An 81,847-nucleotide genomic window follows, 5' to 3' on the forward strand; every position below is an offset into this window, starting at 1 on the left:
CGTCGAGGACGCCGAGGGCACGGACGTAGTCGGGGTGGTTGAACTCCTCGGGTGCGACGCCGTCGGCGATCAGGTCGGCGTCGTCGAGGGTGGTGAGCGATTCAACCCCGTCGCGCAGGTTGCTCCAGAAGGCGTCGAGGGTGGCGGCCCCGGGAACCCGGAGCGCCATTCCGACGACGGCGATGGCGGTGTCGGGCAGCGTACGTTCCTCGGTCATCATGCGTCCCCCCTGTCGTGATGCCGGCCCGGCCGACGTCGCGGTGTGCGCGCCCGTTGGATGGCGGCGCGTGTCTCGGCGCGGTGGTGCGCGGCGGACATCGCCGGCGTCCGGTCCCCGGACGCCAGGTGCCGGGCGAGTGCCCGCACTGTGGGGTGGCGGAACAGCTCCACCACCGGCACCGTGCGTCCCAGCCGCTCGGACAGGTGCGTCTGCACCCGCATCACGAGCAGCGAGTGCCCACCGATGTCGAAGAAGTTGTCGTCGACGCCCACCTCGTCGACCACCAGCACGTCGCGCCAGATCGCCGCCACCGCGCGCTCCAACTCGCTGCCGGGCACACCCACCCCGGCAGGGGTCGGGGCGGCGGGCGGCGCGAGGGCGGCCCGGTCGACCTTGCCGCGCTCGCTACGTGGCAGCCGGTCCAGCGTGACGATCGTGGCCGGCACCATGTACCCGGGCAGCCGGTCGGCCAGGTGCGCGCGCAGGAGCGCCACGTCCACGTCGCCGGGCGTCACGTAACCGACCAGCGTGGGTCGGCCCGGCACGTCCTCGCGCAGCACCGCCGCCGCCTCCCCGACCGCGGGGTGGGCGCCGAGCGCCGCCTCGATCTCGCCCAGCTCGATCCGGAAGCCGCGCACCTTGACCTGGTCGTCCTCCCGGCCGAGGAACTCGAGCACCCCAGCGACACCGAGGCGGACCCGGTCCCGGGTGCCGTACATGCGGTCGCCGGGCGGGCCCCACGGGTCGGGCAGGAAGCTGACGGCGGTGCGGGCCGGGTCCCCGACGTAGCCCTGCGCCACCCCCGGTCCGCCGAGCCACAGGTCCCCCGGGACCCCGCGCGGCACCGGCCGCAGTCCACGATCGAGGACGTACGCCCGCACCCCCGGCAGTGGCAGTCCCACCGGGACGCTGCCGGTGACCGGCTCCCGGTCGCCGCCCGGCTCGTGCACTGTGGCGGTGATGGTGGCCTCGGTCGGGCCGTACGCGTTGAGCCAGCGCACCTCCGGCGCGGCGGCGCGCCACTGGGCGAGCCGTCCCGCGTCGACCCGCTCGCTGCCGACCACGACGAGCCGCAGCTCCGGACAGGAGGCGGGCGGGTGACGGTCCAGCGCCGCCACCCACTCGTGCCAGTACGACGCCGGCAGGTTGAGCACTGTGAGTCGCTCCCGGCGGGCCAGTGCGGTCAACTCGTCGAGACCGGGCACCGGCCCGGCCGGCGGCAACACCACGGTCCCGCCCCGGATCAGCGTCCCGAACAGCTCCTCGACGGCCACGTCGAAGCCGAGCGCGGCGAACTGGAGCACCCGGTCGGCGTGGGTGAGCGCGTAGTGCCCGGCCACCGCCTCCAGGCTGTGCACCAGGTTGCGGTGGCTGACGCGGACGCCCTTGGGTTGCCCGGTGGTGCCCGAGGTGTAGAGCACGTACGCCGGCGCCGACGGGTGCACCGGCGGGCCGACGGCGGCCGGGCCGGCGGCGGCCGGGGCGGCGGCGGCCGGGGCGGCGAGCACCGCGTCCTCGATCGCGACGAACGGCAGGTCGACGGCGGGCGGGCGGGTCTCGCGGGAGCCGAGCAGCAGCACCGCCGACGAGTCGGCGAGGACGTGCGCCAACCGCCTCGGCGGGATCGCCGGGTCCAGTGGCACGTACGCGGCCCCGGCGCGCAGGACGCCGAGCAGCGCCGCCGGCCAGTCGGGGCTGCGCTCCAGCAGGACGGCGATGGTGTCACCGGGGCGTACGCCCCGGGCGGTCAGGTGGGCGTGCACAGCGGCGGCACGGCTGTCCAGCTCCGCGTGGCTGACCTGCCGGTCGCCCTGCACCAGCGCCGGGCGCTGCGGCCAGCGCGCCGCGGCGGCGGCGACCAGGCCGTGCAGAGTCGATGCGGCCGGCGCGTCGGTAGACCCGCCGACCGACGGGACCGGCTCGGGGCCTGGCAACAGATCCAGAGTGGACACCGGGGCGTCCGGGGCGCTCAGCGCCGACTCCAGCAGAGTCCGGTAACTGTGCGCCAGCCGCTCGGCGGTGTCCCTGTCGAACAGGTCGACGTCGTACTCCACGGTGCCGCGCAGCTCGCCCGTGGCGCTGGGCACCTCGTCCCAGGCCACCGTGAGGTCGAACTTCGCCACCCGGCCGGGTGGCTCGGTCACCCCGACCGACAGACCGGGTACCGCGTCGGTCCGCTCGGGCAGGTTCTGTGCCGACAGCATGACCTGGAACAGCGGGGTACGACTGGGGTCGCGTGGTGGCCGGACCGCCTCGACGACCTGCTCGAACGGGACGTCCTGGTGCTCGTACGCGCCGAGCACCGCGTCCCGCGCCCGGGCCAGCACGTCGACGAAGGTCTCGGTGTCCTGCCAACGGGTCCGCAGCACGACGGTGTTGACGAAGAAGCCCACCAGGTCGTCGAACTCGGAGCGGGTGCGCCCGGACACCGGGCTGCCGACACTGACGTCGCGGACGTCCGCGTACCGGCCCAGCACCAGCTGGAACGCGGCGAGCAGCACCATGAACCGGGTGACGCCGTGCCGCCGTCCCACCGCGTCGAGGCGTTCGACCAGGGCGGCGGGCAGCCGTACGTCGAACGTCTCTCCCCGGTGTCGGGCGGTGGCCGGGCGGGGACGGTCGGTCGGGAGGTCCAGTGCCACGGGCGCATCTGCCAGCTGGTCCACCCAGTACGCGAGCTGGGTCGTCCGCGCGTCGCCGGCCAGCAGCGCGCGCTGCCACAGGGTGTAGTCGACGTACTCGACGGTGAGCGGGCCCGGTGCGGGCGTGCCGATGGTCCGGGCGGCGTAGAACGCGCCGAGGTCACGGATCAGCACGCCGATCGACCAGCCGTCACAGACCGCGTGGTGCAACGTCATCAGGAGCATCGCGTGCTCGTCGGTCAGCCGAACCAGGTGCCAGCGGGCCAGCGGCCCGGTGGCGAGGTCGAAGGGTCGGGCGGCGGCGTCGCGCAGGAGGGCGTCGGCCTGCTCGTCACGGTCGGCCCGGTCACGCAGGTCGTCCACTGTGAGGACGACCGCTGGCTCGTCGTCCACGACCTGCCGGGGCTCGCCGTCGATCGTCACCAGCCGGGTTCGCAGCGCCGTGTGCCGCGTCACCAGCCCTCGCAGGCCGGCGTCGAGGGCGTCGACGTCGAGCGGGCCGTCCACTGTGAGCACGAGCGGCACCGAGTAGACCGCCTGACCGGCGTCGAGCCGGTCGAGGAACCACAGCCGCTGCTGGGCGTACGACAGGGGGTGCGGCCCGGGGCCGGCGGCCGGCACCGGCGGGCGGGCGTCGTCCGGGCCGGCGTCGGCGACGCGTGCCGCGAGCGCGGCGACGGTGGGCGCCTCGAAGGCGGCGCGGACGCCCAGCCGCACGCCGGCGGTGGCGGCGATCCGCGCCACCATCTGCGCCGCGAGCAGCGAGTGGCCGCCGAGGGCGAAGAAATCGTCGGCGGCGGACACCACCGGCACGCCGAGCAGGTCCTGCCAGGTCCGTGCGACCAGTTCCTCGATCGGGCCGCTGGGCGGCACGCCGTCGGCGGCCCGGACGCCGTGATGCGCGTCGGGCGCGGGCAACGCTTCGCGGTCCACCTTGCCGTTCGGGGTGACCGGCAACGCCGCCAGCGGCACGTACCAGGTCGGCACCATCGCCTCGGGCAGCCGGGCGGCGAGGTGGGCCCGCAGCTCACTCGCCGGGACCGGAGCGTCGTCCGGGACGACGTAGGCGACGAGCCGACGTTCGTCGCCGTCCCCGTGCACGGTGACGGCCGCCGCCCGGACGCCCGGGCAGGTGGTGAGGGTGCTGGCGATCTCGTCCGGCTCGATCCGGACACCGCGGATCTTGACCTGCTGGTCGGCCCGCCCCAGGCACTCCAGTTGACCGTCCTCGCGCCACCGCACCACGTCACCGGTGCGGTAGACGCGGGCGCCGGGCTCGAAGGGGCTCGGCACGAACCGCTCGGCGGTCAGGTCGGGCCGGCCGACGTACCCGTGCGCGAGACCGGCGCCGCCGATGAACAGCTCCCCCGGAGCGCCGATGCCGGTCAGCCGGCCGTGGTCGTCGAGGACGTAGAGCAGCTCCCCGCCGATCGGTCGGCCGATCGGGGTCCGCGCCGCGTCGCCGGGCAGGTCGGTCACGTCCCAGGTGCTGGAGAACGTGGTGCACTCGGTCGGGCCGTACCCGTTGACGAGGCGCAGGCCCGGCAGGGCGGCGGCCAGTGTGGCGACCCGGCGGGCGTCGGCCGGCTCGCCGCCGAAGTAGAGGGCGCGCAACGGGGCGAACATCGCCGGGTCGGCGTCCACGCACCTGTGGAACAGGGCGGTGGTGAGCATCAGCACCGTGACGCCGTGCTCGGCGAGTCGATGACCCAGCCGGGACGGCGTGAGCACGTCGTCCTTGGGGATGCCCACCAGGCGCGCGCCGTTGAGCAGCGCACCCCACACCTCGAAGCTCGCCGCGTCGAACGACACGTTGGCCGCCTGGGCGACCGCGTCGGCGGGCCCGACGGGGAAGTAGTCGGCGCGGTGAACCAGCCGGACGATCCCGCCGTGGGTGGTCTCGACCCCCTTCGGCCGCCCTGTCGACCCGGAGGTGTAGAGGACGCAGGCCCGCTGGTTCGGGTACGTCGGCGGCCACGTCGGCGCGGACCGTCCCGCGGGCAGCACCAGCCGGTCGAGGCGCAGCACCGGCAGGTCGTCGACGACGGCCACCGGACCGTCGGCGAGCAGCAGCCGCGCCCGGCTGTCGCGCAGCATGAACTCCCGCCGCGCCTCGGGGTAGGACGGGTCCAGGGGCAGGTACGCCGCCCCGGTGGCGAGCACCGCGAGCATCGCCACGACGAGCTGCGCGGACGAGCCCATCGCCAGGCCGACGACACTGCCCGGGGTGACCCCGTGTCCGGTCAGGACGGTCGCCAGGGCATCCGCCTGGGCGCGCACCTCGGCGTACGTGAGGGTGGTGCCGTCGTACTCCAGGGCGACGGCGTCCGGTGTCGCCTCGGCCTGGCTGAGGAACGCCGCCGGCACGCTAGGCGGACCTGCCGTACCGCCGCCGGTGCCCCACCGGGCGACCAGCTCGCGCTCCTGCGCCGACGTGTGCACGAGGGTGGAGATCGGCGCATCGGGGTCGGTCAGGGCGTTGTCGAGCAACGTCAGGTAGTGGTCGGCGAACCGGCGCATCGTCGCGCTGTCGAACAGGTCCGGGTCGTAGGCGAGGACGCCGGACGCCCCGTCGGGTCCCGGCTCGTCCCAGAGCACGCTCAGGTCGGGCGGCACCGCGCCGGTGCTGGCGGGGGCCGCTCCCACCCCCAGCACGACCGGGCAGAGCGCGGCACGGCTCGGGTCGTGGGGTAGGCCGAGCGCCTCGGCCACCCGGTGCAGCGGGACGCCGGTGTACGGCAGGGCCGCCCGCAACCCGGCGTCGACCCGCGCGAACAGGTCGGCGGCCGACGGGTCGTCGTCCCACCTGCCGCGCAACGGCACCAGGGTGTCGTCCAGCGGCGTCGCGGTGGCCAGGTCCCGGGTGCCGGCGTGCCGGCCCAGCACCACCTGCCCCACGGCGAGCAACGGCACGGAGGGCGCGACGCCCACCGCCGCGCTCACCGCGTGCAGCCGTCGGGTGGTGTCCGGGCCGACGGTGAGCGTCACCCGGTCGGTGTGCTGGCGTCGACGGGCCGGGCGGACCCGGTCGGTGACCAGGTCCACTGTGGGTACGCCGGCCAGCCCGGCGCGCCAGTGGGCGAGCGCGTCCGCCTCCGCGGCCATCGCACGCGACCCGGTCACTGCACCGGCTCCCCAAGACTCGACTGGCCGGCGCGCTGCCCGATCGGGTTCGTCGCCCCGGCCAGCACCCCGGCCGGATCGCTGTCGGTCACCCGGGCCACCAGCCCACCGTCGAGCGTCACCACCCGGTCGGCGCCGGCCAGGGTCTCCCGGCGGTGGGCGATGGTGAGCACCGTCGCGTCGGCGAGGTCCACCGCCAGCAGCCGCTGGATGCGGGCATCGGTCTCGGCGTCGAGGCTCGACGTGGCCTCGTCGATGAGGACCAGCTTCGCGTCCCGCAGCAACGCCCGGGCCAGGCAGAGCAGCTGTCGTTCACCGGCGCTGAGCTGTCCGCCGCCGGCGGACAGGACCGCGTCGAGACCGCCACCGTCCACGCCGAGCAGCCGGTCGGCGAGACCCACCTTGGTGAGGACTGCGGTGACCTCCGCGTCGGGGTACGCACCGGTCGGGTCGATGTTGTCCCGCAGGGTGCCGGGCAGCAGCACCGGATCCTGCGGTACCACCTCGACGGCGGCCCGCAGGTCGGCCAGCCGCAGCGTGGCGGTGTCCACCCCGTCGATGAGGATTCGCCCCTGCTCGGCTGGCACGAACCGCAGCAGCGCGGTGAACAGGCTGGACTTGCCGCTGCCGGTCCGGCCGACGATGCCGATCTTGCTGCCCGCCGGGGCGTCGAACGACACGCCGTTCAGCGCGGCCGGGCCACCCTCGGAATAGCGCAGAGTGACGTTCTCGAAGTGGACCTCGCCGGCGGTGGGCCAGCCGGCCGGGGCCGGTCGCCCGTCGGTCGGCTCGACCGGCAGCCGGGTGTAGTCGTCGACACGTTCGAAGCTCGCCAGCGACAGGTCCATCATCTGCACCGTCATCAGGCTCATGGCCAGCGCCTCCATCAGCGCGTACACGAAGCTGATCCCGACACCGGCGAGCCCGGCGCCGATCCCGCCCACGGCGACGATCAGCACCCCGTACGTCAGCAGGACGACCGCGCCGAGCATGTCGAGCTTCAGGTTGAAGTGCCGCGACAGCGCGTTGACCGTGTAGTCGGCGTGGTGCGCGACGCGGACCCGCTCACCGAACGCGGCCTGGTAGCCGCGCACCCGGCTGCTCCGGCCCTCGATCGAGGTGACCCCGTCGACGGCCTCGTTGAGCAGCGCGAGCATCGGCTCGTTCGCCTGCTTCGACAGCCGGGACGCCTCGACCGTGCTGGCCCGGGTGAGCCGCTGCCAGCGGAGGTAGACCACCAGCAGCAGCGGGGCGGCCACCAGCATCAGCGGACTGGTGAAGGCCAGCGCCGCCAGCGGCACGACCAGGCCGACGGCGACCCGGAGGGTGTCCATGGTGGTCTCCGGCAACTCCAGGTCGATGGTCTCCATGTCACCGGAGAACCGCGCCAGGACGCGTCCGGAGGAGTTGCGGTCGAAGAACGACAGCGGGGCCCGGAAGACCCGGTTAAGCATCGACCCGTGCAGGTTCTGGCCGGCGGACACACCCCGGGCGAAGGCGAAGCTGAACAGCCCGCGATCCAGCACGAGCGCCAGCAGACCGATGGCGGCGAACACGCCCGCGTAGTACAGCGTGTCCTGCCCGGCGTGCTCGGTCCAGTGGCCGAGCCAGAACGACGAGCCGCCCAGGACGGCCTGCCCGCCGACGGCCAGACCGAGCAGAACGACAGCGAGGAGGCCCGGGGTCAGCACCTGCAGGTAACGACGGTAGGTGGCGGAACCGACCTTACCGGCGCGGACCGTCTCCTCCTCCTCCTCGGCGGCCATTTCCTCGGCCACCTCGTCCAGCGCGGCGCCGTCCGGGTCGGACGGCGTCGCGGCCTCGGCGGCCATGGCCGGCAGCAGGTCCGGCATCTGCGCGGCGATGTCGGCGAACCGGCCCGCCGCGACCACCCGGCCACCGTCGAGGACCACCACCCGGTCGGCGCGTCGGGCCACGTCGAGGCGGTGGGTGGCAACGATCCGGGTACGCCCGGCGAGCACCCCGTCGAACAGCGCCTCCAGGATGGTGCCGGCGACCGCGTCGTCAACGGCGCTGGTCGGGTCGTCGAAGAGGTAGACGTCGGCGTCCTCGTAGGCGGCGCGGGCCAACGCGATGCGCTGCCGTTGCCCGCCGGAGAGGTTCACGCCCCGCTCGCCGATGGCCGTGCCGTCGCGGGCCGGCATCGCCGCCAGGTCCGCCTCCAGGGCGGTGGCGCGGACGACCGCCGCGTACCGGTCCGGATCGTCGGGCGAGAAGCAGCGGATGTTGTCGACGACGCTGCCCTGCATGATCCAGGGACGCTGCGGCAGGTAGACGGCGCTGCCGCCGACCTGGGCGGTACCCGCGACCGTCGGCAGCGCCCCGGCCAGCGCCGCGAGCAGCGCGGACTTGCCGCTGCCGACCCGGCCCAGCACGCAGATCAACTCACCGGGCGCGACCCGCAGGTCGACGCCGGTCAGGACCGGCCGGGCGTCCGCGTCGGCCCCGGGCCAGGTGAACGACGCGCCGTCGAGGTCGACCGCCCCGGCCGGCGCGTCGTCATCGGTCGACGCCTCGGCGGTGTCCGCGGCCCGCAGGAAGGTCGTCACCTTTCCGAACGCCACCCGCCACTCGTTGCGCATGTCCAGGTAGCGCACCAGCTCGGGCAGTTGGGACCGGAGGACGGTGAGCACGGCGATCGCCGCGAACACGTCCGCCGCCTTCAGTTCGTTGCCGAGCGCCGCGTACGTGACCAGGGTGGCCATCACCATCAGCACCGGCGCGGCGGCGTTCACCAGGTAGAGCGTGGCGAGGCGCTTCTGCCGGCGGACCAGCAACGCGTTGAGCGTCGCGCGTTCCCGGCCGACAGCCCGCTCGGCGACGTCCTCCCAGCCGTGGGTGCGCAGCGTCCGCATGGCCCCCAGGTACTCGCCGACCAGCCCGATCCGGACGCCGTTCGCGTCCCGGATCGCCGGCACCAGCGCGAAGACCCTCTCGTTGGCCACGTGCGACAGCCACAGGCCGGCGATGAGGATGACGATGCCCACCAGCGCCGCCCAGCCCAGCAGCACCCACAGGACCACGCAGGAGCCGGCGATGCCCAGCGGCACCGCCCACGCCATGTGCGTGAACGCGACCCGCCCGACCCTCCGGGCGTCGGACGAGGCGAGGGTGATGACCTCCCCGGAAGGGTGGGCCAGTCGGGCGCCGCGGTCCATCCGCAGGTACTTGCGCAGGATCTCGGTCCGCAGCAGCGCGGTGATCGAGTGCGCGGTCTTCCACACCTCGGACCACTGGTGCTTGTGGCTCAACGCGTCCAGGACGTAGAAGCCGGCCAGGCCGGCGGCGATCAGCAGACCCTCCACCACCGGGCCCCGGCCGTCGCCCTCGAACCAGGCGATCAGCTCCCGCACCAGCAGCGGCCCGACGGTCGCGCAGGTCTGGTAGGCCAGGAAGATCAGGCCCGCCCACCAGAACCGCCTACGGTAGGTCTGGTAGAGGGCGCGCCGCAGCCCGTCCGGCTGGTCCCGCCGGGCTGCCCAGGCACGCTCGAAGACCGGGGTCACCCGCTCCAGGTGGTCGTACCGGGGCGGCGTCAGGCTGTCCGACAGCTTCAGTGGTCGGCGCAGGGACGCCTTCACCAGGATCGAGGGCCATTGGACGAAGAGTCGGGACAGCACTCCCGCGTCCTGTTCGGCACTCGGGCGGACCGGTGTGGTGGTTGTCGACACGGTGCGTCTACTCGTTTCCAGCGAGGGCGAGCGGAGCGAACCCGTAGGCGCGCTCCAGGGCGGTACGGACACTGTCCGGCAGATAGCGGCGCATGGCGTCGAACTCGCGGGCGCGGCTGTACTTGCTTGACTCGGCGAACCGGGGACGTTGCTCCAGCCAGTTCGCCACCGTCAGGGCGGCGAGGTCGGCGTACTGGCCGGCGCTGACACCGACGCAACCGCCCGAGCGGTCCTCGAGCAGGAACGGCGGGCCGTCGAAGGCGGCGTCGAAGAGGGCGCTGCGGGTGACGGTGCCGAACAGGTACGCCAGCGTCTCCGCCTCCGCGCCGATCAGCTCCCGCACGGCGGGCCGCAGCTCGTGCGGGATCGCGCCGGTCGGGAAGATCTCCGTGCCGTACACCGAGTGGAACAACCCCGCGTCGCACAGCTCCTGTCGCGACCCCCACTGGGCCAGCAGGTCGTGCACGCCGCGCAGATGCGCCAGCAGGTTGGCCTCCGAGTGCGCCAACTCGGCCACCCCGTGCGACTCCAGGAAGGCGATCTTCTCGGCGAGGCCGCTCACGCCGCCTCCCGACTGCCGTACGACCCGGTCATCGCCACCAACGTCTTGCGCGGCCCGGTGAAGCTGGACCGGCCGTGCGCCATCGCCATGTTGTCGACGACCAGCAGGTCACCCTGCTGCCAGGGGAAGGCCAGGGACTCCGCGTCGAACGCGGCGCGGATCGCCGCGAGGTCGGCGTCGGTGATCGGGCTGCCGTCACCGAGGTACGCGTTACGCGGCAGGTCCTCCTCGGCCAGCAGTTCCAGCAGCGCCTCCCGGGTGGCCTCGGGCAGGTTGGAGACGTGGAACAGGTGGGCCTGGTTCATCCAGACCGTCCGCCCGGACACCGGGTGCACGGTGACGGCCTGGCAGGTCTCGGTGGTCCGCAGCGCGCCGTCGTCGAACCACTCGTAGGTGATGCCCCGCTCGCGGCAGAACTCCTGCACTGCCTCCCGGTCCATCCCGGGGAACGTCTCCTGCCAGGACACCCCGAGACCGACCCGGTAGTTGCGCACGTACCGCACACCGTGCCGCTCGAAGCGCTCGCGCACCTCGGCGGGGATGCGCTGCCAGACGGCGTGGCTGTCGGCGAGCGGAGTCTCCCCGCCGGTCTGGGCCGGGATGTTCGAGTAGAAGAACAACCGCCGAGGCCACACGCTGGTGTACGCCATCTCGTTGTGCAGCGGGATGACCTCGGTGGCCGGGTACTCGGTGGAGGTGTACACGTCGCCGACCTTGCTGCGCGGCGTGGACCGGTAGGTGTACTCGGCCATCTCCTCGCCGAAGACTTTGACGAACGCGGAGAAGGCCGGCGCGTCCGGGGCGTCGAACCCGCGCAGCAGGACGGCGCCGTGGCTGTCCAGTCGGTTGTTGATCAGGTCGAGGTGCTCGGTGGCCCATTGCGCCGGCGAGATGCCGGGCGAGGTGGCCTCGATGCAGGCCACCCGGTTGCGCTCCGGGAACAGGCAGCTCTCTTTCACGTGGTCCATGTCGGAGTCCTTCCGCGTACGTCGGGTCGTGGTCCGGGTCAGTCGGCGTCCGGCCGGACGAACGACCGGAGGGCGGCCAGGGTCAGGGCGGCGAGCCGCTCGATGCTCGTCCGCTCGTTGAGGTTCTTGCTGTACTTCAGGTGCAGGCTGAGCTCGCCGTTGGCGAACCGCGCGAACACCTGGAGCCGGTGCATGCGTTGCAGCTTCGGCATCGGCCAGGAGTCGTCCATGGCCGGCCCGAGCAGCGGCGACTCCTCGGGCTCGTGGGCGAACTCGCCCCAGTTGTTGAGCAGGATGTCCGGCTTGCCGAGCGGGGCGAGCGCGTCCGCCACCGCCGGATGCCCGCCGAGGTAGCGCAGCAGGCCGAAGGCGAGGCCGCGCCGGGGCACCGCCTCGATCTGCTCACGGACCGACTCCAGCAGTGCTCTCGGGCCGGGCTTCTCAGGTCGGCGGACGAGCCGGGGTGAGGTCATCGAGAACCGGCCGATGGCACGGGACAGGTCGAGGTCCTGACCGCCCATCTCCCGACCCCGGGCGACGAGGTCGACCAGGATCGACGACTGACCGGACCAGTCGGTGAAGCCCTGGAGGGTGGCGGCCAGCAGCGCGTCGTTGACGCTCAGGCCGTACTCCTGCGGCACCAGCCGGCGCAGCGCGGCGGTCTCCTCAGCGTCGAGCCCGACCACCACCGTCTCCTCCGACGACATGCAGTCGTCTCCGTCGAGGTGGTCCAGCGGCCAGGTCGGGACGGGTTCCTTGGCCAGCGCCGTCCAGTACGCGATGTCCTCGGTCAACTCCGTGCCACGGGCGAGCGCGTCCAGGTTGCGGGACCACTCGGCGAACGACGCCGTCGGCAGCGGCAGGCGCGGCTCCTCGCCGGCCTCCACCGCCTGGTACGCGGTCTGAAGATCTGCCATCAGGACGTCCCAGGAGCTGTTGTCCATCAACTGGTGGTGGACGATCACCACGAGCAGATCGGGACGGTCGGCCCCGAAGCGGACCAGGGCGACCTGGAGCAGCGGCCCGTTCTCGATGTCGAGCTTGCGGTGCAGGGTGCGGTCGAGGCGCTGGAAGGCGACCTCCTGGTCCGCCGGGTCGAGGGCGGACAGGTCCACGCTGGTGAACGGCGTGGGCTGGTATGGCTCGTTGACCCGGACCGACAACCGGCCCCCGGGTCGGGGGAAGCTGATCCGCAGCGAGTCGTGATGGGTGATCACCGCCGCCACGGCCCGCTCCACCAGCGCCGGGTCGAGTGCTCGCAGCGCATCGAACATGAAGATGTGCGTGTACTTGTGCGGGTCGGCGAAGTTCCGCTCGGCGAAGGCCACGTGCGACGCGACGAGCGGGACCACACCGGGGTCCGTACGCCGGCCTCCGTCACCACCCGCACCGGCGGTGGTCTGCCCACCGGCCACCGACGCGAGGCCGGCGACGGTGGGGTGCGCGATGAACTGCGCGGGGGTGATCACCACACCTGCCTTACGGGCCCGGTCCACCACCCGGATCACGTGCAGCGAGTCCCCACCCAGGGCGAAGAAGTTGTCCTCCGGACCCACCGACGGCACCCGCAGCACCTCCCGCCAGATCCCGGCGAGGACCTCCCGTGCCTTGTCGGCCGGCGTCTGCGCGGCGGTCGCGACCGAGGCGAGCGCGGCGATGGTGGGGTACGCGATGAACTGCGCGGGCGTGATCACCACACCTGCCTTACGGGCCCGGTCCACCACCCGGATCACGTGCAGCGAGTCCCCACCCAGGGCGAAGAAGTTGTCCTCCGGACCCACCGACGGCACCCGCAGCACCTCCCACCAGATCCCGGTCAGGATCCCCTCCACCGGTCCACGCCGGGTCTCGGCGGTGGCGGTGGCAGCGGCGGTGGCCGGAGCCGCGGTGGTGGTCGGCGCCGTCAACGCGGCCCGGTCGACCTTCCCGTTGGGCAGCCGAGGCAGGCGGTCGACGAGCGCCACCGTCGGCACCATGTAGTCCGGCAACCGCTCCCGCAGCGCCGCACGTAGGTCGTCGGTGGAGAGCGCGGCACCCGGCCGCAGCGCCACGTGGGCCACCAGCCGCCGGTCGTCCGCACCGTCGTCGTCGCACAGCACCACGCACTCGCCCACGCCGTCCAGGGCGGACAGCGCCGAGGCGACCTCGTCCGGCTCGACCCGGTGCCCCCGGATCTTGACCTGGTCGCCGATCCGGCCCAGGAACTCCACGGTGCCGTCCGGCAGCAGCCGCCCCCGGTCACCGGTGCGGTAGAGCCGGTCGCCCGGCGCGCCCAGCGGGTCGGGCACGAACCGCTCGGCGGTCGACGCGGCGTCCCCCAGGTAGCCCCGGGCCAGGCCCGCACCCCCGACGACGATCTCGCCGGGCAGGCCGGTCGGCACCGGCCGCAGCCTCTCGTCGAGTACGTACAGCCGCGCGCCCGGGATCGGCCGACCGAGCGGCACCACCGCCTGGCGGCCCGCTCGGTCGATGCGGACCTCCGACACGGCGACGATGCCCGTCGTCTCGGTCTGGCCGTACATGTTGACCAGCCGGGGCGCCGTCCCCGGCGCGTTGCGGATGGCCTCGGGAAGCTCGTAGCGCAGCGGCTCGCTGGCGGTGAGCACCACCCGTGGCCGCCACCCGCCGGGCGAGGTGAGCGCCGGCAGCAGGACCCGCAGGTACGACGGCACCAGGTCCAGCACCTGCACGCCGTGGGCGGTGACAAAGGTGAGCAGCGCCAACGGGTCGGCCAGGTGCGCGCGCCCGGCGACGACCACGTGGCCGCCCAGCGCCAGCGGAACGGCGAACTGCCGCACCGACGACGAGAACGCGAACGACGCGGTGTGCAGGAACACCGGCTCGTCGGGCAGGGCCAGCGCGGCCGGCAGCCCGTCCAGGTACGCGGACAGCCCGCCGTGGGTGACCACCACACCCTTGGGGAGCCCCTTGGTGCCGGAGGTGTAGACCACGTAGGCCGGGTGCTCCGGTCGCAGTGCCGGTGTCGGCCGGGGGCCCACCGGGGCCGGCAGGTCCTCGATCGTCACCACCTCGCCCGCGCCCTGGGGCGTACGACCCGCCAGGTCGCGGGTGGTGAGCGTCATCGCCGGCCGGGCGTCCGCCACGATCGCGGCCAACCGCTGCGCGGGGTACGCGGGGTCCAGCGGCACGTACGCGGCACCCGTCTCCAGGACGGCCAACGCCGCCACGACGACATCGACGCCCCGGTCGAGGTGCAGGGCGATAGTCGTTTCCGGGCCCGCGCCGCGTTCGGCGAGCACCCGGGCCAGGTCACCGCTGCGGCGGTGCAGGTCGCCGTAGGAGAGGGTCGTCTCGCCGCTGGTGACAGCCGGAGCGTCGGGTCGGCGTCGCGCCTGCTCGGCCACCCGGGCGGTGAGCGTGCGGTGCACTGCGCCAACCGGCAGCGCCGGACCGTGCGCGAGCGCGTCGAGACGCTCCCGTTCGCCCGGCAGGAGGGGATCCACGTCGAAGACGCGCTGGTCGGGGTCATCGATTAACCGGTCCATCAGCACCCCGAGGCGGCTCATCATCGCCTCGACGGTGCCCTCATCGAACAGGTCGGTGCTGTACTCGGCGTGCCCCTCGATGCCGTCCTCGGTCTCCCACAGGTCGATCAGCAGGTCGAAGCGGGCGGTGCACTGCTCGTTGTCGATCGACGTGAGGGTGAGGCCGGGGCCCGGGTCGGGCAGGCCGCCCGGGGCGTTCTGCAACGCGAAGCGCACCTGGAACAGCGGTGAGTGGCTGAGGCTGCGGGTGGGCGCCAGCGCGTCGACGACCATCTCGAAGGGGACGTCCTGGTGGGCGAACGCGCCGTGCGCCGTGCTGCGGACCCGCCGCAGCACCTCGCGGAAGGTGGGGTCGCCGGAGAGGTCGACCCGCAGCGCCAGGGTGTTGGCGAAGAACCCGACGAGCTTCTCCAACTCGGTGCTCGTGCGGTTGGCCACGGGCGTGCCGACGGTGATGTCCCGTTGGCCACTGAGCTGGGCCATGAGCACGTCGAAGCCGGCCAGCAACGCCATGAACAGGGAGACCTTCTCCCGCCGGGCCAGGTCGGCCACCGCCCGGGACCGCTCGGCCGACCAGCTGACGTCGTGGCGCGCTCCGCGGAAGGTCTGCACCGCCGGTCGCGGCCGGTCGGTCGGCAGGTCCAGCGTGGGTACGCCGTCGAGCTGCCGCTTCCACCAGTCGAGCTGGTCGTCCAGCTCGGCGCCGGTCAGCCAGGACCGCTGCCAGAACGTGTAGTCCACATAGGTGTGTGTCAACTCGGGCAACGAGGACGGCTGCCCCTGGGCGATCTCCCGGTAGAGCGTCACCAGGTCGTCCAACACGATGTTCAGGGACCAGCCGTCGGAGACGGTGTGGTGCAGCGTCAACAGCAGCACGTGCGAGTCGGGGCGTACCCGCACCAGGGTGCCGCGCAGCAGCGGCCCGGCGGCCAGGTCGAACGGAGTGCGCCCCTCGGCGTCGAAGAGGGCGGCCAGCCGACCCTCCGGGTCGGCGTCGCCCCGCACGTCCACCTCGCCGTACGCCACGGCGTCGACCGGCAGGAACTCCTGCACCGGTTCGCCGTCCACGGACGGGAACCGGGTGCGCAGCCCCTCGTGCCGGGCCCACAGCGCGCCGAAGGCCGCCCGCAGCGCGTCGGCGCGCAGGTCACCGTCGAAGCGCAGGGCGAGGGGCACGTTGTAGAACGCGCTGTCCTCGGCGAGCCGGTTGAGGAAGTACAGGCGTCCCTGCGCGTGCGACAACGGGACCGGGCCGGTCCTTCCGACGGCGACGAGACCGGGCCGGGGGGCCCGCCCGCCGAGCGCCTCGATCCGGGCCCCCAGGTCGGCCAGCGAGGTGGACTCCAGGAACACCGCCAGCGGCAGCTCGATGTCGAGCTTCTTGCGCAGCCGGGCCATGGCCCGGACCGCGAGCAGGGAGTGCCCGCCCAGGTCGAGGAAGTTCGCGTCCCGCCCGATCGACTCGACCGGCCGCCCCAGCACGTCTGCCCAGACCTCGGCGATGGCCTCCTCCAGCCGGCTCTGCGGAGCTGCCAGGCTGGGCGCCGGCTCGGCCGCCGTGGGCGCGGGCAGAGCCGCCCGGTCCACCTTGCCGTTGGCGGCCAACGGCAGCGCGTCGAGCGTGACGACGACCTCCGGCACCATGTAGTCCGGCAGTTCCGCGCGCAGCGCGTCACGCGGGTCGTGGGCCGCGGAATCCCCGGCCGCTGTGACGTACGCGACCAACCGCTCCTCACCAGGCCGGTCGGTACGCAGCAGGACCACCGCCTCGCGGACCTGCGGCAGCCGGGTCAGGGTGGCCTCGATCTCCGCCAACTCGACCCGGTACCCCCGGATCTTCACCTGGGTGTCGACCCGGCCCAGGCAGTCCAGCTCGCCGTCGGGTCGCACCCGGACGAGGTCGCCGGTGCGGTACATGCGCTCCCCCGGCGTGGGGGCGAACGGGTCGGGCAGGAAGCGCCCGGCGGTCAGGTCCGGCCGACCGTGGTAGCCACGGGCCACACCGGCACCCGCCACGTACAGCTCACCGACAGTGCCCGGCGGCACCGGTAGCAGGTTGCCGTCCAGCACGTAGAGCCGCGTGTTGGCGATCGGACGACCGATCGGCACCACACCGGACAGGTCGGTGCCGTCGTGCACCTCGTGCACGCAGCAGCCGACGACGGTCTCGGTGGGCCCGTACTCGTTGACGATCCGCAGGCCCGGAGCCCGGCGCCGCCAGGCGGCGGCGGTGGTGCCGTGCAAGGACTCGCCACCGACGATCAGATAGCCGTCCGCAGCGATGGTCCGGCTCGGAACGGCCCGGTCCAGCGCCTCCAGGTGGGCCGGGGTGAGCTTGACCAGCCCGAGGCCCAGGTCGCTGCCGAGCAGCTCGGTGAGGGTCTCCAGCTCGGTGCCGTCGGCGACGAGCACCACCGGCCGTCCGGCCAGCAGCGGACAGAACAGCGTCGTCACCGACAGGTCGAACCGCAACGGCGAGACCAGGGGCGCGCCCCCGCCCTCGGCCACCCGGTACGTCCGTAGGCTCCACGCCAGGTAGTTGGTCAGGCCGCGGTGCGTGACCACCACACCCTTGGGTCGCCCCGTCGAACCCGAGGTGTAGATCACGTAGCAGGCGCTGTCCGGGTGCGGACGCGGCAGCGGCGGCAGGTCGGTGGTGGCGTCCTCGTCGCCGTCGGGCAGCAGCACCGACACGTCGGTGGTGTCCGGTAGGTCCGCGACCCGGCCCTCGCTGGTGACGACCACCCGCACCTCGGCGTCGGTGAGCATGAACCGCACCCGCTCGGCGGGCTCGCCCACGTCCAGCGGCACGTACGCGCCGCCGGCCTTGAGGGTGGCCAGCACGGCCGTGACGAGGTCGACACCCCGGTCCAGGAAGAGGCCGACGCGGGTCTCCGGGCCCACCCCGTGCCGGCGCAGCCGCGCGGCGAGGGCGTCGGCCCGACGGTCCAACTCTCCGAACGTGACAGTCAGGTCGCCGACTAGGAGCGCGGGCGCGTCGGGAGTACGGGCGGCCTGCCGAGCGAACAGCTCGTGCGCGCGCACGTCACCGAGGAGCGGGTCCTCGGTGCGGTTGCCGTCCACTACCGCCGCCCGGGTCTCCTCAGCGGACAGGAGTCGGGCCAACCCGACCGGGGCGTCCGGCGCGGCGGTCAGACCGACCAGCAGAACGCCGAGGTGAGCGGCCATCCGCGCCACTGTGCGCTCGTCGAGGATGTCGGTCGCGTACTCGGCCACCCCCCGCAGTCGGCCGTCGGCGTCCGGCCACACCTCGACCGTGAGGTCGTGCTTGCTGATCGGCAGGTGGTGTTCGACGGCCGCGACCCGCAACCCCGCCGCCTCGACCTCCAACGCCTGGTCCTCGACGAGGGCGAACATCACCTGCGCGAGGGGCGTGTGACCGAGGTCGCGCTCCGGGTCGACCGCCTCCACCACCGTGTCGAAGGGCACCTCGCCGTGCGCCATGCCCTGCTGCACGAGATCGCGGACCCGTCCCACCAGGGCCCGGAAGGTGGGCGCGCCGGAGGTGTCGACCCGCACGACGATCGAGTTGACGAAGGAGCCGACCATCGTCTCCAGCTCGACGCGGGGGCGGTTCGCCACCGGAGTCACCACCGAGACCTCGTCCTGGGCCGCGTACCGCGACATCAGCGCGGCGAACCCGGCGAGCAGCACCATGAACGGGGTGGCCCGCTCCTCCTGGGCCAGGCTGGTCACCGCCGGCCACAGGCCGTCGGGCAGGGCAAAGCGGTGCCGCTCGCCCCGGAAGGACTGCACCGGCGGGCGGGGACGGTCCAACGGCAGGTCGATGACGGGTACCGCGCCGGCCAGTGCGCGCTTCCAGTAGTCGAGCCCCTCGGCCAACTCGGTGGCGCGGTCGGGACGGCTCTCCCAGGCGGCGTAGTCCGCGTACTGCACGGTGAGGGGCGCGAGCGTGGGAGCCCGGTCCTCTGCTCCGGCGCGGTACAGCTCCAGCAGCTCGTCGATGAGCAGGCTGACCGACCAACCGTCGCAGATGCTGTGGTGCAGGGTCAGCACCAGCACGTGCGCGGTGGGCGTCTGCCGGAACAGCGCGGCGCGAGCCAGTGGCCCGTCGGAGAGGGAGAACGGACGACTCGCCTCGCCGCGTACGGCGGCCAGCACCGCCGCGTCGTCGACGGGCAGTGGGCGCGGGGTGAGGTCCACCTCGATGTCGGACAGGATGCGCTGCACCGGGTCGCCCTCGTTCGCCGCGAAGACGGTCCGCAGCGCCTCGTGCCTGTCGACCAGGGCGCGCACCGCGTCGGTGAGCACGTCGAGCCGGAGTGCACCGGTCAGGCGTAGCGCGGTCGGCACGTTGAACATCGCCGAGCCGGGGACGAGCTGGTCCATGAACCACAGCCGGCGCTGTGCCGGGGAGACGGGCAGGTCGCCACCGCGCGGCACCCGGGTGAGCGCCTCGACCGGCCGGGGGCGCCGGCCGCCGAGACGCTTCTCGAACAGGGCCCGCTTCGAGGGCGACATCGAGTCGAGGCGTGACCGGCCGGGCGAGAGCGCAGCGCCCTGTGGCGCGGGGCGGCTGGCACTCGCGTCGGTGGTCATCAGGCCACCTCCCGAGCGGTGCTCTCCAGGTGCGTCACGAGGCTGCGCGGCCGCATGTCCGTCCACTCGGTGGTGACGTGCTCCAGACAGGACGCGCGGTCGGCGGGCCCGTGGGTCACCGTCCACCCGGCCGGCAGGCTGAGCGACTCGGGCCACAGCGAGTGCTGCCCCTCGTCGTTCACCACTACGAAGAAGCGTCCGTCGGGGTTGTCGAGAATGTTCACGTCTTCCTCACTCTGCGCCTGGTCCCAGGACCCGACGAGGAAGCGCTGAACCGGTACGGCGGCCAGGCAGGGACCATGGCGGTCAGACCTGCCGGCGTCGCAGTCGGGACGCGCGTCCCCAGATCGGGCGTCGTCAACTGTCGTTTGCGGAGACTTTTGCTATGCGTCGCTCAGAGGACGTGCGGAGTTTCACCGCCGCGTGTCTCGCTATCGGATTCCACCACGGCCACGGCCGGCCACCTGCACGTTAATCGGCTATCCGACCCGAAGCCGAGCGCCCAATACGGACGCAACCCGGTCGATGTCAAGCAAATTTTGGCAAGCCACGCTGAACCCACGTCGCGCTCCCCCCCGAAGTTGCGACCCAACAGCGTTCATGAATGTAAACGCAAGCGAGGCACAGAAAACCATCAGACACGGAGCGTGTCAAGACCCTTGCCTGCCGCTGAAGTCGACCATCCCAACCGGGACGTATTTATGACAAATGCTCCGCAGGTGGTTGGTCGACCGAGCACGCCGACGGGCCCGCCGGCGCTCCGTCGAGCGGGCCTGCGGGTGGTCGGGCGGGACGACCGGAATCGGGCAGAAATGCGTTGCCAGCGACGCGTCTATGCAGTACAGGGGTATTCTCGGCGGGCTCTCTGCGCCGTGCGGACCGATCAACGACGACGCCACCGCCCACAGTGGACGAGGCGCGTCGGAAGGATCACCCTGCCCGGACGGGGAGAATCATTCATCACGGAAATAGTGGTCACAATCCGACACGGAGACGAGTCTCACACGACAGGCGGAAAGAACGACCGATCATCCATTGTCCGAGCATCCGAATGGTTGGACAACAGTCAATGTAATGGTTGTTAACGCGCGCAATGCGAGGCGCGACGGAGAGCGCCACCGTCGCCGGATCACTGCCCCCGCGAAGCCGTCTACCATCCGGGCCGACAAGCCGACGCGTGAGCCGCCGGACGATTCCGTTCGATTGCCGGATCCGATCAGGCCGAGACGACGCGTCTAGCGCCGGTTTCCTTTGTCGCACAGGCCCGCCACACGCGTGCGTGGCGCCGGGGATAGGCGCTCGGCGCACCCGAAGGCGCCTCCGACGCCGGGCATCCAGTTGGCCGTCGACACCCGAATCCGGGCGGACGCGTGCGCGGACCCATCGATGAGGATCAGTGTGCGTACGTGCCGAATCAGGCCCGGTGCGGCGCTGCCCCGCCTTTACCCGAGCGCCGGGATGCCGCGCGCCGGCACCGGCGACTGCCGGCACCTGACGCTTGAGCAACGGCGTTCGGAAACCCCTCGGTCAGCCCTGCAATAGTTGCCGGGCCATCACGATCCGCTGCACCTGGTTCGTGCCTTCGTAGATCTGGGTGATCTTGGCGTCCCGCATCATCCGCTCGACCGGGTAGTCCCGCGTGTAGCCGTAGCCACCCAGCAACTGCACCGCGTCGGTGGTGATCTCCATGGCGGCGTCGGAGGCGAAGCACTTGGCCGCAGCGCCGAAGTAGGTGAGATCCGCGTCGCCACGCTCCGACTTGCCAGCAGCCGCGTACGTGAGCTGCCGGGCCGCCTCGAGCTTCATGCCCATGTCGGCCAGCATGAACTGGATCCCCTGGAACTCGGCGACCGCCTTGCCGAACTGGCGGCGCTCGGCCACGTACCCCTTCGCGTAGTCGAGCGCGCCCTGCGCGATCCCGACGGCCTGCGCGGCGATGGTGACCCGGGTGTGGTCAAGGGTCTTCATCGCGGTCGCGAAGCCGGTGCCCTCCGCGCCGATCATCCGGTCGGCCGGGATCCGCACGTTGTCGAGGTAGACCTCGCGGGTGGGCGAGCCCTTGATCCCGAGCTTCTTCTCCGGCGCGCCGAAGCTCACCCCGGCATCGGACTTCTCGACCACGAAGGCCGAGATGCCCCGGGACCGGGCGGACGGGTCGGTGACGGCGAATACGGTGTAGAACTCGGACACCCCGGCGTTGGTGATCCAGCGCTTGACACCGTTGAGCACCCAGTGATCCCCGTCACGTACCGCCCTGGTGGTCATGGACGCCGCGTCACTGCCCGCCTCGGGCTCGGAGAGGCAGTACGAGAACATCGCCTCACCGGCCGCGACCGGCGTCAGGTAGCGAGCCTTGAGGTCGGCGGAACCGGACAACAGGAGCGGCATGGTGCCGAGTTTGTTCACCGCCGGGATCAGCGAGGACGACGCGCAGGCACGGGCCACCTCCTCGATCACGATGGCGGTGGCCAGCGCGTCCGCGCCCGCGCCGCCGTACTCCTCGGGGATGTGCGGTGCGTGGAAGTCGGCCGCTCGCAGCGCGTCGTAGGACGCCTTGGGGAATTCCCCCGTCTCGTCGGCCTCCGCGGCGTGCGGAGCCACCTTCGCGGCGCAGACCTCTCGCACGGCTTCCCGGATCGCCTGGTGCTCTTCCGGCAACCGGTAGACGTCGAACGACTCCCCTGCGGCCATCTCGGCCCTCCCCTTCACCACTATCATGCGCAGTCTGTGACGACTCCTGACCGTCGACGGCGCAGACTGAAGACTAGCGACTGCAGTTCAGGTGATGTTACCGGCGCGTAGGTATGGGCAGGACGGCGCACCTGACGCGCTCAGCGATGATGGAGATTGAGACAGTGAGCCACCCTCCGGTGCCCCGCCCAGGCGCCGCAGCAGAATGCGACGCGACGACGCGGCGCCAGCGCGAGCGGAGAAGACAGGCGTGACGATCCCCTACCCCACCATCCAGCCGACCCCCGCCATCGCCGCGGTGACCCCGCCCTCGGGCGCACCCCGGCCGCGGGTGACGTTCCTTGGGACTGGTTACCTCGGTGCGACGTACGCCATCTGCTACGCAGAACTGGGCTACGAGGTTCTCGGGTTCGACGTCGACGCCGACAAGATCGCGATGCTGAACGCCGGTCAGGTGCCGATCCACGAGCCCGGCCTGGACGAGCTGCTCCGACGCAACCTCGCCGCCGGCCGCCTCCGGTTCAGCACCGACATCGCCGAGACCGCCGAGTTCGGTGACGTGCACTTCATCTGCGTCGGCACCCCGCAGCGGGCCGACGGCATGGGCGCCGACCTGTCGTACGTCGAGGCATCGGTCACCAGCCTCGCGCAGCACCTGACCCGCAAGGCGTTGATCGTCGGCAAGTCCACCGTGCCGGTCGGCACCGCCGAGTGGGTCGAGCAGCTCGTCGGCAAGCACACCCCGAACGACCTGGACGTCGAGGTGGCGTGGAGCCCCGAGTTCCTCCAGGAGGGCTTCGCCGTCGACGACGTCCTGCGACCCAACCGGATCGTGGTCGGCGTCAAGAGCGAGTGGGCCAACGGCATGCTCTACGCCGCGCACAAGGGCGTGTTCGACCTGGCCGCCACGGAGGACCGCGAGGTGCCCCTGGTGGTTACCGACTTCTCCACCGCCGAGCTGGTCAAGGTCGCCGCGAACGCCTTCCTGGCCACCAAGATCTCCTTCATCAACGCGATGGCCGAGGTCTGCGAGGCCTCCGGTGGCGACGTCACCCAGCTGGCCCGCGCGATCGGCTACGACCCGCGGATCGGCAACCGGTTCCTCCAGGCCGGCCTCGGCTTCGGAGGCGCCTGCCTGCCCAAGGACATCCGGGCCTTCCAGGCCCGCGCCCAGGAGCTGGGCGCCGGCGAGGCGCTGCGCTTCCTCCACGAGGTCGACCTGATCAACCTGCGCCGGCGTACGCGGGTGCTCCAGCTCGCCGCGGACCTGCTCGGCCGCCGCTCCGGGCCGGCCGGCCCGGACTTCTCCGGCACCCGGATCGCCGTACTCGGCGCCACCTTCAAGCCCAACACCGACGACGTCCGCGACGCCCCGGCGCTCGCCGTCGCCGCGCTGTTGCACAAGGCCGGCGCCGACGTGCACGTGTACGACCCGCAGGGCACCGAGAACGCCCGCCGCGCGGTCCCCGAGTTGACGTACGAGAGCAGCATCAACGAGGCGGTCAACGAGGCGGACCTGGTCTGCGTCCTCACCGAGTGGGCCGACTTCCGCAACGCCGACCCGGTCGCCCTCGGCGAGTTGGTCAAGGGCCGCAAGGTCGTCGACGGCCGCAACTGCCTCGACCCGGCACTCTGGGCCCAGGCAGGCTGGGAGTACCGGGGCATGGGTCGCCCCTGACCCGACCGACGCCCCACCGGCCGGCCATCGAGCATCTCGATGGCCGGCCGGTGTCGTTGTTTGCCCCGGACCCGCCGACAAGAGTCGAAATCCGCGCCAGCTTTGGGCATGCTGCGACAGTGGGAGTCCACAGTGCGGGTGGAGGGGTGTCGTGGCGACCTTTCAATGCTCCTCGTGCGGCCGGGAGATCAAGCCGGCCGTTCGATGCCCGCACTGTGGGGCAGATCAACCACAGTGGGCCGAGCACCTGGCCGACATCGAGCGTTCGATCGCGGAGATGAAGGCGCGCGACGCCGCCATCGCCCGCGAGCAGCGGCAGATCGCCGCCAAGATGCAGGCCGCGCTCTTCCAGCGGGACATCCTCGCCCACGCCAGCGAGGAGCGGCTCAAGCAGGCCACCCGGCCACGCCGGGTGCTGCGTCGCCGCCCCGGCCGACGGCCACCGACTGCCACCATGGGAGCGCCGCCCCGGGTGCCCCGCCAGGGCACTCCGCCCGCCCCGGAGGACCCGCCGCCGCCCCCGCCCCGGGCCGTCTGGCTGGACGTGGACGACCCGGAGCACCCGCCGGAGGCGTCCTCGCGCGAGGTGCAGAACATCCCGCTGGGGCTGGGCGCGCTGCTCCTCGGCGTGGCCGCCGTGGTCTTCGCGGCGGTGGCCACCAGCTCGATGGACGCGCTGGCCCGGCTCGGCATCCTGCTCCTGGCCACCGTGCTGATGCTGCTCGCCCCGCCGGCACTGGCCCGGCGCGGGCTCACCTCGACCGCCGAGACCATCGCCGCGGTCGGCCTGCTGCTGGTGCCGCTCGCCGGCAACGCCCTCTGGGCGGTGGAGCGGATCGGCGTCGGCGGCGGCTCCGGCACGGTCTTCGCCGGGGTGATCTTCGCGGTCACCGCCGCCGTCGCATTCGGGTACGCCGGTTGGACCGGTCTGCGCGCGCCCCGCTTCGCCACCGTGCTCGCCGCCCAGCCGGTGCTGCCGCTGCTGGCGTACGACCAGATCACCGGCCCGGGCGGCTGGGCGCTGGTGCTGGCCCTGGTCGCCCTCGTCGACCTCGGCCTGGCCCGCTCCGGCGTGACCGTCGAACGCCAGGTCCGGCAGGACCTGCCATCGCCGGGCACGCCGTCCGCGCCCCGCCAACGAGACGCCGAGAGCCGCCCGGAGGGCGACCCGGAGGAGGCCGCCGAGCTGATCGACGCCAGCGGCGGCGCGACTGACCCGCAGCCCACCAGGCCGGTGCCCGGCCTGCGTGAGCTGACCTGGTTGCTGCACGCCCTGGCGGTCGCCGTCTCGCTGGCGTACGCGGTCACCGCCCTGCTGCGGGCACAGACCGTGCCGACCGCTACCGGCGCCGGGTTGGTGCTGCTGCTGGCCGCCGTGATCGGGTTGGCCGGCGCGTTGGTGCTGCGGCGCCCGCCGCTGCCGGACGTCGCGGCCGGCATCGTCACCCTGGCGGTGATCGGCTCGCTCAGCCGGATCGCCTCGGTGGCACTCCCCGGCCGGGCGCTGCTGCTGATCGCGGCGGTCATCACGGTGACCGGGCTGGCGGTGCGCGCGGTCCCGGAGGCGGCCCGACGTGGCCCACAGTTGGCCTCAGCGGTGGCGCTGACCGTCAGTGGTCTGGTGGTCGCCGGCGGCGCGCTACGCGCCGGGGTGGCACCGGTCCGGGCGGCACTGCCCGCCTGGAACCCCGACCTCAGCCGGTACCCGGGCGAGCTGGCCGCCGCCGTCGGGCCGACGACCTGGCAGCTCGCGGGTGCCGCGTTCCTGCTCACCATCGCGGCGGTGCTGGCCCTGCCCACCGAGATCCGCCGGGAGTTCGCTGTCGCCGGCGCGGCGCTGACCGCGCTCGCCGTTCCAGCCTCGTTCGGTCTCGGCTGGGCGACGGCACCCTGGCCAATGGTGATCACCGCGATCGGCATCGGGGTCATCGGGCTGTCCGCCCGCACCGACCGAGCCGCTGTGGCGCACGCCATCGGGGCGGCCGTGGTCGGCCTGTTCGGCGCGGGTGCCAGCCTGGCCAGCCCCACCCTCACCGCCGCGGTCCTGATCACCCTGTTCGCGGCCGGCACGCTGGTCACGCTGGCACCCCGGATCCGGATCGCCTCGGCCGCCTCCGAGACGGTCACCGCCTGGGCCGCCGGTGGGGCCGCGTTCGCGCTGCCCGGGGCGGTGGCGGCGTTCGTGGCCGCGACCATGCCGAACGACCCGCTCCTCACCCCGGCGAGCCTGCGCGAGGTGACCGTTCCGATCCTGGCGGCCAGCTTCCTGGCGGTCTGCGTGACACTGGGCTACGCAGCCGTCGTGCAGGTCTCCCAGCGCCACATCCCCGTTCCGCTGTCGGTCGGCACCGGGCTGGGCGCGCTGATGGTCACCGCCGCCGCGTTCGGGGCGCCCGGCGCGACCGTCGCCGACGCCTGGGTGGGCGCTCTCCTGCTGGTCGCGGCGGTGCTGCTCTTCCTGGCCCCCTCCATCGACGCCGGCCGTCGAGCCGATCTCACCCTCGACGGCTCGGACCTGGCCGCCGCGGCGGTCACCACCGCCCTGATCGCCACGCTGGTACGGATCGGGGCGGTGCTCGCCCCCGGCGGGCAGCTGGCGGTGGCCGCCGCCCTGCTCCTGGTGGTCGCCGTGGCCGCCCGCAGCATGCCGGAGGAGTGGCGACGCGGTCCGATCCTCGGCCTCACCGTCGGCGGCGTCCTGATCGGCGTCCTCGCCGGCTGGTCGGCGGTGCGCGGCGGGGTCGGCGTGCTGGCCACCCCCGGCCCGATCTGGAGGGGCGACCTGAGCGGCTGGCCGGCCGCCCCCGTCGGCGGTGCCACCTGGCAGGCGCCGGTCGCGCTGGCACTGCTGGCCCTCGCCGCCGGCATCCTGCTCCCGCCGCCGTGGCGCTGGGACGTGTCCGGTGTGGCGGTGGTGCTCGCCACGATCGGCGCACCGGCCGCATTCGATCTGGCCTGGTGGTCACCGGTGCTGGTCGGCGGAATGGTCGCCACCGTGTTCGGTATGGCCGCAGTGGCCACGGAGGAGGCACGCGCCGGGTTGTCCCGGGCCACTGTGGCCGGGGTCGTCGCGCTGCACGCCGCCGGAGCCGGACTGGTCCGCCCGTGGACCACGGCCCTGGCTCTGGGCAGCATCGCGCTGATCGGCGTGGTGGTGGCCACGCTGGCCCGCGTCCTCGCAGGTCCACAGGTCGCCGACATCGACACCGAGGGCATGCCGCCGCACCTGGCGCAGATCGGCGGCGCGGCGATCGGTGCCGCCCTGCTGGCCCTCCCGGGTGCGGTGGCGGCACTGTCCGCCGAGTTCGACCACTCGGCGCAGGTGGTGCTGACCGCCGCGCTGGCCGCGACCAGCCTCGGCCTGGCCGCCGTGGCAGCGGTCCGCCGACTGGTGCCGCAATATCTGCCCTGGGTCAGCGTGGCGGTCGTCGGCGGGGCCACCATCAGCGCCCTCGCCGCCATCCCCACCGGCCTCGCCGCCGGCGTGTACGCGGCCGCCGCCGCCCTGCTCGGCGTACTGGCCGAGCTGATCCGCGCGGCCACCGTGCCGCCCACCGGCGCGGCCCAGCCGGTCCGGCGCTGGGCGGTCCGACTCGACGGCGCCCTGCGGCGGCTGCCCGACGACGCGGAACGACGGCGGTGGCGGGTCAATCCGGCCGCGGGCGCGTTGGCGGCGGCGGCGCTGCCGACCGCCCTGGCGCTCGCCTCGATTGCACCCGCACTGGTCACCGCCCTGGTCGAGCCGCACCGCACACTGACCCGGATCTGGCAGGGCCCGCCGCCGGAGCTGCTCACCCCTCCACCCGACGTGGTCAACCCGACCCACGTGCTGACGGCGTTGCTGCTCACCGCGACCGCCGCGCTGGCCGCCACCGGGTTCAGCGGCGGGCGGCGTTCCCGGGCCGTGCCGGTGGTGCTGCCCGGTGCGGCCGTCACGCTGCTGATCGCGCCCATCGCGCTGGGCCAGGGCTGGCCCGCCAGCACCGTCGCCGCGCTCTCCGTCTTCACCATCGCGATGCTCGGTCTCGCACTGACCCCACCGCCGGCGCTGGTCGAGCGGGCCCGCTCACTGCGGCTGGCCCGGGTGCTGGTGTTCGCCATCGGCCTCGCCGGTGGCAGCGCCGGGCTCGCCGGCAGCCTGGCCGACCGGCAGATGACCCTGTTCACCCTGGGCAGCGCCGTCGGGGTGGGCGCGGTGGCGGCGCTGTTCGGCACCACGCAGCGGGCGCGCATCCTCGGCTGGCTCTTCGCCTCACTCATGGCGCAGCTCTTCGTGCTCACCGTCGGCCTGGTCGCCGGGCTGGCGGCGGTCTGGTCGGCGTTCGGGGTGCTCGCCGTCGGCGCGGTCCTACAGGTGCTCGCCGCGACAGTCCCCCGGCTGCGCCGCCCCGAGGCGCAACGAGAAGCCTCCACTGTGGAGTGGACCGGGTACGCTGCCGCGCTGATCGCGTTGGCCCTCGCCTTCGACTCGCCCCGCCACATCGCCGCCCTGCTGGCCGCCTGGGGCGCTGTCCTCGGGGTGGCGGCGACCCGACCCGGTCGCCGACCGGTGGAACGCCGGATCCTGTTCTGGGCAGTGGTGGTCTGTGAGATCACCGCGTGGTGGATCCTGATGCGAGTCGCCGACGTGGCGCTGCCCGAGGCGTACACGCTGCCGTTCGCCGTGCTGGCCCTCCTCGTCGGCGTCCTGGAGCTGCGCCACCGGCCCGACATGAGCAGTTGGGTGGCGTACGGCCCGGCGCTGGTAGCGGCCTTCGTGCCAACGCTGGCGATCGTGCTGGCCACCGAGTCCAGCACGGTGCGGCAGATGCTCCTGCTACTCGGCGCGGTCGCGGTGCTGATCTTCGGCTCGTCCAGTCGACAGCAGGCCCCGGTGATCGTCGGCGCGTCGGTCACCGCGATCACGGCGATCCACGCCCTGTTCAGCCTGGGCCCGTGGTTGGCGCTAATCCCGGTGGGCATTCTGCTGCTGGTGCTCGGCGCAAGCAACGAGCGCCGCCGCCGCGCCCAGGAACGCCTACAGACCGCCCTACGCGGCATGAGATAAAACCGGAGCGTCACGGCAGGGCGAGTGACAGCCAGGGTGAGTAGACGCGGCCCGTGAACGGCGCGGCCCCCGCCCGCCCGCCCCCGCGCCCCCGCCCCCGCGCCCCCGCCCACACTGGCGTCGATCATGGAGTTGTGGTGGGGGGCAAAACCCGTAAATGCCATCTCTTCGGGCACCATAACTCCATGATCGACCCGTGGAGGTCGGGTTTGGGAGGGCTGGCGCGGGGTGGGCCGGGTTCGCCGGTCGACCTTGCGCGATCTTGCACTTTCTGTTGCGACATAAGGCGTGAAAGCCACAGAACAACGACCGAAAGTGCAAGATCGCGGGAGCGGGGCGGGGGTCGCGGCGCGAGGGCTAGGGCTAGGGCGGGGCGGGGCTTGTGGGGGTCAGGGCTGGGGCAGGGTTGCTTGGAGGGCGGCTTCCTTTGTTGCTACCAGCTTCTCCAGGTCCTGCTGGTAGGTCGCCATCTTGGCGCGCAGGCCCTCGTCGGCGGCACCGAGGATCCGTACGGCGAGCAGGCCGGCGTTGCGGGCGTTGCCGATCGACACGGTGGCGACCGGGATCCCGGCCGGCATCTGCACGATGGACAGCAGCGAGTCCATGCCGTCGAGGTGCTTCAGCGGCACCGGCACGCCGATCACCGGCAGTGGCGTCACCGAGGCCACCATGCCAGGCAATGCGGCGGCACCCCCGGCCCCCGCGATGATCACCTTGAGGCCCCGGTCGGCAGCGTCGCGTCCGTACTCGATCATCGCGACCGGAGTCCGGTGCGCCGAGATCACCCGGACCTCGTACGCCACGCCGAAGTCGTCCAACACCTCGGCCGCGGCCCGCATGGTCGGCCAGTCCGAGTCGCTGCCCATGATCAAGCCAACAGTGCTCACTACGGCCCTCTCCTCGTTCCCGAAACCGTGGTTCACTCGAAACCCTGGTTCACCCGAAACCCTGGTTCACCCGAACCCGTGGTTCACCCGAAACCGTGGTTCACCCGAACCCGTGGTTCATTCGAAACCGTGGTTCACTCGTGGCCCTCGCGCAGCCAGCGCGCGGCGCGTGCGGCCCGCGCCCGCAGGTCGTCCAGGTCGTCACCGAGCACTGTGACGTGCCCGATCTTGCGGCCAGGTCGCACCTGCTTGCCGTACAGGTGCACCTTGGCGCCCGGCTCTGCGGCGAAGAGGTGGTGCAACCGCTCGTCGATCGACATTCCGCCCGGCTCACCGCCGAGCACGTTCGCCGACACCACCACCGGGGCGGTCAGCGAGGTGTCACCCATCGGGTAGTCCAGCACGGCCCGCAGGTGCTGCTCGAACTGCGAAGTCCGGGCACCCTCGATGGTCCAGTGGCCGGAGTTGTGCGGTCGCATCGCCAGCTCGTTGACCACGATCGCGGGTCGGCCGGCGTCGTCGCGCACCTCGAACAACTCCACGGCCAGCAGGCCGATCACACCGAGCGCGGTGGCCAGGTCGATGGCGAGTTGCTGAGCGGAGACCGCCAGTTCCTCGTCCAGGCCGGGGGCCGGGGCGAGGACCTCCACGTTGATGCCGTCGCGCTGCACGGTCTCGACCACGGGGTACGCGGCCACCTGACCGAACGGCGAACGGGCCACCTGCACGGCCAGTTCCCGCCGCAGCGGCACCCGCTCCTCGACGATCAGCCGGGTGCCGCCAGCGAGCAGCGTGGTCGCCAACTCGGCGGCCTGGGCGGCGTCGTCGACCATCCAGACGCCCCGGCCGTCGTACCCGCCCCGAGCCGCCTTGAGGACCACCGGCCAGCCGGCCTGCTCGCCGAAGTCGACGAGGTCGGCGGGCTCCGCGACCGGCCGCCAGGCTGGGTTGGGCGCACCCAGCTCGGTCAGGCGTTCCCGCATGACCTGCTTGTCCTGGGCGTGCAGCAGGGCGTCGGCCGGCGGGTAGAGGGGCACGCCTTCCGCCGCCAGCGTGCGGATGTGCTCGGAAGGTACGTGCTCGTGGTCGAAGGTGACGACGTCGCAGCCCTTGGCGAAGGTGCGCAGCGCGGCCAGGTCGGTGTGGTCGCCGTACTGGACGTCGGCGGCGACCAGCGCCGCGCCGTCGTCAGGGGCTGTCGCGAGCACACGCAGTGACTGGCCGAGGGCGATCGCGGCCTGGTGGGTCATTCGGGCCAACTGGCCGCCACCCACCATGCCGACAACTGGCAGACCGGTACGGGAATCCATAGCGCGGCCAGCCTATCCGGGCCGCCGACGGGCCCACCGGGAGGGCCGGCGACCCGCCTTGGAAGCGCTGGCGGGACCACCCGGCGGGCGGAGCGGGCGACTACCGGGCGTGGCCGTGCGCTCAACCCAGCTCGGCTACCAGCTCCTCGACCGAGGTTACCGGCCGCTGGCAGACGAAACCCCGGCAGACGTACGCGGCGGACCGCCCCTCGACCAGCGGACGGTCGGCGAGCAGCGGCACACCCGGCTGGTCCGGACGCCCGGCGACGACCACCGCTCCGGGCGGCGCGTGCCGGCGGGCGGCGGCCACCAGGGGGTCGCCGGCCGGGTCGTCGGTGACCACGGCGATCTCGTACGGCCCGGAGAGCAGCGCCTCGCCGACGGTTGCCGCGTACCCGGTGAACCGGGGGTGCTTACCGACGATCGGCGCGACAGTGCCGAGGGCCGCTTCGGCGGCTTCCCGGTAGCGCGTCTCCCCGGTCAGCGCCGAGTACGCCACCAGCCCGGCGATCAACGCCGAGCGGCCGGACGGGGTGGCGTTGTCGGTCGGGTCGGCCGGCCGAGCGACCAGCCGCTCGGCGTCGTCGGCGGTGTCGTAGAAGGCGCCACCTGGCGCGGCGAAGTGCGCCAGGGCGGTGTCCAGCAGCTCGCCGGCCAGGGTCAGCCAGCGGCCCTCACCGGTGAGTTGGTGCAGCGCGCAGAAGGCCTCGGCAACGCAGCCGTAGTCCTCCAGGACACCGGCCGGCTCGCCGACCTTGCCGTCCCGGGAGACCCGGCGCAGCCGGCCGTCCACCAGGTGCACGGTGGCCAGGTGCTCGGCCGCCTGGCGCATCGCCCCGTCGGCGACGATGGTGACGCCGTCCATCAGGTTGGCGTCCTCGTCCTTCGGGGACGCGTACACGGCGGCGACCTGCTGAAACTCGGCGATGGCGGTGATCGCCAGGCCGTTCCAGGCGGCCACCACCTTGTCGTCGAGGGCCGGCTGGGGGCGGGTGTCCCGGGCGGCGAGGAGTCGCCCGATCACCTGCTGCCAGCGGACGCGCACCTCGGGAGCGGCGTCGTCCACGTCCCGAGCGAGCCGCAGCACGCTCATGCCCTTCTCGAAGGTGCCGTCGTCGGTGACGGTGAACAGGTCGGCGGCGAACCGGCCGTCCTCCTCGCCCAACGCCTCCACGAGCTGCGCGGGCGTCCAGGCGTAGGTGAGCCCCTCGACGCCGTCGGTGTCGGCATCCAGTGCGGACGCGAACCCCTGCCCGGGCCGGTGCAGCTCGTCGGCGAGGAACCGGGCGGTGTCGCGGGCCACCCGGCGGGCCAGCGGGTCACCGGTGAGTCGCCACAGCTGGGTGTAGAGCCGCAGCAGCAGCGCGTTGTCGTAGAGCATCTTCTCGAAGTGCGGCACCGTCCAGTGCGCGTCCACCGAATACCTGGCGAAGCCGCCCGCGAGCTGGTCGTAGATGCCGCCCCGGGCCATCGCCTCGGCCGTGTGCCGGGTGATCTCCAGGCTGCCCGGGTCGCCGGTGCGCTGGTGGTGGCGCAGCAGGAAGAGCAGGTTCATGTGCGGCGGAAACTTCGGGGCGCCACCGAACCCGCCGTTCGTGGCGTCGTACTCGCTGGCCAGCTTCGCAGCCGCCGCGTCGAGCAGCGGGGCGTCCAGCGGCGCGGTGGGGCCGCCCACGGCCTGCGCGCCGCCGATCGCCTCGACCACGGCGGCGCCCTGGCCCAGCACCGCCTCGCGCTGCTCCCGCCAGGCGGTGGCGACCGACTGGAGCAACTGGACGAAGTTGGGTCGGGGAAAGTAGGTGCCGCAGAAGAACGGGGTGCCGTCCGGGGTGGCGAAGACGGTCATCGGCCAACCGCCCTGGCCGGTCATCGCCTGGGTGGCGGTCATGTAGACCGCGTCCACGTCCGGGCGTTCCTCACGATCCACCTTGATCGACACGAAGTTGTCGTTCATCAGGGCGCCGACCTGCTGGTTCTCGAACGACTCGTGCGCCATGACGTGGCACCAGTGGCAGGCCGCGTAGCCCACCGAGATGAGCACCGGAACATCCCGCCGCTTCGCCTCGGCGAACGCCTCGTCCGACCAGGGCCACCAGTCGACCGGGTTGTCGGCGTGCTGGAGCAGGTACGGACTGGTGGCCTCGGCGAGTCGGTTCACCTGACGACCATAGCCAGCCCCGACGCGGACCGCGCGGGCTCCACCCGGACGGTCAGGACGCGCCGTCGGCGCGGAGCCGGAACACGTTCGACTCCGCCGAGTCGCGCAGCGACCCCAGCACCGCGCCGATCTTGTCCGCCGGCATGGGCTTGAAGAAGTGGTAGCCCTGCGCGGAGGTGCAGCCCAGCTCGGCCAGGGCCATTCGCTGCTCGGCGGTCTCCACCCCTTCGGCGACCACCCGCAACCCCAGCTCGTGAGCGAGGCCGACGGTCGTCCGGACGATCGCGGCGGCCTCCGGCGAGTCGGCCATCCGGATGACGAAGGAACGGTCCACCTTCAACTCGTCCACAGCGATCCGGGTGAGGAAGGTCAGTGACGAGAAGCCGGTGCCGAAGTCGTCGACGGCGAGTTGCACGCCCATCGACCGGAGCGTCGCCAGCACCTCGTCGATGACCTCCAGCTCGCTCATCACCACCGTCTCGGTGATCTCCAGAACGAGCCGGTGCGGCGGCACCTGGTGGCGGCGCAACGCCTCGGCGATCTCCGCCGGCAACCGGGGGTCGAGCAGGCTGCGCGCCGAGAGGTTGACCGAGATCGGCACGTCCAGCCCGTCCCGGGCCCAACCGGCGGCCACGCTGAGCGCCTTGTTCAGCACGTAGCGGGTGAAGGCGCCGAGCTGCTCGCTGTTCTCCACCGGCCGGATGAAGTCGGCCGGGTTCAGCCACCCACGCCTGGGGTGCTGCCAACGGATCAGCGCCTCCACCCCGGTGGGAGCACCCGTGGCCAGGTCGACAGCCGGCTGCAACGCCAGCACCAGCTGATCGTCGACCGTCAACGCCTCACGCAGCTCGGCCAGCAGGGCGAGCTGGTCGGTGCTGGCCGCGTCGCGTGCGCCGTCGTACGCGGCGACGTTGCCCCCGCCCTCCTTGGCCTGGTACATCGCGATGTCGGCCCGGCGCAGCAGCTCGGTCAGGTCCGCGGTGCCCGCAGCGGCCACCACCACCCCGACCGAGACCTCGATGGACATCCGTACGCCGGCCACCTCGGTCGGTGCGGCCAGCCGTTCGGCGATCTCGCGGGCCTGACGTAACGCGTGGGCCATCGGGGCGGACCGGTCGCCGAGCACCGGCACCGCCGTGAGCAGCAGGGCGAACTCGTCGCCACCGAGTCGACCGAGCAGGTCACCGGCGCGGACCAGCGCGTTGAGCCGGTTCGCGGTCAGTCGCAGCAGCTGGTCACCCGCCGCGTGACCGAGGGTGTCGTTGACTTCCTTGAACTGGTTGATGTCCAGCAGCAACAGCGCCACCGGGTGGTCGTGGCCGAGCTGTCGCAGCGACTGGTCGCCCTTGCTCAGCATCGCCGCCCGGTTGGCGAGCCCGGTGAGCGGGTCGTGCACCGCCTCGTACGACGAACGGGCTGTCACCAGCCGCAGCTCGTGGTGGGTCGCGGCGTCGTGCAGGGCGGCGGCGAGGGCGTCGCCGAACGCGGCCACCGCGTCACGTTCCCGGGCAGTGGGTGGGGCCGAGCGGGGGAACCGCACCCGCAGCCGACCGACCGGCGTGGCGCCGACCGACAGCGCCCGGCTCAGCTCGTGCTCGTCCGGCTCCGACTGGTCCGGCGGGCTGGTCTCCCGGTCGACCAGTTGACCTCCGGCGTCGCCCCGGTAGCGGTGCCACCGGCCGTCGGCCCGGGCCACGTCGACGTCCACCAGCTCGGCGTTGAACAGGGTCAGCGCCCCGGTGACCGCCGCGCTGGCCACGCCCCGCTCGTCGAGCTGGTTGAGGGCCGCGGTGGCCTCGGCGAAGGCACGCCAGGTGCGCCGCTCCTGATCGGAGCGCAGCCGGTAACGGTAGGTCTGCTGCAACAGCCACAGCAGCGGCGGTAGCAACAGCAACCAGCGCGGGTCGAGTTCCAGAAGGGCGACGACCACGAGGCCGACCGCCACGTTGCCGACGAACATCAGCAGCTTGCCACGCAGTGCGGCGAGCAGCGGCGGCCCGATCGGCAGCCCGTGCCGCAGACCCAGCGTCACGCCGCCCAGCCAGGCGGTCACCAGGAGGTACGTCACCGAACCGGCGATCACGGCCAGCGCCAGGATCGGGGTGGGTGGCGAGAGCAGGGGCCGCCCGAGCGCGGTGGTCACGGAGACGGCCAGTGCGGACGCGGCGGCCAGCGAAGCGGCGATCCGGACGATCTCCAGGGCCGGACGGCGATCGCTGTGCAGTGACAGCAGCGTCCAGGCCAGCCCGGTGCCGAGCAGCGTGGCGGACGGGAGCCAGCCGGCGGGAGTCAGGTAGAGACAGACGATCAGGGCCGCCTCGCCCCAGGTGATGCTGACCATGCCGGCGGCCGAGCGGAATCGCAGCCGGGCGAGCTGGGCGAGGGCCAGGACGGCGACGGCGATGCCGAAACGGGCCGGACCGCCGAGGGGGTCGTCGGCCGGCAGCCGGACCGGGAGGGTCAGCCCGACCGCGGCGGCGGCCAGGGCGGTCAGCGTGACGGCGGCGGTGAGCACGAGCACCCGGCCCGGTGTGCCACGCACCCCGAGCCGATCGAACGGGTCGTCGGCCGGACCGGAGGTCATCGACCTCCCCCGTCAGCCGACCGACCGACGTCGCGGTGGGCGGCCGGTGCTGTGCTGGTCATCGGCGCCCCCTCCCGCACACGGCTCGGAGACTTTTGGTCCCCCCGGCGGAAGGCTAAGCCAAACCGGGTGGTCGCAACAGGGGGCGACCACCCGGTTCGGCGTGATTCACGCGCGGACTACCCGTTCAGGTGCTGCTGGTGCCCGTTGGGAGCGGGCGTGGATGAATCACGCCCCCCGGTCCCGTCTGTCGGATCGACGACTGCCGCATCGGCCCTGGTCGGGTCGGTCGGCCCGGACTGTGTGGGGAAACGCTCCGGCAGACGGCGCAGCCGAGCGTTCATGTTGCGGATCAGCAGAATGGTCGCGGTGGCCAGCAGCAGGATGAGGAACAGGCCCATCGGCCCGGCCAGACCACCCGTGCGGGTGTCCCCGAAGTTGTTCTCCGCGAGCACCTGGGCAGCGGTCAGCATGGCGTTCCTCCGATGTGCGGTTGGTAATCAGGGTAGCCCCGTCGGGAATCAGCGCGCGTGCGCCGTCTCCCGCACCCCGGCGAAGAGATCGGACTCTGGCAGCGGGCTGTCGACCATCGAGCGCGCCAGCTCGTAATCCTCGGTCGGCCAGGCGCGCCGCTGGAGCTCCATCGGCACGTGGAACCAGAAGCCGTCCGGGTCGACCTGGGTGGCGTGGGCGCGCAGCGCGTCATCGCGGACCGGGAAGTATTCGGCGCACTCGACCCGGGTGGTGATCCGCGGGCCCTTGTCGGGGCGGTCCTCCCACCGCTTGAGCCACTCCTCGTAGGGCGACTCCAGACCGGCGGCCAGCATGCCCTCGTGCAAGGCCATGATCTTGCCCTTGGAAAAGCCGATGTCGTAGTAGAGCTTCAGCGGCTGCCAGGGCGCGCCCAGCTCCGGGTAGCGCTCCGGGTCACCGGCGGCCTCGAACGCGGCCACGCTCACCTTGTGGCACATGATGTGGTCCGGGTGCGGGTAGCCACCCTCCTCGTCGTACGTGGTCACCACGTGCGGACGGAACTCGCGCATCAATCGCACCAGCGGGCCCGCTGCGACCTCGACGTCCTGGAGGGCGAAACAGCCCTCGGGCAGCGGCGGCAGCGGATCGCCCTCAGGCAGACCCGAGTCGACGAAGCCCAGCCAGGCCTGGTCGACGCCGAGGATCGCCCGTGCGGCGTCCATCTCGGCACGCCGGATCTCGCCGATGTTCGCCCACACGTCGGGTCGGTCGAGCTTGGGGTTGAGCACGCTCCCGCGCTCGCCACCGGTGCACGTCACGACCAGGACGTCCACCCCCTGAGCGACATATTTCGCCGTCGTCGCCGCGCCCTTGCTCGACTCGTCGTCCGGGTGCGCGTGCACGGCCATGAGACGCAGTTGCTCTGCCAACTTCGGCGCTCCTCGTCTGTGCCGGACGGTGGACCCGACCGGGCTCGACCGGCTGACCTGCCGGGATCTTTCCTCACCGCGCCCTGTCACCGGCCACCAGCGCCGGGCATGACCTGCCATTCCTGCCGCTGGACCGGGTGGGAGGATGGGGCTCTGTCATTCTTGCCGATGCCGCCGACAACAACGCCAGGAGATACCCGCCGGTGACCGAGACGCACGCCACAATTTCACCAGGCGCGCCGGTATTCCCGGCCGGACGCTACGGCCGCCGTCGGGCACCGGGCGGAAAGCGCCGCCGTACGCTGATGGCCGCGCTGGCGCTGTTGGCGCTCGTCGCGACGCTGACCGTGATCTCGGTACGGCTCTACCGCCAGTACGGCGACCCGGTCTACGACGCCCAGGTGATCACCTACACCGACATCACGGACAAGCAGGTGCTTATCGACTTTCGGGTGACGGTCCCGTCCGGTGGGTCAGCGGTCTGCGTGCTGCGCGCGCGGGACCGTGCCGGCGCCGAGGTCGGCCGCGAACAGGTCACCGTGACCGCCGATCCCGGGGATCGGCACGTCACGACCCGGCACCGCCTGACGACCACCGCGCGGCCGTTCATCGGTGAGGTCCTGCGCTGCCGAGCACCTTCCTGACCTGCCCAAACAGCACCAGAAGCGGGGCTGACGGGGCGTTCACCCCCGGTGTGTGATCCGGACACCGGCGGTGATGGCCGACACGCTGTGTCGTACCGCACTGGTAACTTGGTAGTTCACCTGTCAGCCAGCCACGCACAACTGAGGAGAACGCCTGTGTCCACTGGCAACGAGGCGCCCGCCACCTGGCTGTCCCAGGACGCGCACGACCGCCTCCAGGCCGAGCTCGACGAGCACATCGCCAACCGCCCGGCGATCGCAGCCGAGATCAACGCTCGGCGCGAGGAGGGCGACCTGAAGGAGAACGGCGGCTACCACGCCGCCCGCGAGGAGCAGGGCAAGGCCGAGGGCCGCATCCGCTACCTCCAGGAGCTGCTGCGCACCGCGAAGGTCGGCGCGGCACCGACGGCGGACGCGGTGTCGCCCGGCATGGTGGTGACGATCTACTTCGACGACGACACGAACGACACCGAGACCTTCCTGCTCGGTTCCCGGGAGATCGCCGCCACCACCGACCTGACCGTCTACAGCCCCGAGTCCGCGCTGGGCAAGGCGATCCTGGGCGGCCGCGCCGGCCAGACCTGCACCTACACGGCCCCCAGCGGGGCCGACATCAAGGTGACGGTGGTCAGCTTCGAGCCGTTCTCCGGCTGACCGTCGCCGATCGCGTCACCCGCTTCCGACCGGGTCGACCGACGCCGGCACCCCGCTGCCGACACACTGCGCATCCGAGGCGTGGCACCCACAGGTGTCACGCCTCGGCCGCGAAGACCACCTGGTAGCCGCTGGCCCGCAGGGCGCTGATCAGGGTGTCCGAATGCTCGACACCACGGGTCTCCACCGAAAGCGCCACCTCCACCTCGCCGAGGCTGAGGTGCGGGTTCGCCCGTTGGTGTTCCACGTCCACCACGTTGGCCCGGTGCTCGGCGATCTGGCTGAGCAGCGACGCGAGCTGCCCCGGCCGATCCGAACAGCGCACGGTCACCCGCAGGTAGCGGCCCGCCGCGGCCAACCCGTGCTCGATCACCCGCATCATCAGCAGCGGGTCGATGTTGCCGCCGGAGAGCACCGCGACCACCGGCGTCTCCACCTCGACCACACCGGCCAGCAGCGCGGCCACACCGACCGCACCGGCCGGCTCGACAACCTGCTTGCCCCGCTCCAGCAGCATCAGCAGGGCCCGGGAGATGTCCTCCTCGGAGACCGTGACGATCTCGTCGACCAGCTTGCGCACGTGGTTGAAGGTGATCTCGCCCGGCCGGCCGACCGCGATGCCGTCGGCGATGGTGGAGAAGATGGGCAGCCGGACCGGTTCCCCGGCCACCAGTGAGGGCGGGAACGCCGCCGCTCCGGCCGCCTGCACGCCGATGATCCGGACGTCCGGACGCAACGCCTTGACGGCCACCGCCATGCCCGAGATCAGACCGCCGCCACCCACCCCGGTGATGATCGTCTTCACGTCCGGGCACTGTTCGAGGATCTCCAGCGCCACAGTGCCCTGCCCGGCGATCACATCAGGGTGGTCGAACGGGTGGATCAGCACCGCGCCGGTGCGCTCGGCGTACGTGTGCGCCGCGACCAGCGACTCGTCGACCGTGTTCCCGGCCAACTCGACCTGCGCGCCGTACCCCTTCGTGGCGGCCACCTTCGGCAGCGGCGCGTTGACCGGCATGAAGACGGTGGCGTGCGTGCCGACCAGGCCGGCGGCGAGAGCCACGCCCTGCGCGTGGTTGCCCGCGCTCGCCGCGACCACCCCGCGCTCCCGCTCCGCGGCCGACAACCGGGAGATCCGCACGTACGCGCCCCGCACCTTGTACGAGCCGGCGCGCTGCACGTTCTCGCACTTGAGCCACGTCGGCCCGCCCAGCGCCGCGCTGAGCGGCCGGGAGGGCTCGAGTGGGGTGGTGCGGGTGACGCCAGCGAGCAACTCCCGTGCGGCCCGCACGTCGTCGAGACCGACCAGTTCCGTCATGCCCCGATCGTGCCATTCGCCCCCGGGGCACCCTGCGGCGACACCGGTGCGAGGCGTGCGGGAGACGATCACGCCGTGGCCGTCGACCCCGTCTCGACGCGGGGATAACCGGGGGCGTGGCGCGTCCACGGGGCGGCCATCTCGAACTGCCCGGCCACACCGAGCAGCAGCAGCTCCGAGCCGGGCGGACCGACCAGCTGCACGGCGACCGGCAGACCGTCGGGGCGGCGGCCGACCGGCACGACGACCGCCGGCAGGCCGGCGATGTTCCAGGGTGCGGCGTACGGGGCGTACCGGATGTTGGCTGTCATGTTCGCCCGCCAGGACCGCTCCGACCAGCGGGCCGCCTCCGGTGGCGCGCTGGCCAGCGCCGGGGTGAGGAGCAGGTCGACCGAGTGGTCGGTGAAGAAGTCGATGGACCGTTGCCGCCAGGCGGCCCGGTCCGCCTCCCGCACGTAGCCGCGACGCTGCGCCCACTCGCCGAGTGCGACGTGTCGCCGGGTACGCCGTTGCAGCCCACGCCGGTCCAGACCGGAGGCCCGGACGTCGGTCGCGGCAGCGGCGAACCAGGTGGCGATGCCCTGCAGGCCGAGCGCGGTGGGGTAGACCGGATCGGCGGGCACGGTGTCGTGCCCGGCGGCGGCGAGGAGCCGACCGGCGGCGGCGACCGCGTCCCGGTTGGGCGCGTCCGGTGCGACACCACGCACCGGGGAGCGCAGCGAGACACCCACCCGCAGCCGCTGCGGGGGGACCAGCTTCTCGGGACGCCGGCCGGCGAGCACCGAGAAGCCGACCGCCGCGTCGGCGACCGTGCTGGTCAACATGCCGTGCTCGGTGAGGCCGAACCAGTCGTCCGCCCCGAGCTGGCAGGGGACCACGCCCCGACCCGGCTTGAGCCCGACGAGTCCGCAGCAGGCCGCCGGAATCCGGATCGAGCCGAGACCGTCGTTCGCGTGCGCCATCGGCACCAGCCCGGCCGCGACCGCTGCGGCGGCACCACCGGAGGATCCACCGGGGGTACGCGTGCTGTCCCACGGGTTACGGGTCACCGCGCTGTCGTCGTCGGTGAGCGCCCACAGCCCCAGCTCCGGCATTCGGGTCACGCCGAGGATCACCGCACCGGCGCCGCGCAGCCGACGCACCACCTCGTGGTCGGCCTCCGACACGTCGGTGCGGGCGGCGGCCGACCCGTTCCAGGTGGGCAGGCCGGCGACCGCTGTGTTCTCCTTGACCGCCACCGGAACCCCGGCCAGCGGCAGGTTGGCCAGGTCCTCCTGCTCGTCGACCTTCTCCGCCTCGGTGATCGCCTCACCGCCGCGAACGGCGCGGAACGCGGCCAGCTCACGGTCGGCTCGGGAGATGTACTCAAGGTGGTCGGCGACGACCTGGGTCGCCGAGACGTCACCTCGACGTACGCCCCGGGCGATCTGCTTGGCGGTCGCTCCGACCCAGGTCGCCATGATGTCCTGCACGGCCATCCCTCCCCAGCGGTCAGCCCAGCGCCTGCTCCAGATCGGCGAGTAGGTCGTCGACCGTCTCGATGCCGACAGACAGTCGCACGAGATCGCCGGGAACTTCAAGCGGCGAGCCGGCAGCACTTGCGTGTGTCATCCGACCCGGGTGCTCGATCAGGGATTCCACACCACCCAGCGACTCGGCGAGCACGAAGAGCTTGGCCCGGTTGCAGATCTCGACGGCGTGGTCCTCACCACCGGCGGCGCGGAACGAGATCATGCCGCCGAACCGGCGCATCTGCTTGGCGGCCACCTCGTGACCGGGGTGCGAGGGCAGCCCCGGATAGAGCACCTGGGCGACCTTGGCGTGACCGTCGAGGTACGCGGCGAGCCGCTCGGCGTTGTCGCAGTGCCGATCCATGCGTACCCCGAGGGTCTTGATGCCGCGCAGGGTGAGCCAGGCGTCGAACGGCCCGTTGATCGCGCCCATCGCGTTCTGGTGGTAGCGCAACTCCTCGCCGAGCCCGGCGTCGGCGACGACGAGGGCGCCACCGACCACGTCGGAGTGCCCGCCGACGTACTTGGTGGTCGAGTGCACCACCACGTCCGCGCCGAAGGCGATCGGCTGCTGGAGGTACGGCGAGGCGAAGGTGTTGTCCACCACCAGCAGGGCGCCCGCGTCATGTGCCACGGCGGCCAGGGCGGCGATGTCGGCGATGCCGAGCAGCGGATTGGTCGGCGTCTCCACCCAGACGATCTTCGTACGGCCGGGCTGCACCGCCGCCCGGACCGCGTCCGGGTCGGAGACCTTGGCCGGGCTGAACTCCAGGCCCCAGCGCTGCGCGACCCGGGCGAAGAGCCGGTACGTGCCGCCGTACGCGTCGTCCGGGATCACCACGTGGTCACCGGGCTGGCACACGGCCCGCAGCAGGGTGTCCTCCGCCGCAAGGCCGCTGGCGAAGGCGAGCCCGACCGGCCCGCCCTCCAGCGCCGCCAGGCACTCCTGGAGCGCGTCACGGGTCGGGTTGCCGGAGCGGCTGTACTCGTAGCCGAGGCGAGGTGCGCCGACGGCGTCCTGGGCGTACGTGCTGGTCTGGTAGATCGGTGGTATCACCGCGCCGGTGCGGGCCTCGGGGTCCTGACCGGCGTGGATGGCGAGCGTCTCGAAGCCGTGACTCATTCTGGTGAGGCTAGTGCCCCGTCGGAGAGGGCTGGAACGGAACCCGCGCTCCCGGCCGGAGCCGGGCCGGGTGGCCCGGCCCCGCGCCAGGGCGATCCCGTCAGCCGGCCGGGACCGGCAGCACGTGCAGCATCGCCGGACGGGCTCCGGTCCAGTCCCAGCTGACCGCGTAGACCCGGGCGCCGTTCGGCGACCAGGCCAGTCCTCCGGCGGGGAGCTCGTCACCCAGCTCGTAGCGGGCCAGTTCGGTGCCGTCCAGCGCGAATACGAAGACGTCCGGGGCGTAGTAGGCGTGGGCGCCGGCGGCGATCATGGTGCCGGTACGCGACAGCTCAACGGCGCGCGGGTACGGGCCGGTGGCGTACGTCGCGCTGGGCGTGGCGATCTCGGCGAACGGGAACGCCTGCACCAGGGGCGGTGAACCGGCGGCCGTGTAGAGGGTGGTGCCGGTCGGGTCGAGGGCGACGTCACGGAGGTTGCTGCCGACCGCGCTGATGGCGTTGGTCCTGGGTGCGCTCAGTACGCCCCCGGCACCGATGAGGTACGCATACACCGACGCGGGGCTCAACCCCGGCTGCCCGACCAGCAGCACGGAGCGGTTCTGGCTGGCAGCAGCGAGCAGCGGAGCGCCGTAGAAGTACTGGCCGACGGCCACCCCGGTGGCCACCCGGGCCGGCTGGCGTCCCAGGTCGATCTGGCCGATGTTGCCGTCCCCCTGGCCACAGCCGTAGCCGAACCACAGGTACCGCCCGGTCAGCGCGAGCGACGACGGGCACTCGCCCGCGCCGGTGTCGTACCGGGCCGACTCGACCAGCGAGCCGGTGTCGAAGGCGGCGATGGCGTTGGCGGTGGGCAGCGCCACGTAGAGAGTCCGCCGGTCGGCGCTGAGCAGCAGGTCGGTGGGGCCGGGCAGGCCCGACAGCGTGCCGATCACAGTGCCGGTCACGCTGGTCACCACGACATCGGTGGCGGAGCTGCCACCGCTGACGAAGACCCGGTCACCGGCTGACACCACGTCGGCCACCGTGTTCAGCGGCAGTGGGGTGGCGGTCTGCGCGGCGGCCGCCTGGGCGTGACCCGGGGCCGCGCCGGTGAGCAGCCCGGCGGTCAGCGCCGCCAGCGCCACTGTGAGACCTCTTCTGATCTGCAAGCTTCGTCCTCTCAGAGCATCGACGCGGACGCCGACGGCCGGGATCGCCCCGCGCTCATTTATCCACGTAGATGACTACCACAGCCGGTTCAGGCGTGGGGGGGCACCGTGACCCGCGAGGCAGCCGGCATAGCCTGGCCCGATGAGCGGTTGCGTGTTCTGCGGGATCGTGACGGGCGAGGTGCCGGCGTTCCGGGTGGCCGACACCCTTGACGGGGTGGCGTTCCTGGACACCCGACCGGTGTTCAAGGGGCATGTCCTGGTGGTGCCCCGGCCGCACCTGGTGACCCTGGCGGAGTTGCCGGCCGACCTGCTGCCCGCCTACTTCGCCATGGTTCAGCGGCTGGCGGTGGCGGTGGAGACCGCCCTCGGCGCCGGTGGGACGTTCGTGGCGATGAACAACAAGGTGTCCCAATCGGTGCCCCACCTGCACACCCACGTGGTCCCGCGCACCAAGGGCGACGGGTTGCGGGGCTTCTTCTGGCCGCGCACCAGGTACGACGACGACACCGAGGCCCAGACGTACGCGGACCGGATCGCGGCAGCGCTCCCCGGCGGGGCCTGACTGACGGTCACGCGGGTAAGGAAGCTGGACCCTCCGGTGTTACACGCTGGGAGAGGTACGAGAGGAGATCCCCACCGTGTTTTTGCGCCGTATGAACGCCGATATGGTCTCGCCCGACCAGGCCCTGCCGGGCCGTCCGATCGCCATGCCGGTCGCCGACCGCCACGAGGTGCTGGGCACCCCGTTGCAGGGCCCGTTCCCTGAGGGCCTCCAGGTCGCGGTCTTCGGCATGGGCTGTTTCTGGGGTGCCGAACGGCTGTTCTGGACGCTGCCCGGCGTCTACACCACCTCCGCCGGCTACGCGGGTGGCATCACCAAGAACCCGACGTACGAGGAGACGTGTTCCGGCCGGACCGGGCACGCCGAGGTCGTCCAGGTGGTGTACGACCCCAGCAAGATCAACTATGAGGATCTGCTGAAGGTCTTCTGGGAGAACCACGACCCGACCCAGGGCATGCGCCAGGGCAACGACGTGGGCACCCAGTACCGTTCGGCGATCTACACGACCACCGACGAGCAGCGGACCATCGCGGAGTCGTCCCGCGACGCGTTCCAGCCGATCGTGACGCGGGCCGGCAAGGGTGCGATCACCACCGAGATCGCCCCGCTCGGCAGCTACTACTTCGCCGAGGACTACCACCAGCAGTACCTCGCGCCGACCAAGAACCCGAACGGGTACTGCAACCACGGCCCGAACGGGCTGAGCTGCCCGGTCGGCGTGGCCCGTGTCGGCGGCTGACCACAATTGCGTTACTGACAAGGCCACCGGGTTTCGCACCCGGTGGCCTTGTTCTTGATCGACTCGGGTTCCTTGATGTCGGGGTGTCCCAGCGTCGGTTATACCCCGACTTCCGTGAACGCGAGTGGATCAAGCCGCTACGGCTGGTGCGGCCGGTGCGGCTGGCGCCCGCCGGGCGGCCGGTGCGACCGGTTGGGCTCGGGGAAGGCCGTCCGGCCGGTAGTGCGGCGCGGGTCGCCGCGGACGGGCGTGATCGACTCGTCGCGGACGCAGCAACGGCCGGCACCCTGGATCGGACGGGACCACCTGTGCTCTCGGCCGGCTGCGGCATCGGGCCTCTGCCTGATCGCCGCCATGAGCGCTCCGCTGAGCTGGCCGGGCATTCCCGTTCGGCCCTGTGATCGAAATCCGTTGCCGAGCCCGCCGAGAACTCGATAACGTGGCCGTACACGTGAAGGGAGGTGGTCCAGACTTGTATAGCAATCGGACTCGTGAGGTGGCTGTCAGCTAGCCGCTGTCCTCGACAGTGATCGGTCTGCCGCGAGGCGGGCAAAAGCACCATCGTCGAGACCGTGTGGCAGCGGTGCGGCGAATCCACGACAGCCACCCGACCCCCGGGGTGCCGGCCAAGTCCAGCCGGCCCGCGCACATGCGCGGAGCGCCCCGGGGGTCGCTCCATATCCGCGGGAGTGGCGATGTCCATGCGCGAGCTGGTGGTGCTGGGGACGGCCAGCCAGGCGCCGACCCGTCAGCGCAACCACAACGGGTACGTGTTGCGGTGGGACGACGAGGTGATCCTCTTCGACCCGGGTGAGGGCAGCCAGCGCCAGCTCCTGCACACCACCGTCACCGCCACCGACCTGACCCGGATCTGCGTCACCCACTTCCACGGCGACCACTGCCTGGGCCTGCCCGGCACCATCCAGCGGCTCTCCCTGGACCGGGTGGCCCAGCCGGTCGCTGTGCACTTTCCCGCCGGCGGCGCCGAATACTTCGCCCGACTGCGGTATGCCACCTCGTTCTACGAGACCGCCGAGCTGCGGGTCGAGCCCATCGAGGCGGACGGGCAGCGGATCGACCTGCGCTGCGGCACGCTGGAGGCACGCCGGCTCCGGCACCCCATCGAGACGTACGGTTACCGGCTGGTGGAGCCGGACGGGCACCGGATGCTGCCGGAGAAGCTGGCCGCGTACGGCATCGCCGGGCCGGCCGTCGGCGAGCTGATCCGCGTCGGGCACCTGGACCTCGACGGACGCCGCGTCACCCGGGCCGACGTGGGCGTGCCCCGGCCGGGGCAGCGGTTCGCGTTCGTGATGGACACCGGCCTCTGCGACGGGGTGTACGCCCTCGCCGAGCACGCCGACCTGCTGGTCATCGAGTCGACGTTCCTGGAGTCGGAGGCCGCGCTCGCCGCCGAGGTCGGTCACCTGACCGCGGCGCAGGCCGCCCGGGTGGCGACCGAGTCCGGGGTACGCCGGCTCGTGCTCACCCATTTCTCCCAGCGCTACCCCGACCCGCGCCGGTTCCACGACGAGGCGCGCGCGCACTTCGACGGCGAACTGATCATCGCCGAGGATCTGACCACGGTGCAGGTTCCGCCCCGCCGGGTAGCCTCGGCCGGGTGACCGTCACGCTCCGCCCCGCGACCGAAGGCGACCTGATGGCGGTGGGTGCCCTGCACCAGCGCTCCCGGGTCGCCGCGTACTCCGCCTTCGTGCCGGCCGAGGCACTGGCCGACCCGACACCGGAGGCGATGGGGCGGTACTGGGTCGAGCGGTGGATCTGGGAGCGGGACACCCACCGGATGACAGTGGCCGAGCGGGCCGGGGCGCTGGTCGGGTTCAGCCACCTGGGCCCGGACGACGAGGACGACCCCGCCACCGGGCTGCTCAACGCGATCCACCTCGACCCCGCCGAGCAGGGCCGTGGCGTCGGCCGCACCCTGATGGTGGACGCCCTGGACGCCATGCGGGCGCAGGGCCGGCGGCGCGCCGTGCTCTGGGTGCTGCGGGACAACGCCCACGCCCGTTCCTTCTACGAACGCGGCGGCTGGACCCCCACCGGCGCCGAGCGTGCGGAACACATCGGCAACGCCCCAACGCCCCAGATCCGCTACACCCGCCCCCTCTAACCCACCCCACCCCCTTCGGCGTCGATCATGGAGTTGTGGTGGCCGCTTTGGGCACGGAAGCCCTGTTTGTGTACCACCACAAGTCCATGATCGACGCGAGCGTGGAGGGGTTGCGGGTCGTGGGGCCCCGGGGGGCCCGGGGGTTAGTGGGCTCCCAGGTGGGACAGGAGGTCTTGGCGGGTCAGGACGCCCTTGGGCTTGCCGTCGACCAGGACCAGCGCGGCGTCGGACTTCTCCAACATGCCCACCGCCTCGCTCACCGGCTGACCACCGCCGATCATCGGCAGTGGGTCGCCCATGTGCCGCTCGATCGTGTCGTGCAGGTGGGCCTGGCCGGTGAACAGCGCGTCGAGCAGGTCCCGCTCGGCGATCGAGCCGGCGACCTCACCGGTCACCACGGGCGGCTCGGCCTTGAGCACCGGCAGCTGCGAGACGCCGTACTCGCGCATGTAGTCGATCGCGTCGCGGACGGTCTCGGTCGGGTGCACGTGCACCAGCTCGGGCAGGCCGCCCGGCTTGCTGGCCAGCGCGTCGGCCACCGTCGGCTCTGCGCCCGAGTTGTCGAGGAAGCCGTACCGGGCCATCCACGAGTCGTTGAAGATCTTGGAGAGGTAGCCGCGACCGCCGTCGGGCAGCAGCACCACCACCACGTCGTCCGGGCCGGCCCGGCGGGCGACCTCCAGGGCGGCGACCACCGCCATGCCGCAGGAGCCGCCGACCAGCAGCCCCTCCTCGCGGGCCAGTCGCCGGGTCATCTCGAAGGACGCCTTGTCGGAGACCTCCACGATCTCGTCGGCGACACCCCGGTCGTAGGTCTCCGGCCAGAAGTCCTCGCCGACGCCCTCCACCAGGTACGGACGGCCGGTGCCGCCGGAGTAGACCGAGCCCTCCGGGTCGGCCCCGATGACGCGCACCCGACCCTCGGACGCCTCCTTGAGGTACCGGCCGATGCCGGAGATGGTGCCGCCGGTGCCGACGCCGGTCACGAAGTGGGTGAGTTCGCCGTCGGTCTGCTTCCACAGCTCCGGACCGGTCGTCTCGTAGTGCGAGCGCGGGTTGGCCGGGTTGCTGTACTGGTTGGGCTTCCAGGCGCCGGGGATCTCCCGGGTCAGCCGGTCCGAGACGTTGTAGTACGAGCGCGGGTCCTCCGGCGCGACGGCGGTCGGGCAGACCACCACCTCGGCGCCGTATGCCCGGAGCACGTCCTGCTTGTCCTGGCTGACCTTGTCGGGGCAGACGAAGACGCACTTGTAGCCCTTGAGCTGGGCCACCAGGGCCAACCCGACACCGGTGTTGCCGCTGGTCGGCTCGACGATGGTGCCACCGGGCTTGAGCAGGCCGGCGGCCTCGGCGTCCTCCACCATCCGCAGCGCGATCCGGTCCTTCACCGAGCCGCCCGGGTTGACGTACTCCACCTTGGCCAGCACTGTGGCCTGGATGCCCTCGGTGACGTTACGCAGACGCACCAGCGGGGTGTTTCCGATCATGTCGACGACGTTGTCGTAGTACTGCACGGTGTGCCCTTCGTTGCGGCGCCGGCGGTGGGCGACCGGGAAGACGATTGCTCACCGCCCAGCGTACGTGTCGTCAGGGCACCAACCCCCCGGGGATGACCGAGCTGCGGCGGGCCTCCCACTCGAGGAACCGGTCGGTCTCGGCGAGCACACTGCCAGCCAACCAGGTGACCATCACCGCGTCGTCGGCCAGCCCGAAGATCGCCAGCGGGATCTCCGGGAGCAGGTCGATCGGCGAGACGATGTACGCCGTCGCCGCGGTCATCAGGGCCAGCCGAAGGCCGCCGTCGTACTCCCCCTTGGTGGTGGCCCTGATCATCCGGGGCAGCGCTGCCAACCGCGTGCCGATCGACGGCCCGTTGCGCGCCCCGGCCGCCAGGGCCCGCGCCAGGGCCGTGAACGCCGCGCTGCGCTTCAGTGTCTTACCCATCGTCGCGCTCCTCTCCGCCGGATCAGCGTGGCGGGTCGGCGCAAGTCGGCCGGCCTCTGGAACCCAGATACCCCGTCGCGTCGGTTTCCAGGCACCCGGGTGCCGTCACGACGACAGCGGTGTGTCGGGCCAGCGCGATAATGTCGAGATATGGGGGTGGCAGGTTTCGTCGTACCCGATGAGCGCTGGCGGCAGGCCAGGCGCGTCGCCCTGCTGGCGGCCATCGGGACGGGCGCCACCGCGGCGGCCGTGGTGGCGACCGGCGGGGTGCTGGTCGGCCAGGCCCGCCAGGCGCGACGGACCATCCCGATGGCCGAGGCGCCGCCGCCCCGCTGCGACGGGATGTACGGCGCGAAGTTCCCCGGCCCGGCGCTCACCATGGTCGTGCTCGGTGACTCGTCGGCGGCCGGCTACGGGGTGCACCGCCGTCGCGAGACGCCCGGGGCGCTGCTCGCCACCGGCCTGTCCCGTCGACTGCACCGGCCGGTGCAGCTGCACCGCTTCGCGGTGGTCGGCGCCATCTCGGCGGCGCTGCGCCACCAGGTGGAGGCGGCGCTGGAGTGCCGACCCGACATCGCGGTGATCCTCATCGGCGGCAACGACATCACCAACCGCACCCCGCGCGGCCTGGCGGTGCGCTACCTGGTCGAGGCGGTGCACACCCTGCGTGACGCGGGGTGCGAGGTGGTCGTCGGCACCTGCCCCGACCTGGGCGCGATCCGCCCGATCCAGCCGCCTCTGCGCTGGCTGGCGCACCGCTGGAGCCGCCAGCTCGCGGCCGCCCAGACGGTGGCCGTGGTCGAGGCGGGCGGGTGGACGGTCTCCCTCGGTGATCTGCTCGGCCCCCGGTTCGCGGCCGAGCCGACCCGGATGTTCGCCTGGGACCGGTTCCATCCTTCCGCCGAGGGGTACGCGATGGCCGCCGCCGCGCTCCTGCCGACGATGCTCTCCGCCCTCGGCGCGACCCCGGAACGACGGGCCACACCGATGCTCGGGGACGGCGTACGGTCCCTGCCGAGGGCCGCGCAGGAGGCGGCCCGACACGCCGGCACGGAGGTCAGCGGCGTCCAGGTGCGAGGCCGCGATCGGGGGCCGGCCGGCCGGTGGGCGCAGCTGCGCCGACGGGCGTTCTTCGGTGTCGGCGCGGTGCCGCAGCACGGGTCCGCCTCGGACACCTCGACAGTGGAGGGACTGGCATGAACGAGCGCAGCGCGCGGAGCGTGACCTCCGGCGTCGCCGGCCGACTGGGTCGGGCGGCGGCGATCTCGCTGTTCGCCGGCACTGTCGGGGGCGCCGCCGTCCTCGCAGGTGAGGCGTTCATCGCCCGGCACCGACGCTACGCCGAACCGGAGCTCGGCCTTGCCCTGCGCGCCACGATCGGCCGGGCGGGCGCTGCCCCGCTGCGGCTGGTGTTGCTGGGCGACTCGTCGGCACTGGGCGTCGGTGTCGACCGTCTGGAGGACACCATCGGCGGCCAGTTGGCCAACCTGCTCGCCGAGGGCCCGGCCGGCCGCCGGGTGCACCTGTCCAGCGTCGGCGTCTCCGGGTCCCGCTCGACGGACCTCGCCACCCAGGTGGCCCGGGCCCTGCTCGGCGAGCGGCCCGACGTGGCGTTGATCCTGATCGGCGCGAACGACGCCACCGGGCTGCGCCGGCCCTCCGACGCGGCGGCCTATCTCGGCGCTGCGGTGCACCGCCTGCGCGAGGCGCGCGTCGAGGTGGTGGTGGGCACCTGCCCCGACCTCGGGGCCGTGCGTGCCATCGCGCCTCCGCTGCGCCAGGTGGTCGGCTGGTCCGGGCGTCGGGTGGCCCGCGCGCAGACCACTGCCGTGCTGGAGGCGGGTGGCTCGGTGGTCGACCTGGCCACCGAGACCGGGCCGGTGTTCCGGGCCGACGCCGGGACGCTCTGCCAGGACGGCTTCCACCCCTCCGCCGACGGCTACCGGGTGTGGGCGCACGCCCTGCTGCCCGCCATCGTCGCCGCGGCGGCGGCCACGACCCGGCGCTAGATCGCCCCGGCCAGGGTGACATTTCCCGCCGCGTCCGCTTCTTCCGCGCCATGTTACCGGCGGGTTAACGTTGGTCCATGCCGATTGAGTCGTCCCGCGACGCCGTCATCGTCGCCACCGCCCGCTCCCCCATCGGGCGGGCGCACAAGGGTTCCCTGCGCGACGTCCGCTCCGACGACCTCGCCGCGACCATCGTCCAGGCCGCGCTGGACAAGATCCCCGCGCTCGATCCGACCACGATCGACGACCTCTACCTCGGGTGCGGCCTGCCCGGCGGCGAGCAGGGCTTCAACATGGCCCGGGTGGTGTCCACCCTCCTCGGTCTGGACACTGTCCCCGGCGCCACGCTGACCCGCTACTGCGCCTCCTCGTTGCAGACCACCCGGATGGCGATGCACGCCATCCGGGCCGGCGAGGGCGACGTGTTCGTCTCCGCCGGGGTGGAGATCGTTTCCCGCTACGCCCGGGGCAGCTCCGACGGGCTGCCGCCCGAGGCGCAGGCAGTGGTCGGCGGCCGCTGGGAGAACCCCCGCTTCGGGACGGCGGCTGAGCGCTCGAAGCGCCGCGCGCAGGGCGACGCCGAGGTGTGGACCGACCCGCGTGAGGCCGGCGAGCTGCCCGACATCTACCTGTCCATGGGGCAGACCGCGGAGAACCTGGCCCAGGTGTACGACGTCACCCGCGCCGACATGGACGAGTTCGGTGTACGCAGCCAGAACCTCGCCGAGAAGGCCATCACCGACGGTTTCTGGGCCCGGGAGATCACCCCGGTCACCACGCCGGACGGCACAGTGGTGAGCACCGACGACGGGCCCCGGGCCGGCGTCACCCTCGACGCGGTCGGCGGCCTGAAGCCGGTGTTCCGCCCGGACGGGCGGATCACCGCCGGCAACTGCTGCCCGCTCAACGACGGCGCCGCCGCAGTGGTGGTGATGAGCGCCCAGCGGGCCGAGGAACTCGGGCTCACCCCGCTGGCCCGGATCGTCTCGACCGGCGTGACAGCCCTGTCGCCGGAGATCATGGGTCTCGGGCCGGTCGAGGCGTCCCGGCAGGCGCTGCGCCGAGCCGGCATGACCATCGACGACGTCGACCTCGTCGAGATCAACGAGGCGTTCGCCGCGCAGGTCATCCCCTCCTACCGCGAGCTGGGCATCCCGGAGGAGAAGCTGAACGTGATGGGCGGGGCCATCGCGGTCGGCCACCCGTTCGGCATGACCGGCGCCCGCATCACCGGCACCCTGCTCAACGCACTGGAGTGGCACGACAAGACCATCGGTCTGGAGACCATGTGCGTGGGCGGTGGCCAGGGCATGGCCATGGTGCTGGAACGGCTCAGCTGAGCCGAGCTGCCCTCAGAGCGCGCTGCGGGTCGCCGTCACCTCGGCGGCGGCCCGCGCCAGCGCCTCGGGCCCCGGGTGGGCAGCCAGCAGGTCCGCCGTGACCACCCGCAACTGATCGGGCAGGGCCAGGTCGTTGTCGAGCCGGGGCACCACCCGACGGGGCTCCCCCTCGGCGTCGGCGGCCAGGTTGGCGACCTCCTGCACCAGACGGTGCACCAGGTCGGCGCGGGACACGTTGCCGGCGGTCGCGACGGCCGCCCACCGGGGCTGCTGCCAGTGCGCGATCTGACGGACCAGCAACTGCACGGCCTTGTCCAACTCCGCTGCGCTCATCGCCGCCGAGTCTACGGCCGCACCGGCCGCGTCCGGGTCGGGCCGGTCAGCGGCGCAGATAACTGAGCAGCCGCAGCAACTGCCAGTACAGAAAGACCAACCCGGTGAGCAGGCCGAACGCGCTCAGCCACGCGTACCGACGGGCTCGGCCGTCCCGCACCGAACGCTCGACGAGGTCGAAGTCGAGAATGAAGCTGAACGCCCCGGCGATGATGGCCACCACCGAGAAGGCGTACGGCAGCCAGCCGACCTGCCCGCTGACGCTGTAGACCGCCAGGCCCGACCGCCCGGTGATCAGGTACGACACCAGGTTGACCACGCTGAGCACGGCGATGCCGAGCAGGGTGCCGATCACCAGGCGGGCCAGGCGGGGCGTCGCCCGGATCACCCGGGCCCGGTAGAGCGCCGCCATGCCGAGGAAGACACCGAAGGTACCCGCCACCGCCTGCACCACGATGCCCGGATAGACCTGCTCGAAGGTGCGGCTCGCCACCCCCAGCAACAGCCCCTGGAGGATGGCGTAGCCGACGATCGGCACCGGGTTGGTGATCCTCCGCAACGAGATGACCAGGACCAGCGCGATCGAGGCGAGCGCGCTGCCGGCCAGCGCTGCGCCCAGCCACACCGCGTCGGGGATCACCGCCCAGGACACCGCCGCGGCCGCGCCGGTCACCAGCAGCAACCCGACGGTACGAACCACCACGTCGTCGACGGTCATCGGCTCGACGTCACGGGCGCCGAGCACCCGGGCCTCCACCCGGCCGGTTTCGTCCAGCCGGTTGAGCACCGGGTTGTTGCTCCGCACCGCCGCCTCCTTAGCCCGCGTACCCCCCGAAGTCACTCTGCCCCGGGCGGACCGGCGGCGGCGGGCAAACGGCGCGGACGACGGCGCCCGCCCTCACCGGAGTGGGGACGGGCGCCGGTCGGCAGTGCGGACGAGGTCAGTCGTCGCCCTGGAAGTAGCTCAGCAGACGCAGGATCTCGATGTAGAGCCAGACCAGGCTGACCAGGATGCCGAACGCGGCCACCCAGGAGTAGCGCTGGGGCAGGCCCATCCGGACGCCGTCCTCGATCTCCTTGAAGCTGAGCACGAAGCTCAGCGAGGCGACCACGATGCAGACCAGGCTGAAGCCGATGGCGAGCGGGCTGCCGTCGCGCAGACCGGTGTTGACGCCGAACAGCGCCAGCACCAGGTTGATCATCATGACCGCGAAGAGGCCGACCATCACGGCGATCATGCCCTTGACGAAGGCCGGGGTGGCCCGGATGACCTTCGCCCGGTAGAGCATCGCCATCAGGAAGAAGATGCCGAAGCTGGCTGCGGCGGCCTGGAGCACGATGCCGTCGTAGGCCGTCTCGAACGCCTTGCTGACCATGCCGACGAAGACACCCTCGACGACCGCGTACGCGATCACGAGCGCCGGGTTGGCCATCCGGGAGAACGAAATGATCAAGCCGAGCACCAGGCCGACGACCGCCGCGCCGATCCACGCGGTACCGACCAGCGCGTCGGGAACGAGCACCCAGGCGGCCGCGGCGGTGATGCCGAGAATGCCGAGCAGAGCGACCGTCTTGACGACCACGTCGTCGACGGTCATCGGCGCCACAGTGGGTGGCGCGGCCGGGTAGTCGGCCTGGGACGGGTACTGCTGGGGAATGCCGGGCTGTCCGTACGGCCCGGCCGGGGCGTACCCGGCGGAGCGCTCCCGCTCGGCCGCTTGGCCGAGCCGGGCGAGCACCGGGTTCGAGGTCTTCACTGTCTGGCCTCCCTCAGGGGGTCGTTTGCACGTGAACGTGCCCTCCAAGAGTAAACGGCAGAGCCAAGTCCTGGAGATCACGAATGAGAATGTGTGAGTCGACCGGTGCCCGGGGCGGGGGTCGAACCCGCACGCCTTTCGGCAGCCGCTTTTAAGGCGGCCGTGTCTGCCTTTCCACCACCCGGGCGAGTGGCACCGGCGCGCCGACACGCCTGGTGCAGTGTCACCGTAGCCGGTCTGCGGCGACCCGGCGTACCCCGCCGGTCTGGCCACATTAGGGTCGATGCCGTGAGCAGCGCAGCCCCCACGGCCCCCGACGCCGCGCCTGAGCAGGCATTCCGCCTCGCCGATCAGGTCAACCGCCGACCCCGGGCCACCCGGCTGCTGGCCGCCGTCCGCCGCCACCGGGCGGACCTGCTGGCCGCTCTGATCTTCGCGGTGCTGGCCGGCTGGCTCACCCACGGGCTGTGGCCCGACCCGGGCGGCCGCGTCCTGGCGCTCAATCCGGAGGACCAGACCCTCTACGAGTGGTTCCTGGCGGTGGACGCCCGCGCGCTGCTCGGCGACTTCGACCTGCTCACCGACCGGCTCAACGCCCCCGACGGCGTGAACCTGATGACCAACACCAGTGTGATCGCCCTCGGCGTCCTCTTCGCGCCGGTCACCCTGCTGCTGGGCGCACCGGTCACCTTCGCGCTGCTCGCCGCCGGCAACCTCGCCGGCACCGCACTCGCCTGGTACCTGCTGTTCCACCGGACGCTGCGCGTCCGCCGGGTGGCCGCCGGACTCGGCGGCGGGCTGTGCGGATTCGGACCCGGCATGGTGTCGCAGAGCAACAGCCACCTGCACATGACCGCCCAGTGGCTGGTGCCGGTGATCGTCTGGCTGGTGGTCCGGCTGCTGCGGGCGGCCGACCCGGGGCCCGCCACCCCCGACGAGGCCGGCCGCACCCGAACCACCGGGCCGGATCGTCGTCGACTGTTCACCTCCGCGGCGGGGCTCGCCGGCGCGGTCAGCGCGCAGGTCTTCATCGGCGAGGAGGTGCTCTTCCTCGCCGCGATCACGCTGCTGGTGATGGCGATCAGCTACGCCGTGGCGGACCGGGACCTGGCCCGCCGGGCGCTCCCCGGATTCGCCGGCGGGTTGGCGATCGCCGCCGGGCTCGCCCTGCTGGTGCTCGGCTATCCGCTGTGGTTCCAGTTCGCCGGGCCGCAGGGAGTCGCCGACGGGATGTTCACCCCGGCCTACTTCTCCGCCGATTTGAGCAGTTGGTGGACGCTCTCCCCACTGTCGGTGGCCGGCAGCGACGCATCGGCCCGGCTGACCACCGGCCCCGCCGAGTACAACACCTTCCTCGGCTGGCCACTGCTACTGATCGCCGTGGTCTGCGCGATCTGGGCCGGGCGACGCCGGCTGGTCTTCGCCTGCGTCGTGGCGGGGCTGGTGATGGGGGCGCTCTCGCTCGGCCCGGAGGTGGTGCTCGGCGGCACCAGAACGGCGATCCCCGGCCCGTACGCAGTGATCGGAGGGTTGCCGGTGGTGGACGGGGCGTTGCCGATGCGGTTCGCGCTGGCGTTGCTGCCGATCCTCGCGACGCTGCTGGTGCTCGCTGTCGACCGGGCCCTGCGCAGCTCCGGTCGGGCACGGCGGCTGGTGCCCCTGGCCGTCGGAGTGGCGCTGCTAACGATCTTCCCGACCCCCCTGCCGACCGCCGGACGACCCGCCGTGCCGGAATTCATCACCGGCGGCCACTGGCGGCAGTGCGTACCGCCGGGCGGGGTGCTGGTCCCGGTGCCACTGCCCACCCCGAAGGAGCCCTGGCCGATGCGCTGGGCGACCGCCGCCGACGCCGGTTTCGGGCTGCCGGAAGGCTTCTTCATCGGCCCGTACGGTAGGGGCGGCACCGCGGCGATGGGCACCTTCAAGCAGCCCACCTCCGCGCTGCTGGCGGATGTCGCCCGCCGCGGCGACCAACCGGCCATCGGCGACGAGCAGCGCCGACAGGCGGCCCGCGACGCCGACTTCTGGGGCGCCTCCTGCCTGGCGCTCACCGACGACGCCCCCCACGCGGAAAGCCTGCGCGCAACCCTGGAGCAGCTCTACGGACCACCCACCCGGATCGCCGACGCCTGGACGTGGCGGGTCTAGACCAACCAAAACCCCGCCGATCTTGCACTTTCTGTCCGGACGAAACGCACCAGAAGGCGCATTACGGCATCCGGAAGTGCAAGATCGACGGGGTCGGCGTCGGTCTGTGGTCAGACGCGGGGCGCGCCGACCGGCTGGGAGGCCTCGACGAACTCCTCGCGCGGGTCGTGCAACTGGCCCAGGGCCACCACCTCGCGCTTGAGGAAGAACGCCAACGACCAGTCCACCACCACGCGGACCTTCCGGTTGAACGACGGGATCCGGCTCATGTGGTACGTCCGGTGCATCACCCACGCCGGCCAACCGGTCATCTTGATCCCGTACACCTGGGCCACGCCCTTGTGCAGGCCGAGGCTCGCCACGCTGCCGACGTGCTTGTGCTTGTAGTTCACCGGCTCGCGACCCCGGATCACTGCCGCGATGTTGTCGGCCATCCGGGCGGCCTGGCGCACCGCGTGCTGAGCGCTCGGCGAGCAGAAGTTGCCCGGCTCCTTGGTCAGGTCCGGCACGGCGGCGCAGTCCCCGGCGCTCCAGGCACCCTCGAGCACCTGGTCACCGTCGACCACCTGGAGCGTGGGCAGGCAGGTGATCCGTCGACGGTCGTCGCGCGGGAAGTCGGTCGAGTCCAGCATCGGCGACGGCTTCACACCGGCGGTCCAGACGATCGTGTCGGAGCGGAAGCTGTCACCGTCGGAGAGCTTCACCACCCCGTCGACGCAGGACTCCAGGCGGGTGTCCAGCCGGATGTCCATGTCGCGCTTCATCAACTGCTGCACGGTGTACGCACCCATGTCCCGGTCGACCTCGGGCAGCACCCGCTGGGTGGCCTCGACCAGGACCCAGCGGACCTCGTCCTGCTTGAGCTCCGGGTAGTACCGCATGGCGTCGCGAGCCATGTCCTCCATCTCGGCGAGCGCCTCGATGCCGGCGTACCCACCGCCGACGAAGGTGAAGGTCAGCGCCGAACGGCGGACGTCCGGATCCGGCGTGGCGGCCGCCACGTCGAGCCGATCCAGCACGTGGTTGCGCAGGTAGATCGCCTCGCCGATGGTCTTGAACCCGATGCCCTGTTCGTGCAGACCGGGGATCGGCAGGGTGCGGGAGACCGAACCCGGGGCCACGATCACGTGGTCGTAGGTGATCTCCCGGGCCGGGCCGCTGATCGGCTGCACGGTGGCCACCTTGCGGTCGTGCTCGATCCGCGTGACCGTGCCGGCCACCATCTTGCACCTGCGCAACTCCCGTCGCAGCGGCACCACTGCGTGCCGCGGGGAGATGTTGCCCGCCGCCGCCTCGGGCAGGAACGGCTGGTAGGTCATGTGGGGTTGGGGGTCAACCACCATGACCTCAGCCTCACGGGAGCTGAGCTTCTTCGACAGGCGCAGCGCCGCGTACAGACCGACGTGCCCCGCACCAACCACAAGGATCCGCTTCGGATTCACGTTGTCTATCTTTCCCCGGCCGGCTCAGGTAATCCCGCTCGCGGCCCCCATCTGTGACGGAGCACAACCCATGTGACCTGCGTAACCCTCGGATCGCAGTGGTCACCGACGTCGCAGGAGCCAGCCCAGCAACACTGCCGTCCCCACCGCCATCAGCAGCCCCAGCACTGTCACCCACTGGTGTCCGGCACCCCCGCCCGTCCCCGTCGCCTGCAACAACAGCACTCCGAGCACTGCGGAACCCAACAGCACGGCCGACGACCGCACCAACCACCGGGTGATCAACTCGGGGTCCACCATCGCGTCATAGGGCAACAACGCGGCCAGCGCGCAGAGGGTGTGACCCAGGTAGAGCAGGGCCGCGACGGCGAGCAGCCGCCAGAGGGCGACCGGACGGCCGTACCCGTCGGTGGCGAGCAGCCACCCGCCCACCGTGACCAACGCCGTGAAGGTCGTCCAGACCTTGCGCGGCCCGAACGCGGGCAACAGGGCGGCCACCGCCAGGAAGAAGATCGACCGGCCGGGAAGCACCTCCGCGGGGAACGCCAGAGCGAACCCGGCAAACACGATGACGAAGATCCCCACCCGGACCAGCAGCGGGGCCACGCTGACGCGAGCGACGGCGTACTGCGCCGCCCGAACCCGCTCCACCAGAGCGCTCACCGCACCCGCCTTCCGTTCGCGACTGCGGGGCTCGCAAGCTCACTCCTCGCGCTCACCGCACCCGCCTTCCGTTCGCGACTGCGGGGCTCGCAAGCTCACTCCTCGCGCTCACCGGCCACCCACCCTTGGAGCCGTCGCCAACCGGGCCACGTCCCGCAGAACCTGGTCCAGGCTGCCGGCACCGGCCCAGCGCACCACCGGTACGCCGTGCTCCCGGAGCTGCCCGATCATGGTCTCCCGGTCCAGGCGCCACAGCCGGTACGCCACCTCGGCCCAACCCCGGTCCTTCGGCGACGCCAGGTCGGTCGGCAACGTGTCGACCGCCACCACGAACCGCCCACCACGGGCCAACCGGGCGAGCATCTGCGCTGACCGTTCGTCAAGCAGCGGGGTGAGCACCACCACCAACGCGTCCGACGAGAGCAACTGCGGGCCGAAGACCTGGTCGTACGGCTCGTGCGCGGACGCGTGGACGCGGACGTCGAGCAACCACTCCAGGACGGTCAGGTACTGCCGCCGTCCGCCGGCTGGCCGGAGCCGGCGGGCCGCCGGCCCGTACTCCAGCAGCGAGACCCGATCACCACGGTGCAGGTAGTGCTCGGCGATCGCGGCGGTGGCCCGGACCGTGGTGTCCAACACCGAGGCGGCACCGTCAGCCCCACCGGAGCGGCCCGCCTCGGCGAGCACGTCGAGCAGCACCACCACCTCCGCGTCCCGGTCGGAGAGGGTGGCGGCCACGTGCAGCTGCCGGGTCCGCAACGAGACCCGCCAGTCGACCCGGCGCAGCCGGTCACCGGGAGCGAAGACGCGTACGCCGGCGAGTTCGCCGCCCTCTCCAGGTCGGCGAGAGTGGTGCGCCCCGACCAGGCCGGCGGCGCGGGGCATCGCCTCGACCGCCTCGAACGGCTCGGTACGGGGGTACACCCGCACCCGTACCGGCTCGGTGATCACCGCCCGGGAGACCAGCAGACCCCCGGCCGTGGCGACCCGGGCACCGGCGGGGCCGACCGGGTGCCGGCCCCAGCGCAGGGCCTTGCCGGCCAGCTCCAGGTCCACCGCCGCGCCACTCGGCACCGACGTCACGAACGGTCGGTCCGCGACGGATCGGCGCCTGCCGTCGCCCGGCGCCGCCGCACCGGTTCCCGGGGTGGCGCTCGGCTCCCCGTCGTCGGCGGCCTCGTCGCGGGCGAAGCCGGCCCGGTCGATCCGCAGCCACTGCGACACCCGGGTACGCGTCACCACCAGGTCGTAGTCGACAGTGTCCGGGTTGCCGACGCTCACCGCCGCAGCCACGTCACCGCCCTCGACCAGCGGCCCACCGTCACCCTGGGTGATCCACACCTGTGGCAGCGCAGTGGGTCGTCGACGCAGCGCGTACGCGGTGCCCAACGCGAACGGGGCGGCGAGCACGATGAGGTCCACCCGGCCCAGCAGCACCCCGGCCACCAGCAGCAGGCCGGCGAGCAGCACCGCGCGGCCGAGCGCCGGGGTGGGCGCCCAGCCGGCAGCCGGTTCCGCCTCGATGGCCGTCGGCACTGTCGGTCCGGTCATCAGTGCCGGGGCCCGCCGGCGGCGTAGCTGGGCAGCGCGCCACTGGCCGGGGCGGGAGTCGCCTCCAGCACCTCGCCCACCACGAACGCCGGGTCGACCCGGCGCAACCACATCTCCGGGCGCAGGGTGATCCGGTGGGCCAGGGCGGGGGCCGCCACCGACTTGACGTCCTCCGGCACCACGTAGTCCCGTCCGCCGAACACCGCGCGGACCCGGGCCAGCAGCAGCAGCGCCAGCGAACCGCGAGGGGAGGCGCCGACCAGCACCGACGGGTGCTCCCGGGTGGCCGCGGTGAGCGACACGATGTAGCGGCCGATGGAGTCCTCCACGACCACGTCCTCCAGTGCGGCCTGCATGGCCCGCAGCGTCGCCGCGTCGACCACCGCCTTGATGTCCGCCTCCTCCCGGCGACGGCTCATCCGACGGCGCAGCACCTCCCACTCCTCTTCGGGCTGCGGGTAACCGAACGAGACCCGCAGCAGGAACCGGTCCAGCTGCGCCTCCGGCAGCGGGTAGGTGCCCTCGTACTCGATGGGGTTGGCGGTGGCCAGCACGTGGAACGGCTCGTCGAGCTTGTAGGTCACACCCTCGACCGACACCTGCTTCTCCTGCATCGCCTCCAGCAGCGCGGACTGGGTCTTCGGCGGCGTCCGGTTGATCTCGTCGGCGAGGAGCAGGTTGGTGAAGACCGGGCCGGCCCGGAAGGTGAAGTCACCGTTGCGCTGGTCGTACAGGAAGGAGCCGGTGACGTCGGCGGGGAGCAGGTCGGGAGTGAACTGCAACCGACGGAAGTCCAACCCGAGGGCCTGGGCGAACGAGCGGGCGGTGAGTGTCTTACCGAGCCCTGGCAGGTCCTCCAGGAGCACGTGCCCGCCCGCGAGGATGCCGGCGAGGACCAGCTCCAACGCGTCCCGCTTGCCGACCACGACGGTGCCGACCGCGTCCAGGACCGCCCGAGCCAGGTGCCCGACCTCGGCGGGGGCAATGCTCCGGTCCACGTCGTTCATCAGATGCTCTCCAGTTCGGCGACGATCACCGCGAGATCGCGCGGCGACGGGGTGCGGCGAGGCGGGGTCTCCAGGAACGTCCACAGGCGGTCACCCAGCAGGACGCGAGCGCGGGCGGGATCCGACTCACGGGTGACGCCGTGTTTCAGCCGCATCCGCTCGTCGGCCAGTTCACCGATCCGGGGCAGGACCACCTTGGTGAAACGTTCGGTTCGGTTCGAGGACCAGTCCAGGGGCCGTTCCCACTGGTTGATGGCGCCACGCAGCGCGTCCCGGGCGGCCCAGTTGTAGCTGCCGTCCTCCTCGCCCGCGCCGGCCCGGCGACCCGGCGGCGGCGGAGGTGGCGGCGCGAGCAGGGCGGTGACCCGGCGGACCGCCAGCACGGCGAGCACCCCGGCGATCAGTACGGGAAGCGAGACCTGGAGGCCCACCGCGCGGAAGCCGACCAGCAGGACCGCTACCAACGCGGCGGCCCACGCGATCAGGCGCAGCACCGGACGCCATCGGGACGGGCGCGCCTGCGGACCGACCGGCGCGGCCTCCTCCTCGAACGCGAGCAGATCGTCGATGCTGGTGCTGCTCATGAGGTCACCGCCGCGGTGAGCTCTCCGCGCAGCCGACCGAGCGCGGCGCGGGCCTGGTCCCGGGTGCGTTCGCCGACCGGGTGGGTGGCGTAGCGGGCCTCCCGGTAGACGTGCGCGAACTCGGCCAGCACATCGGTGCTGGCGATGGCCGGCACGCCCGCCGCCGGGTCACCCTGCAACAGTCGGCTGACCAGGTCGGTGGGGGTGTCCCCGGCGAGCCTCGGCACACCGGCCGCGGCGGCGGTCTCCTCCAGGCGCACCCAGCAGGCGATCACCGCCACCCGGGGGTCGGTGTCGTGGTCGTCGAGCTCCACCAGGCCGGCGTCGAGGGCGGCGACCACCTCGCGGGCTGTGCCCTCGGCGGTACGGCGGGCCCGCTGTGCCGGTAGTGCCCGGGTGGTGCGGCGCAGCGCTCCCCGGATCAGGACCCAGCTGAGGTAGCCGAGCGCGGCGAGGATGGCCAGACCGAGCAGGACCACAGCCACGGTCCCGACCCACTGCGGGATGTGCGCCTGGGTGGCCTCGCCGGCGTCGCGGGGCTCGATCGGGATGGACGGCGACGGCTCGACGGTCGGGTACTCGGGAACCCACGGCACGTTGTCCGCGGCCGGCGGGATGCGACTGGCCCCGATCGACGAGTGGGCGGACGCCAGCGCGGCACCGGCGAGCAGGGCCGCGACCGCGCCGACCGGCCACCACCGGCGCAGCAGGCCGAGCACCGGCCGCAGCACACCCGGCTCGGCGGACGATACCGGTGTGGGCGGGCGTGTTCCGTCGGTCATCGCCACCACCCCACGCGTCGCCTCAGTCCACTCCGGCCAGCTGTTTGGCCTGGCCGAAGACATCGTCCAACATCTCTGGTGTCAACCGCCCGGTGAAGGTGTTCTGCTGACTGACGTGGTAGCAGCCGAGCAAGTCCGGGGCGTTCGTGCCGGACCAGTGTGCCCCATGACCGAACGCCGGTCGCGGGCTGGGCGGGCGCTGCCCGTACACCGCACGGAGCACCGGCCACCACGCGGCCCAGGCGAACGCGCCCAGCGCGACCACGACCCGCAGCGTGGGCCGGATCATCGTGACCTCGCGGTGCAGCCAGGGCGCGCAGGTGTCCCGTTCCGGTGGGGTCGGCTTGTTGTCCGGAGGCGCACACCGGACGGCCGAGAAGATCCGCAGGTCGCGCACCGTGAGCCCGTCGTCGGCGGCGACGCTGGTCGGCTGGTTGGCCAGCCCGGCCCGGTGCAGCGCGGCGAACAGCACGTCACCCGAGCGATCGCCGGTGAAGATCCGGCCGGTGCGGTTGCCACCGTGCGCGGCAGGCGCCAACCCGAGGATGGCGATCCGGGCGTCACCGGTGCCGAAGCCCGGCACCGGTCGACCCCAGTACTCCTGGTCGCGGAAGGCGGCCCGGCGGGTGCGGGCGACGTCCTCCCGCCACTGCACCAACCGCGGGCAGGCGAAGCAGTCGCTCACCGCCGCGTCGAGGTCGGCCAGGTCGGTCGCCCGCGCTGCGCGGGCGACCACCTGTGCGGGGGTACGTGTCTCAGCCAAGCTTGGCCCGGAAGAGTTCCAGGGTGCGGGCCCAGGCACTGGCAGCGGCGCGCTGGTCGAACGCCTCCGGCCGGTCGTCGTTGAAGAAGGCGTGCGAGGTGCCCGGGTAGTCGTAGAGGTGGCAGTCGCCGCCGGCCTCCTCGATGGCCCGCCGGGCGGTCTGCACGCCCTCGGCGGCCGAGGTGCCGTCTTCTTCGGAGCAGTGGATGACAGCCGCCTTGCCGGCGTAGTCGGCCCAGTCGGGACGCATCGACTCCCACGGCAGCACGGGATAGAAACCGGCGGTCGCGACGATCCGCTCGGAGATGGTCGCCGACCAGAGGGCCAGGCTGCCACCAGCGCAGAAGCCCACGACACCGACCTTACCGGTGACCTCGGGCCGCCCGGCGAGATAGTCGGCCGCTCCGGCGATGTCCTTCGCCGCCTCGTCCATCCGCATCGCCAGCAGGAGCCGCTGCGCCTCGTCCGGCTCGCTGGTCGTCTCACCGTGGTAGAAGTCCGGGGCGAGGGCGACGAAACCGGCATCGGCGAACCGGTCAGCCACCGACCGGATGTGCGGGACCAGACCCCACCATTCCTGAATGACGATGACGGCGGGGCTGGCCGTGCCGCTGGCGGGTATCGCGAGATACCCCTCGCTCGCGCCCCCGTTGCTGCGGTAGCTCACCATTTCGCCCATGGGCCGTCCTCCTAGCGGTCAGTCATCGTTGGCTGGTCGCCCAGTGGTCCTACGTGCCGGTAGCCTGCCACGCCACGCGGCCCTCGGGAAGACGCCGGAACAGTGGCATTCACCTCCCGTTCGCCCCCCGGTGACTCGGGGTACGCCGACGGCGGCGGGGTCTGCCCCCGCCGCCGTCGATGTCCAGCTACCGCTGTGGTCAGACCTTCTTGGTCAGGCAGAGCACGTAGCCCGTCTTGCCCGGCTCGATGCTGGAGAAGATGTACCCCTCCTGGCCTTCCTTGAAGAACTGGGTGCAGGTGGTGTCGGCCTTCGCCTGCGCCTCGCTCTGGCCGTCCACCCGACCGACCACGTTGTACGCCGCGTCGGTGGAGGTGCACGCCACGACCTTGGCGCCGTCGACCTCCTCCTGCTCGGTGCCGGTGACCTCGGGCAGCTCGGCGATGCAGTCGCCGGTCTTGGCGTCCGCCGTCGCGTCCTTGTTGAAGAAGTTGCCGATCGCCGAGGCGACACCGAACTTCAGGCCGGCGATGACGACGACGACGAGGATCGCACCGACGATGCCGAGGACCTTCTTCGCACCGGACTTCTCCGCCTTCGGCTCGGTCGCCTGCGACGTCTCGGCCGCCTGAGTCTCGGCGGCTTGCGGCGTCCCGGCCGCCGGCGTGCCGGCCTCTTGCGGCATCTCGGGGGTCTGGGGCGTCCCGGCCGGCTGCGGCGTCTCGGCGGCTTGCGGCGTCCCGGCCGGCTGGGGCGTCTCGGCGGCTTGCGGCGCCTCGGCGGCGACAGGCGTCGCGGCAGCCGGCTCCGGCTCGACCGACCGCTGCTGGGGCACGGCAGGCTGCGGCGCGGCCGCTTGCGGCGTCCCGACGGCCGGCTCAGGGTTTGCGGCGTCGGGCGCGGGGGGCGGTGCGACCTGCTCTGGCACGGGGGTTCCTTCCGAGGGGTTGATGAGCAGACGACACCGTAACGATCATTGATTTCCGGTGCCGTCCCGCTCGCCTCGTCCGTTCAGCCATTTCCCAGCATCAGCCGCATGATCCAGTTCACACCGTGGTTCAGCTCGTCGGGGTGGGGGTTGGCGTTCCGCTCGACGGCACGTCGGTGGCCGTACCGGTCGGCAGCGGTGGCCCGGTGTGCCCGGCCGTGCCGCCCGGCTCCGACGTGCCGCTGGGCTCCGGTGGGCTGGTCGGGTCCACAGTGCCGCTCGGGTCCGGCGTGGTTGCCGGTGACACGGCCGGGAGAGGCGCGCCCGGCGCACGTGGCACGAAGGGCGCCTGCTCCGGACAGTACGGGTACGCCCGCAGCGCCTGGTTCACGTAGGCGTCTTCCGAGCAGTCCGGGTAGCCGAGCCGGATCGGATTGCCGTTCTGGTCGAAGAGCCGGGCGTTCTCCACCAGGCGGCCCTCGCTGTCGTAGACGAAGACGTCCCGGACCCGGTCGTACTGGCTGTCGACAGCGGTCGGGTCGTAGCCGTAGTCGCCGTAACGCATCCGGTCCTCGGCCTGGATCAGCGCGGCGAACGCGAAGACCACCAGCACCACGCTGGCGACCTGCACGGCCGAGCGCGGCCAGCGGGTCAGCTGGGCCGAACTACGACCGATCCAGATGGAGCCGAGCACGAAGCCGATCAGCATGATCAGGCCAGCCAGCAGCTCACCGCCGAACCTCGGCAGGAGCCCGAATTCGCCACCGGTGGTGATCACGGTGACCAGCATCGCCGCCAGATAGCCGCGCAGCACCCACCAGGCCGGGCGCAACAGTCGGAGGAAGTCGCTGGCCGTCTCGTACCCCAGGGGTGGGCCGAGCCGGGTGTCAACGGTGCGCAGCCGGCCGCGGACCCGGGCCATCGCGCTCGCCACCCGCTGGTCGAGGTTGCGCCCGCTGCCCGGTGCCGCGCCGGACGCGGCGCGCAGCTCGGCGGCGTACGTCTCGGGCTCGCCCAACCGCTCGACCAGGGTGCCCTCGGACTCGGCGGCGACCTCGGTGAGGTGGTCGGCGAGATCCTCGGTCAACTCGTCGCGTTGCCCGGAAGGCAGGTCGGCCAGAGCGGCCCGGACCCGCGCCACATAGTCGGTGATCTCCTGCTCCGCGACGGTCATGCCGCCAACCCCCGATCGTCGAGCAAGGTGTCCATTGTGGTGGCGAACGAGCGCCAGAGCTTGCCGGAGCGGGTCAGCTGGTCACGCCCCGCCGCGTTGAGTGAGTAGTACTTGCGGTGCGGCCCGGATTCGCTCGGCACGACGTAGGTGGTGAGCAGGCCGGCGGCGAAGAGGCGGCGCAGCGTCCCGTAGACCGAGGCGTCACCGACCTCCTCCAGGCCGGCCTCGCGCAGCCGGCGCAGGATGTCGTAGCCATAACCGTCCTCCTCTCGGAGCACGGCCAGGACGGCCAGATCAAGCACGCCCTTCAACAACTGTGTGGTGTCCACGGATTGCACAGTAGTGCGCAATGCGCAGTACCGTCAACGAATCAGCTCCGACACGCCGGGCCGCACCGGACGCGCGCGGCGGTGATCGACTCGGTTTTCAGGAGGTCGGGTCATCCGAGGCACCGGGACGCCGCGTTTTCAAGGAGCACGAGTTGATCAAGCGTCCCGCGAGGGCGGTTCCGGCGGTTCAGGGCCGATCGAATCGCGAGCAATCCCCCGCGCGGTCCAGCCCACGAACCTGGCGAACATGTCGACCGGGGACGGGGCTGGATTCGGATTGAGCTTGATCAAGTCTGCGGTGGCCTCCAAGAGCAGGCCAGCCATGTAGATGCTAAGGCCAACCCGATCCCGTCGATACTCGATCACCAGCAACAGTCGCGCCGGCTGACACGGCCAGGGAGCAGCACACACTCGACAGAGCCAGAGAGGCCGCATGGGCAGGTGCGGGCGTACGGCACGACACTGACGGTCGCGAGACGGAGGGGTATTCGACGCCGACATCCCTCGATCGTGCTATTGCCGTTGCCGATCGTCAACCCCTATCGCTGTTACCGATCGTCGAACAATCGAGGGTACCTACCGTCAACCCATGGGCGAGTTCGTTGGGATCGCTGAAATACGAGACATGCTCGGCGGGGTGTCCCGCGCTCGGGCTTCCGTAGTTGCGTCCCGACGCGATTTCCCGGCTCCGTATCAGGTGTTGCGGATGGGCCAGATCTGGCGGCGCACCGACGTCGAGGAATGGGTCCGGCAGCACCGGCCCGACCTGACGACGGACTAAAGCGAAGCCCGGCCGGGTCGGCACCGGACCCGCGGCGATGATCGACTCGGTTTTCAGGAAGTCGGGTCATCCGAGGCGCTCGGACACCGCGTTTTCAATGAAGGCGAGTCGATCAAGCCGTCAGCGCGTGGTCGGCTGGAGGCTCCAGGCGATGCCGTCCAGGATGTCGTGCTCCGAGGCGACCACCGACGGCATCCCGGCCCGCTCCATGATCACGCGTAGCACCAGCGCACCGGCGCCGATCACGTCGGCGCGGCCCGGGTGCATCACCGGGTTCGCCAACCGCTGCGCACGGGTCTGACCCAGCAGCTCCGCCGTCACCCGGGCGACCTCCTCGTACGACACCCGGGCGTGGTGGATGCGCTCCGGGTCGTACTCCCGCAGGCCCTGCGCGAGCGCGACGACAGTGGTGACCGACCCGGCGAGGCCGACCAGGGTGGCCGCCTCGCGACCGGGCACCACGGCGAGCGCCCGGTCCACCACCGCGGCGATGTCGGCCTGCGCTGCCGCGACCTGCTCGGGCGTCGGCGGGTCACCGGGCAGGTGCCGCTCGGTCATCCGGACGCAGCCGATGTCCACCGAGATCGCCGACCGCACCCCGGCGGCCCGGTCACCGACCACGAACTCGGTGGAACCACCGCCGATGTCGACGACCAGGAACGGCTCCTTGGCGTCGGCAGGCAGCCCGCGCACCGCGCCGGTGAACGACAGCCGGGCCTCCTCGTCGCCGCTGACCACCTCGGGCGCGACACCGAGAGTGGCCCGCACCATCTCGGTGAAGTCGGCGGCGTTGGCGGCGTCGCGGGAGGCCGAGGTGGCACACATCCGCACCCGCTGCGCGCCCAGCTTCTCGATGTCCGCGGCGTACGACGCCAACGCCACCCTGGTCCGCTCGATCGCCTCCGGCGCCAGTCGGCCGGTGCGGTCCACGCCCTGCCCCAACCGGACGATCTCCATCCGCCGGGTCAGGTCGACCAGCGGTGCCTGCGGCCCGGCCGAGGCGTCGGGCAGGTCGGCGACCAGCAGTCGGATCGAGTTGGTCCCGCAGTCGATGGCCGCCACACGCGTCGTCACGGCAGCAACCTTACGGCAGGACGGGCGGCCACCCGACGGCTTGGTTGGCCGTGGGTCACGACTCGCCCAGGTCGCCCGACCGGCCCCGCAACAACCCCAGACCCAGGGCGGTCAGGTGGTGTCGGACGGCCCCGCCCTCCCGCTCGCTGGTCACCAGACCGGCGGTCCGCAGCGCGCGGGCGTGTTCCGAGGCCGAGGAGAGACTGATCCCGACCGCCCGGGACAACACTGTGGTGGTCAGCCCCCCGTCGGTCGCCAGTCGGCGCAGCACCAGCGCCCGGGTGACGCCGAGCAGTCGACCGAGGGCATCGTCGTCGGCGGGAGCCCCGCGCACGGGCATGACCACCGGGTAGACGAGCAGGATCGGGTAACCCTGCTCGACGAGCACCCGGGGCCGCGGCCCGGCCAACGGTGAGGGCAGCAGGATGATCCCGTGGCCGGTGCCGGGAAGATCACCGTCCCACCACGTCCGTACCTCCAGCACCGGCTCCCGCCACCGGATCCCCGGGTGCAGACCGGCGAAGAGGCTGGCCAGGCCGTGCTGCGCCAGCCGCTGGCTGGCGGACGTCACCTGCTGACGGTACGCGGACACCAGCTCGGCCCAGTGCGGTTCGAGCACCGCGTCGAACCAGGTCCGCACGGCCCCGCCGAACAGGTCCAGCACCTCCGGGTCGGCCGCCGCGAACCGCCGCCGCAGTGGGCTGGCCGACGAGTCGGCGTACGCGAGGGTGACCTCGGCGCGGACCCGCCGCGCCGGGGTGGCCCGGATCGCCTCCAGCCCGGCCTCCACCGACTCCAGGCCGTCGAAGGGAGTGACGAAGTCCGGTAGACGTCCCCGGTCGGGCAGCAGATGCCGCAGGACCGCGGTGGCAGCCTGGGCGGCAGCTGTGCCCTCGGCCGCTGCCACCCGCTCGGCCAGGGTCGGCGCCATCGCCGCGACAGTGGGATCGCGCAGCCACTGACCGGCCAGCAGCGCGATCCCGACCGGATGCAGCCGATCGGCGAACCGCACCCGGCACAGGTCGGCCGACCCGAGCCGGAGTCGAAGCATGGCAACAGCCTGCCTGCCTTCGGCCAGGACCGAAAGGGTTGATCCGCGGCCGAGTGCTCTCCAGTGTGGACCGCGAGGTCGACGGGGGGTGGCCGGCGTGCGGCGAGCACTGGCGGTATTGACGGGGTTCTGCCTGATGATCGTCGCCGCAGCTTGTGGTGAGCGGGGGCAACCCTCGTCGGCCCCACCAGCCTCACCGTCCGCGTCGAGCGAGCGACCGGCGGCCGGTGACCACCAGCTCACCCTGCAGCACAACGGACTCGACCGCACCTACCTGCTGCACGCGCCACCGGGGTACGACCCGGGCAGACCCTCCGCGCTGGTCATCGCGCTGCACTTCTATCCCGGCCTTGGATCGTCGATGCGGGAGTTGGCGGGCCTGGACGCCAGAGCCGACACTGACAACGTGCTGGTCGCCTACCCCGACGGGCGGGGCGGCGGCTTCAACGCGCTGATCTGCTGCGGAAGCGAGGACGACGTCGGCTTCCTCAAGGCCCTCACTGACCATCTGGTGCAGACCTGGCACGCGGACCCGAACCGGGTGTTCCTCACCGGCATCTCGAACGGCGGCGACATGAGCTTCCGGGCGGCGGTGGAGAGCACCGGCACGTTCGCCGCGATCGGGGTGGTCAGCGGTGGATACAGCGGAAACTTAACCACCGCCGACAGTTACGTGCCGAAGAGCCCGGTCTCTGTGATCACCTTCATCGGCGGCCAGGACCGCTACGCCTCGACCTTCCAGGCCGGCATGCAGACCTGGCAGCAGAGGCTCAACTGCCGGCCGAGCCCGAAGGCGTCCGGGGTGCCGGGTGTCACGCACACGGTGGCGGGCTGCGCGGACGGCAGCGAGGTCAGCGTCTACACGATCGCCGACATGGGTCACAGTTGGCCGGGAGCGACATCGGGTCAACTCGCCGCATCCTCCGCGGGGCTGTCCGCCACGGACCTGATGTGGGAGTTCTTCGCCGCTCACCCCCGCAAAGCCTGACCTACAGGCGCAGCAGCATCCGGGTGTTGCCCAGCGTGTTCGGCTTGACCCGCTCCAGGTCCAGGAACTCCGCGACACCCTCGTCGTACGAGCGCAGCAACTGCTCGTAGACCGGTTGCGGCACCGGAGCGCCGTCGATCTCGCGGAAACCGAACGAGCCGAAGAACCGGGTCTCGAAGGTGAGCACGAAGATCCGCGCCACGCCCAGCTCGCGGGCCGCGTCGATCAGCTCACCGACCAGCCGCTGACCGATGCGCCGGCCCCGACAGGACGGGTCGACCGCCACCGTGCGGATCTCGGCCAGGTCCTCCCACATGACGTGCAGCGCGCCGCAGCCCACCACCACGTCGTCCTCGGCCCGGACCGCGACCCGGAACTCCTGCACCTGCTCGAAGAGGGTGACGGTGGCCTTGCTCAGCAGCCGCCGGTCGTCTGTGTAGGTGTCGACGAGTCGCCGGATGCCCCGCACGTCCCCGGTGCGGGCCCGCCGTACGGTGATCTGATCCGCGGCCTGCGTGCTCATTCCGCCGCCGGCACGTCCACGCACGGCCCCGCCGACCACCAGGGCTCGACCAGCTCCAACGTCTCGTCGCCGAACGGGTTCACCCCGGGGCCAGCACCCAACGCGTGACCCAGGTGCACGTGCAGACACTTCACCCGGCCCGGCATCCCACCGGCCGAGATGCCGGCGATCTCCGGCACCTCGCCGATCGCCTCCCGGCGGGTGAGGTAGTCCTCGTGCGCCGCACGGTAGTGGGCGGCCAACTCCGGATCCGTCGTCAGCCGGTCCGCCATCTCCTTCATCAGCCCCGCCGACTCCAGTCGGCTGCACGCGGCGGTGGCCCGGGGGCAGGTCAGGTAGTAGAGCGTCGGGAACGGGGTGCCGTCAGCGAGGCGGGGGGTCGTCTCCACCACGTCGGGAAGGCCACACGGGCACCGGTGGGCCACCGCGCGGGTGCCTCGGGGCGTCCGGCCGAGCTGCGCGGCCACCGCGGCCAGGTCGGCCTCGGTGGCCGGCTCGCGCTGCGGCAGGGGAACGGAATCCGCAGCCGGCTCCGACGGTGGTACGACAGTCACGGTGCCCATCTTTCCTGGTGTGCTGGTCGGTGGATCACTGGCCCGGCTGCTGGCTGTCCGCCGCCCGCACGCTCGACCAGAGCGTGTCGTACCAGGTCACCGGCCCGGCTGGCGGGGCCGAACCGGCTGACTTCCCGGCGTCCCGGGCCGCGCCCTCCGGGTCGTGCAGGACCACCATTATCTTCTCGCCCGGCTCGCCCATGAAGAACCGCTCCCGAGCCTGCGTCTTGATGTACTCGTCGTCTTCCCAGTTGGCAGCCTCGGCGGCGAGCTTGGCGATCTCGCGTTCCTGCACCGCCTGGGCCGCCTCCATCCGCTCGATGTCGGCCTGCTGGTCCAGGTAGACCCGAACCGGATAGGTGTAGGCCAGAGCGAGCGCGATCAGGACCGCGAACAGCACCGTGGCCCGGCCGGTGAAGCGACGGGGGTGGGGTGCGGCGAGCCGCTTCACCGAACCGGCGGCAGCGGTACGCCGAGCGGCGGCGGGACGATTCGCGGAGCGCACCCCTTCGGTGCCACGGGCAGCACCCGGCGCGCGACCGGCGGCACGCGGCTCGGCGCGTACGCCGGCCTCCCGGACCGATCCCCGCGTGGCACGCCCACCGCCCGGCTGACCGGACTGACCCGGCCGGCGGGCGGGACGCTGACCACCCGGTGTGCGGCGCTGCTGCATCGTCACACCCCTCCCCCGAGGCTTCGTGCGTCTCAGGCCGAACGGTAGCGCGGGAACGCGCCAGCGCCGGCGTAGCGCGCCGCGTCGGCCAGCTCCTCCTCGATCCGGAGCAGCTGGTTGTACTTGGCGACACGGTCCGAGCGGGCCGGGGCGCCGGTCTTGATCTGGCCGCAGCCGGTGGCCACCGCCAGGTCGGCGATGGTGGTGTCCTCGGTCTCGCCGGAGCGGTGGCTCATCATGCACTTGAAGCCGGCCCGGTGGGCCAGGTCCACCGCGTCCAGGGTCTCGGTCAGCGAGCCGATCTGGTTGACCTTGACGAGGACCGCGTTCGCGGACTTCTCCGCGATGCCCCGGGCGATGCGCTGCGGGTTGGTGACGAACAGGTCGTCACCGACGATCTGCACCCGGTCGCCGATCGAGGCGGTCAGCGTCTGCCAGCCGCTCCAGTCGTCCTCGGCCAGCGGGTCCTCGATCGACACGATCGGGTACTCGTCGGCCAGCTTGGTGTAGTAGGTGCTCATGTCCTCGGCGGACTTCGCGGCACCCTCGAAGGTGTAGGTGCCGTTGTCGAAGAACTCCGTGGCCGCCACGTCGAGCGCGAACACGATGTCGGTGCCGAGCCGGTAGCCGGCCTTCTCGACCGCCTCGGCGATCAGGTCCAGAGCCGCCGCGTTGGTCGGCAGGTTCGGCGCGAAGCCACCCTCGTCACCGAGGCCCGTCGACAGGCCCTTCTTCTTCAGCACCGACTTCAGCGCGTGGTAGACCTCCGCGCCCGAGCGCAGCGCCTCCCGGAAGGTGGGCGCGCCGATCGGCGCGATCATGAATTCCTGGATGTCGACGTTCGAGTCGGCGTGCGCGCCACCGTTGAGGATGTTCATCATCGGCACGGGCAGGAGGTGCGCGTTCGGGCCGCCCAGGTAACGGAAGAGGCTCAGCTCGGCGCTGCCGGCAGCGGCCTTCGCCACCGCGAGGGAGACCCCGAGGATGGCGTTCGCGCCCAGCTCCGACTTGCTGTCGGTGCCGTCGATGTCCAGCATCTTCTGGTCGATCAGCCGCTGCTCGCTGGCCTCGTACCCGATGATCTGGTCGACGATCTTGTCTTCGACGTTGGAGACCGCCTTCTCCACGCCCTTGCCCTGGTAGCGGTCGGCGTCACCGTCGCGCAGCTCGATCGCCTCGAACGCGCCGGTGGAGGCGCCGGAGGGCACCGCGGCGCGAGCCACCGTGCCGTCGTCCAGGCCGACCTCGACCTCGACCGTGGGGTTGCCCCGCGAGTCGAGAATCTCCCGGGCGACGATTCCCTCGATGGTTGCCACTAAGTCGCTCCTCGTTGTTGTGATCCGGTCCGTGGGTGGGCCGCGACGGTGCGGCTGAGGCAGGTGTTGAACGCAGCGTATCGGGCCACGGGAAACGGCACGGCGTCGCCCGCGCACCCGAGTCGCCCCGCACTGACGGACATTCCCGGATTTCCGGGCGTCAACCGGCAACGGGTTTGCGCTGCGCGGACCAGATCCACCAGGCTGGTCGGCATGCCCGCCGCCTCGACCACCCTCCGCATGCTCGCCGTGTCGGTCATCGCGTCGCTCACGGTCACCGGCTGTCAGACATTCGAGGACGCCGGAGTCGCCATGGGCCGCTCGCAACTCGTCAACGACCTCGCCGCCCGGCTCGATCGGGCACTGGAGTTGACCTACTCGGCCGACTACCAGTTGCCCGGTGGCCAACGCGCCGCGATCGTGCAGGCGCAGGACCCGGTGCGATCCACGTACACCTATCCGGGAGGGCAGCTCACCGTCACCCCGGAGGCCATCACCCGGTGCACGACGACCAGCGCCCGCCCGCAGTGCACGCTGATCACGCCGCCCACCCCCGGCAGCAAGCCCACTGTGACGCTGTTCGACGAGGCCAACCAGCAGGGCCTCGTCACGCCGCCGGTGGTGGTCGGGCTGCTCACCGCCGCCGCGCTCGACCCACAGGCGGTCATCAAGCAGAGTGACACCACAGTCGCCGGGCACCACGCCGCCTGCGTCGCGGTGCAGAGCTCGTCGTCCGGCGACTTCACCGCCTGCGTGACCACCGAGGGCGTGCTCGGCAGCTTCACCGGACCGGTCGACGGCAAGCCGATGGAGCTGGCGATGAGCAACTACTCCGCAGCCGTCGACGAGGGCGCGTTCGAACCACCCACCGGCGCCGATGTCGTCGACCGCCGCCCCGGCGGCTCGTGACCGGTCCACCGGTCGAGCCGGCGCAGCTGCCGCCCGCGTACTCCATCTCGCGCTGGTTGATCGACGCGACGGTGACCGCGCCGGGCGGCGCTGAAACCCGCGCGGCCCGGCGTTTCTCCTCAGAGACCGAGCAGGGTGCGCAGGTGGCGCGGGGGCGGGCAGTCGTGGGCGAGCATCGCGTCGTGCCAGTCGCGGACCGACACGCCGTCCGGGCGGGCGGCGGCGATCTCGGCCACCTCGCTGTACCCGACGAAGTAGGTGGAGAGCTGGGTGGAGGTCAGTTGGGCGCGCCGCCACTTGCCGGCCGCCTCGCCCTCCTCCTGGAAGCCACGCCCGGTCATCAACGCCATCGCCTCGGCCTCGGGCAGGTCCTCGGCGTGCACCAACTGGTCGAGCAACGCGTTGATGGTCATCCGCAGCTGCATCTTGAGCTGCTGCAACCGCACCGGCAGACCGCCGAAGCCGAGCCCCGTCATCATCTCCTCCGCGTAGACCGCCCAGCCCTCGATGAACGGGCCGGACTCGGCCAGCGCGCGAACCCGGGTGCCACCGACGTAGCGGCGGGCGTGGGCGAGCTGGAGGAAGTGCCCCGGCATCGCCTCGTGCACCGTCAGGTTGCGGATCATGTGGTCGTTGTACTCGCGGTAGAACGACTCGACCCGCTGCGCGGACCAGTCCGACGGGGTGGGTGCGATGCAGTAGAAGGTCGGCACGACGGCGGTCTCCAGCGGGCCGGGCGCGTCGCAGTACGCCACCGCGACCCCCCTGGCGAACTCCGGCATCTCCTGGATGACGCACCGGTCGTCGACCACTGTGACCAGGTCGTGTGCGCGGACGAAGTCGGTCGCCTCGTCCAGTGTCACCCCGGCCAGCTCGACGATCGTCGCGTCGTTCGGGTGCTCGGCGGCGAGCAGGTCCAACGCCCGACGTACCGTCGCGTCGTCGGCCGGGCCACCGACCAACTCGACGGCGGCCTCGCGGATCTCCGCGGTGACGCGGTCCAGGTTGGCCCAGGCGCGACGCTGGATCTCGGCGGCGCCCAGCTCGGTGTCGAGGGTGTGCCAGAGCCGGGCCTCCCAGCGGCGCCGGCCCAGTCGCGGGTCACGGCCGGGGCCGGCGTCGGCGGCCAGGCCGGTGCGCAGCCAGACGACGAACTCGTCCAGCGCGGCGATCGCGGCGGTGGCCGCCGGCTCGACCCGGTCGAGGTGGCCCGGCGCCTGGGCGAGCAGTGCCGGTAGCTCGTCGCGGATCAGCGCGGCCGTGCCGGTGAACTGCCCGACGGCCGTCTCCGCGTGGAGGCGTGGCATGTCCCGCAGCGTCGCGCGGGCGGTGGCGAGGGCGTCCGGTACGGCGGCGAGCCGGCCAGCAAGGTGGGTCAGCCGCACGTCAGCGGGGGCGTACGGGCGGGCCAGCAACGGGTGCAGCAGCGGGCCGGGGTTGTGCCGCAGCGGATCCCACTCGTGCGAGCGGATCTCGGTCAGCTCGAACAGCTCCCGATCCACGAATGAGGTGAGCAGGGCGTGGTCGACCTGTTCGTCGACGTCGAGCGAGTCCGGGTCCAGTTCGGACAGTGCGTTGGCCGCGTCGGAGAGCATCGCCCGATCGGCGGTCAACCCGTCGGCGGACAGATCCGGCAGCCGGTCGTCGAAGCGGTGGTCACCCGCGGCGGTGGCAACCCCCGGCCGCGACTCCAGTAAAGCCTCGACAACCCGCTCAGCCAGCACCCCAAACGCCTCCACCGCACCACCCTACCGACCGCCGCACCCACTGCCACCTGTTACGTCGATCATGAAGTTATTGCCGTCGACCTCGGCGTGTCGTGGCAACAACTTCATGATCAACGCCGGTCTGGGGGTTCGGGGGTGGGGGTTTCAGCGGGTGGGGTTTCGGCGGTTCGGATGGCCTCTGCGTAGGCCAAGGTGGCGCGGCGCAGGGCAGCTTCCGGGTCGATGCCCGCCTCTCGGGCCGCAGCTACCGTGGCCAGGAGGCTCGCGCCCAACCTTGCTTCGGCGTCCACCTGGGTGTCTGCCAACGGCGGTGGGACCTCGATGCCCCTGCGGGCGGCGCGCTTCAGGATCTGCGCGGCCAGGGCCAGGGCGGGCTGGCTCAGGGCCACGCCGTCCAGCACCGAGTCGCGTGCCTTCTCTGCGCGCTTGATCCGCTCCCAGTTCTCGGTGATCTCCTCCAGGGTGCCCGCCTCGGCACCGGCGAAGACGTGCGGATTACGCCGGATCATCTTGTCGACCAGGCCACCGGCCACGTCGTCGATGGTCCACCGCTCGTCCTCGGGCAACTCCTCGGCGAGCCGTGCGTGCAGCACCACCTGCAACAACACGTCGCCCAACTCCTCGCGCAGCGCGTCGGTGTCGTCGGCGCTGATCGCGTCGTACGCCTCGTAGCTCTCCTCCAGCAGGTAACCGGCGAGGCTGCGGTGCGTCTGCGCCCGCTTCCACGGGTCACCACCCGGAGAGGCCAGTCGATCCAGCACGGCCACCGCGTCGAGCAGCCGGGCACCCGGCGGATCCCACGAGCCGTACATCAACTCCATCTCGGCCAACCCCGGCTGCCGGGCCAGCCGCAGACCCAACTCCCGGGCCAACGCCTCGTCACCCGCCGGACCGGCCAGCCACACCACGGTGCCGTGCGTCGCCACCGCGTCCAGCAACGGCTGCGTCGCCGGGCCGTCCACCACTGTGACCTCGGCGCCCGCCTGGCGAACGGCAGTGGTCAACTCGCTGTCCGCGCCGGTCAACACCGGGTGCTGGCGTACGACGTCCCAGGCCGCAGCCGTCAACAGGCCGGCGGGCAACCGGGGTGAGGTGACCAGGAGGACGATCCGTGCCGTCATGCTCAGCTGGCCGTGCCCTCGGCCTCCGGCGCCCCGGTCGGCCCCTCCGGGGTGGAAATGTCGGTGACCGCGTCGGAGCCCGGCTCACCCAGCGGCACGCTCACCGCGGGTGCGTCATCGGCGAAGCTGAGCAGCGGGAACTCAAGCGGACGGTACCGAGGGCTGACAGTGACGTCGTAACGACCGGCCGCCTCCGCCAGGATCCTCTTGGTCGCCAGCGCGCCGCGCAGCTGCTCGCCGTCGAGCTGCTGGGCGGCTGCCTCATCGGTCACCTCAGCGGGGATCTTGCCGGCCGCACGACCGGCGGCGATCACGTCGGCGATCTCCTCCTTGGTCGGCTCGACCGGCTCGGCCGGCAACCCGGACAGGCAGGTGAAGAGCTTCGCCACCTCCCGCACGTGCCCGGTCGCCGGGTCGAGACCGAGCTGCTGGGCAGCCTGGTCGGCCGCCACCTGGCCGCGCGGCTGGTAGTTCTTCTCGGCGGAGAGCTTCTCGCACACCTTGGTCAGCACCATGGTCCGAACCACGTCGGCCACCTTGGGCAGGGTCGGTTGCGACGCCCCGGGCTGCCCACTGGCGGACGACTCCGGCGCCGGGTTCTTCGTCCGCAGGTCCTTCATCGCGGTGGAGACCTGAACGTCGGTGATGCGCTGGTCACCGACGTAAGCGGCGATACCAGGCTCAGCACGGCAACCGGAGAGGGCGACGAGGCCGAGCGCCACAGTGGCGACGGCGGCAAGACGGCGAGCACGCATAGCGGTCACTCTCTCACGCCGTCACCCCGGGTTGTGACACCCCCCACCTTCGCTCATCCCACGACCAGGGACGGCGTCGACGCGCTGACCGCCCCTGGTCGAGAGCACACCGCCGGCTCAGGCGCTCGCGGCGACGACGAGGGGGGCGGGAGCACCGAGCACATCGGAGAGCAGTTGCGCGCACCACTGGAGCAACGCCTGGTCACGCAGTGGCTCCCCACCGATCCGACGGGTGGTCGGTCGGGGCACGCTGACCTGGTCGGTGGCCTGCTTGTAGACGGCATCCGGGTGGTAGCGCTTGAGCCGCAACTGCTTCGAGTCCGGTAGGGGCAGCGGGCCGAACCGTACGTGCTTGCCCTGCATGGACACGTCGGACAGGCCGTAGCGGCGGGCCAGCAGACGGAACCGGGCCACCTCCACGAGGTTCTGCACCGGGGCCGGCGGCTCGCCGTACCGGTCGGTCATCTCGGCGATCACCTCGCCCAGCCGCTCCTCGTCGCGCGCCTCGGCGAGCTTGCGGTACATCTCCAGGCGCAGCCGCTCCACGCTCACATAGTCGTGTGGCAGGTGCGCGTCGACCGGCAGGTCGATCTTGACGTCGGTCTCCTCCTCCGGCCGCTCACCCTTGAACGCGGAGACCGCCTCGCCGACCATCCGCACGTACAGGTCGAAGCCGACGCCCTCGATGTGCCCGGACTGCTCGCCACCGAGCAGGTTGCCGGCGCCCCGGATCTCCAGGTCCTTCATCGCCACGTACATGCCGGCGCCCAACTCGGTGTGCTGGGCGATGGTCGCCAGCCGCTCGTGGGCGTGCTCGGTGAGCGGCTTCTCCGGCGGGTAGAGGAAGTAGGCGTACGCCCGCTCCCGGCCCCGGCCGACCCGGCCCCTGATCTGGTGTAGCTGGGCCAGGCCGAGCAGGTCGGCCCGCTCCACGATCAGCGTGTTGGCGTTCGGGATGTCGATGCCCGACTCGACGATCGTGGTGCAGACCAGGACGTCGAACTCCTTCTCCCAGAAGCCGACCATGACCTTCTCCAGGGCGTCCTCGCCCATCTGGCCGTGCGCCACCGCGACCCGCGCCTCGGGCACCAGCTCCCGCAGCCGGCGTGCCGCCCGGTCGATCGACTCGACCCGGTTGTGCAGGTAGAAGACCTGCCCGTCGCGGAGCAGCTCACGGTGGATGGACGCGGCCACCTGCCGGTCGTCCTGCGCGCCGACGAAGGTGAGCACCGGGTGCCGCTCCTCCGGCGGGGTGGCGATGGTGGACATCTCCCGGATGCCGGTGATCGCCATCTCCAGGGTGCGCGGGATCGGGGTGGCCGACATGCTGAGCACGTCGACCGACGCGCGGAGCGTCTTCAGGTGCTCCTTGTGCTCGACACCGAAGCGCTGCTCCTCGTCCACGACCACCAGACCCAGCTGCTTGAAGCGGGTCGCCGTCTGCAACAGCCGGTGCGTACCGATGACGATGTCGACGGTGCCGTCGGCGACCATCTCCATCGTGCGCTCGGTCTCCTTCGCCGTCTGGAACCGGGACAGCTGCCGGATCTCGACCGGGAACTGGCTCATCCGCTCGGCGAACGTGTTGTAGTGCTGCTGAACCAGCAGGGTGGTCGGCACCAGCACCGCCACCTGCTTGCCGTCCTGCACCGCCTTGAACGCCGCCCGGACCGCGATCTCGGTCTTGCCGTAGCCGACATCACCGCAGATCAGCCGGTCCATCGGGACGGTCTGCTCCATGTCCCGCTTGACTTCGTCGATCGCGGCGAGCTGGTCCGGCGTCTCCTGCCAGGGGAAGGCGTCCTCCAGCTCCCGCTGCCACGGGGTGTCCGGGCCGAACGAGTGCCCCTTGGACGCCTTGCGCGCGGCGTAGAGCTGGATGAGCTGCGCGGCGATCTCCCGGACCGCCTTGCGGGCGCGGGCCTTGGACTTCTGCCAGTCCGAGCCGCCCATCTTGTGCAGGGTCGGCTGCTCGCCGCCCACGTAGCGGGAGAGCTGGTCGAGCTGGTCGGTCGGGACGAACAACCGGTCGCCGGGCTGGCCCCGCTTGCTGGCCGCGTACTCGATGACGAGGTATTCCCGGCTGGCGCCGTTGACGGTGCGCTGCACCAGCTCGACGTAGCGGCCGATGCCGTGCTGCTCGTGCACCACGTGGTCGCCGGTCTTCAACTCCAACGGGTCGATGGTGTTGCGCCGCCGGCTCGGCATCTTGCGCATGTCCCGCGTCGAGGTGCCCCGACCGCCTGTCACGTCGTTGCCGGTGAGCAGCACGAAGCGGGACGCCTCGTCGACGAACCCGCTGCTCAGCGCACCGCAGGTGACCACCAGCTCGCCGGGGACGGGCGCGGTCGGCACCTCCTCGGTCAACCGGGCACCCAGGCCGGCGTCGCGCAGCACCTCCACCGCCCGCTGGGCGGGGCCGTGCCCCTCGAAGACCAGCGCGATCGACCAACCCTCGCCGGCCCAGCGCTTGAGGTCCTCCACCACCCGCGAGGTCTCGCCGTGATAGAGCGGCGCCGGTTGGGCGGCGAGGGTCACCGCGATGGCGTCGTCCGGGGTGACGGCGGCCTGTTCCGGCGCGTCCTCCCAGGGCTGCCGCGCCTCGGCGGTCTCCCCGTCGACCATAATTCGGCCTCCGCGCCGGGAGCCGGCACTCCGGACCGAATGAGGGTCGTCCACCAATCCGAACGGGGACAGCGTCCACCACGGCTGACCGAGCTTGCCCGCGGCGGCGCGTACCTCGCCGAGGGTGCGGAAGGCGGCGGCGCCGACGTCCACCGGGGCCTGGCCGCCGACCGCGGCGGCAGCCCAGCTGGCCTGCAAGAACTCTTCCGATGTACGCACCAGGTCGTGCGCCCGCGTGCGGATCCGCTCCGGGTCGCAGAGCAGGACGTGGGTGCCGGCCGGCATGGCGTCCAGCAGCAGCTCAAGCGAGTCGGGGCCGACCAGCACCGGGGCCAGCGACTCCATCCCCTCCACCGGAATGCCCTCGGCCAGCTTGTCGAGGATCTCGGCCAGCTCGGGGTGCTGCTCGGCGAGCGCGGCGGCCCGGTCGCGGACGGCCGGGGTGAGCAGCAGCTCGCGGCAGGGCGGTGCCCAGAGCAGCGGTACCTGCTCGATGGTCCGCTGGTCGGCGACGGCGAAGGTGCGGATCTCCTCCACCTCGTCGCCCCAGAACTCGACCCGGGACGGGTGCTCGTCGGTGGGCGGGAAGACGTCGAGGATGCCGCCGCGCACCGCGAACTCGCCGCGCTTGGTGACCAGGTCGACCCGGGCGTACGCCATGTCGATCAACCGGCGGGCGACCTCTTCCAGGTCGGCCTCCTCGCCGGCGGCGAGCTGCACCGGCTCCAGATCGCCGAGCCCCTTGAGCTGCGGCTGGAGCAGCGAACGGACCGGGGCCACGACCACTCGCAGTGGCCCGGTGCCGCCGTGCGCGTCGCTCGCCTCCGGGTGCGCCAGCCGGCGCAGCACGGCCAGCCGCCGGCCGACCGTGTCGGATCGGGGGGACAGCCGCTCGTGCGGCAGCGTCTCCCAGGAGGGGAAGACGACCACCTGCTCGGCCGGCAGCAACCCACCCAGCGCGGCGGCCAGGTCGTCGGCCTCCCGGGTGGTGGCGGTCACCGCCAGCACCGGTCGCCCGGCGCCGTCGTTGTCCGCGGCGACCGCCGCGACGGCGAACGGGCGCAGTGCCGCCGGGGCGGTGATGTCGAGGCCGTCGACCTGGGCGGCACCGGAGCGCGCCAGGTCACGCGCCCGGGCCAGCCCGGGGTCGGCCAGGGCGGCGGTGAACAGACCGGTGAGCAAGGGAAATCCTTCCCGGGGAGTCGACGCACACGACGGCGGCCCCTCGTCCAGCCGGACGGGGGGGCGCGACAACAAGCCTAGCTCCGTCGACCGACAGCCACCCCCTTCCGCCGAGGTCCGACGCCGCTACGGCGCGTCGCCCCGCGCCCCGCACCCCGCGCCCCGCGCCCCGCGCCCCGCGCCCCGCGCCCCGCGCCCCGCGCCACTCTCCCGTTGCGATCCGCTCGGAGACAGCGCAGGGCTCGATC

The 81,847-nt window shown here is 72.2% G+C and carries 59 protein-coding genes and 1 tRNA gene (1 of these 60 running past the window's edge); 15 read left to right on the plus strand and 45 right to left on the minus strand.

Features of this window, described 5'->3' with window-relative positions; translation table 11 throughout:
• The 8 genes from ABZU43_RS07035 to ABZU43_RS07070 all read right to left on the minus strand — a co-directional run.
• Window positions 1–217, minus strand: partial view of an amino acid adenylation domain-containing protein gene (locus ABZU43_RS07035; protein ID WP_355005611.1) — the 5' portion only. Its footprint begins 6,953 nt before the window's first position; 217 of the gene's 7,170 nt are visible here — the first part of the coding sequence; it begins with the start codon at window positions 215–217; the stop codon falls past the left edge of the window.
• Window positions 217–5,985, minus strand: a complete 5,769-nt coding sequence (locus ABZU43_RS07040) for an amino acid adenylation domain-containing protein (protein ID WP_355005612.1) — start codon at window positions 5,983–5,985, stop codon at window positions 217–219. Before ABZU43_RS07040 ends, ABZU43_RS07035 begins: the two co-directional genes overlap by 1 nt.
• On the minus strand, window positions 5,982–9,677 hold the full coding sequence (locus ABZU43_RS07045; protein ID WP_355005613.1) for an ATP-binding cassette domain-containing protein: 3,696 nt from the start codon (window positions 9,675–9,677) through the stop codon (window positions 5,982–5,984). The genes ABZU43_RS07040 and ABZU43_RS07045 overlap by 4 nt, the downstream gene beginning before the upstream one ends.
• A gap of 7 nt (window positions 9,678–9,684) precedes the next feature.
• Window positions 9,685–10,239 carry a DUF6817 domain-containing protein gene (locus ABZU43_RS07050; RefSeq protein WP_355005614.1) on the minus strand — a complete coding sequence of 185 codons (555 nt, stop codon included), beginning with the start codon at window positions 10,237–10,239 and terminating at the stop codon, window positions 9,685–9,687.
• Window positions 10,236–11,207, minus strand: coding sequence for a TauD/TfdA family dioxygenase (locus ABZU43_RS07055; protein ID WP_355005615.1), 972 nt, complete (start codon window positions 11,205–11,207; stop codon window positions 10,236–10,238). Before ABZU43_RS07055 ends, ABZU43_RS07050 begins: the two co-directional genes overlap by 4 nt.
• A 38-nt stretch (window positions 11,208–11,245) precedes the next feature.
• On the minus strand, window positions 11,246–19,294 hold the full coding sequence (locus ABZU43_RS07060) for an amino acid adenylation domain-containing protein (RefSeq protein WP_355005616.1): 8,049 nt from the start codon (window positions 19,292–19,294) through the stop codon (window positions 11,246–11,248).
• Window positions 19,294–19,518, minus strand: coding sequence for an MbtH family NRPS accessory protein (locus ABZU43_RS07065; RefSeq protein WP_355005617.1), 225 nt, complete (start codon window positions 19,516–19,518; stop codon window positions 19,294–19,296). Before ABZU43_RS07065 ends, ABZU43_RS07060 begins: the two co-directional genes overlap by 1 nt.
• A 1,303-nt stretch (window positions 19,519–20,821) precedes the next feature.
• Entirely contained in the window at window positions 20,822–21,985 is a 1,164-nt protein-coding gene (locus tag ABZU43_RS07070; RefSeq protein ID WP_355005618.1) for an acyl-CoA dehydrogenase family protein, read from the minus strand.
• A 250-nt stretch (window positions 21,986–22,235) separates the two neighbouring features.
• On the opposite strand from ABZU43_RS07070, the gene ABZU43_RS07075 reads away from it, so the two are divergent.
• Together ABZU43_RS07075 and ABZU43_RS07080 are read left to right on the plus strand one after the other, a co-directional pair.
• Window positions 22,236–23,663 carry a UDP-glucose/GDP-mannose dehydrogenase family protein gene (locus ABZU43_RS07075; RefSeq protein WP_355005619.1) on the plus strand — a complete coding sequence of 476 codons (1,428 nt, stop codon included), beginning with the start codon at window positions 22,236–22,238 and terminating at the stop codon, window positions 23,661–23,663.
• Between the two features lie 151 nt (window positions 23,664–23,814).
• Window positions 23,815–28,710 (plus strand): permease, encoded by a 4,896-nt coding sequence (locus ABZU43_RS07080; RefSeq protein ID WP_355005620.1) that lies wholly within the window; start codon window positions 23,815–23,817, stop codon window positions 28,708–28,710.
• Window positions 28,711–29,099: 389 nt separating this feature from the next.
• Here the strand turns inward: ABZU43_RS07080 and purE are convergent, their stop codons facing one another.
• The 6 genes from purE to mca form a co-directional block, all read right to left on the minus strand.
• Window positions 29,100–29,597, minus strand: a complete 498-nt coding sequence (purE, locus tag ABZU43_RS07085; RefSeq protein WP_355005621.1) for a 5-(carboxyamino)imidazole ribonucleotide mutase — start codon at window positions 29,595–29,597, stop codon at window positions 29,100–29,102.
• 134 nt (window positions 29,598–29,731) lie between these two features.
• Window positions 29,732–30,907 carry a 5-(carboxyamino)imidazole ribonucleotide synthase gene (locus ABZU43_RS07090; protein ID WP_355005622.1) on the minus strand — a complete coding sequence of 392 codons (1,176 nt, stop codon included), beginning with the start codon at window positions 30,905–30,907 and terminating at the stop codon, window positions 29,732–29,734.
• Between the two features lie 121 nt (window positions 30,908–31,028).
• Window positions 31,029–33,065: a thioredoxin domain-containing protein gene (locus tag ABZU43_RS07095; protein ID WP_355005623.1), complete on the minus strand. Its 2,037-nt coding sequence runs from the start codon at window positions 33,063–33,065 to the stop codon at window positions 31,029–31,031.
• A 52-nt stretch (window positions 33,066–33,117) separates the two neighbouring features.
• Window positions 33,118–35,649, minus strand: coding sequence for a bifunctional diguanylate cyclase/phosphodiesterase (locus ABZU43_RS07100; protein WP_355005624.1), 2,532 nt, complete (start codon window positions 35,647–35,649; stop codon window positions 33,118–33,120).
• A 179-nt stretch (window positions 35,650–35,828) separates the two neighbouring features.
• Window positions 35,829–36,122, minus strand: a complete 294-nt coding sequence (locus ABZU43_RS07105; protein WP_355005625.1) for a hypothetical protein — start codon at window positions 36,120–36,122, stop codon at window positions 35,829–35,831.
• Window positions 36,123–36,170: 48 nt separating this feature from the next.
• On the minus strand, window positions 36,171–37,052 hold the full coding sequence (gene mca / locus ABZU43_RS07110; RefSeq protein WP_203126352.1) for a mycothiol conjugate amidase Mca: 882 nt from the start codon (window positions 37,050–37,052) through the stop codon (window positions 36,171–36,173).
• Between the two features lie 203 nt (window positions 37,053–37,255).
• Between mca and ABZU43_RS07115 the strand changes: the two genes are divergently transcribed.
• Window positions 37,256–37,696, plus strand: a complete 441-nt coding sequence (locus tag ABZU43_RS07115) for a DUF4307 domain-containing protein (protein ID WP_355005626.1) — start codon at window positions 37,256–37,258, stop codon at window positions 37,694–37,696.
• A gap of 156 nt (window positions 37,697–37,852) precedes the next feature.
• Window positions 37,853–38,350: a transcription elongation factor GreA gene (gene greA / locus ABZU43_RS07120; RefSeq protein ID WP_355005627.1), complete on the plus strand. Its 498-nt coding sequence runs from the start codon at window positions 37,853–37,855 to the stop codon at window positions 38,348–38,350.
• Between the two features lie 97 nt (window positions 38,351–38,447).
• Here greA and ilvA read toward each other — a convergent pair whose 3' ends face one another.
• From ilvA to ABZU43_RS07140, 4 genes are all read right to left on the minus strand, one after another.
• Window positions 38,448–39,668, minus strand: coding sequence for a threonine ammonia-lyase (gene ilvA, locus ABZU43_RS07125; RefSeq protein WP_355005628.1), 1,221 nt, complete (start codon window positions 39,666–39,668; stop codon window positions 38,448–38,450).
• Between the two features lie 68 nt (window positions 39,669–39,736).
• Window positions 39,737–41,146 (minus strand): amidase family protein, encoded by a 1,410-nt coding sequence (locus tag ABZU43_RS07130; protein WP_355005629.1) that lies wholly within the window; start codon window positions 41,144–41,146, stop codon window positions 39,737–39,739.
• Window positions 41,147–41,159: 13 nt separating this feature from the next.
• Window positions 41,160–42,302, minus strand: a complete 1,143-nt coding sequence (locus ABZU43_RS07135) for a cystathionine gamma-synthase (protein WP_355005630.1) — start codon at window positions 42,300–42,302, stop codon at window positions 41,160–41,162.
• 100 nt (window positions 42,303–42,402) lie between these two features.
• Window positions 42,403–43,452 carry a hypothetical protein gene (locus ABZU43_RS07140; RefSeq protein ID WP_355005631.1) on the minus strand — a complete coding sequence of 350 codons (1,050 nt, stop codon included), beginning with the start codon at window positions 43,450–43,452 and terminating at the stop codon, window positions 42,403–42,405.
• A 142-nt stretch (window positions 43,453–43,594) separates the two neighbouring features.
• Between ABZU43_RS07140 and ABZU43_RS07145 the strand changes: the two genes are divergently transcribed.
• The 4 genes from ABZU43_RS07145 (at window position 43,595) to ABZU43_RS07160 (ending at window position 46,887) form a co-directional block, all read left to right on the plus strand.
• On the plus strand, window positions 43,595–44,017 hold the full coding sequence (locus ABZU43_RS07145; protein ID WP_355005632.1) for an HIT family protein: 423 nt from the start codon (window positions 43,595–43,597) through the stop codon (window positions 44,015–44,017).
• Between the two features lie 76 nt (window positions 44,018–44,093).
• A complete protein-coding gene (gene msrA, locus ABZU43_RS07150; RefSeq protein ID WP_355005633.1) occupies window positions 44,094–44,756 on the plus strand; it encodes a peptide-methionine (S)-S-oxide reductase MsrA in 663 nt (220 codons plus the stop codon).
• A gap of 695 nt (window positions 44,757–45,451) precedes the next feature.
• Window positions 45,452–46,381 carry a ribonuclease Z gene (locus ABZU43_RS07155; protein ID WP_355005634.1) on the plus strand — a complete coding sequence of 310 codons (930 nt, stop codon included), beginning with the start codon at window positions 45,452–45,454 and terminating at the stop codon, window positions 46,379–46,381.
• Window positions 46,378–46,887 carry a GNAT family N-acetyltransferase gene (locus ABZU43_RS07160; protein ID WP_355005635.1) on the plus strand — a complete coding sequence of 170 codons (510 nt, stop codon included), beginning with the start codon at window positions 46,378–46,380 and terminating at the stop codon, window positions 46,885–46,887. The genes ABZU43_RS07155 and ABZU43_RS07160 overlap by 4 nt, the downstream gene beginning before the upstream one ends.
• 143 nt (window positions 46,888–47,030) lie before the next feature.
• Here ABZU43_RS07160 and ABZU43_RS07165 read toward each other — a convergent pair whose 3' ends face one another.
• Both ABZU43_RS07165 and ABZU43_RS07170 read right to left on the minus strand, forming a co-directional pair.
• Window positions 47,031–48,401, minus strand: coding sequence for a cystathionine beta-synthase (locus ABZU43_RS07165; protein WP_355005636.1), 1,371 nt, complete (start codon window positions 48,399–48,401; stop codon window positions 47,031–47,033).
• A 73-nt stretch (window positions 48,402–48,474) separates the two neighbouring features.
• Window positions 48,475–48,831: a YkvA family protein gene (locus tag ABZU43_RS07170; protein ID WP_112582466.1), complete on the minus strand. Its 357-nt coding sequence runs from the start codon at window positions 48,829–48,831 to the stop codon at window positions 48,475–48,477.
• Between the two features lie 150 nt (window positions 48,832–48,981).
• On the opposite strand from ABZU43_RS07170, the gene ABZU43_RS07175 reads away from it, so the two are divergent.
• The 3 genes from ABZU43_RS07175 to ABZU43_RS07185 all read left to right on the plus strand — a co-directional run bounded on the left by ABZU43_RS07175 (window position 48,982) and on the right by ABZU43_RS07185 (window position 52,180).
• Window positions 48,982–50,031, plus strand: a complete 1,050-nt coding sequence (locus ABZU43_RS07175; RefSeq protein WP_355005637.1) for an SGNH/GDSL hydrolase family protein — start codon at window positions 48,982–48,984, stop codon at window positions 50,029–50,031.
• A complete protein-coding gene (locus tag ABZU43_RS07180) occupies window positions 50,028–50,840 on the plus strand; it encodes an SGNH/GDSL hydrolase family protein (RefSeq protein ID WP_355005638.1) in 813 nt (270 codons plus the stop codon). Before ABZU43_RS07175 ends, ABZU43_RS07180 begins: the two co-directional genes overlap by 4 nt.
• A gap of 77 nt (window positions 50,841–50,917) precedes the next feature.
• Entirely contained in the window at window positions 50,918–52,180 is a 1,263-nt protein-coding gene (locus ABZU43_RS07185; protein ID WP_355005639.1) for an acetyl-CoA C-acetyltransferase, read from the plus strand.
• Between the two features lie 12 nt (window positions 52,181–52,192).
• Here the strand turns inward: ABZU43_RS07185 and ABZU43_RS07190 are convergent, their stop codons facing one another.
• From ABZU43_RS07190 to ABZU43_RS07205, 4 genes are all read right to left on the minus strand, one after another.
• A complete protein-coding gene (locus ABZU43_RS07190; RefSeq protein WP_355005640.1) occupies window positions 52,193–52,513 on the minus strand; it encodes a hypothetical protein in 321 nt (106 codons plus the stop codon).
• Window positions 52,514–52,559: 46 nt separating this feature from the next.
• Window positions 52,560–53,318, minus strand: coding sequence for a Bax inhibitor-1/YccA family protein (locus ABZU43_RS07195; protein ID WP_355005641.1), 759 nt, complete (start codon window positions 53,316–53,318; stop codon window positions 52,560–52,562).
• A gap of 136 nt (window positions 53,319–53,454) precedes the next feature.
• Window positions 53,455–54,270 (minus strand): Bax inhibitor-1/YccA family protein, encoded by an 816-nt coding sequence (locus ABZU43_RS07200; RefSeq protein ID WP_238679755.1) that lies wholly within the window; start codon window positions 54,268–54,270, stop codon window positions 53,455–53,457.
• Between the two features lie 106 nt (window positions 54,271–54,376).
• Window positions 54,377–54,457: transfer RNA gene (locus ABZU43_RS07205), tRNA-Leu, on the minus strand.
• A gap of 101 nt (window positions 54,458–54,558) precedes the next feature.
• Here ABZU43_RS07205 and ABZU43_RS07210 point away from each other — a divergent pair.
• Complete coding sequence (locus ABZU43_RS07210) at window positions 54,559–56,418, plus strand: hypothetical protein (RefSeq protein ID WP_355005642.1); 1,860 nt, start codon at window positions 54,559–54,561, stop codon at window positions 56,416–56,418.
• Between the two features lie 110 nt (window positions 56,419–56,528).
• Here ABZU43_RS07210 and ABZU43_RS07215 read toward each other — a convergent pair whose 3' ends face one another.
• The 11 genes from ABZU43_RS07215 to ABZU43_RS07265 all read right to left on the minus strand — a co-directional run bounded on the left by ABZU43_RS07215 (window position 56,529) and on the right by ABZU43_RS07265 (window position 66,320).
• Window positions 56,529–57,860, minus strand: a complete 1,332-nt coding sequence (locus ABZU43_RS07215) for an NAD(P)/FAD-dependent oxidoreductase (protein WP_355005643.1) — start codon at window positions 57,858–57,860, stop codon at window positions 56,529–56,531.
• 102 nt (window positions 57,861–57,962) lie between these two features.
• A complete protein-coding gene (locus ABZU43_RS07220; RefSeq protein WP_355005644.1) occupies window positions 57,963–58,523 on the minus strand; it encodes a hypothetical protein in 561 nt (186 codons plus the stop codon).
• Between the two features lie 108 nt (window positions 58,524–58,631).
• The gene (locus ABZU43_RS07225) at window positions 58,632–60,074 is read right to left on the minus strand and encodes a DUF58 domain-containing protein (RefSeq protein WP_355005645.1); all 1,443 of its coding nucleotides are present in this window, start codon (window positions 60,072–60,074) and stop codon (window positions 58,632–58,634) included.
• The gene (locus ABZU43_RS07230) at window positions 60,074–61,081 is read right to left on the minus strand and encodes a MoxR family ATPase (protein ID WP_355005646.1); all 1,008 of its coding nucleotides are present in this window, start codon (window positions 61,079–61,081) and stop codon (window positions 60,074–60,076) included. The genes ABZU43_RS07225 and ABZU43_RS07230 overlap by 1 nt, the downstream gene beginning before the upstream one ends.
• Window positions 61,081–61,665: a hypothetical protein gene (locus ABZU43_RS07235; protein WP_355005647.1), complete on the minus strand. Its 585-nt coding sequence runs from the start codon at window positions 61,663–61,665 to the stop codon at window positions 61,081–61,083. The genes ABZU43_RS07230 and ABZU43_RS07235 overlap by 1 nt, the downstream gene beginning before the upstream one ends.
• A complete protein-coding gene (locus ABZU43_RS07240; protein WP_355005648.1) occupies window positions 61,662–62,447 on the minus strand; it encodes a DUF4129 domain-containing protein in 786 nt (261 codons plus the stop codon). The genes ABZU43_RS07235 and ABZU43_RS07240 overlap by 4 nt, the downstream gene beginning before the upstream one ends.
• A gap of 22 nt (window positions 62,448–62,469) precedes the next feature.
• The gene (locus ABZU43_RS07245) at window positions 62,470–63,183 is read right to left on the minus strand and encodes a uracil-DNA glycosylase (protein ID WP_355005649.1); all 714 of its coding nucleotides are present in this window, start codon (window positions 63,181–63,183) and stop codon (window positions 62,470–62,472) included.
• Window positions 63,184–63,202: 19 nt separating this feature from the next.
• The gene (locus tag ABZU43_RS07250; RefSeq protein ID WP_355005650.1) at window positions 63,203–63,889 is read right to left on the minus strand and encodes a dienelactone hydrolase family protein; all 687 of its coding nucleotides are present in this window, start codon (window positions 63,887–63,889) and stop codon (window positions 63,203–63,205) included.
• A 199-nt stretch (window positions 63,890–64,088) separates the two neighbouring features.
• Window positions 64,089–64,817, minus strand: a complete 729-nt coding sequence (locus tag ABZU43_RS07255) for a hypothetical protein (protein WP_355005651.1) — start codon at window positions 64,815–64,817, stop codon at window positions 64,089–64,091.
• Window positions 64,818–64,947: 130 nt separating this feature from the next.
• On the minus strand, window positions 64,948–65,991 hold the full coding sequence (locus tag ABZU43_RS07260; RefSeq protein ID WP_355005652.1) for a hypothetical protein: 1,044 nt from the start codon (window positions 65,989–65,991) through the stop codon (window positions 64,948–64,950).
• On the minus strand, window positions 65,988–66,320 hold the full coding sequence (locus ABZU43_RS07265) for a PadR family transcriptional regulator (RefSeq protein WP_088986312.1): 333 nt from the start codon (window positions 66,318–66,320) through the stop codon (window positions 65,988–65,990). The genes ABZU43_RS07260 and ABZU43_RS07265 overlap by 4 nt, the downstream gene beginning before the upstream one ends.
• A 589-nt stretch (window positions 66,321–66,909) precedes the next feature.
• On the opposite strand from ABZU43_RS07265, the gene ABZU43_RS07270 reads away from it, so the two are divergent.
• The gene (locus ABZU43_RS07270; RefSeq protein WP_355005653.1) at window positions 66,910–67,101 is read left to right on the plus strand and encodes a hypothetical protein; all 192 of its coding nucleotides are present in this window, start codon (window positions 66,910–66,912) and stop codon (window positions 67,099–67,101) included.
• Window positions 67,102–67,221: 120 nt separating this feature from the next.
• On the opposite strand, the gene ABZU43_RS07275 is transcribed toward ABZU43_RS07270, so the two are convergent.
• A complete protein-coding gene (locus tag ABZU43_RS07275) occupies window positions 67,222–68,163 on the minus strand; it encodes a Ppx/GppA phosphatase family protein (RefSeq protein ID WP_355005677.1) in 942 nt (313 codons plus the stop codon).
• A gap of 67 nt (window positions 68,164–68,230) precedes the next feature.
• Complete coding sequence (locus tag ABZU43_RS07280) at window positions 68,231–69,226, minus strand: helix-turn-helix domain-containing protein (RefSeq protein WP_355005654.1); 996 nt, start codon at window positions 69,224–69,226, stop codon at window positions 68,231–68,233.
• Between the two features lie 97 nt (window positions 69,227–69,323).
• On the opposite strand from ABZU43_RS07280, the gene ABZU43_RS07285 reads away from it, so the two are divergent.
• Entirely contained in the window at window positions 69,324–70,214 is an 891-nt protein-coding gene (locus ABZU43_RS07285) for a PHB depolymerase family esterase (protein ID WP_355005655.1), read from the plus strand.
• 1 nt (window position 70,215) lies between these two features.
• Here the strand turns inward: ABZU43_RS07285 and ABZU43_RS07290 are convergent, their stop codons facing one another.
• Genes ABZU43_RS07290 through eno form a run of 4 tightly spaced genes read right to left on the minus strand, consistent with a single transcriptional unit; the run spans window position 70,216 to window position 73,280 of the window.
• Complete coding sequence (locus ABZU43_RS07290; protein ID WP_355005656.1) at window positions 70,216–70,737, minus strand: amino-acid N-acetyltransferase; 522 nt, start codon at window positions 70,735–70,737, stop codon at window positions 70,216–70,218.
• Entirely contained in the window at window positions 70,734–71,291 is a 558-nt protein-coding gene (locus tag ABZU43_RS07295) for a DUF501 domain-containing protein (protein WP_124861646.1), read from the minus strand. Before ABZU43_RS07295 ends, ABZU43_RS07290 begins: the two co-directional genes overlap by 4 nt.
• A gap of 34 nt (window positions 71,292–71,325) precedes the next feature.
• Window positions 71,326–71,964 (minus strand): septum formation initiator family protein, encoded by a 639-nt coding sequence (locus ABZU43_RS07300; protein ID WP_355005657.1) that lies wholly within the window; start codon window positions 71,962–71,964, stop codon window positions 71,326–71,328.
• A gap of 32 nt (window positions 71,965–71,996) precedes the next feature.
• Entirely contained in the window at window positions 71,997–73,280 is a 1,284-nt protein-coding gene (gene eno, locus ABZU43_RS07305) for a phosphopyruvate hydratase (RefSeq protein WP_269681111.1), read from the minus strand.
• A gap of 213 nt (window positions 73,281–73,493) precedes the next feature.
• Between eno and ABZU43_RS07310 the strand changes: the two genes are divergently transcribed.
• Complete coding sequence (locus tag ABZU43_RS07310; RefSeq protein WP_355005658.1) at window positions 73,494–74,189, plus strand: hypothetical protein; 696 nt, start codon at window positions 73,494–73,496, stop codon at window positions 74,187–74,189.
• Window positions 74,190–74,308: 119 nt separating this feature from the next.
• Here ABZU43_RS07310 and ABZU43_RS07315 read toward each other — a convergent pair whose 3' ends face one another.
• The 4 genes from ABZU43_RS07315 to mfd all read right to left on the minus strand — a co-directional run bounded on the left by ABZU43_RS07315 (window position 74,309) and on the right by mfd (window position 81,599).
• Entirely contained in the window at window positions 74,309–75,928 is a 1,620-nt protein-coding gene (locus ABZU43_RS07315; RefSeq protein WP_355005659.1) for a DUF885 domain-containing protein, read from the minus strand.
• Between the two features lie 98 nt (window positions 75,929–76,026).
• Window positions 76,027–77,037, minus strand: coding sequence for a nucleoside triphosphate pyrophosphohydrolase (locus ABZU43_RS07320; RefSeq protein ID WP_355005660.1), 1,011 nt, complete (start codon window positions 77,035–77,037; stop codon window positions 76,027–76,029).
• A gap of 2 nt (window positions 77,038–77,039) precedes the next feature.
• The gene (locus ABZU43_RS07325; RefSeq protein WP_355005661.1) at window positions 77,040–77,792 is read right to left on the minus strand and encodes a hypothetical protein; all 753 of its coding nucleotides are present in this window, start codon (window positions 77,790–77,792) and stop codon (window positions 77,040–77,042) included.
• A 117-nt stretch (window positions 77,793–77,909) separates the two neighbouring features.
• Window positions 77,910–81,599, minus strand: coding sequence for a transcription-repair coupling factor (mfd, locus tag ABZU43_RS07330; RefSeq protein WP_355005662.1), 3,690 nt, complete (start codon window positions 81,597–81,599; stop codon window positions 77,910–77,912).
• Window positions 81,600–81,847 lie beyond the last annotated feature (248 nt).

It is taken from the genome of Micromonospora sp. NPDC005205, assembly GCF_040608275.1.
Classification (GTDB): domain Bacteria; phylum Actinomycetota; class Actinomycetes; order Mycobacteriales; family Micromonosporaceae; genus Micromonospora.

Excerpts from the sequence above, each read along its gene's own strand:
- ABZU43_RS07250 (WP_355005650.1), bottom strand. The coding sequence starts at position 63,889 with ATGGGCGAAATGGTGAGCTACCGCAGCAACGGGGGCGCGAGCGAGGGG.
- ABZU43_RS07185 (WP_355005639.1), top strand. The coding sequence starts at position 50,918 with ATGCCGATTGAGTCGTCCCGCGACGCCGTCATCGTCGCCACCGCCCGC.
- ABZU43_RS07145 (WP_355005632.1), top strand. The coding sequence starts at position 43,595 with ATGAGCGGTTGCGTGTTCTGCGGGATCGTGACGGGCGAGGTGCCGGCG.
- ABZU43_RS07320 (WP_355005660.1), bottom strand. The coding sequence starts at position 77,037 with ATGACGGCACGGATCGTCCTCCTGGTCACCTCACCCCGGTTGCCCGCC.
- ABZU43_RS07130 (WP_355005629.1), bottom strand. The coding sequence starts at position 41,146 with ATGGCCGTGCAGGACATCATGGCGACCTGGGTCGGAGCGACCGCCAAG.
- ABZU43_RS07070 (WP_355005618.1), bottom strand. The coding sequence starts at position 21,985 with ATGGCCGCAGGGGAGTCGTTCGACGTCTACCGGTTGCCGGAAGAGCAC.
- ABZU43_RS07060 (WP_355005616.1), bottom strand. The coding sequence starts at position 19,294 with ATGACCACCGACGCGAGTGCCAGCCGCCCCGCGCCACAGGGCGCTGCG.
- ABZU43_RS07230 (WP_355005646.1), bottom strand. The coding sequence starts at position 61,081 with ATGAACGACGTGGACCGGAGCATTGCCCCCGCCGAGGTCGGGCACCTG.
- ABZU43_RS07175 (WP_355005637.1), top strand. The coding sequence starts at position 48,982 with ATGGGGGTGGCAGGTTTCGTCGTACCCGATGAGCGCTGGCGGCAGGCC.
- ABZU43_RS07240 (WP_355005648.1), bottom strand. The coding sequence starts at position 62,447 with ATGACCGACGGAACACGCCCGCCCACACCGGTATCGTCCGCCGAGCCG.
- ABZU43_RS07135 (WP_355005630.1), bottom strand. The coding sequence starts at position 42,302 with ATGAGTCACGGCTTCGAGACGCTCGCCATCCACGCCGGTCAGGACCCC.
- ABZU43_RS07270 (WP_355005653.1), top strand. The coding sequence starts at position 66,910 with ATGGGCGAGTTCGTTGGGATCGCTGAAATACGAGACATGCTCGGCGGG.
- ABZU43_RS07280 (WP_355005654.1), bottom strand. The coding sequence starts at position 69,226 with ATGCTTCGACTCCGGCTCGGGTCGGCCGACCTGTGCCGGGTGCGGTTC.
- ABZU43_RS07090 (WP_355005622.1), bottom strand. The coding sequence starts at position 30,907 with ATGGATTCCCGTACCGGTCTGCCAGTTGTCGGCATGGTGGGTGGCGGC.
- ABZU43_RS07235 (WP_355005647.1), bottom strand. The coding sequence starts at position 61,665 with ATGAGCAGCACCAGCATCGACGATCTGCTCGCGTTCGAGGAGGAGGCC.
- ABZU43_RS07325 (WP_355005661.1), bottom strand. The coding sequence starts at position 77,792 with ATGCGTGCTCGCCGTCTTGCCGCCGTCGCCACTGTGGCGCTCGGCCTC.
- ABZU43_RS07260 (WP_355005652.1), bottom strand. The coding sequence starts at position 65,991 with ATGACCGTCGCGGAGCAGGAGATCACCGACTATGTGGCGCGGGTCCGG.
- ABZU43_RS07055 (WP_355005615.1), bottom strand. The coding sequence starts at position 11,207 with ATGGACCACGTGAAAGAGAGCTGCCTGTTCCCGGAGCGCAACCGGGTG.
- ABZU43_RS07310 (WP_355005658.1), top strand. The coding sequence starts at position 73,494 with ATGCCCGCCGCCTCGACCACCCTCCGCATGCTCGCCGTGTCGGTCATC.
- ABZU43_RS07155 (WP_355005634.1), top strand. The coding sequence starts at position 45,452 with ATGTCCATGCGCGAGCTGGTGGTGCTGGGGACGGCCAGCCAGGCGCCG.
- ABZU43_RS07300 (WP_355005657.1), bottom strand. The coding sequence starts at position 71,964 with ATGCAGCAGCGCCGCACACCGGGTGGTCAGCGTCCCGCCCGCCGGCCG.
- ABZU43_RS07100 (WP_355005624.1), bottom strand. The coding sequence starts at position 35,649 with ATGACCTCCGGTCCGGCCGACGACCCGTTCGATCGGCTCGGGGTGCGT.
- ABZU43_RS07290 (WP_355005656.1), bottom strand. The coding sequence starts at position 70,737 with ATGAGCACGCAGGCCGCGGATCAGATCACCGTACGGCGGGCCCGCACC.
- ABZU43_RS07190 (WP_355005640.1), bottom strand. The coding sequence starts at position 52,513 with ATGAGCGCAGCGGAGTTGGACAAGGCCGTGCAGTTGCTGGTCCGTCAG.
- ilvA (WP_355005628.1), bottom strand. The coding sequence starts at position 39,668 with ATGACGGAACTGGTCGGTCTCGACGACGTGCGGGCCGCACGGGAGTTG.
- ABZU43_RS07180 (WP_355005638.1), top strand. The coding sequence starts at position 50,028 with ATGAACGAGCGCAGCGCGCGGAGCGTGACCTCCGGCGTCGCCGGCCGA.
- ABZU43_RS07225 (WP_355005645.1), bottom strand. The coding sequence starts at position 60,074 with ATGACCGGACCGACAGTGCCGACGGCCATCGAGGCGGAACCGGCTGCC.
- ABZU43_RS07105 (WP_355005625.1), bottom strand. The coding sequence starts at position 36,122 with ATGCTGACCGCTGCCCAGGTGCTCGCGGAGAACAACTTCGGGGACACC.
- ABZU43_RS07170 (WP_112582466.1), bottom strand. The coding sequence starts at position 48,831 with ATGGGTAAGACACTGAAGCGCAGCGCGGCGTTCACGGCCCTGGCGCGG.